This is a genomic window from Parasynechococcus sp. (genome assembly GCF_042954325.1).
GTDB lineage: Bacteria > Cyanobacteriota > Cyanobacteriia > PCC-6307 > Cyanobiaceae > Parasynechococcus.
Window position 1 is genome coordinate 1 of sequence record NZ_JBGKDS010000039.1, and the last position, 105489, is coordinate 105489.

A 105489-nucleotide genomic window follows, 5' to 3' on the forward strand; every position below is an offset into this window, starting at 1 on the left:
AAGTTCCGTCCTTCCCTGGCCTGGTTCAAAAACGCTGAATCGCGTCTGAACCACCACCTCGCTGTCCTCTTCGGCTTCAGCTCCATCGCCTGGACCGGTCACCTGGTTCACGTTGCGATCCCCGAAGCCCGCGGTCAGCACGTTGGTTGGGACAACTTCCTCAACGTTCTGCCTCACCCTGCCGGTCTTGGACCCTTCTTCACCGGCAACTGGGGTGTGTATGCCGAAAACCCCGATTCTCTGAATCAGGTCTTCGGTAGTTCCGAAGGTGCCGGCACCGCCATCCTCACCTTCCTCGGTGGTTTCCACCCTCAGACAGAAGCTCTCTGGCTGACGGACATCGCCCACCACCACCTGGCCATCGGTTGCCTCTTCGTGATCGCCGGCCACATGTACCGGACCAACTTCGGTATCGGTCACTCCATCAAGGAGATCCTCGAAACCCATAACCCCCCGAAGGGCACCCCCGGTGACCTCGGCGCTGGCCACAAGGGTCTCTACGACACCATCAACAACAGCCTGCACTTCCAGCTTGGTCTGGCTCTCGCCTCCCTCGGCGTGGTCACCAGCCTCGTGGCGCAGCACATGTACTCGATGCCGTCGTACGCCTTCATCGCGAAGGACTACACGACTCAGGCAGCCCTGTACACCCACCACCAGTACATCGCCATCGCGCTGATGTGTGGTGCCTTCGCCCACGGTGCGATCTTCTTCATCCGTGACTACGACCCCGAAGCCAACAAGGACAACGTCCTGGCTCGGATGCTCGAGCACAAGGAAGCGATCATCAGCCACCTGAGCTGGGTCTCTCTGTTCCTCGGCTTCCATACCCTCGGCCTCTACGTCCATAACGACGTTGTTGTTGCCTTCGGTACCCCTGAGAAGCAGATTCTGGTTGAGCCCGTCTTCGCCCAGTTCGTCCAGGCCGCTTCCGGCAAGGCGGTCTACGGCTTCGATGTTCTGCTCTCCAACGCCGGTGGTGTCGCCGCTAACGCCAACGCCGCCTACATGGATGGCTGGATGGGTGCCATCAACGGTGGAACCGACCTGTTCCTCCCCATCGGTCCTGGTGACTTCCTTGTTCACCACGCCATCGCTCTGGGCCTGCACACCACCACCCTGATCCTTGTGAAGGGTGCCCTGGATGCCCGCGGCTCCAAGTTGATGCCCGACAAAAAGGACTTCGGCTATTCCTTCCCCTGCGACGGCCCTGGCCGTGGCGGTACCTGCGACATCTCTGCCTGGGACGCCTTCTACCTGGCTGTCTTCTGGGCTCTGAACACCGTGGGTTGGCTGACCTTCTACTGGCACTGGAAGCACCTGGCCATCTGGTCCGGCAACGTGGCTCAGTTCAACGAATCCAGCACCTATCTGATGGGTTGGTTCCGTGACTACCTCTGGCTCAACTCCTCCCAGCTGATCAACGGCTACAACCCGTTCGGCAGCAACAACCTGGCCGTCTGGTCCTGGATGTTCCTGTTCGGTCACCTGGTTTGGGCCACCGGTTTCATGTTCCTGATCTCCTGGCGTGGTTACTGGCAGGAGCTGATCGAGACCATCGTCTGGGCTCATCAGCGCACGCCTCTGGCCAACCTGGTTGGCTGGCGCGACAAGCCCGTCGCTCTCTCCATCGTCCAAGCCCGTGTTGTGGGTCTTGCTCACTTCACAATCGGCTACATCCTCACGTACGCGGCATTCTTGATTGCTTCGACGTCAGGCAAGTTCGGCTGATGGTTCTCTGAACACGAGTCGTTCCTCGTTTCTCACCCCGTCCGCTCGTCGGACGGGGTTTTTTATTGGCGTCGCTTGTCTTATCTCAAGTCGTCAACGTGCAGCAGACCAGATGGTGCAATTTGCTTAAGATTCGATGAGTTCCGCGTTGGTTGACTGTGACGCCTGATTGGCAGGCTCTGCCTTCATCAACGTCGTGCCTGGATCGTTTGTTTAACAGCGCAGAAGAATGTGCTGCGCTGTGGCGGCAGCTTGGTTGTGATTACCACGTTGTTCAGATCTCCTCAGGCCCTCTGACGGGACGTCTGCGCATGGACCGTCAGCCCGGAATGGTGCTGGTTTCGATGCAGGCCAACCAGTCGTTACTGATCGAAGGGTCCCGTCATCCCAACTGGATCCCATTCACGATTGAGCACAGCACGAATTTTGCTGAGCACCGACATTTCGGAGAGCCGGTGATGCCCCATACGATGGGCGGCTTCAATACGCAGTTAAAAGAGTCTTTTCTTCGTACATCCCCTGGTGGTAATCACATTGGGGTTGTCTTAATTGACCGCTCGCGGGTTGAGGCATTGGCTCGACTGAGGTCAGGTTGTCGAATCCTGGATCGGATGTCGATACATAATTCAGCCATGTTGAGTTCGACGTCGCACGACCGTTTAAAGCGACTGATGGCTTTGCCAGACTGGCAAGGAAATGATGCACAACAGCCTTTTCAGGCTGATTTTCTTGAGGCTCAATTGATTGAAGATCTGGATTCAGAGAGTCATTCAACTTTGAGGCCGTCTGTTAAGACCCACCGCAGTGATCTTGTTAGCGATCTCGTGAGGTTGTCGTTTCAGAAAAGTACTGAGCCGTTGAGTCTCCTGACGCTCTGTCAGGAGCTCTTTACAACGAAGACAACCTTGACGGTGAGCTGTCGGGAAATGTTTGGTTACGGGCCCAGTGCCTTGTTGCGACGTGTACGGCTTCAGCAAGTCCATCATGTTCTGCGTCATCCTGAGCTTCGGCAGCAGCTTGGTTGCAGTGGTGTGCAAGATGTTGCGGGGCATTTTGGTTTTGTCAGCCGTAATCACTTCGCCAGTGCCTATCGAGAGTTTTGTTCTGAAGCTCCGAGCGACACCTTGGTTGCGGCGGTGAGTCGCAGCTAAGCCTTCCAGCGCCGGCGCCGGTTGGGCGATGAGGTCGGGTTGTCAGCGTGGCTAGCGTCACTCGGCAGTTCAGGCGGGACGTGCCTTGGGGTCGCAGTGGGACAACTTTCGGGTGAATCTCGGTGCCTGGCGTGGCAGCTTCGCCACCTACGACCACAGCCTTGTGTTGAAGGAGGAGCGACCGTCGCTGCTCACGTTGGAAGGGATCCACGGCGACACCATGGCGATGCTCACGCTCCAGCGTTGGGAGCCCGACCATGAGATGCGTCAGGTCATCAGCAGCCTGGGGCGACAGGCGGTCTTCTTTTCATCAGGCAGTTTCGGAAAGGGCTCCATGCAGGTGGCCCCAGGGGTTGTCTTCGGAGCTGAATATGGCTTTGTGCACGGAGATCGTCGGCACCGGCTGGTTGTCCTCACCGACTCGGCCGGTCGTTACACCCATCCGGTCCTGATTCGTGAATACCGCGATGGCACGGTGCAGGAGTTTCTCTCCCCGCTCACCAGCGAGGACTTGCTTGGCTCCTGGGATGGTTGCGAGGAAACGATGCTGGCCAGTTCCTATGAGCTCAGTTCTCTTCCCTGGTCGGGTGTCGTGACGCCAGAGATGTTGGTTGGTGTGTCTTTTCTGCCTGACGGCGGTGGCTTCCGCATTCCTGACCAGATCAGCCATCGGCAGGCGTTTTCGGTGGAAGCGTTCTGGTTGTCGGCGACTGACCGGCTCGAGTGGCTGATTCGTCGTTATGACGACGGCGGGGCTTGGTTGTCATCGCACCATCGCATCCTACAGCGACAACGGCCTTGATGGCACGATAAAGGTGTGAAATTCACACTTTATTGAGTGGATTTCGTGCTTTTGCGGGGTGCTGTTTGAGCAGCAGGTACATCGTTGGCACGACGAACAGCGAGAGCAGTGAGGAGATCAGCAGGCCGCTGAACACCACAGTGCCGATGCTGATTCGGCTGGCTGATCCGCTGCCCTGGGCGATCAGCAGTGGCAGAAATCCTGCAAGAGACGTCACCGCCGTCAGCAGAATCGGGCGCATGCGTTGCACGGCTGCTCCGTGAATCGCCTCCTTGACGCGCAGGCCGGCGTTGAGGCGCTGGTTGGCGAATTCAACGATCAGGATTCCGTTCTTGGCCGCCAGGCTGATCAGCACCAGCAGGCCCATCTGCCCGTACACATCAAGCGGCAGGCCTCGCAACCGCAGCCCGATCAGGGCACCCATCAGGGCGACGGGAACCGTGAGCAGGATGATCAGCGGATCGATAAAGCTCTCGTACAGCCCCGCGAGCAGCAGATAAACCACCACGACGCCGAGGCTGAACAGCAGCCAGGTGGTTCCAGCTGCTTTGCGTTCTTCTTCGGCAAGTCCGGTGAACGCCAAGCTGATGTTGCTGCCACCGACCCGCTCTCCCGCTTGCTCGAGGGATCGAATCGCCTCGCTGCTGCTGACCCCTGGTGCCGGCACCGCACTGATGCGGATCGACCGGTTGAGGCCGTAATGGTTAATGCTGTTTGCACCTTCAATGGCCTTGATCTGGGCGACATTGGCGAGGGAGACCAGCTCTCCCTGCCGGTTGCGCACCATCAGCGTCTTGAGGTCGTTGATGTCTCCGCGGTCTGAGCCCTCCAGTTGCAGCACGATGCTGCGGATGCGGTTGCCTTCGAAGGTGTCATCGATATAGCGCCCGCCGATGGCGGTGCCGATCTCCCGAAGGGTCGCCCCGTAGTCCAGATCCAGAGCGGCCACCAGATCTCGGTCCAGCGTCAGGTCCCAACGCGGTGAGCTGGCATCAAAACGTGTGCCGACCCGCTCGAAGCGGCCGCTGGATTGCACATCGCCGATGAATGACTGGGCAACGGCTTCAAAGGCACCGAGGTCAAGCCGTCCACCGCTGCGGTCCAGCAGTTCCATCTGCAGAGCGGAATCACTGCTGAACCCCCGAACGGTCGGTGGTGTTGTGACCACGACCCTGGCATTGCCGATGGCCGCCCGCAGCTTCTCGTTCAGACGTTGTTTAATCGCTTCGCTGCTCTGGGCGGCACCGGGACGCTCCGCCAGGGGGGTGAGCCGCAGATAAAACGAGCCTCGGTCTTCTCCGCTTTGGCCAAACGAGTTGCCGGCATAGAAGTTCCCGCTGCGGATCAGGGGTTCTTCGGCGACCACTGTTCGGATCTGATCCATCACCGCCACCGTGCGTTCGAGGCTGGCCCCATCCGGAAGCGTGAAGAATCCACGAATTTGCCCTTGATCCTCGTTTGGAATAAAGGCTGTGGGGATTGTGGCCAGCCCGGTTGTGGTGGCCAGCAGGGCCACCAGCAGGATCCCCAGCATCCAACGACCGTGGCGCAAGCTGTTGTTCAGCACTCGGCTGTAGGCCTGTTGCAGTCGCCCGATGCCGTTCCGCACTGCCGTACTGATGCGTTGGAGCGGTGCTGGCAACCGTCCGCCCTGGGGGCCCAGCACCTGAGCGCAGGCCATCGGTGTGAATGAGAGGGCATTGATGGTTGAAAACAGGATCGCTCCTGTGATCGCAATCGCAATGGGCTGGTACAGCCGGCCGATCGAGCCGGGAATCAGCAGCGCCGGCACAAACACGGCAGCCAGAACCAGGGAGGTGGCGACCACGGCGCCGGCGAGTTCGGCCATGGCGTCTTCCGCGGCCTGCTGGGGCCTGGCACCACGTTCGATTCGACCGGCGATGTCTTCACTGACGACGATGGCGTCATCAACGACGATGCCTGTGGCCAGCACAAGACCGAACAGGATCAGGCTGTTGATGCTCGTGCCGGTGAAGCGCACGATGATCAGACTTCCAATCAGCGCCACGGGGACAGCGATGCCCGGAATCATCGCCAGGCGCCACCGCCCCAGAAACAGCAGCAGGACCGTCAGCACCAGCAGCACCGCATCGCGCAGGGTGCCGATCGTGCGATCGAGATTGTCCTGAACGCTGTCTGCCACATCAACGATCACCTGCATGTCCATCCCCGGTGGAAAGCTGGATTCCAGGCGTTCAAGGGCGGACATCACGCCTCGGCTGACGGCCAAGGCATTCGCCCCATCGCGTTGGTAGATGCCGACGGCGATGGAGCGTTCGCCCTCGAGATTCATCGCCTGGCGTCCGTAGTTGCGTTGACCGAGCACCACGCGTCCAACGTCTTTCAGGCGCAGGATCCCGCCCTCGCCCAGTGGTCGCAGGATCAGATTCTCAAAATCGCGTTGACTGTGCAGGCGTCCATCGGCATCCACCGGCAAGGTGATCAGCGTTCCTGCGCTGGAGGGTGCTGCTCCCACGCTGCCAATGGCGGCCAGGACGTTTTGTTCTGCCAGAGCTCGGGCGACATCGCCCATGGTGAGATTGTTTTGCGCGAGTCGTTGCGGGTCCAGCCACAATCGAAAGGCGAGATCGCTGCTGCCGAAGATCTGCACATCACCGACCCCAGGGGTGGTGAGCAGCGCGTCCCGCAACGCCTGATCCAGCCAACTCCCGAGGTAGGCCGGTCCATAGAGGCCGTCCTCATGGCTGAATCCGAGGATCATCAACAGATCGTCGGAGGAGCGTCGGACGCGCAAGCCTTCGCGGCTGACCGCCTGCGGCAGGCGCCGGGTTGCCAGATTGACTTCGTTCTGAACCTTGATGGCGTTCAGTTCCGGATCCCCGTCCTTGAAGCGCAGGCTGATTCTGGCTCCGCCCTGACGGCTGCTGGAACTGATGCTGTCGAGTCCTTCCAGTCCCTGGAGTTGCTTCTCCAAGACCGCCGTCACGCTCTGTTCGACGACTTCAGGCGCTGCCGCAGGAAAATTCGCACTCACGCTCACGCGTGTTGGCGCGAGCTGCGGAAGGTCCTCCAGGCCAAGTCCAGCCAGCGCTGTGAATCCCGCAAGCAGGATCAGCACGCTGCAGACGATGGTGAACACCGGCCGCCGCAGAAACGGCTGGGAGATTGAGCGCAACAGGGATCCGGGGAATCAGCGGAATCCTGACAGCAGAAATCCCCTGGGGCACCTCAGTGCACCAGGGGATCGGTTGAATCAATCCTGAGTATCAGTGACTGAACTCAGCCCACGCTCCAGACGCCACCGGCGATTTGAACCAGCGGAGCAACGATGGTGGTGCCGCAGAGGAACCAGGCAAAAGCTGCACCACCGCAACCGCCAAGCCAGAAACCGCTGGCGAATTCTGCCCAACCTGCTTTGGTGAACAGGTCAGCAGGGGGGTTGTCGATCGTGGCATCAGCGGGCTGGACATTCGGTCCATTGCCTGCGGTGCCGTAGATCGACAGGCAGACCGTGAGGATCGACACCAGGCCGATCGTGGCCAACAGACCTGCATTGGTGGCGAACTCGCTGGCACGCAGCGGACCGCAGATGGTCAGCGGCCCATACAGGAAGAAGCCGTGGGCCATGCCAATTTCCAGTCCCCGACGGTTGGGGGACAGGGCAGGGCGGTAGGCGGGAAGTCCGTTAAGGAACGCTTTGGTGAACGCATTGCTGTTCACCGGAGTGGCCAGGTTGCCGACGGTGGGGTCGGCGACGGGGGTCACGGTCATGGTGGTGATGAACGGTGGGAAAGGGTGGCCAGCGACCTCAGTCGCGGGCTTCGATCACGTTGAACAGCAGGGTCATGGCCACGGCCGGACCCACAATTCCCACGAGGGGGACGAACACCGAGGGCATCCAGGCAGCGACAAAGTCTCCGGTCATGGCGACGGCCAAAACATCCGCCGTTACTGTAGGGACCACACTTCTGATGGCTCGCTCAGCGCCGTGCCGGCGACATAAAAGTTCAATCCATATGAATTCCTTTTTCGTTGCCATCCCCGCCGGTCTGATCGCCCTTCTCCTTGTTTTGAGGGGGCGTTCGGTCAAGCCGATGCTGTCGAGCACCGATGCCGATGGCATCGCCGCACTCAATCGTCAGCAGTTGTCTCTGGTCGTTTCAGCCGAGGCTGATCCGAAGCCCGAGCAGGCGGAAGCTGACGCGTGGGAGGTCCCTGTCACCCAGCGCGAGCGTCTAGCCCTGAACCAGCGCTTGACCCAGGCCATGAACGCGGGGCCGGAGGATCGGCTTGAGGCGGTACGACTCGCCGATCGCTGGGGTGTGACGTCGGTCCTTCCGATTCTTCGCCGTGGCCTCCGCGATAGCGATGCCCGCGTGGTGGAAGCTGCAGCCTCTGCGATGCAGCGCTTCCGTGGTGCCACCAAACGGCCGGAGCCTCAGACCGCTCGCTTGCCGCGCAATGTGGCGCGGATGCGATAGATCGGTCGGTCCTGACTTTCGTGATACGTGCGGATCTGCAATTCACCCAGCAGCCCGAAGCAAAACAGCTGAATGCCGGCCAGCCCTAACACCACCGCCAGGGTGAGCAGGGGACGATTGCCGATGTCGCCGCCCATCAGCTTGACGGCCAAGAGATAACTGCTGGCCACCAGGCTGAACAGGATGGCGACCAACCCCCCGAAGCCGAACACGTACATCGGCCGGGTCAGGAACCGCTTCATGAACCACACCGTCAGCAGGTCCATCAGCACCCGAAAGGTTCGGTCGATGCCGTATTTGCTGCTGCCGAACTGACGGGCACGGTGGTTCACCTTGACCTCAGTGATCCGGGCACCCTCGATAAAGGCGAGGGCCGGCAGAAATCGGTGGAGTTCCCCGTACAGGCGCATGTCCGAGAGCACATCACGGCTGTAGGCCTTCAGGGAACAGCCGTAGTCGTGAAGCCGCACGCCCGTGACACGTCCAATCAGTCGGTTGGCGATCTTGGAGGGAAGCTTGCGTTGTAAGGCGGCGTCCTGGCGTTGGTGACGCCAGCCGCTCACAAGGTCATAACCCTCCCGCAGTTTGGCCAGCAGCATCGGGATGTCCGCTGGATCGTTTTGCAAGTCGCCGTCCAGGCTGACGATCACTTCGCCCTGGGCTACATCAAAGCCGGCGGCCATGGCGGCGGTTTGCCCATAGTTCTTGCGCAGCAGGACTCCGACGAGCTCTGGCACCGTCTCGCAGAGCTCCTCCAGCACAGCCCCGGTGCGGTCGCTGGATCCGTCATTCACCAAGACCAGCTCGAAGCGCTCACCGGTGGGTCGGAGCGCCGCCAGCAGTTGCTCCACCAGATGGGGCAGGCTTTCCTCCTCGTTGTAAAGCGGCACCACCACCGATAGATCCAGGGGTGCGCTCATGCCGGCATCAGAAGATCCGCTCAACTTAATCGGGCTGGTTCGGCGGCCTCACGGCAGGTGGTTTCCGTCGTGGCAGCGCGTGATGCGGCCTGCACCACGCAGCTCCCGGCGGTAATGAGCGGCCACCGGGTGACTGTCGCTGGGGTGGATGCTGTCAACGCCGATGCCGTTGCGGCCGTGGTCGCGGCCGGAACTGTGGCGGTAGCGGCCCTGGCCGAGGTGGATGCCGACATGGGTGCAGCGTCGTGCCGTGCCGAAGAAGAGCAGGTCGCCTGGTTGAAGCAATCGGGCGTCGCCCGGGCGGACCGCCACAGGGGTGCAGAAGCGTTCCTGCTGATAGGCGTCTCGGGGAATCCAGATGTCCTGGCTGGCAAAGGCTGTTTGCATCAGGCCCGAGCAGTCCATGTTCGGCGGGGTTGTCCCGCCCCACAGGTAGGTGTTCGCGTGCTGTTGTGCCTTGTCTGTCCAGGCCAGCACGGCAGGCAGACGCTGTTCGATCTGGGTCCGATCGAGCAGGCGTGGTTGCCATGGCCCACGTTCGACGGCGCGGCCGACCACCGCATCAAGGGACAGCCAGCAGCGGTAGCCGTCTTCGAGCAATTGCACCCTCAGCCGCTCGTTGTCGCGGCCAAGGATGCGAAATCCGCGGCCGGCACAGGCCTGCGTGGCTAATCCATCGCCCCTGGAGCGGGCAAAACCATCGACATCCCGTTGAAGTTCCCAGCAGCTTCCCGGCTGGGTTAACTCACGGGCCAGCAGGGTGCTTAGGGTCGCCATGGCCTGAAGCATGCACCATGGCGTTCTACCGCCCCGATCCCGCTATGGAGGCCCGCCTGGCCTCGGTCCTGGATCGGTTGGATGCCGAAGGGCGCCCCGGATTGCGCAACAGCCTTTCGGTGACCTGGGTGCGCTACGAGGAGACCGCGCCGCAGGCCGGTCAGGGGAGTGGGGCTGCATGGAACGAACAGCGTGTTCATTACCCGGCGAGCGTGGTCAAGCTCGTCTACGCCGTGGCCGTGGAGCAGTGGTTGCAGAAGGATCTGATCCCGGACAGCGATGAATTGCAGCGCGCCATGCGCGACATGATCGGCGACTCCAGCAATGACGCCACCGGCTTGATCGTTGATCTGCTGACTGGCACCACCAGCGGTCCGGAGCTGGATGCCCTCGGCTGGCCCTCCTGGCAGCGTCAGCGTCGGTTGGTCAATGACTGGTTGACGACGCTGGGATGGCCGGAACTGGACGGGTCCAATTGCTGCCAGAAGACCTGGTCGGACGGGCCTTACGGGCGGGACAAGCTGTTCTATGGCGCCGATAACGGCAACCGCAATGCGCTCTCCACAGCAGCAACGGCCCGCTTGCTCGAGGCGGTGATGACCGGTGCGGTTGTCTCGCCTCCGGCCTGTCGTCGCTTGCGCGATTTACTCGATCGATCCTTGGATCCGGATCAGCGCAAGGCCGATCCGGAGAATCAGGTCGACGGCTTCCTGGGCGAAGGCCTCCCGGATGGATTCAGGTTGTGGAGCAAGGCGGGATGGATGAGTCAGGCCCGCCACGATGCGGTGTGGTGTCAGAGCCAGGCTCCCGACAGCTCACCCGTGCTGATCGTGGCCTTTGCAACTGGGCCCGATCGGGCCAAAGATGAAACGCTGATGCCCGAACTTGCCCGGGCTCTCACGGCGATCACTGAATGACATTCAAGTGATCTGGAACGGAGAGGGAGGGATTCGAACCCTCGACAGAAGTTGCCTCCTGTAACTCCTTAGCAGGGAGCCGCTTTCAACCACTCAGCCACCTCTCCAGCGGCGGCGCCATCCTATCAACTCCAGGGTCTGCCGTCAGATCTCGATGCGGGGCAGACGTCGTTTGAAACCGCAGAGGATTTCCCAGGGGATCGAGTCACAGCGCTCGCTCCAGTCCTGCGGAGAGATCGTTTGCTCGCCGTCTTGACCCAGCAGCGTGACGATGTCGCCCGGGAGCACTGGACCCGCATCGGTTGCATCGACGAGCAGCTGGTCCATGGTGATCGCCCCCACCTGCGGCAGCCGTTTTCCCCGATGCAGCACATCGATCCGGTCGCTGAGGGCACGCACCACGCCATCGGCATAGCCGATGGCAACAACGGCGAGCCGGGTGGGCCTTTGGCTGATGAAGCGTCGCCCATAGCTGGCGCTGACCCCTGCGGGGATCGAGCGCACGAGGGTCACCCGTGCTTTCACCGTGAGTGCTGGCTGCAGCTTCAGGGTGTCGGCCAGGTGGGGCGCTGGAGCTTGACCGTAGAGGGCCAGTCCCACCCGGACCATGTCGTGGTGGAGGGCACGGCTCTGTAGGGTCCCGGCCGAATTCGCCAGGTGGCAGCACAACTCGTGTCCCCGCTGGGGGAGTTGATCGAGCACGGAGCAAAACCGTTGATGCTGCTGGCGTGTGAACGCCCCGTCATCGCCATCGGCTGCGCCGTCGGCACAGGCCAGATGGCTGTACAGCCCGCTCAGTTGCAGGTTCGCCTGACTGCGGATCAGCTCCACCAGGCGGGCGCCGTCGTCCCAGGCACAGCCCAGTCGAGCCATGCCCGTATCGAGCTTCAGCTGCACGGGAAAGCGCCGTCCGCTGTCCCGTGCAAGGGCCTCACACAGCTGAATGTCGTCGGCCGTGCTCAGCGTTGGCATCAGGCGCCAGTGCAGGCAGTGCCTCAGCTGTTCCGCATCGGTGAGGTTGCCGAGCAGCAGAATCGGCACCTCCAGTCCGGCTCGGCGTAGTTCCAGACCCTCGGAGAGCGTGGCGACGCCCAGGCTGCTTGCTCCCCCCTGCAGGGCCGCACGGGCCACACTCTCCGCTCCGTGTCCATAGCCGTCGGCTTTGACGACGGCCATCAGGCTCGTTCCCGGTGCGAGGTGACCGCAGACGGCACGAGCGTTGCTCTCGATCGCCCGCGGGGACACCTCGACCCAGGCGCGCTGGCGAGGATCCAATGCCGTCATTGGGGTTTGGTGATCTTGATCACCAGAGGACTCTGTCGATGCTCGTTAGCATGACTGTCTTACCTGGAGCTGGCATGGGCCAGGTTCTCGTTCTCAATGCGTCCTACGAGCCCTTGAACATCACCACCTGGCGCCGGGCCATGGTGATGACGCTCAAAGGCAAGGCCGAAGGCTTGGAATACGACGCCAAACGCGAGATCCGGCGCGGCACGCACCCGCCAACCGTGATTCGCCTCAGGCAGTACGTCAAGATCCCGTACCGTCAGCTGCCGTTGACGCGCCGCAACCTGTTTCAGAGGGACCACCACAGCTGCCAGTACTGCGGCACCAGCGGCGAGCAGCTCTCAATGGATCACATCGTTCCTCGCAGCCGTGGGGGAGGCGATACCTGGGAGAACGTCACCACGGCTTGTCTGAGTTGCAATGTCCGCAAGGGCAACCGCACGCCCAAGGAAGCGGGCATGCCCTTGCGTCATGTGCCCCGTCGGCCGATCAGCAGTCTCAGTTTCGAGGCTTCACGGCAGATCCATGCCGGCCATCACCGCGAATGGGCGAAGTATGTGATCGGAAGCGACGACTGAGGTCGCATCAGCTGTCCTCTTGCTCGCTGAGTGAGGCCAGCTTCTGGCGTTGTTCTTCGGCCTGGCAGGCACCGATCACATCCTCGAGCTGTCCCTCAAGCACTGGATCGAGAGAGAAGTTGCGGCCGAGTCGATGGTCCGTGGCTCGGTTGTCCTTGTAGTTGTACGTCCGGATTTTTTCGGAGCGGTCTCCACTGCCGACCTGGGCCCGGCGATCACTGCTTTCCCGTTCCGCGGCTGCGGCCTGCTCCCGTTCCAGCAGCTTGGCGCGAAGGATCTCCAGAGCACGTTCGCGGTTCTGGAGCTGGGAGCGTTCCTGGGTGCAGAACACCCGGATTCCTGTGGGTTTGTGCAGCAGATCGACGGCGGTTTCAACTTTATTGACGTTCTGACCACCGGCACCACCGGAACGTGCCGTGCTGATGTCCAAATCCTTGGGGTCCAGTTGGACCTCCACCGCGTCTGCCTCTGGCATCACGGCAACGGTGGCCGTCGAGGTGTGAACGCGGCCTTGGGATTCGGTGGCGGGAACGCGTTGAACGCGATGGACGCCGGCTTCAAATTTCAGCTGACTGAACACGCTGTCCCCTTTCACGGAGAGGATGAGTTCGCGAAAACCGCCGAGGTCGGCTTCGGTGCTGCTGACCGGCTGGACGGACCAACCGATTTTTTGGCTGTAGCGCTCGTACATCCGAGCCAAATCACCGGCCCAAAGGCAGGCTTCATCCCCCCCTGCCCCAGCTCGGATTTCCAGCATCACGCTGCGTTCGTCGCGGGGATCACGGGGCAACAAGGCCACCGTGAGACGTTCGACCAAGGCAGTCCGTTGCTCATCCAGAAGGCTGAGCTCATCCTGCGCTAGGGATTCCATGGCCGCGTCGCCGCGGCTGTCCTTCAGCAGTTGCTTGGCGTCAGCGTGCTCTTTGTCCAGACGCTGAAGCTGTTCAAAATCAAGGACAAGCGGCTCAAGACGTGCACGTTCCCGTGCAATCGTCTCGAGCCGCTTGGGATCGGACGCGACATCAGGATCAGCCAGTTGACGCTCGAGGGAGCGAAAACTGGCTGACGCTGTTTCAAGCCGCGTAATCAGGTTCGAGGCGTCCATGCCCCGCTCCTAACGAACAACTCAGGAGTCGGCGTCGTCTTTTTTCTTGCCACCCATGCCGTACTTGCGCATGAAGCGGTCCACACGTCCCTCGGTGTCGAGGATCTTCTGGGTCCCGGTGAAGAAAGGGTGGTTGCCGCTCCAGACGTCGACATGAATCTCGGGCTGGGTGGAACCAGTGGTCATCACCACTTCGCCGTTGCAGATCACCTTGGCATCGGGGTACCAGGTGGGATGAATCTCGGGCTTGGGCATGGTTGTTGAGTTCTGAAGCGGAAACAGTGCAAGCGGCTGAATCAGCGCTTGGAGAACTGAGGAGCCTTACGAGCTTTCTTGAGGCCGTACTTGCGACGCTCCTTGGCACGGGGGTCACGGCTGAGGTGGCCTTCCACCTTCAGGGGCTTGCGGTTGTCAGCTGACAGTTCGCACAGGGCACGGGCAGCACCCTGCTTGATGGCACCAGCCTGGCCGGTGAGACCACCACCACGCACATTGACCAGGACGTCGTACTCAGTGGTGAGTCCGAGGGTGTCCAGGGGAGCCTTCACCGCTGCGATGTAGGCAGGGTTGTAGTTCAGGTAGTTATCACCTGGACGACCATTGATCGTGATCGTTCCATTGCCGGGAACGAGGCGGACCCGAGCGACGGAGGTTTTACGACGACCGGTGCCCCAGTAGACGACGGAATTGGTGCTCATTTGGCGGAAGCGGCGGGATCAAGCTTGAGGGGCTGGGGCTGCTGGGCGGCATGGGGATGCTCGCTGCCCTTGTAAACCTTGAGCTTCCGGAACATCTGGCGCCCGAGGGCGTTGTGGGGAAGCATGCCTTTGATGGCCTTCTCAACGATCCGCTCGGGGATGCGCTCTTGAAGAGCCTCGAAGGTTTCGACCTTCATGCCGCCGGGACGACCGGAATGACGGCGATACAGCTTCTGTTGGGGTTTGCGGCCGCTGACCTGAATCTTTTCAGCGTTCACAATCACCACGAAATCACCCGTATCCATGTGCGGAGTGAAGTTGGGATTGTTCTTGCCGCGCAGAACTGCAGCGACTTCGGTGGCTAGGCGACCGAGGGTCTGATTCTCGGCGTCCACCAGATACCACTGGCGGTCGATCGAATCAATCGGGGGAAGTGAGGTCTTGTTCATCGCGCCGGCAGGCCGGTTCGGAGGTGCCCCGTCACAAACGGCGGAGCTGGGCAGGTTGGTCCGGTCCGAAGCCGGACCTGACTGGAGCTCAAGGGTCGAGCTTACTCTTTGGCGGTTCCTGGTCTTTGAAGACAGGAATGCTCAGAGATCCTGGTTGATTGCTTTCGGCAAAGTCGGCGGATCCGGAGGTGGATCGCTTTCAGCCAGAAAAAACCACGGTTGGCAATCGTACCAGCCGGCTCTGCTGAACAGCTCCTGGGGGTAGCCGGCCCGCAGCAGGCACAGGCCATGGGGCGGCGCCGCCTCCTTGACCAGATCGCGGCGACGTTGTTTCCAGCGCGCTTCAAAGGCGTCTGGACTGAGGCGATGCTCTCCGACAGCGACGAGCTGGGCCATCAGCAGGCGAACCATGCCGTAGAGGAAGCCACTGGCTTGAATTTCGATGCGGAGCAGGTCTCCCTCCCGCTGGACCTCCACCTCCTGCACGGTGGTTCGGGCATGGGCTCGTCGGCTTCCGGTTCGCATGAATGCGGTGAAGTCGTGCAGCCCGAGCATTCCCTTGAGCGCCCGTTGCATCTCGTCCTGGTCCAGCCGCAACTGGTACCGGTGCCAGCTCCAGGGGCTCAGGAACAGATTGGGCCGTCGACCGTTGTAAATGGTGTAGCGGTATCGCCTGTAGGTGGCCGAGTAACAGGCATGCCAATCGAAGGGGCAGGCCACCGATTCCCGCACGCGAATGCTGCCGGGCAGTCGACCGTTCAGAGCAGGGGCCCATTTGCCGGCAGGAATTCGGTCGCTGCAGTCGAAATGAACGACCTGCCCCGCTGCGTGCACTCCTGTATCGGTGCGGCCGGCAGCAAAGGTCTGGATCAGCCGGTCGGGCTCCAGCTGCTGGATGGCGCGTTCTAATTCAGCTTGAACGCTGTGGCCGTTGCGTTGCCGTTGCCATCCGCAAAAAGCAGAACCCTCGTACTGCAGGCTCAGAGCGATCCGGCGTAAGGCTGGATGCTCTTCTGCAGACGAGGGTTCCTGAGTCAATGGTCAGAGGTGACCCGAGATCAGACCAATTCGATGATCGCCATCTCAGCGTTGTCACCACGACGGGGGACCGTGCGGGTGATGCGGGTGTAGCCACCTTTGCGATCGCTGTAGCGATCGGGGGCTTTGTCAAACAGGGCGTGCACCAGCTGCTTGTCGTAGATGTACCCCATGGCACGGCGACGGGAGGCCAGGCTGCCGTCCTTGGCGAGGGTGATCATCCGTTCGGCTTCGTCGCGCAGGGCTTTGGCGCGAGCTTTGGTCGTGGTGACCCGACCCTCACGGATCAGCTGGGTGGTCAGAGCGCGCAGCATGGCTTTGCGCTGGTCAGCTGGGCGACCCAGCTGGGGAACACGGCATTGGTGACGCATGGATTTGGCGGGAGCGTTGGCGGAACGGAGTGTTGATCAGACTGACGTGATCAAGCCGAAGTGCGGCTTTGGGGAATGGAGATGCCGATCCGCTCGAGAGCCTCGATCACTTCATCGGCCGACTTGGAACCGAAGTTTTTGATCTCCAGCAGATCTTCATAACTGAAGCCCATCAGGTCGGACACGGAGTTGACCTGAGCGCGCTTGAGGCAGTTGTAGGCACGCACCGACAAATTGAGCTCTTCAAGCGGAATCTGTGCTTCGGCTGAAGGCTCGGGCTCAACGCCAGGCTCCTCAACCAAGGTGACGGTGGCCAGCGGTTGGAACAACTCAATCAGTTGATTCGCAGCCTGGGCGAGGGCGTCATCCGGGGTGATGGAACCGTCGGTGACGATTTCAATCCGGAGACGTTCACGGGCGGAACCGCCTTCTGCAACAGCGGTTTCGTCGATCGTGAAGTTCACCCGACGCACCGGCATGAACACAGCATCGATCTGCAGCAGATCGATGGCGGAGGTGTCTTCGTTGTGGCGATCGACAGGGCGATAACCAACACCGCGTTCGACATGAACTTCGATTTCCAGGCTGTGACCATCGGCCACGGTGGCGATCGGACGGTTGCCGTCGACCACCTGAACCTGAGAGGAGAACTGCAGGTCGCTGGCGGTGACTTCAGCGGGGCCGGCAACAACCAGACGGCCGATCTCGAGATCGCCAGAGCGGCTGTTGACCGACAGCTGCTTGCAGTTCAGCAGGATGTCGAGGACATCTTCACGAACTCCAGGAATCGTGGCGTACTCATGGTTGACACCAGCGATCCGAATCGCGGTGACGGCACTGCCTTCAAGGCCGCCCATCAGGACGCGCCGCAGCGAATTACCCAGGGTCGTGGCCTGGCCACGCTCGAGAGGGCCAATCAGGAAAACGCCGTTTTGGGCGCGATCCTCGGCAACCTGATGCTCGATGCGATCGATCTGATACTGCAGCACGGTCTGATGCGGAATAGTGAGCGGGAACCGGTAAAAACTGTCGTGTCGGCTCAGACGCGACGGCGCTTGGGCCGGCGGCAACCGTTGTGGGGCAGCGGTGTGACGTCGCGAATCAGCGTGATTTCGAGGCCAGCGACCTGAAGTGCACGGATTGCGGTTTCACGACCTGAGCCAGGGCCACGGACCAACACTTCGATCTGACGCATGCCTTGGTCGAGCGCGCGACGGGCAGCGGCTTCAGCTGCGGTTTGAGCGGCAAAGGGAGTGCCTTTACGAGCACCTTTGAATCCACTTGCACCAGCCGAAGACCAAGCGATGACTTCGCCAGCGGTGTCGGTGATCGAAACGATCGTGTTGTTGAAGGTGCTCTGGATGTGCGCAACCCCATTGGGCACATTGCGCTTGGCCTTCTTGGGGCCGGATTTCTTAGCGGTTTTGGCCATGGGCCGAGGAATGTCTGGGGCGGAGGGGTCAGTGGTGCCTCAGAGCGAGGCAGTGGGGCCTTACTTCTTCTTGCCGGCCACGGTTTTACGAGCACCGCGACGCGTGCGTGCATTGGTGCGGGTGCGCTGGCCACGCACCGGCAGGCTCATGCGGTGACGGCGACCACGCAGGCAGCCAATGTCCTGAAGACGCTTGAGGGCCATGCCCTCCTGACGACGGAGATCACCCTCGATGGTGAACCCTTCGGTGGCTTCACGGAGCTTCTGGATGTCGCCATCCTCGAGGTCCTTGACCCGGGTGTCAGGGTTCACGCCCGTCTGGGCGAGGATGGTCTGGGCCCGAGTCAGGCCGATTCCATAGATGTAAGTGAGGGAGACTTCAACTCGCTTGTCACGAGGGATGTCAACGCCGGCGATCCGTGCCACGGAGATTCAATCGAGGAGGGACAAAGGCCTCCGTGGGATCGGAGGCGGGAAGGGGCTACACAGTTCTGAAGTCAGCTGCGTAGCGTGAATGCAAGTCGGCCAGGCTTCAGCCTTGGCGCTGTTTGTGCTTGGGGTTGGGGCAAATCACCATCACCCGGCCGTGGCGACGAATCACCCGGCACTTGTCGCACATTTTCTTGACTGAGGCGCGCACCTTCATGAGGCGTGGCTCTCCAAATTTCCAAACGGCAACAGTACCACGCGGGTCAACTCAACACGGCGGTGATCCGTTCGGTGATGGCCTCAACGCTGCCTTCGGCTGGCACAGAGATCAGTAGCCCTTTGGCCTTGTAGTAACTGATCAGTGGAGCCGTTTTCTCCCGATAGACCTCAAGCCGATTGCGAATCACCGCTTCGTTGTCATCGGCCCGTCCGCGGGACAGCATCCGTTCAATCAAGACGGCGTCGTCGAGCTCGAGCAGGACCACCGCCTCGATCGGCTGTTCGAGTTGCGCCAGCAGGGGTTCTAGGGCTTCGGCCTGAGGCACGGTTCGGGGGAAGCCATCCAGAAGCCAGCCGCCACCCGTGAGTGCCTTCATCTGGCTTTCCACGATCGCGAGCACCAGGGCATCGCTGACGAGCTCACCTCGGTTCATGACGGCTTCGGCTTCCTTGCCGAGCTGCGAGCCTGCGGCCACTTCCGCACGCAGCAGATCTCCTGTGGAGAGGTGCTTCATGGCATGGCTCTCGCAGAGTCGTGCCGCTTGGGTGCCTTTGCCAGCGCCTGGAGGGCCGAGGAAGAGAAGGCGGGTTTTCATGGTCTTGGTGGATGGTCGAAGAATGAGAGGCGAGGTACAGCCGGGGGTTATTGCCGAACCAATCCCTCGTAACGCTGCGAAATCACGTAGGTCTGCACCTGTTTGGCGGTGTCGATCGCCACGCCGACAAGGATCAGCAGCGAGGTGGCGCCGAGACCACGGAAGGTCTGCACCTGCGTGGCCCGTTCGACAGCGGCGGGGATGATCGCCACCGAGCCGAGGAAGAGGCCCCCGAGCAAGGTGAGGCGGTTCTGGACGCCCGACAGATAGTTGGCCGTTGCACTGCCTGGTCGCACCCCAGGAATGGCGACACCACCACGCTTGAGATTGGTGGCCATATCGGCGGGGTTGACCGTCAACGAGGCATAGAAATAGGAGAAACCCAGAATCAGCGCGAAGAAGGTCAGGGCGTAGGGCCAGGGATTGGTTGCGCTGGGGTTGAGCGCTGAAGAGATCCGTGCCAACCACTCATTTTTGGTGAGGTTGGCGATCGTGAAGGGGAGAAAGATCAGTGCAGACGCGAAAATGATCGGCATCACACCACCGGCATTCAGTTTCAGCGGCAGGTAGCTCTGCCGTGACGGAAGCACGCCGGTTCCGCCGATCTGGCGCTTCGCGCTCACGATCGGGATCCGTCGCGCGCCTTCCTGCACGAAGATGATTCCCACGATGGTGACGAGGAACACCAGGACCAGGACGATGATCCCGAGCACGGTGGCGCGTTCCCCGGTCTGGGCCGCCTCGATGGTTGCACTGAGGGTTCTCGGGAGTGACGAGACGATGTTCAGGAAGATGACCAGGGAGGCACCCTGACCAATCCCTCGCTCGGTGATCACTTCACTGATCCACATCACCACCATTGAGCCGGTGACCAGGGCCAGTGCTGTCTGCACGATGAAGACCGTGTCACTGATCCCTTCAAGGGCGTATTGCCGCAGGATGGTTGCGAAGACGATGCTCTGCAGCAATCCCCAACCCAGCGCCACGTAGCGGGTGATCTGCGCGATCTTTCGACGTCCCGCCTCGCCCTCGTTTTTTTGCAGATCCTCGAGCTGGGGCAAGGCTGCGGTCAGCAGCTGCAGGATGATCGAGGCATTGATGAAGGGAAGAATTCCCAGGGCAAAGATCCCCAGCGTGGAGATTCCTCCCCCCGTAAAGATGTCCAGGAAACCGATGAGGTCGGTTGCACCGTCGGTGAACTGTTTGAAGGCGACCCGATCGATGCCTGGAATCGGGATGTAATTGCCAAGTCTCACCAGCAGAAGCAATCCCAGGGTGGTGAGGACGCGATTGCGCAGACCAGCGTTGGTGAACAGCTGGCTGATCACTTCGGCGGCGTTGGGGTTGCGACCCCGACTGACGAGCATGTCCGAGAGAAATGGGTTGGGCTTGATGCAGCGAAGCCGCCCGCAGACCGAAGTCCAACGGACGGCTCAGAGCCTAAGGCTGAGTTGAGACCAGGGGGGCCTGAATTCAGTCCAGGACTTCGCAGGTGCCGCCGGCGGCTTCGATCTTGGTGCGGGCGGAGCCCGTGAAGGCCGCCGCTTGAACGGTCAACTTCACTTTGAGATCACCATTCCCGAGCATCTTCAGTGGGTGCTTGGGGCTGGTGACGATGCCGTCCTTGACCAGGGAGTCGAGGTTGACGGTGCTGCCGTCCTTGAGGTCGTTCAGCGCCGACACATTCAGCACAGTGAAGTGCTTCGGGTTGACCAGGGGGAAGTGCTTGAGCTTCGGGACCCGGCGGTAGAGGGGCATTTGGCCACCTTCGAAGCCCGGACGGGTCGGACGGCCCGAACGGGACTTCTGGCCACGCATACCAAAGCCGCAGCTCGCGCCCTGGCCGGCGGCGATGCCGCGGCCCTTGCGCAGTTTGCGGCGACGTGCGCCCTTATTGGGTTTGAGGGAATCGAGTCGGAGAGTCATCGCGAATCAGGAGTAGATCTGCTCGAGGGAGATTCCCCGTTCCTTGGCAGTCTCCTTGTGGGTGCGGAGACTGGACAGGGCCACCATGGCAGCCCGTGCATTGTTCAGGGGCGTCTTGCTGCCCAGGCGCTTGGCCAGGACATTTTTGATGCCGGCCAATTCGAGCACGGTGCGGATGGAGCCGCCCGCAATTACACCGGTACCGGGAGCTGCGGGGCGAATCAGGACGCTGGCAGCACCATCGCGACCGTTGGAGAGGGTCGGAATCGAGTTGTGGCGGGTCAAAGGCACCTTCACCAGGTGCTTTTTGCCGTCAGCAACGCCCTTGCGGACGGCACCGATGACATCACCGGCTTTGCCGACGCCAACACCGACTTGGCCTTTTTCGTTGCCGACGACGACGATGGCCCGGAAGCTCATCTTTTTGCCGCCTTTCACGGTTTTGGACACGCGGCGAATTTGCACCACGCGCTCCTGCCATTCGGAGTCACGCTCTTGACCGCGTCGGTCACCACGGCGGCCACCGCGACGGTCACCACGGCCACCGCCACGGCGCTGTTCCTGCTGCTGACCTTCGGCCGCTGCGGGAACGTCGGCCGCGCCCGGCACGGCGTTGGAATTGGTCTGGGGGGAGGAATCGGTCATGTTGAGAGCAGGGATCAGAATTGAAGGCCCGCTTCCCGGGCGGCGTCAGCGAGGGCCTTGATCCGGCCGTGGTACAGATTGCCGCCACGGTCGAAGACCACCTGCTGGATGCCTTTGGCAATCGCGCGTTTGGCGACGAGTTCGCCAACGGCAGTCGAGGCATCACAGCTACCACCGTTCGTCTTCAGACCGGTGCGCAGCTCTTTGTCGACGGTCGATGCCGAGCAAAGTGTGCTCTGGGCATCGTCGTCGATGACCTGGGCGTAAATGTGATTGTTGGAGCGGAATACGGCGAGTCTCGGACGTTCCGAGGTGCCGTTGATGTGGCGACGCAGGCGCCGGTGGCGCTTCTGCGTCTGCTGCTTGCGGGACAGTTGGGACATGGTGGGTGAAGGAGAGAAACGTCAGGACAAGGCTTATTTCTTGCCGGACTTGCCCGCCTTGCGCAGGATGCGCTCGCCCTCGTATTTGATGCCTTTGCCCTTGTAGGGCTCGGGGGGGCGGATGGCGCGGACCTTGGCGGCTTCATTGCCCACCAGTTCCTTGTCGATGCCGGAGACGGTCACCTTGGTGTTGTTTTCCACCTTGAAGGTGATGCCTTCAGGGGCTTCCATCTCGACGGGATGGCTGTAGCCAGCACTGACCACAAGGGTTTTGCCTTTGACCTGGGCACGGGAGCCCACACCGACGATCTCCAGGTTCTTGCTGAACCCGTTGCTCACACCTTCCACCATGTTGGCGACGAGGGTGCGGCAGAGGCCGTGGCGCTCACGGGAGGTGCGCTTGTTGCTCGTGGGGGCAACCACGATGCTGTTGTTGTCCTGAGTCACAGTGACACCGTCGGGGAGGGTGCGCTGCAGCTCGCCTTTGGGACCCTTCACCGTCACGGTGAGACCGTCGAGGGAGACGCTCACCTTGTCGGGAAGAAGAACAGGATTTTTGCCGATACGTGACATGGTTCAGCTCCGGATCAGTAGACGTAACAGAGCACTTCGCCACCGACGCCCTCGCGACGGGCATCGCGGTCGCTCATCACACCTTTGGAGGTGGAGATGATGGCGACGCCGAGTCCGCCGAGGACCTTGGGAAGGCCACGGGTGTTCTTGTAGATGCGAAGACCGGGCTTACTCACCCGTTGCATCGAACGGATGGTGGGCTGGCGGTGCTTGCCGCTGTATTTCAGTGCCAGCACCAGTTCGGTGCGCACTCCTTCACCCTGCTCGCTGATTTCGGAGATGAAACCCTCCTGTTGCAGCACCTTGGCGATGCTGCGGGTCATCCGCGATGCGGGAATCTTGGTGGTCTCGTGACGCTTCTCACTCGCATTGCGAATGCGGGTGAGCATGTCGGAAATGGGGTCGTGGTTAGCCATAGGTGTGGACGGGGAGGGCTCAGTTGCTCTGGAACGGCATTCCCATCTCGCGGAGGAGGGCCCGGCCCTCTTCATCCGAACGGGCGCTGGTCACGATGGTGATGTCCATGCCCCTGATGGCCTCGATCTTGTCGAAAGAGATCTCAGGAAAAATGATTTGTTCCCGCACCCCGAGGGTGTAGTTGCCACGACCGTCGAAACTTTTCGGGCTCACGCCACGGAAGTCACGGATACGGGGCAGCGCAAGGTTGATCAGGCGCTCGAGGAAGGCATACATGCGGTCGCCACGCAGGGTGACGGCACAGCCGATCGGCATGCCCTGGCGAATCTTGAAGCCGGCGATGGCTTTCTTGGCTCGGGTGATCACCACTTTTTGACCGGTGATCTGAGCGAGCTCATTCACCGAAGCCTCAAGAGACTTGGCGTTGGCAGCAGCTTCACCGAGGCCCCGGTTAACGGTGACTTTGAGCACCTTGGGGACTTCGTGGATGTTGTCGAGGGAGAGATCCTTCTTCAGCTTGGGCTGAATGGTCTCCCGGTAGCGCTTTTTGAGTGACATTGCGGGGTACGGGGGCTTCTGGTCTTGGTCAGAAGTCGGGGTCAGTCGAGGACTTCACCGGTTTTCTTGAGCCGACGCTTTTTGGTTCCGTCGCTTTCCACGACGATTTCAACGCGGCTGGCCACTTTTTTGGCCGTGGAATACAGCATCACGTTGGAGGCATGCAGAGATGCTTCCTCCGTGACAATGCGTCCGGACTCGCCTTCTTGGCTTGGCTTGACATGGCGCGTGCGCATGTTGATGCCCTGAACGATCACGCGGTTCTCGTTGGGCAGCGTGCGGAGCACTTCACCTGTTTTGCCTTTGTCCTTACCGGCAATCACCTGAACGGTGTCGCCCTGACGAATGCGCATCTTGGTGCGTTCGACGGACTTGGCGCGGGGGGTTGCAGTCGCCATGGTCAGATCACCTCCGGAGCGAGGGACACGATTTTCGTGAAGTTGCGCTCGCGAAGTTCACGGGCAACGGGGCCGAAGACGCGGGTCCCTTTCGGGTTTTTGTCGTCGTTGATGATCACGGCGGCGTTGTCGTCGAACCGGATCGAATTACCGGTGTCGCGACGCATGGTGGCTTTGGTGCGCACCACGACGGCCTTGACCACGTCGGATTTCTTGACGCCCATGTTGGGCATCGCATCCTTCACCGCGGCCACGATCACGTCACCGACGTGGGCATAACGACGGTTGGTGCCCAGCACACGAATGCACTGGATGCGCTTGGCGCCGCTGTTGTCAGCGACGTTCAAATAAGACTCCTGCTGAATCACTGGCTCACCTCCTGGGCGGGAGCGTCAGGGGATGCGGCCTCAGCTTTGGGGCTGTGGCTCAGCACTTCAGCGATGGCCCAGCGCTTGTGGCGGCTCATCGGGCGGGTTTCGGTGATTCGGACCCGGTCACCGACGCGACAGGCGTTGTCTTCGTCGTGAGCCTTGTAACGGGTGGTGCGGCTGACCGTCTTTTGGTAGATGGGATGGGGGAAGCGGCTTTCAACCGCAACCACCACTGTTTTCTCCATCTTGTCGCTGACGACGGTGCCGACCCTTTCCTTGACTGCCATGGGTACAGAGAGGGGGTTCAGGAAGCGGTGGAGCGCTGGCGCTCCGATTGCACCGTCAGCAGCTGGGCCAGCTTGATGCGGACCTCTTTGAAACGGTGCGTGTTGGTGAGCTGGCGCGTGGCCTGCTGGAAGCGGAGTTCGAACAGTTCGCGGCGAAGACCGTCGATCTGTTCGTTGATGTCCGCGTCAGACAGCTGACGCACATCGGCGGCGTTGGGACGGGCCATGGTCAGGACTCCACGGTGGCGGCAGCAGAAGCGGCCGGTGCAGCTGCATCGGCTTGCTTCGATTCATCCAGCTGGATGAATTTGGTTTTCACGGGAAGCTTGTATTGCGCAAGACGCATGGCTTCACGTGCGATTTCGGGGGTGATTTCGTCACCACCCATTTCGAAGAGGATCCGGCCCGGCTTGATCACAGCGACCCAGAATTCCGGGTTGCCTTTACCGGAACCCATCCGGGTTTCAGCCGCACGCATGGTGACGGGCTTGTCCGGGAAGATGCGGATCCAGATCTTTCCGCCACGCTTGACGTAGCGGGTCATGGCACGACGGCTGGCCTCGATCTGACGCGAGGTGATCCAGCCGCACTCTTGGGCTTGCAACGCAAACTGACCGAAGGCAATGGTGTTGCCACGGGTTGCAACGCCGCGCATGCGGCCACGTTGCTGTTTGCGGAATTTGACGCGTTTTGGACTCAGCATGGTTCAGGCCTCCTGTTCAACCCTCGTTTGAGCGGTCTTCGAACTGTTGGGGCCGACGGCTGGCCCTGCGACGCGGGGACGCTCCAACAGGCATCGGCTGGGCTTCGTCGCTCAGCACTTCGCCTTTGAACACCCACACCTTGATTCCGAGCACGCCGTAGGTGGTGGTGGCCACCTTGGTTGCGTAGTCGATGTCGGCGCGGAGGGTGTGCAGGGGAACGCGGCCCTCACGGGTCCATTCCGTCCGAGCGATCTCAGCGCCGTTGAGGCGACCGGACACTTGGATTTTCAGGCCGAGCACGCCAGCGCGTTGCGCACGTTGGACCGCCATCCGAATGGTGCGGCGGAAGGCCACACGCTTTTCCAGTTGCTGCGCGATGTATTCGGCGAGCAGGAAGGCATCGCCATCGACGCGCTCCACTTCGACGACATTGATGCGCACCTGGCGCCCTTTGTCACCGACGGTTTTCTGGATGCCGCTGCGGAGTTCCTCGATGCCGCTGCCTTGACGGCCAACCAGCACACCGGGGCGTGCGGTCTTGAGCTCGACTTCGAGTTGATCAGCCTTGCGAGCGATCAGCACATCGCTGATGCCGGCAGAGCCGTACTTCTTGTGAATGAACTTGCGGATCCGGTCATCCTCTTGGAGGAGGGCCGGATAGCTCTTGCTGGGTGCATACCAGCGGGACCGGTGTTCCTGGGTGATCCCCAGGCGCAGACCGGTTGGGTTGATTTTGTGTCCCATCAGTCAGAACCTCGGGGGTCAGGAATCGGTCTGAGCTGCCACAGCAATGCTGATGTGGCAGGTCTGCTTCTTGATCTGGTAGGCGCGGCCTTGGGCGCGCGGCCTGTAGCGCTTCATGGACGGACCCATGTCGGCGCTGGCCTGGGAGATCACCAGGGAGGAGGGATCGAGGCCCAGGTTGTGCTCGGCATTGGCAACCGCGGAACGAAGCACCTTGGTGATCGGTCCGGTGGAGCGGTAGGGCATGAACTCGAGCATGATCAGCGCGTCGCGATAGGTGCGACCGCGGATCTGGTCGAGAACACGGCGCACCTTCGACACGGAACCGCGGATGAAGCGTCCGTGGGCCTGTGCAGTAGGTGCCGTGGGAGTTGACGTGGTCATGGCGTCAGCGGCCTCCTTTCTTGTCTTTGATGTGGCCCTTGAAGGTGCGCGTGGGTGCGAATTCACCCAGCTTGTGCCCCACCATCTGTTCCGTGATGAACACGGGGATGTGGGATTTGCCGTTGTGAACGGCAATGGTGTGGCCGATCATCATCGGCAGGATCGTGGAAGCCCGAGACCAGGTTTTGATCACCGATTTGTCATCGGTCTCATTTTGCTTTTCAACCTTGCGAAGCAGGCTGTCAGCAATGAACGGGCCTTTTTTGAGTGAACGTCCCATAGCGGATTAAGCAGGCAGCAATACGACGGTTGGCATCAGGAATCGCGTCCGCCACGGCTCCGCTTGGAGGTCTTGCGACGCTTCCGGAGCACGTATCGGTTGCTGGGCTTGTTCCGCTTGCGGGTCTTGAGACCGAGGGCGGGCTTGCCCCAAGGGGTCACCGGGCCGGAACGGCCAATCGGTGCACGACCTTCACCACCACCGTGGGGGTGATCGCAGGGGTTCATCACACTGCCTCGGACCTGAGGACGGCGTCCGAGCCAACGGCGACGACCGGCCTTACCAAGGCTGGTGTTCCGAACTTCAGAGTTGCCGACTTCGCCGAGGGTGGCGTAGCACTCGCGGCGGACGAGGCGAACCTCAGTGGAAGGCAGCTTGAGGGCGACGTAGTCACCTTCTTTGGCCATCACCTGTGCGCTAGCACCTGCGGTCCGAACCATTTGGCCACCGCGGCCGGCATAAAGCTCGACGCAGTGAACGCTGGAGCCGAGGGGCACCGATGAAAGGGGCATTGCGTTGCCGCTTTCAATGGGTGCATCGGGGCCGGAGACCACGGTCTGACCCACCTGAACGCCAGCCGGCGCCAGGATGTAGCGCTTCTCGCCATCGGCGTAGAAGAGCAGTGCCAGCAGCGCATTGCGATGCGGGTCGTAGTGGATGGCTGCGACCTTGGCCGGAATTCCGTGCTTGTTGCGGCGGAAATCGACGACGCGATACAGGCGCTTGTGGCCACCGCCGCGATGGCGGCAGGTGATCACACCACGGTTATTGCGACCCTTACGGCGGTGCTTGGCGACCACCAGGGTGCGTTCCGGCTTGCGGCCGGTGACTTCACTGAAGTCGGTGACCACCCGGGTGCGGGTACCGGGGGTGTAGGGGCGGAAATTACGGATTGCCATGACGATTCAGACCCCTCAGGACTCAGGGAAGAGTTGGATCGAGTTGCCTTCCGCCAGGCGCACCACAGCCTTCTTCACCTGGGCACGTTTGCCGGCGAAGCGGCCCATCCGACGGCTGCGCCGCGGTGGGTTCATGGTGCTGATGCCGGTGACCTTGACATCAAAAAGCTGCTCGATGGCGGCCTTGATGTCCGGCTTCGCGGCGCGGTGGTCAACTTCGAAGGTGTACTGATTCAGCTCGAGGGCACGGGTGGCCTTTTCGGTAATCAGTGGTCGACGGATCACATCCGCCAGACGTCCTTGGAAACGCTCAGTCATCGGCGTAGACCTCCTGGATGGTGGCAAGAGCGTCCTCGCCCAGCACCAAGGCGTTGGCGTGGAGAAGATCGAAGACGTTGAGCTGATTTGCGGCGATCAGCTTGACCTTGTCGAGGTTGCGAACCGAGCGGCGCACAACGTCGGATGGTGAGGTCAGAACGATCAGCACCTTGGCGTCTGCAGCGATGCCGAGACGGCCGAGGGCATCGATGATCTCGCGCGTCTTGGGGGCGTCGAGAGCGGCACCGAAGTCCTTCACCACGGTGACGTCGTCAATGCGAGCCATCAGCGCGGTGCGCAGGGCCAGGCGACGCTCCTTGCGGTTCATCGCAAGGTTGTAGGTGCGGGGCTTCGGTCCGAAGACGATGCCGCCGCCGGGACGCAACGGGGTGCGGATGGAACCCTGGCGGGCCCGTCCAGTTCCTTTCTGCTTGTAGGGCTTGCGACCACCACCACGCACTTCCGACCGGGTCAGGGTGCTTGCGGTTCCCTGGCGGCTGTGGGCCTGCTGACGCAGAACCGCACGGTGCATGAGATCAACGGCTGTGGACTCCTTGGCCACCTTGAGGTCAAGGGTTGCCGAGCCGGCTTCTTTCCCTTGCCAATCACGAACGACACAACTAGCCATCACTTACCTCCTTGAGCGGCTTTCGAGCCCACCCGATTCGCAGGACGAATATTCAGCAGTGCACCAGGCTTGCCAGGAACGGATCCCTTGACCACGAGCAGGTTGCGCTCGGTATCGATCTTGAGAATCGTCAGGCCGCGGGTGGTGATTTTCTTGCCGCCGTAGCGACCAGCCATCCGCTTGCCGGGATAGATCCGACCGGGTGTGGTGCCTGCGCCGGTGGAACCAGGCTCACGGTGGTTCTTCGAACCGTGAGTCATTGGTCCTCGGCTGAAGCCGTGCCGCTTTTGGTAACCAGAAAAGCCACGTCCGACGGTGTCGCCGCTGACATCAACTTTCTGACCAGCTTCGAAGTCGCTGACGGTGACATCGCCGCCAAGCTCGAGACCGTCAACGCCATCAACGCGGTATTCGCGCAGGTGACGCAGAACGGACTCTCCAGACTTGGCCAGGTGACCCTTGGCAGGCTTGTTGACCAGCTTTTCGCGCGTATCGCCAAAGCCGATCTGCACCGCGGAATAGCCGTCGGTGTCGTTGTTCTTGATTTGGGTGATCCGGCAGGGACCAGCTTCGATCAAGGTGACCGGAACTGCTCTGCCCTGCTCGTCGAAGAACTGGGACATGCCCAATTTCTTCCCGAGAATGCCGATTGACATGGGAGGTGGTGAACGCCAGCTGGACAACCACCGACCGAACAATGTCGGGCGGGGCATGACGTACTGATCGTGGAAACGCAGTCGTTTTCGAAATACGAGGTCGATCGATTGAGCGACCCGATTGAATTTCGAATGGAGCTAGCGACGAATCAGCGAGGCTGGGACTTGAAAACCTGGCGCAAGCGCCTTGAGGTTCAGTTTCCCGGCATTGAATTCCGACGAATCCATGCTCTGGCCTTGGGATCCAGCGCTACCGCTGGATCTGTTCTGAGCTCTGGAGGCCCGGCTAGCGGACGGGCACAGAAATACAGAACAAACAACGAACCTACAACACCGCGGAACCCTTCTCTCTTCTGCAGATCTGCTGCCAGACTCACCCGCAGCTCTGGTCGTTCCATGCCTCTGCTTCTCACCGGTCGGGGATTTCGCCGCGATCTTGAAGCCAGTGGATGCCTGGCCGTTCATGCTCCCCTCGAAGGGGGTGCCGAAACGCGTCTCCTGCGCCGGCTGCGGGCAGCCGGCTATCGCACCAGGATGACCTCCGCCCGTGGCCTGGGCGATCCCGAGGTGTTTCTGACCCAGAAGCATGGTGTGCGCCCCCCGCACCTTGGCCATCAGAGCGTTGGTCGTGGCGCCGCCGTCGGTGAGGTCCAGGAGGTTGCTCCGCAGCTGGGAGAGCTCTTTGTCGGCAACGATCCTGTGGCGCTCTGGTTGCTGGAAGGTCAGGTTCTGTCCCGGTCCGAATTGCTGTCGCTGTGTGACCTCTGTCGGCGTGAGCCCCGCCTCAAGATCATCGTTGAAATGGGTGGTTCGAGGAGCCTGCGATGGCAGCCGATGACGACTCTGCTCCAGGGCTAACCCCCGACGCGGCCCTCGGCCAGGGCCGTTGGGTCAAGTTGATCTGCGGTGCGAGCAATCAGGATCTTCCGGCGATTGCCGATCTCAGCGCCGTTTACGCGGTCGCCGGCGTCCATTGCGTTGATGTTGCCGCTGACCCTGCGGTCATTCGCGCCACGCGGATGGGTTTGGATTGGGCGGAGGGCCTGGTTGGGCGACGTCCGTGGCTGATGGTCAGCCTCAGCGATGGTGCCGACCCCCACTTCCGGAAAGCCTGGTTTGATCCCCTCCATTGTCCGGCCGATTGCCCCCGTCCGTGCGCCAGGGTTTGTCCTGCCGATGCCATTCCTGTGGGGGCCGGCGTTGACACGCAACGTTGTTATGGCTGTGGTCGTTGTCTGCCCGCCTGCCCGCTGGGGTTGATCTCCGAGCACGAGCACCAGCTCCCGATTGCGGCCATGGCTGAGCTGCTGCGTGCGGAGCGTCCCGATGCCGTTGAAATTCACACCTCGCCCGGCCGCAGCATCGAATTCGCCGCTGCGGTTGAGGCGCTGGCTGCGTCCGCGTTGCCGCTTCAACGTTTAGCGGTGAGTTGCGGGCTGGAGGGGCATGGCCTGAATCCGGCGGGCTTGGCTGCGGAGCTGTGGAGCCGATACGTCCTGATGCGACGCCATGGGTTCAGGCCGCTCTGGCAGTTGGACGGTCGTCCGATGCGTGGTGACATCGGTGCCGGGACCTCCCGTGCAGCGGTGCAGCTCTGGCGATCGCTTCAAGCGGTTGCGCCTCCAGGGCCCTTGCAGTTGGCCGGTGGGACCAATGCCGCAACGTTGGGTCATCTGGCCCCGGACGAATGGCCTGCTGGCGTTGCCTTTGGTGGGATGGCTCGCCGCGTGCTTCAGCCCTTGCTTCAGGAGGCCCAGCAGCGGCAGACATCCCTGCGGGAATGGCCGGAGGGCTGGTCGGAAGCCGTGACGATCGCCCGGGATTTGGTGGAACCGTGGAGCACGCGACCGACGGTTGGCTTCAGTTGCTAGAAGGCGGTTTGATCGAATCGCCATGAGCACACAGCGGATTACGGACGATCTCGTGCGCCTGCTGGAGCTGCTGCCCGATGGTGTGCAGCGCCAGTTGGCGAGTGATGAGAGCCGCGAGGCTTTGCTTGAGGTGGTTCTGGATCTTGGGCGTGTGCCGGAGGCGCGGTATCCCGGCCGTGCCGTGTCCCTCGGCGATCACCCGATGACCCGTGATGATCTGGATGGGGTTGTGGCCCGTCTCGGTCGGTTCGGGGCTGACAATCGCGCCGGAATCGAGCGCACCCTTCATCGCATCAGCGCCATTCGCAACCGCCAAGGGGTGGTGGTTGGTCTGACCTGTCGTGTCGGCCGTGCGGTTTTTGGAACGGTGGCGATGGTCCGTGATCTGCTGGATGACGGCCAGTCCCTGTTGTTGATGGGGCGGCCTGGCGTCGGCAAAACCACGGCCTTACGTGAGATCGCCAGGGTTCTCGCCGATGACCTTCAACGCAGGGTCGTTGTGATCGACACCAGCAATGAGATCGCTGGTGATGGCGATGTTCCGCACCCGGCGATCGGACGGGCCAGACGGATGCAGGTTGCCCGTCCTGAGCAGCAGCATCAGGTGATGATCGAGGCGGTTGAAAACCATATGCCTGAGGTCATCGTCATCGATGAGATCGGCACAGAGCTGGAAGCTCAGGCGGCACGCACCATCGCCGAACGCGGCGTGATGCTGGTGGCCACAGCCCACGGCAATGCGCTGGCGAATCTGATCAAGAACCCGACGCTGAGTGATCTTGTCGGTGGGATTCAGTCGGTCACCCTCGGCGATGACGAAGCACGCCGGCGACGCACCCAAAAAACTGTTTTGGAGCGTGCGGCTGAACCGACCTTTCCGGTGGCGGTGGAAATGCACAGCCGCCATTCCTGGGCGGTGCACCCTGATGTTGCACTCACGGTGGACCAGTTGCTGCGTGGCCAGACGCCCCTGGTGCAGCAGCGCCAGCTTCAGGACGATGGCTCGGTTCAGCTGATCGAGCCACGCCAACCGCTTCAGCCCAAGCGTCCACGCACGGCACCCATGACCTCGACGCGCCCTGGGTTGGCGGTGGTTCCGATGCCGTCGCCGGTCGCCTCGCGTGAGGAGGACGGGGCCAGCGCATCTGACGCTGACGCGTCTGCGAGCCCGACGGCTTCACCGCTGCAGGTGCTCTGCTGCGGCATCACGCCACAGCTGGTCGAGCAGGTGGTGCGACGCCATGGTTGGCCCGCTCGACTGGTGCAGGATCTTGCGCAAGCTGACGTTGTCTTAAGCGTGCGTCAGGGCCTCGGTCGTGAGCCGTCTCTGCGCCGACAGGCGAGGGAGCTGAAGGTCCCGATTCTGGTGATCAAGGCCGACACCTTCGCGCAGGTGGAACGGGCGCTCGATCGCCTGCTGACGCGCCGGCAGGACGGCACACCCGTGGCGCCCAGTGCGGCCCCCGGTGCCCTGGATGACGCCTTGGCGGCCCTCGAGGAATGTCGGCTGGCGGTCGAGCAGGTGGTCATCCCCCAGGGACGTCCTGTGGAGCTCCTGCCCCGCTCCAAGCGCGTCCGCCAAATGCAGGAAGATCTGATCCGTCGCTATCACCTGCGTAGCGATGAATTCGGTGCTGAAGAGGCCTGTCGACTCAGGGTTTTTCCACCCTGATTGGCTCTTGAGCTCCCAATGGATTGACGAAGGTGACTCTGTTGTGGGTAACTATTGAGACGCCGGTGCTCCGCATGCAAGCGGATTGTTCCGGAACAATGGGCCGTCGCCAAGTGGTAAGGCAGCGGGTTTTGGTCCCGCCATTCCTAGGTTCGAATCCTAGCGGCCCAGTTTTAGATGAATTCCTCTCCTCTTCTCGTCTTTGATTTCGACGGGGTGATCGTCGATGGCATGGAGGAGTACTGGTGGAGTGCCCGTCAAGCGGCTGGGTCGCTATGGCCCGCGTTGAAGCTGTCGTTGCCGGTTGCGGTGCCCACCGCTTTTCGGCAACTGCGTCCCTGGGTGCATCACGGCTGGGAGATGGTTTTGTTGGCGGCTGCGCTGGATCGCATCGACGTCAACGCTTGGGTCGCGGATTACGGGCTTCAGCAGCGTCAGGCCCTGCAACGCCTGGGGGTGTCGGCGCCGGCCCTGCAGCAGGCCCTCGATCGGACCAGAAACGATGCACTGGCAACGGATCGTGGCCAGTGGCTTGCGTTGCATCACCCTTTCCCGGGAGTGGTTGAGCGTCTGCGGGCCTTTGACTCGGAAGGGGTCGACTGGGCGGTGCTCACGACCAAAGGGGCCGCGTTCACCGCGGAATTGCTCGATGGCCTGGGGCTGAGCCCATGGCGCCTCTACGGGCGGGAAGCTGGGGGCAAGCCGGAGGTGCTGCTTCAGCTGCAGCAGGAGCGTGCGCTGCGCGCCTTCATTGAGGATCGTCGCGCGACCCTGGAGACCGTGCTGGCCACCCCGGGGCTGGAGCGGTTGCCCTGTCTCCTGGTGAGCTGGGGGTATCTCAAGCCCGACGACATCGTCGACCTTCCGGATGGCGTGCATCGGCTCGAGCCGAAGGACCTGGCTCGCCCCTTGGCGCAGTGGCCTTGATTCGCTAGCGTACGCCTGTACTACCTGAGACGATTCGGCGCTCCTGTGGCATTGGATCTCTCGTTCCTTAGCTTCAGGTTGCTGTCATGCCCGTTGAGATGAAATCCGCCCCCTCCGGTTCTGAGCCCCGCGCCACGGATGGTCGCCCCGGAGAGCGCGACAAGGCGCTGAATCTGGTGCTCGGTCAGATCGAGCGCAACTTCGGCAAAGGCTCGATCATGCGTCTCGGGGATGCCTCCCGCATGCGGGTGGAAACGATCTCCACCGGTGCACTCACCCTGGATTTGGCCCTCGGTGGTGGTTATCCCAAGGGACGTGTCGTTGAGATCTATGGCCCGGAAAGCTCCGGTAAGACGACCCTGACCCTGCATGCGATTGCCGAGGTGCAGAAGCGTGGCGGCGTGGCGGCGTTTGTAGACGCTGAGCATGCCCTCGATCCGGTCTATGCCGCGTCCCTGGGGGTGGACATTGAAAATCTGCTGGTCTCCCAGCCGGACACCGGCGAGATGGCCCTGGAGATCGTTGATCAGCTGGTGCGTTCCGCTGCGGTGGACATCGTTGTCGTTGACTCCGTCGCCGCCCTGACGCCTCGCGCAGAGATCGAAGGTGAGATGGGGGATCTGGCGGTGGGGAGCCAGGCGCGTCTGATGAGCCAGGCGATGCGCAAGATCACCGGCAACATCGGTAAATCTGGTTGCACGGTGATCTTCCTCAACCAGCTTCGCCTCAAGATCGGCGTGACCTACGGCAACCCGGAGACGACCACCGGTGGCAACGCGCTCAAGTTTTATGCCTCTGTGCGCTTGGACATTCGCCGGATTCAGACGCTGAAAAAAGGCACGGAGGAATTCGGGATCCGCGCGAAGGTGAAAGTGGCCAAGAACAAAGTGGCCCCTCCGTTCCGGATTGCAGAGTTCGACATCCTGTTTGGACGAGGCATCAGCACGCTTGGCTGCTTGTTGGATCTTGCGGAGGAGACCGGGGTGGTCGTTCGTAAGGGCGCTTGGTACAGCTACGAAGGGGACAACATCGGCCAGGGGCGTGACAACACCATCACCTGGATGGAGCAGAACCCCGAGACCGCGGAGACGATCGAAACCCTGGTGCGCCAAAAACTCACCGAGGGGTCTGAGGTGACTGCCAATTCCATGCGGCCGCTGGCGGCCGCGGCGCGGACCAGTCAGCAGGACAAGAAGGCGGATCTCAAGGCATCGGGGACGTCGCCTGCCTCCTGAGTCAGGCCAGGCTCGGGATGTCGCTCTGTGGCATCCCCGCCTGTTGCTGCAGGAGTTCCGCGATGCGATGCAGCTCATGGATGGCTTCACCGCCTTCCAGCTTCACAAGCTCATGGCCATTGCGGGACTCAACCCAGCTGATGCCGCAGTCGGAGACGAGGAAGCGGATGAGGTGCTGATCGCCGATCTCCGCGACAAACGATGCTCCCTGGTTGTCCTGCATGGTTCCGCAGACGTAACAGGCAGCCGAAATGCCCTGGGATTGAAGCCCCGTGGCCAGTGCTTGAAGGCTGAGGACGAGGTCCTGAATCAGCGATCGATAGTGCTCAGCAAGGCGCGGGAACATACCTGAGTCTCTTTGAGAATCAGATTAAAGGTTTTCTTCTGATTTTGGCGGCTGCGTGTTTGGGGTTGCGGATCAATGCCTGATGCTTAGGGCATGTCGGCCAGGTCCCACCATCCCGCAGCGGGGCCGATGAAGCGCACGGTGATCCAGAACAGCACCAGGCCACCGATGCCGATCCATGCCCCGCGCGTGGTGACGGCCACGAACTGACGCGTTTGGTTCTGCGTTAAGGGAAGCCAGGGAACGATCCTGGGGGAGGTGTCCTTGGACTTGTTGGACTTGGCTTCGCGGGGTGGCAATCCCTGGGCGGCCCGTCGGCGTGCTTCTCCCATCCATTTGAACCCTGGTTCCCCAGATTAAGGATCCTGTTCAGTCGGGCAGCAGCCGGTTCAGGGGGACCCAAGGTTCCAGGGCGCTCAACACCTGGTCGCCCCAACGACGACCGCGCAGGCGACCATCCAGAATCGCCAGTCGCCCTCCGCTTTGTCGCAGTGGGGAGATGGCGGCCGGCAGCAGGCTGAGTGCCTCTGGCAGCAGCAGATTGCGGAACCAGTCGTCACCATTGCGCTTCATCCGTTCCACACGTGCTGCTGTCAAGGGAGATGTGAGGCTGGCGATCGGCAGCAGGCCAATGATCAGCTGCTCCGGCTGAGGAAGTTGGTGTTGATGTTTGAGCCACCAGCTCCAGCGGGCACTGATCACACCATTGGCGTCAGGGGCTGTGGCCTCCTCCTTGACCCGGCTGCCGAACTCAGCGGCCAAGGCGCTGGTGAGTCCCAGCCTGAGCGGCGCATCATCGAGAAGAATCACCGTCAGCCCGCGGCGACCGAGGATGAGTCGGCGGCAATGATCCAGCAGATGCTCGGCATAGATCTCTGTGTTGGGTAAGGGCTGGCGCCGCGGGGCATAGATCGGCACTGGCTCCTGGAACGCGCTGTCGCCAAGGGTCGCGGTGACATCGGCGTCGAAGGCCGCATCGCGCAGTTCCTGTTCGAGATGGCTGGTCTGGCCGATGCAGCTGAGCAGCAGCGCCGGCTGATCCCGCAGTAATCCCTGCAGGTCTTGCAACGGCTCCAGCGGGGCCAGGCGCCAGCTCCACTGCAGCAGGCTGTGGTCGAGAACGGCCCAGCTCACCCATCCATCCGGGGCGGTTTGCAGCAACCGGCCCCAGGGATCCGGGGAGGGCTGGAGGAGTTGCAAAAGATCCTTGAGGGCTTGAAGATCAGCCCCCTCCATCCGCAGGCGCCCATTGCGGTGGGTGGCATCCCGGAACAGTCGCCGACTCAGCCGTTCGTGCAGATCCAACAGCAGTCGATCCGCATGGGGGTGGGCCCGACGCAGGACTTCCCAGTCATGGGTTTCGATGCGAATGGTCAGGCTGCGTCGCAGCCGACGGCTGAGCTGGTCCACATCGGGAATCAACAACTGACGCCCGCTCAGCCAGCCTTCGCGGTGGGCTCGAATCAGGCCGCTGCTGCTGAGCAGCCAAAGTTGCTCTCCCGGCGGTGGTGATGACCCATCCCAGCAGGGCAGTGGTACGCCTTGGTTCCGCAGTTTTGGCAACTCGATCTGGAGCAGCCGGTCCCGTTGCCTTTGGTTGAGAACGAGCACGCAGTTGTTCGCCCTTAGGCAGAGGGGAACCAGAAGCCCCAGCCACCAGCGATCCCGGCTGTCTGGACTGAGTTTGATCAGTGTCTTGTCTCGTCGGCGCAGGCTTCTGCCCACCAATCGGCTCAGGGTGAGCTGGTGCGGCCAGGCCCCATCGTCTTGCTGGAGCAAGCGCTTGAGTTGCTGATGGGCCTGGGCTTCAAGCATCGAAGAACCCTAAGTAGGGGGCTGGATTCGGATGGTTCATCGCAATCCATCGATCAACATGGCCGCCAGAGCAGCGATGAGTCATGGCCGATCAGCGACGGGCAGGGGTGGTCGGACTGGGTTTGATCGGGGGCTCTCTCGGTTTGGATCTGCAGGCGCTGGGCTGGGAGGTGCAGGGCCTGGTGCATCGGCAGGAGACCGCTGATCGGGCACTGGCCCGTGGCTTGGTTCAGCACGTCAGCACCGATCCGGCCTGTCTGGCCAGCTGTGATCTGGTGATCCTCGCTTTGCCGATTGCACGCCTGCTGGATCCCGATCCGGCCCTGATTGCGGCGTTGCCGCCAACAGCAGTGGTGACCGATGTCGGATCTGTGAAAGCGCCCGTGCTGGAGGCCTGGCGTCATCTCCATCCCCGTTTTGTGGCCAGCCATCCGATGGCTGGTACTGCGGAAGCAGGAGTGGACGCTGGCATCTCAGGGTTGTTTCGGGGCCGCCCCTGGATTGCGACACCCGATGCACAGACGGATGCGAGTGCGCTTCGGGTGGTTCAGGAGGTGGCGGTTGCGCTAGGGAGCCTCTGGACGGTTGCCTCAGCGGCTCAGCACGATCAAGCCGTGGCACTGATTTCCCATGTGCCGGTTTTCGTCAGTGCGGCGTTGCTCCGGGCTGCTGGTGATGAGCGGGATCCGGAGATTCGTCAGCTGGCCATGACGCTGGCCTCCAGTGGCTTTGCCGATACCTCCCGGGTCGGTGGAGGCAATCCTGACCTGGGCGTGGCAATGGCCTCCGGCAACCGCGACGCCGTCCTCAAGGGGCTGGCCGCCTACCGCTGGAGTCTTGAGCAGCTTGAAGATGCGGTGATGAAAGAAAACTGGGACCAGCTCGGTCAGGAGTTAGCCCGCACCCAGAGCCTGCGCCCGGCCTTTCTCAGCCGTGCTGATGCGAGTGGTGGTTGAGGGGCCGGTCCGTCAGCGCTCAGCTTCAGGGTTGAACGGTGAGGGGTTGACCGCGTCGTTCCATGACTTGCCGACAGGCATTCAGCGCCGAAAGGCTGACCCCCGCCGTTCCTTCTCCTGGATGCAGGCTGTCGCCGCACAACCAGAGGCCATCCAGTGGTGTCCGGCCCGCGAGGCCGAAGGGCCCGAACCGGGCTGGGTGCTGACCCAGTCCTCCGACGATTCCCTCCGGGCGCCCGGTCCAGCCGGCGAAGCCTCGGGGGGTGGCCAGCTCCTGGTGCAGCCAGTCTTCGCCGCTCAAGCCAAGCCAGCGGTTGAGTTCCCTCTGCATGGCCTGCAACGTTTGTCGCTTGCGGTCCTGGTAGAGCGGCTCATGGAGGGTGCACCAGTCCGCCGTGGGGGTGAAGACACTGGCGATCAAGGTGGCTTGTCCGGCCGGCGCGCGCCCGTCACCCTCGCGGCTCACTGAAACAAATAAGGACCCCGGAACCTTGCATCCCCTTTGGAGATGTCCGGGACAGTCGGCGGGAAGGGCCCCACGCCGGACGACGCCGTAGAGCACGAGGGCTCCACTCGGCTGGATCAAGTTGTTGAGCCGCTGGCCGTAGCCCGCTGGCATCGTGTTGGGGGCCAGAAGCGATGGCAGGGTCTGGGGCGGAAGGCTGCAGATCACATCACCGGCCCGATGTTCGACGGACTGGCCGGCTGAGTTGGACGAATGGACCAGCCAGTGGTTGCCCTGACGTTCCAGTCGCTTCACCTGGTGACGCAGCAACACCTGGCCTCCATCGCGGTTGATGGCACCGAGGAGCCGATCACTGAGAACTTGCATGGATCCCTGCAGATGCCAAAGCCCCAGAGGGGCTTGAGCCATTTGCAGGACGGTTGCGCCGTAGAGGGCGGCCGTTCGATCCGCAGGCTCCTGGGAGTAGAGCTTCAGTTGCAGATCTAAAAACCGTCGCAGGCGTTGATCCCGATCACATCCGCAGAGGGTGAGCAGATCGGCAATGGTCAGCGTGGTCAGCAGACCGGAGGCAATCGTTGCGGGTCGGAGCGCTCCGAGCAGTTGTTGCCAATCCCAGAGCGAGCGCGGCGTGACCACCGGGTCATGGCTGGCGAAGTCCCAATTGCTGGCATGGATCGCCGCACAGAGAGCCCAGAACCGTTGACTGCCTGGGAACTGGATCTCGCGTTCGTGCTGCCAGCGGGCAGGGTCGTGCCAGAGCGGGATCGGTGGGCTGCCGTCGTCGAGGTCGACGACACAACCGGGATCGAGGATCTCAGCCTCGGGCAGGGGCACCTTGAGATGGCGAAACAGGCGCTCATGGCTGCCCCCTGGCTCGAGTCCTGCCACCTGCGTGGCTCCGACATCGAAGGTCCAGGGGCCGCGTCGAAACGTGCCAGCGCATCCCCCTGTCTGGTGGTGTGCTTCCAGCAGCGTGACCGGAACTCCCTCCTGGGCAAGCAATGCTGTGGCTGTGAGACCGGCGATACCACCGCCGATGACAAGCACCCTCGAATCCGTCATCGGGCCATGCTGACAAGCGGCTGACGGCGCTGTGATGAACGATGCTCTAGTCCGCGAGCTGGTGGCGGCTGATGGTCCGTTCTCCGGCCAAGAGATTACGGGGGTGACCCCCGTCGGCGGGGGCTGTATCCATCAAGCTTTTGCGGTTGCCTTCGCCACGGGCGAGCAGGTGTTCGTCAAGGCCGGTGCGGCGGCGGTGATGCCGATGTTTGCGGTGGAGTCGGAGGCGCTGGAAGCCCTGTTCCGCTGCGCCGACCCCGCGATGCTCGTGGTGCCGAGGCCGATCGGTTCGTGGCTGTTGCCATCCGGTGCTGTCCTGGTGCTGCCTTGGCTGGAGCTCAGCTCCGGAGATCAAACCGCGCTGGGTCGGGGTCTGGCTTGTCTTCATGGCCAGTCCGCTGCGGTGGGTCCCGGCCGCTTCGGCTGGCATCGCGATGGCTTTATCGGGTCAGGGCGTCAGCCGGGTGGCTGGTCAGACGGCTGGGGTGACGCGTTCGTTGACCTGCGGCTGCGGCCGCAAATCAGCGACGCAGCTCGCTGGGGGCTTCAACTCGACGACCTTCTTCCGTTGCTCCAGGCGATTGCCGAGCACTTGAACGCGCTCGAGCTGCAGCCATCTCTGGTGCATGGAGACCTCTGGGGAGGCAACGCAGGCTCCCTGAACGACGGTCGAGGGGCGATCTATGACCCTGCTGCTTATTGGGCTGATCCTGAGGTGGATCTCGCAATGACGCGGATGTTTGGTGGCTTCAGCACCTCCTTCTATGACGCCTATGCGGAGGTGATTCCACAACGCTCAGGTGCCCGCCAGCGCGTTGATCTCTACAACCTGTATCACGTTCTCAACCACGCCAATTTGTTTGGTGGCTCGTATCAACAACAAAGCCGGGACATGCTGAAAGCACTGGCCCGGCTTTGGCTGTGAGCTGATCAGCCGAGATATTCCTGACGCAGGGTCTGAATGCGTTGGATCAGAACAGAGCGCTTGTCGCTGGTGGTGAGATTCTTCCAGCTCCACTGGCCCACGACCACCACACCGAGCAGCTCGAGCAGCCCAGGGACCACCGGCAGCAGGTTGATGGTGTCGAGGATGCCCTTGATCAGGATCTGGGCAACGATGACGGCAGCGAAGATGCCGACAATCTTGCCGATGCGACCCATCTGGTTCCAATCAACCTGGTCGAGGGTGTCGTTGATTTTGCCGACCACTTCGCCATAGCGCTCACTGAAGGACGCACCCTCATCAGCGGAAGCTGTTCCGTTGACAGAACTGGCTTCGCTCACGGGGTCTTTCAATCCGGTGGAGTCGCTCATTGGGGCAATAAAACGGAACAATGTCTGCAGAGCGTATCGATACGGCCGCGATCCCGCCAACCCTGATTCGCTTCCATGGCGGTTGCCTCACCGTTCTCCGCGCGGATCTGGCTGCCGTCGCCCCGGAGGAAGGCTGTGCTCTGTTGCTCGGATCGCAGGCCGAGGATCGATCAGTCAGCGTTCAAACGATCTGGCCCTGCCGCAATGTCTGGATGCAGCCGCAAGAGCGCTACCGGCGTTTCGCCCTGGATCCACGCGAACAGATCGCTGCTCAGCGCTGGGCCCGGACGAGGGCGCTGCGTGTCCTTGGGGCTGCGCATTCCCATCCGCATAGTGGTCATCAGCCATCGGAGAACGACCGTGCGCTCGCTGACCCGAAGCTGATTACGGTCATTCTGGATGCTTCAGGCACGCCGGCAGCGTGGTGGCTGCCCCCGGGACAACCGGTCGTTTCCGTCCCCGTGCAGGTCTGGGACACTGAAATGGCTTGCGGTGTGTGATGCCGTCTCCACAGCCCTTGAATGACGCTGAGCGGCAGCGTTATTCACGTCATCTGCTGCTTCCCGAGGTGGGAGAGGCCGGTCAGCAGCGTCTGCGTGATGCTGCGGTGCTGTGCGTCGGTAGTGGTGGGCTCGGTGCACCGTTGCTGCTCTACCTGGCTGCGGCTGGGGTCGGTCGGATCGGCATCGTCGATGCCGATGTGGTCGAGGAGTCGAACCTGCAGCGTCAGGTGATTCATTCCACCGAATGGCTTGGTCGCTCCAAAGCTCGTTCCGCCTGTGCACGGATTCAGGCGCTCAACCCCGCCTGTCAGGTGGACGTGCACGAAACGATGCTCACCATTGACAACGCGACAGCGCTCATTGATGGGTACGACCTGGTCTGTGACGGCACCGATAACTTCCCCAGCCGCTACTTGATCAATGACGCCTGCGTGTTGCTGGGCAAGCCCTTGATCTATGGCTCGGTGCAGCGCTTCGATGGCCAAGCCAGTGTGTTCAATCTCACGGAAGAGAGCCCGAACTATCGCGACTTGCTGCCGGAGCCGCCGCCGCCCGGAGCCGTTCCTTCTTGTTCCGCCGCTGGCGTGATGGGTGTGATGCCCGGACTGATCGGGATGATTCAGGCCACCGAAGCGATCAAGGTGATCACAGGGATTGGCTCACCATTGGATGGAAGGCTTCTGGTTGTGGATGCCCTTTCGATGCGCTTCCGCGAATTGCGTCTCCAAAAGGATGGATCTCGAGCTCCGATCACGGAGCTGGTTGACTACGGCCAGGTCTGTGCTGAAGGTTCCGTGCCCGTGGAGAGCATTTCCGTCGTTGAACTCAAATCGATGCTCGACGCTGATCCTGAGAGCCTCGTGCTTGTCGATGTTCGCAATCCCCCGGAGGCGGAGGTTTGCAGGATCCCCGCCGCTCAGTTGATTCCCCTGGGATCGATTGAGAGCGGTGAAGCCATTGAGCAGTTGCGAGAGCTCACCAAGGCCGGACGCTTGTATGTCCACTGCAAGGCCGGTGGGCGTTCCGCTCGGGCTGCCGAACTGCTGGCGGTGCAGGGCATTGAGGCGATCAACGTGGCAGGTGGAATCGATGCCTGGGCCGATCAGGTGGACCCCACGATGGTGCGCTACTGAGGCTCAGTAATCGACGCCGCGCTTGAGATCCACGCCTTGCTCGGCGTAATGCTTGTGGCAGACCATCTCGGAATGAATGCTGGCCAGATCGAAGTACGCCGGGGGATTTTTGCAGCGCCCGGTGATGATCACTTCGGTTTCGGCTGGCTTGCGCAGCAGGGTCTGCATGATCGGTTCGACCGGAAGCAGTTCGAGATCAACCGTTGGGTTGAGTTCATCGAGAATCACGGTCTTGTACAGCCCGCTGGAAATCGCGGCCCGGGCGATCTCCCAGGCCCGTTCGGCTTCCACGTAATCGATCGGCTGCTGTTGGCCTCGCCACACGATTGCGTCCCGGCCGGAACGAAGGTGATCCACCAGGTGTGGATAGCTTTCGCGCAAGGCGGCGATGGCGGCGTCTTCCGTGTAGCCGCTGCCTCCTTTCAGCCATTGGAGAATCAACACCCGATGACTCTTGTCCTGGCTGATTCCCCGCCCGATGGCTTGGAGGGCCTTGCCGAGGGCGCTGGTTGATTTGCCTTTGCCTTCACCGGTGTAAATCTCAATCCCGGTGCTCACATTGAGGGGGACAACGCGATCGTCATCGAGCCCCGGACGTCGGTGGGCCCGCATCTCCGAATGCAGGTCGGCGGATCGCACCAAGGTGGCCGGTGCAGCGCGCCCCGTGATGATGATTTCCATTCCTGCCGGGCGGGAATCCAGGGTGCGGACGACATCGTCCACATCGAGCAGACCGAGCTCGAGAACGGGATTCAATTCATCGAGCACCACCACTGAGTACAGCGCGCTGGCGATGGCTCCTTTGGCAATGACCCAACCGCGTTGGGCTTCATCCCGATCGAACCGTGTGGCTTCCTCGGCGGTGAAGTGATCGGCCCGCCCGGTGCGGAGGTGATCGATCAGATGTGGGAAACCCTGCTGGAGCGCTTCGATGGCGGCATCTTCGTCGTAGGAACGACCGGGGCCCTTGAGAAACCGCAGCAGCAGCACGCGGGTTTGGCGTTGCTCACAGATCCCCAACCCGATGGTGCGCAACACCACCCCGAGAGCGGCCTGGCTCTTGCCTTTGCCTTCACCGTCGTAAATGTGCAGCTGACCGTGGCTGCGTTCGCGACTGTCTGCTGCGGTGACGATCCCGATGCTTCGGGGCATGGCCAAGGCTCTTACGGTTGGAGCCTACATAGATCGTTCAACCGCACGCCTCGATGTTCCGCCTTCTGGAATCTCTGTCCGAGTCCGAGGCCGCTCAACTGGATCGGCTGCGCCAGTGGTTTCAGCGCACCGATGGTGTCTGTGTTGCCTATTCCGGCGGTGTGGACAGCGCCCTGGTCGCCACGCTCGCCTTTGAACAGAAAGGCGAGGCGTCCCTTGCCATCACTGGAGTCTCGCCGGCCCTTGCCCCGCACCTCCTGGATGAAGCCCGCGCCCAGGCGGCCTGGATCGGGATCCGTCATCAGGAGTGTCGAACCCGGGAGCTCGATGACCCGCAGTACAGCGCCAATCCTGAGGATCGCTGCTTTGCCTGCAAGCGGGAACTGCATCGCCATCTGGCTCCGATTGCTGCGGCAGCCGGTGGCGCTCTGGTGGTGGATGGGGTGAATCTCGATGACCTCGGCGATCACCGTCCTGGGATTGCGGCTGCACGGGAGGCTGGTGTGCGCTCGCCTTTGGCGGAACTGGAGGTCGACAAAGCCACGGTCCGCAAGCTGTCCCATGCCCTTGGATTGCCCTGGTGGGATAAGCCGGCACAACCCTGTCTGGCCTCCAGATTTCCCTACGGCGACACGATCTCCGCCGAGCGGTTGCAACGGGTGGGCCGGGCTGAGGCCTGGTTGATCACGCGAGGCTTCGAGCGGGTTCGGGTCCGCTGCCAGGGCACTGCCGCGCGCATTGAAGTTCCCGCTGATCGTTTGCGTACCGTTCTGGATCTGGCCGATCAGTCGGACCTGGTCGAGGCCTTCCTGGCCATGGGCTTCACCTCAGTGAGCCTTGACCTGGAAGGCCTGGTGAGCGGCAAGCTCAATCGCAGCTGAGCGGTTCGCGCTCACTCGTCGCGATGGCGGCCGGAGTTTCTCGGAGAAAACTATTCAGGGCATGTCGTCCGGCCTTCAGTTCCTGCCGCAGAACCTCACAGGCCTGTTCCGGCATGGTGTGATCCCCACAGGTGAACACATCCACTGCCGCATACCCCGATTCGGGCCAGGTGTGAATGGAGATGTGGGATTCCGCCAGAAGGGCCAGGCCAGTGACGCCCTGGGGTTCAAAGCGGTGGGTGATCAGATTGAGCAGAGTCGCACCAGCACGCTTCGCTGCTGTCGTGATGGTGGTCCTCAGAAAGGCTTCGTCATCGAGCAGACCGGTGTCGCACTCGTAGAGCTCGAGGATGCAGTGCTTGCCGACCATGTCGGTCGGTTCGATTGTTGTCATGCCCCCCCATCCCGGATTGGGATGCAGATCAGAGAAGCCTTGCTCCATCAGGCGGATAAAAAACAGCTCTACACCTTATCTGATGTCACGGTCTGTTCCAGCTCATTGCGATCCAAGATCTGAGCATGCTTTCGCCAGCCGCCCTCGAACCCGTCGAGGTGGGTTGCGCTGATGAGGCATTGGTGGCTGTTCCCCACCGCATCAAGCAACAGCTGCTGGCGTGCCGGATCGAGTTCGGCCAGCACATCGTCCAGCAGCAGCAGTGGAGGTTCGCCGCAGAGCTCGGTGACCAATTCGAGTTCGGCCAGCTTCAAGGCCAGGACGAGGCTGCGCTGCTGCCCGGCGGATCCGAAGCGACGGGCGGGCTGACCATCAATCATCAGGGCAATCTCATCGCGATGGGGGCCGACCCGGCAGCTGCCGAGGCGCTCTTCTTCAGCTCTCTGCGCCTTGAGTTGTTCTTCAATCGAGAGGCGCCATGGTTCCTCCGCTTCCTCATCCCCAAGGCGACTGCCCGGCACATAGCTCAGCCGCAGCTCTTCATGGCCTTTGCTCAGATGGGTTTGCCAGCGTGCGGCAATCGGTTCGAGGCGGCTGAGGGCACGTCGACGGCGGCGATGGATGCGCGTGCTCACCAGAGCCATCTGTACATCGAATGCATCGAGTAAGGCCCCATGCTCCTCGCGCCTCACGCTTCTCTGCCGCCAGAGCTGGGCGCGTTGGCGGAGCAGGCGGCTGTACCGACTGATCAGCTCGGCATAGACCGGCTCCAGCTGCAGCACCACCCGGTCCAGCCACTGGCGCCGCAGGGCTGGCTCTCCGCGCACAAGATCCAGATCCAAGGCGCTGAATCCAATGCAGCGCAGGGGCCCGATCAGATCCAGCTGTCGCTCCAGCGTCTTGCCGTTGCGTCGGGCCTGTCGCCCTCCGCTGCGTCTGAGCTCGAGTTCGAGTTGATCTCGATCTTCGCCGACCTCTGCTCGCAGCAGGGCGCGGGGCTGATCCCACTGGATCAGATCACGGTCCTGGCTGCAGCGGTGGGAGCGCAGACTGCCGAGCAGCTCCACCGCTTCCAGCAGGTTGGACTTGCCGATGCCGTTCGGGCCGATCACCAGGAGCCGCGGCTCGGTCAGCGTCAGCTCCAGCCGTTCATGGTTCCGGAACCCCTTGAGCTGGAGCTTTTGAAGCCGGATGGGATCAGGTGCGACGTGTGGGTAAGGTACCCATAACGAGAGGGCTTGAGGCCATCTCTTCTGCTGCGGTCTTTGACCGATCAGTGGGCATGTAGCTCAGTTGGATAGAGCATCAGATTCCGGTTCTGAGGGTCGGGGGTTCGAGTCCCTCCATGCTCGTGTTGTTTCAGACGGTCAGGTCAAGGTGTCTGCAGCGGCAGCCCCATGGCTCTGATCCCGTTGGGATCGATCACAAAGCCTTGTTTCTCGAGGGCTTCAACGGTGTCTGCCGGGGCGGAGATCGACAAACTGCAACCGGGAAGGTCCCGGCGCAGCATGTGCAGGGAGCGATGCACCAAAACCGCGAGCAGCTGTGCCTGGTCTGCCCCGGGGCGTGCACAGAGATTCCAGAGATTGGCGTTCAGCGCCAAGTCACTGGTCGCGCGTACGAAGCCGACCAGCTCACCATTCGACGTGTCCAGGATGCTCAGATGCCAGACGCTGCGCTCAAGGGCGAGCTGCCAGCGTTCCTCGTCATGGGTGGATTCTCCGCAAGCCTGAAGCAGGCCGTTGAGTTGTGCCGGTGATGGCCGCTCGGAGGTTTCGATCCGAAAGCCATCCGGCAAATTCGGTGTCGATGACTGTTGCAGGAAAGGGAGCAAGGGTCAGCCGGTGTTGCGCATGCCAGCGGCAATGCCGTTGAGGGTGAGCAGGGCACCGCGCAGCAGTTCGCTTCGGCTGTAGGTGCGGCCGTCATCACTGGCGGTGATCGATTCACTCATGGGGGGCTGACGGTTCTGGTCGCGCAGGCGCTTCAGCAGAGCCACCTGAAGGAAACCAAGGGGAACGATCGTGCGGTTGCGCAGGTCAACCGACAGTTGCAGCCCCTGATCCGCGGCGAGGAGCCGTGATTGCCCGGTGATCTGGAGCACGATCTTGCGCGTGAGGGTGTATTCATCGGCAATCACCTGGAAAATGCGCTCAAAGGATTCCCGGTTTTCGGCGGCGCCGAGGCTGGTCATGTAATGGCGAGCCAGGTCAAGATCCACCTTGGAGAGCGTCATCTCCACTTTGGAGATCAGCATCCGGAAGAAGGGCCAGCGCTGATGGAGCCGGCGCAACAGATCGAGTTGCTGCGGGTCTGAGTCGACTTCACTGGCCAGGGCCGTGCCAACGCCGAACCAGCTGGGCAGTAAAAATCGACTTTGGGTCCAGCCGAACACCCAGGGAATCGCCCGGAGGCTCGAGAGGTCCTTGGCGCCGGTTTTGCGCCGGGCCGGTCGACTGGAGATCTGAAGTTTGCTGATTTCCTCGATCGGGGTGACCTGCTGGAAGAACGCCACCAGATCGGGATTGTCGTGGACGAGGGCGCGATAGTGCTCGCGGGAACGGCTCGCCAGACGACTCATCAGTTGATTCCAGCTGGGGGTTGCATCCAGCTGGTTGGTGACCAGGCTGTTCTGGACCACCGCTGTGGTCAGGGTTTCGAGGTTGTACAACGCCAGTTCCGGCAGGCTGTACTTGGAGGCAAGGACTTCTCCTTGCTCGGTGATCTTGATTCGCCCCTGCAGCGTCCCACTCGGCTGGGCAAGGATGGCTTGATAGGCGGGGCCGCCCCCACGACCGACGGAACCTCCCCTGCCGTGAAAGAGGCGCAGGGCGACACCACTGCGGCTGCCCAGGTCTTGAAGGGCAATCTGCGCCTGGTGAATCTCCCAGTTGCTGGAGAGAAATCCAGAATCCTTGTTGCTGTCGGAATAGCCCAGCATCAGCTCCTGCAAGGGGAGTTGCTGGGCTCCCGTCAAGGGAAGCAGCTTGCGGTAAAGCTCAGTGTTGAGCAGATCTTCCATCACGCCAGGGGCGCGCTGGAGGTCTTCCACGGTCTCGAAGAGGGGGACCACCAGCAGGGAGGCATGGCCGCCGAGCGGATCCACCAAACCGGCTTCCTTCGCGAGCAGCATCACCTCCAGCAGGTCGGAGGCGGTGTGACTCATCGAAATCACATAGGTGTTGCAGATTCGTTGGCCGAATTCAGCCTGCAAACGCTGCAGCATCTGGAAGACGGCGATCGTCTCAGCGGTGGCGTCACTCCAGTCGACGGCGGCAGGAATCAGTGGTCGACGGGTCGCCAGTTCCTTGAGCAACCAAGTGACCCGTTCCGCTTCCTCCATCTCGCCATAGGGCTTGGCCAGCTGCAGGTAGCGGCTCAATTCATCGATGGCGTCGCTGTGTCGGGTGCTCTCCTGCCGGATGTCCAGGCTGGCCAGGGAGAAGCCAAAGATGTGGACCTGGTGCAGCAGGGTGTCGAGCGGCTCGCAACTCAGTTCCGTGCTGACCAAGCTGTTGCGGATCAGTTCCAGATCGATCCGGAATTCATCAATGGTGCTGTAGTGCAGCGGATCGCCATTGGGGAGAGGACTGGCTGAGCCGTTGTCGATGTCTCGAGGCGACTGCCATCCGGCTTCCGACAACTGATTGTTTCGCTTAAGCGTCAACTGCAGACGCTCAAGGATGTAGCTGAGCTTGAGGCGATAGGGCTCGAGGCGGTACCGCGCCGCGAGCTCTTCATAGATCTCGGGGAAGCGGAGACGATCCATCTCCAGGGATTCGAGCAGCGGTGCGCCGACCTGACTCCATTGCATGGAGATGCTCAGTTGATTGCGCAGGGCACCAACGGAGCTGATGTAACGCTCCAGCATCAGCTGCCGTTGATAACAGGCCGTGCGCCAGGTGATGGCCGGTGTCACCGATGGGTTGCCATCCCGATCGGAGCCCACCCAGGATCCAAATGTGCAGAACGAGGCCTGCGGGAAGCGGACATCGGGATAACTTCGATTGAGGGCTGATGTGAGGCGCCGCCGCATCTGGGGCATCGCATCGAACAGCACCTGCTGGAAGTAATGCAGGGTGGAGTCGACCTCATCCAGCACCGTGGGCTTGAACTGGTGCAGTTCATCGGTTCGCCACCACAACTGGATTTCCTCTTCCAGCTGTTGGCGGAGCGTGTCGCGCTCCTGCAGGGAAATCGTGTGGTCGGATTGAAGCCGCTGCAGCAGTGTGGCCACACGTCGCTGCTTGTGCCGAACCGTGTGGCGCACGATTTCGGTGGGGTGGGCCGTGAAGACCAGCCGGATGTCGAGCTCCTGGAGCAGTGATTCGACCTGTGCCGGGGGAACGTTCAGGCGCCGAAGCCGTTGGAACAGCTCTCCGAAAGTCGCTGGATCGGTTTGGCTGGCCAGGGGGGGAGCAAACGGATCGAAGCCATCGTTGCCGGACGTCGACTCCGAATCCTTCGTCTGACCGTTGGGGGTGAGGCTGTCGAGATAGCTGTCTTCCTCGATGCGCTGTTCGAGGATGTTGATCAACTGGAAATAAAGCGAGAACGCGCGGGCCGCGGCGATCGCTTCCGAGAGATCCATGGCCTTGATCAGGGCCACAATCGCTTCACTGGTGCTGTCGCCGTCCCGGCCTTCCAGCGCGACAGGATCACTCAGCTGCTTGAGACGCAGCAGTCGTTCGCTTTGTTCGGCCGGACATTCGCTGCGCAGGACTGTCTGCCAGAGGTCTTCAACGAGCTCCAGGCGCTGTTGCAGCAAGCGGCCAGCAACGGCGTCCCCACCATTGGCCCGGGCCTGATCGCCTTCGGGTGCAGTTGTGGTGGGCTGGGGCATCGAGGCGGGATCGGGAGTTGGTCTGGCCATGATCATCCCAAAGAGGGGCTCAGGGTCTCTTCCTGACGTGCCATCGCCAGGGCGCCATCGCGGATCAGGTCACTGATCGACGCACCGTCTTGGTGCTGTTCGATCCATTGCATCGCCTGATTGCCGGCGGAGAGCATGGCGTCGATCACCGTGAGATGGCGCTCCAGCGAGAGCTCCTCGGCGAGGGGCCGCACCTGGTGGATCAGCTCGTGAATCCAGTCCGAACAGCGGACGCGCTCGCCGGTTTGCCAGTGACGCAGGCTTGCCTGGAGGCTGTTGCGTGCTGCCGCTGCGTCGTTGGTGTCCGCCAGCTCCATCAACTGCTCAGCGGACAAGGGGCTGTCCGCCAGGGGGTCCAGTCGTTCCGGCTCACGGATCAATTGCTGGATCCGCAGCTCGAGTAACGCCGTGATCGCCAGCAGCTGGATCGGGTCCGTCACGAGATCGCAGATGCGCAGCTCCAGACGATTGAGCTCATGGGGGCGACGTGGACCGTTGGGGCGGACCGATGTCCAGAGATGGCGTTCATTCCACATCGCACCCTCGGCCAACTGCTCCAGCACCCAGTCGATGTAGTGCTCGTGGTCCCGGAACAGGGGAACGGAGCTGGGTGTGAGCGGGAACTGATGCCAGCGCTGGGAATGGTTGTTGCAGCACTCGCCGGAGAGGAAGGGTGAGCTGGCGCTGAGGGCGAGATACAGGGCGGCTTCGCAACGCACCAGTCGGACCGCCGCGAACAGGAGGTTTGGATCCTCGATCCCGAGATTGATATGAATGCTCGCCGTGACGACCCGGGTGCCGTAGGTCTGCTCGATGAGGCCGTGATACGGGTTGTCCGGGTTGGACCGTTCAAAGCGGCTGTTATCGCCCAGGCTGAGGGTGCTCCCGGGCAATAGCGTGAGTCCCTTGGGTGTCAGCCAGCGACGCAGCTCACGCCGGGGCGCGAGTAATGCCTCGTGAAGGGTCCCGTAATCCCGAAGGGGGTCCGTGATGTATTCCAGATTGCGGTGATCGGGCTCGGTGACGAACCCCGGCAGATCGTTGGCGACGGCGGAGGACACGCCGACGTTTTCGCCGCTGGGACGTCCGGTGAACAGTTCGACCTCGAAGCCTTTCTGCAACAGGGCGCTGGTCATGGCTTCGATGGGTTCAGACAGGCCAGAGCCGTGAGCATGCCCTTGGCTTTGTTGAGGGTTTCCTGGAATTCCGCATCGGGTTTGGAATCGGCGACCACACCGGCTCCCGCTTGAACCTTCACGCGGCAGCCCCCCGACCCATTGGGCTGAACCACCATCGTCCGAATCGTGATCGCGGTGTTCAGGGCACCGGCCAGATCCACGGATCCGTACACCCCCGAGTAGGGCCCCCTCGCATCCGGTTCGAGGCTGTTGATCAGTTGCATGGCTCTGATCTTGGGGGCACCACTGACGGTTCCGGCGGGGAAGGCGGCCATCAGCAGGTCGAGCACATCGTGCTCTGGGGACAGTCGACCTTCCACCTGACTGACGATGTGCATCACATGGGAGTACCGCTCGATCACCATCAGGTCCTTGACCTCGACACTCCCTGGCTGGCAGACCCGACCCAGGTCATTGCGACCGAGGTCCACGAGCATGACGTGCTCAGCACGCTCCTTGGGGTCTGCGAGTAAATCCGCTTCCAGCTCCCGATCTTCCAGGGGTGTTCGTCCACGGGGACGTGTCCCCGCAATCGGCCGCAGACTGGCGCGAATCCCATCCGCCGCAGGTTCCGCCTGCACCATCACCTCTGGGCTGGATCCGATCAGCTGCCAGTCGCCGAAGTCGTAGAACGCCATGTAAGGAGATGGGTTCACCATCCGCAGACTTCGGTAGAGCTCAAGGGGTTGCTGGGGCACATCAGCCTCCAGCCGTTGGCTGAGCACCAGCTGGAACACATCTCCGGCCGCGATGTGTTCACGGGCTGTTTCCACGGCTGTCTCAAAGTTCTCCTGGCTGCGGTTGCTCTGGACCGATGGCAGGTCACCGGCATCGGCAGACCAGGTGAGCGGTTCAATGGGTGGAAGCGGAGCCGTCATGCGCTCCCGCAGGGTCTGGATCCTGGTGATCGCGTCCTCCCAGGCGGCTTCGGGATCCTCGCCATTGCTGAGGTCGGCGTAGGCCACCGCCGTGATGATCCGCTTGACCTGATCAAAAATCAGGATGCAATCCATCAGCATCCATATGCCGTCGGGCGGAGCATCGGCGGCACTGTCATGGACCCCAACGCTGGGCTCGATCCAACGGATGAGCTCATAGCCCCACATGCCATAGAGCTGCCCAAGGGGGGGGAGACCCGGAAGGGAGGCACAGCGGTAGGGGGCCAGCAGAGCCCGAAGCCCATCGAAAGGATTGCCCACCGTCTGATCACGGCGTCCATCGCGCCACTCACGCATCAGAACGTCATCGCGCGCTGAGGCCGTCCACAGCGGATCACAGGCGACAACACTCCAGCGTCCAAGGGTTTCACCACCCTCAACCGATTCCAGGAGGACACCGGGAGGCCGATTGGCTCCGACCTTGATCCAGGTTGTGAGCGGTGTCTCAAGATCCGCTGGCCAGCTCTGGGCCAGAGGGATCAGATTGAAACCGTTGGCGGCTGCCTGCCGGAAGGAGGCGCGATCAGGGCTGAGCATGCGCGCATCTTGGCAGCGTCACCGACAGCCTCGGGCCATCGGTGACGTTTGCCTGAATGAATCAGGCGTCGAAGGTATTGCGGCCGCTGAACTTGATGTTGGCGGGATTGGTGTTCTGACCGATGCGACGGGCGTTATGACCCACCATGGCCCGGCCGTCGTTGACTTTCTCAGGGAAGACGCCGTCAGCGGGGTGGAGGTACTCGGTGTCTCCGCCGGGGAAGATCCGGTAGATCTTGTAGTCCTCGATCCGGGGCTTGAACTTGGTCCGCAGCTGGGTGCCGAGGGCCAGGCACTGCTCCTTGCGGGCGAAATACATGATGTTTTCGCCGGAATTCATCATGGCTGCGCCGCCGGTGGGCAGCTCAAAGGCCTGGGAGCTGTTGCTGGACCAGGTGATCGCGTATTTCTCTTCTGTTTCCGCGGAATTCAGCAGGCCGCCTGTGCTGCCGATGAACTGAGGAAGCTGACCATTCAACGCCGATGCTGCCATGGCTGAGAAAATCCAGACGGGCCGTTATGGCTGGAAAGTAGCACCGTGAGCAGGGCAAATTCCTGCCCGCGAAAGCATCCTTCACACCCGTCAATAAAGCCCAGTCAGCTGAGCTCTGCGTCTGTGGCGACGGGAAAGAACACGGTCAGGCTGCGGTCATGCAGTTGCCGGAAGCGGCCTCCGAGACTGGCCATCAGCTGACGCGTCGCAGCTTGGCTCAGCTGAAGACTTCCGGTGGCTGGATTCCAGCTCAGCACCGGGCCAACCTGGGCCTGTGTGCTGCCGTGGTTTGAGGGATCCGCGCTCGCTCCGCCGTCCCGCTTGGGCTGTTGCACCAGAATCTGCAGCTTGAGTCGGGCTCCGGCTGCCCTGAGAACCAGCTCCAGGCGACTTCCTGCACTGAGGCCGCGGCTGGTGCGGTCGATCAGGCCACCCAGCATCGGTTCCAGCCGACTGGGGTCGCTCAGGACCATCGGCAGGTGTGGATCCAGATCGAGGCAGAGGCTGACGCCACGTCGGTCGAGCTGGTCCTTCCACCCGGGTGCCAGCGATTCAAGGATGGCCGCGAGGTCGGTGCGGGCCAGAGTCGTTTCAGCGGGTTGGCGCTGCAGTTCCGCGGCATGGAAGATCAACCCGAAGCGATCGATCTGCTCGCTGCACTCGACATCGATTTGCTGCAGCCGTTGCAGCGCAACGGCGGGGAGATCACGGCGGCGAAGCAGGGAACGGATCAAGGTGCGAATCGTGGCCAGGGGAGTGCGCACCTCGTGGGTCAGGGCCTCCAGCAGGGACAGCTCCTGTTCTTGGTCGCTGGCTACGGCTCTGGCCGCCTCTGGAGCGGCCTGCAGCGTGATGCTGGGAGCCATCCCGGTGAGTCGTTCGGCGACCTGTGGCCAGAAGCGATCACTCCAGCGTTCCTCGCTGTGGAGTGGACCAAGGGCTTCCAGCTCCTGTTGCAGCGCCATCGCCTGGGCTGGATCCTGCTTCCGGAGCCGATGACCAATGAGCGTCAGCGCCTCGCTCAGTGTGGGTGTGTCGCAGCGCATCAGCAGTTGGCGCTGATCGGTCGGTCCATGCAGGGCCAAGGCGACCTGAAGCTGCGGTGTGATCACGAGGAGAAACGGATCGTCGCCGTCGTCGTCCAGCAGGGATAAGCGATCGAAGCGATGGACCGTCTGTGCCCCTCCGCCGGGTAAAGCCCGCTCAACAGCTGTGAGGCGTTCAATCGATTCCGGTGCCCAAACCCACCCCCTGAGTTGACTGATCAGCGATGGGGCATAGAGCGCCGGTAAGGGGGCCGCCAGCCAAACCCCCCGCGGTTGATCTGATTGGTTGATCAGCGCTTGTTGGAGGGTCTCCAGGGCGGCCCACCAAAGCCGTCGCGCCCCAGCGTCATCGCAGCCACCTGCCGGTACGCCCTCGGCTAAGCGGCTTCGCAGGGTGTGGAAGCTGGCCTGGACCATCAGCGCAGGATGTTGAGGCGCCGGCTTTGCTTCACCACCGAGAGGCAGAGCCCAAGCGCAATGAAATTGACCACCATCGCTGAGCGCCCATAGCTCAGAAAGGGGAGAGGGATTCCGGTGACAGGGCCGAGGCCGATGGTCATAAAGATGTTCACCACCACCTGGAACATGATCATCGTGCCGATGCCAATCACCACCAGCGATTCGAAGTCGCTGCGGGCATGGCGGGCGACCTGGAGCAGGCGTCCCATCAGCAGGGCAAAGCCCACGATCACCAGCAGACAACCGAGGAAACCGGTCTCTTCTCCCAATGCGCTGAAGATGAAATCGGTGTGCTGCTCTGGAATGAAGCGCAGTTTGGTCAGCTGACCCTGGAGCAGTCCGGTGCCGAACAGGCCGCCTGAACCGATCCCCACGGTGCTTTGAAGCAGGTGATATCCACCGCCCAGGGGATCTTTGCTGGGGTCAAGGAACAGAAGCAAGCGGTCGCGTTGATAGTCCTGCAGAACGACGCCCCAGAGAATGGGGCTCACGATCAGCGTGCTGATCTGAATGGCCCCCATGGCGAGTGCGGAGAGTCGTCTCCAGGGCAGGGAGCGAAACGCGAGCAACGCGGTGAAAACACTCCAACTCACCAGCGCGATCCAAATCGGCGTGGTCTGTTCGACGAAGGCCTGACTGACGAGGCTTTGCAGGTTGGTCGTCTGCAATCCATCCCAGGGGAGTTGCAGCGATAACAGGACTGTCAGCAGCGGCGACAGCAGCAGGATCACCCACTCCACCGGCATCCCGGACCAATAGAGCATCGTCAGCATCAAGGCGCCGAACACCAGTGATGTGCCCAGATCCGGTTGGATGAAGACCAGCAGCCACGGAACTGCAATCACCCCGAGGGGCCTCAGTAGATCGATCGGTCGCTCCACCGGGTGACGTTCCAGCACAGCTGCCACCAGCAGGATGACAGCGATTTTCGCGAATTCGGACGGCTGAACATGAATGCCGCCGATGCTGATCCAGCGCTGGGCGCCCAGCGCGGTTGTCCCGATCAGTCGGACGGCAATCAGGCTGATCACCGTGAGGCCATAGAGGGGCATCAACAGCGACTGCAGGCGCTGCAAGGGCAAGCGCTGCAGGATGAGGGCGATCACGACGCCCCCGAAGGCTGTGAACCAGTGGTCGTACCAGTCCGCGTAGTCAGCCTGGCGCTGGGTGCTGGCGATCAGAACACCGGCGATGGCCACCATGGCGAGTGGAACTCCCCAGAGAATCCATTCCCGCTGCTGTCGACGGCGGCGGCGGCGGGACAACATCGTCAGGAGGGTTGGGTGACGTGCTGCAGCACCCGATCAGCCAGGCCAAGGAACTCAACGGCGCTGGGGGAATCGGATCGGCTGATCACGATCGGTCGACCGGTGTCCCCACCTTCCTGAACCGGCATTTCCATCGGGATCTGGGCCAGAAGGGGGACGTCGTAATCACCGGCCAGTTGGGCTCCCCCACCACTGCCAAACAGGGCGTAACGCCGATCGGGCATGTCTGGAGGAATAAAGGCGCTCATGTTTTCCACCACACCCAGCACAGGAATGCCCATCTGGCGGAACATCGCCAGGCCGCGACGGGCGTCCTGCAGGGACACCTGCTGGGGAGTGGTCACGATCACAACGCCTGCCATGGGGACAGCCTGGGCCAGCGACAGCTGGGCATCACCGGTGCCCGGTGGTAGGTCCACCACCAGAACGTCCCGCTCACCCCAGTCGGCCTGGTAGAGGAACTGTCGGATGATGCCGTTGAGCATCGGCCCCCGCCAGATCACCGGCTGGTGATCGTCGATCAGCAGGCCCATGGAAACCATGGCGATCCCGCAGCTTTCGATCGGGATGATCCGCTGCTGATCACCGCTCCCTTCAACCTGAGGAGTCTGATCGGCGACTCCGAGCATGGTCGGAGCATTGGGGCCGTAGATGTCCGCGTCGAGCAATCCCACTTTGAGCCCGGTCCGGGCTAAGGCGCAGGCCAGGTTGACGGCCACCGTGCTCTTGCCCACGCCGCCCTTGCCGCTGCTGACGGCAATCACCTGGCGAACGCCGGGTATGGCCTGGCGCTCAGCCTGCTGGCCGTGACCGGCTTGTCCGATTCCACCCTGGCTCGGTGCCGAGCCAACCTCGATCTGAACGTCGTCGATGCCGTCCAGTTTCAACAGGGCATCCCGGGCTTCCGCCACGATGCGATCGCGCTGGCTCTGGGCAAAGCCCGGCAGATTGAGGCGAAAAATGGCCCGTGGGGAGACCACGCGAACCTGGTCAATCCAACCGAGTTCCAGGGCTGATCGTCCGCTCCCAGCGTCTTTGACGGCGTCGAGGACGCCATTTGCCTGCGCGGCCGAGACCATCAGTTCAATCAGTGCGAGCTGGATCCTAGAAGCGTTCTCCCGTGACAGTCCCTCACGGAGCCTTGTCGGGGTCTGGGCTGACCTGTTTAGGTTTCCTGACTCCCTGGTTTCCTCAGCGCATGGTCCGATCCTTGATACGACGCCTCCGCGGACGCGAGGCGACGGGCTCGACCATGCCGCAACTGGCCTTGCCCCCCAAGGATTCCCGGGAGCGTGCCCGGGCCATGGTGATGGGCCTCCAGGACGAAATCTGTGCGGGCCTTGAGGCGCTCGACGGTGAGGGGCGCTTTGCGGAAGAGAGTTGGGATCGTCCCGAAGGAGGAGGTGGCCGCTCCCGCGTGATGCGTGAGGGCCGGGTTTTTGAACAGGGCGGCGTCAACTTCTCGGAAGTTCAAGGGCAGGAGCTGCCCCCCTCAATCCTGAAGCAACGCCCGGAAGCCAAGGGTCACCCCTGGTTCGCCACGGGAACATCCATGGTGTTGCACCCGCGCAATCCCTACATCCCGACGGTTCACCTCAATTACCGCTATTTCGAGGCGGGCCCTGTCTGGTGGTTTGGCGGTGGGGCTGACCTCACGCCGTATTACCCGTTCTTGGATGACGCCCGTCACTTCCACAGAACCCACCAGGCGGCCTGTGATTCGGTGCACCCTGATCTGCACAAGGTTTTCAAACCCTGGTGCGACGAATACTTCTTCCTGAAGCACAGGGATGAAACCAGGGGCGTTGGTGGAATCTTCTATGACTATCAAGATTCCAGCGGGGTGCTCTACAAGGGTCAGGATCCCAATGGCCCTGCGGCGAAGGTGTCCTCAGAGCTGGGGGCCCGACCCCTTGGGTGGGAACAGCTGTTCGCCTTGGGGCAAGCCAATGGACGGGCCTTCCTGCCCTCCTATGCGCCGATCGTTGAGAAGCGTCATCCGATGGCCTATGGCGAGCGAGAACGTGAGTTCCAGCTGTACCGCCGTGGTCGCTATGTCGAGTTCAACCTCGTCTGGGACCGAGGAACAATTTTTGGCTTGCAGACCAATGGCCGAACCGAGTCGATCCTGATGTCGCTCCCTCCGCTTGTGCGTTGGGAATACGGCTACAAGGCTGACGAGGGATCGAGGGAGGCGTTGCTGACCGATCTGTTCACCAAGCCCCAGGACTGGCTGGGCGATGCCTCGCTGGATGAGCGTTGCCGCCCCCATCAGGCGATCAACTGACGCCCTTCACCAACGCGTTCACCACACGTTCGGCCAGGCATTCCACCGTCTGGTCCCGTGTGGCGGGGTCGCGGAGCTTGGTTTCGAGTGGTGGCTCAAGCATCCCGATTTCTAAAATTCCGATGCCGCGCCGGGGTCCGCCGAGGCCGCCTCGGAAGTTGACGGGAAAGCGTCCGAAGGCTTGTCCGAGGGCTTCATCCACCCGGTTGAGCGGGCGATTGATGGCGGGAATCAGTCCAGACCCGAAGCCATGGGGGCTGTAGGCATCGAAATGGATCTCGAGGATGTACTCCCCACGGGCTGAGAGCGTTCTGGCTTGAGACCAATTCGTTCGCGGGTCGTTGTCATTGCGGATGGTCAGCGCCGGTGGTCGGTAGCCGCGGATGTTGAGCCCTGCCTCCTTCCCTTGGCGCACCACCTCGTCCTGGACCTCAATGTTCCAGAACAGTTCATCCCGCATGGCGGCATCCATCGGTGGTTGCCGTTGAACATCAACGGCGTAACCGGGGGTGCCGGCACTGGGCATGTTCTGCGAGTCGGCATGACCGGCCATCACAACAATCGGCAGGGTCGGGCTGACCGCTTGACGCCCCAGCCAGCGACCCGGTTGTTTCGTCCGTGCTCCGAGCAGCGGATCGGGCTGTCCTGCTTGGGGACAGTGATCGGCTCCCTCCACGGGACGGATGGTGGCCTTGGGCGTGTCCGGGAGCCAGTTGTTGGCTTTGGGTGGTCCCTCGGCCGCTTGGGCCAACACCATCAGGCTCAACACGCTGATCAACAGGGGCAGAGAGACCCTCCGACGTCGCAGCCACGTGTGCACAGGCATGGTTCAGATCGGAGACGACAAAAGGGATCCATCGCTGGCGAGCTGCAGTTCACGACCGAGCTCAAGCTCGATCGCAATCAATTCATCCCGATGGGCGCGCAGGCGCAACTGGCTGCCGTCGGCGTCGGAGCCATTCATCAGTTGCAGTTCAAGACTTTCCATTCGCGATGCCCGTCGCCTGTAGATCCACCCCGCGACAGGTCCCAGGGCGATCAAGGCCAGCGGCCACCAGCCGAGTGCAGGGGTGAGCTGACGCAGCACCAGGCCAAAACAGCTGCCTCCGATGGCGGCCAGGATCGACAGCAACACCGCCAGCGGTGTGCTGGAGGTCACCTGCCCGCGGAAGCGCAGCACCTGACGGTCGACATCCCCGCCGTCTCGGATCCATCCCCGCTGCTCCAGCCAGCTGCTCAGTCCGTCGAGCACCGTGATCGGCGGTTGAGGGGATGTGACATCCACCACCGTGGTGCGGTCCTTGCTGGCTGCGCGGAGAAAGAAGACCAGGCCGATTGCCAGCAGAACGGTCAGCAGCAGTGTGGACTGAAATCCAACAGGCATGGCGGCCGGTGAAATCGAGATCCTTTCTAAAGGTGCAACGGCCGCGGCGGTTCAAGACAGCATCAGCTGATGACTGCTGAGCCAGCTGTGCCAAGGGGTCATGAGCTTCTGGGCCTGTTGGCGTGCTTCCGCTTGAAGGTGAAGCATGCGTCTGGGCCGCCCCCGACTGGGACAGCGCTTGCTGTAGGTGGTGATGGAACCCTGCTGCTCCAAGAAGGCCAGCGCCTGTTGGAGCACCGTTTCTGACAGACGCAATTGGGGATTGGTCTGGGTGAGCTCCTGGAGCAGGCCTGATGGGTAGTTGTCGTCCTTCAGCAGGCAGTCCAGGACCCAGCAAACCGCCAACTCAAGATCCAGAAATTGCGGCGGAGGCTGCTGGAAATACTGCTCAATGTCAGCCAGGCAGCTCCGTGAAGGCTTGCGACGTGAAAACACATTGGAAACGACGCTGGTCTTATCTAAGGCGATCTCAATTTGAGTTTCAAGCGGTCTTAGTGGAGAGGGCTCCGTCTTGACCTGCAGACTGCAGGCCTCCTGCTCCACCGCTGCATGGCTGTCTCCCAGTGCGAACCGGCTGAGTTTGCTGTTTTTGACGGCGATCTCGATGATCAGTGGACTGAGCGCTACCTCCAGGTGACCACCCTGGCGGTGGACACCGAAGCGATGGGGTTGATCCACGGTCGTGACCGTCTCTGTCTGGTCCAGATCGCTGACGAACACGATCGCGTCTGCTGTGTGCGCATCGGACTTGGCCAGCAGTCAGCCCCCAACCTCCAGCGGGTTCTGGAGGCTCAGGGCGTTGAAAAGATCTTTCACTTTGCCCGGTTTGATGTCGCCGCCCTGGCCAGTGGCCTTGGCATTGAGGTGGCTCCCTTGTTCTGTACCAAGGTCGGCAGCCGTCTGGCGCGGACCTACACCCCGCGCCATGGCTTGAAGGATCTGGTGATGGAGCTGGTCGGGGTTGAGCTGGACAAAGGGGCTCAAAGCAGTGATTGGGGCCGTGTGGATGAGTTGACCGATGTCCAGCTGGCCTATGCCGCCAATGATGTGCGTTATCTCATCCCAGCTCGACGGCAGCTGGAGGTGATGTTGCGCCGTGAAGGGCGCTGGGAGCTGGCTCTGCGTTGCTTCAGCTGTGTGGCCGTGATGTCCGAGCTCGATCGGCTGCGCTTTCACCAGACGTTCGAGCACTGACCCAACGGAACCATCGCTCCTGCTCAGTCCTCCAGCATGAAATTGGCATCGCCTTCGCTGGCGCTGAGCAGGGTGTCCAAGGTTTCCCTTTGGCTGCTGCAGTCGTTCCCGGCCAAGGATTCGAGCAGTTCTTCGGCTTTGGCTCGCCTTGAAGCGATGTCACGTTTGCCGTCCTTGGCCGCGGCTTGGTCGACATGTCGCCTGGCGCTGGCCAGGCTGATGCTCATCGCACTCGCCAGACGGGCACAGAGTTTTACGTATTCCGCGTCCTGAATCGCCGCCATCACAAACGCCTATTGACCACCGTCAGTATCCGTGTAGGCGTTCCACAACGAGTTCGGCCAGGCGCTGGCTCCCCCCTGCGCCTCCCATGCGTTGCTGGCCGATCTGCCCAAGGCGTTGCCTCAACCCCGGGTCGTCCAGCAGCTGACCCAGCCGTTGTCCCAGCTCCTGTTCGCTGGCGCAGGGTCGGACGGCTCCCCCCAGCAGTCGGCTTTGACGTTGCGCAAATCCCAGCTTGAACTGGGGGCCGCGACCCGGCAGTGACAACGCTGGGATCCCGAGTCCAACGATCTGTTCCGTGGCGGTTCCGGCGGTGGCAATGGCGGTCTCCGCCCAGCCAGCCCAGCGGTCGAAGCAGCCGGGGCCGATTAAGACGAGTTTGGTGCTCTTCACCCAGCAGGCGGCTGCACCAAGGTCATCCGAGGGTGACAGGCTCCGGCGATAGCCCTGGCGACTCAGGCTGGATTCCAGATCCTGGAGGTTGGGCTGGCCTCCCACGGCCACAAGGATGGCCACGGGAACCGGCGTCTGCAGATGCTCTAGGCCGGCGAGGAGGTGGTGAAAGTTGCGGGAGGCCTCCGGTGTTCTGCTGCCGCACAGGAGCAACACGCGCCGGCAGCGCTCAAGGGCTGCAGGGGGGGCTTGCCGATTCAACCCGTCCATCATCGGGTTGCCCGGGGCGAGTGCTGCGACGCCGTGGCGTCGCAGCCCACGGGCGGTCAGGCGGTCTCGCATGGCCACGAAACGGCAGCGCCGGCTGCGCATCAGGAGCCATTCCCAGGGGTCCCATTCACTGCCTTTGAGGCGGTGGTAGCGGTCGCTCAGGGCCCGGCCTGGACCACTGCGCCAGGTGTAGTCGCTTTTGGGTGTGCCGATGAAGGCGAAGGCTGCTCCACAGCATCGAGCCATCAGCAGGGGCAGGAGATCACCCACGGCCAGGACGGCATGGCCATCGTTCGCCTGGTGTTTCAGCACCCGCCATTGCGTCCAGCTCATCCATGCCAATCCAGCCCTGAGGTCCGCCAGCAGGCCTTTGACGCTCTGATTGCTGAAGCCACCGCTGGGAAGGTTGGCCTTTGGCCCGAGTCGTCTCAGCCACCCGGCTTCGACGGCGTTGTCGAAGCTGCTGCCACGCCCGACGAGCGGCAGAACGGCCAGATCCATGGACGGGCGCAGTTGGTGAAGGGCCTCAAGGATCCGGCGGGCGATGAGGTCTTCACCATGTCCGTTGCAGATGACCAGCAGGCCCGAATGGCTGCGGCTGATACGATCTCGCTCGTGGGATGCAGATCCCTGAACGGCGGCATGGCCAAGTGGTAAGGCAGAGGATTGCAAATCCTTTATCCCCAGTTCGAATCTGGGTGCCGCCTTTGATTGCATTTCAGAGTCGTGCCTCGGCACGCAGGTGTTCTCCGTCAGACGTCCGACTGTCGCAGATCACCTGCTTCGTGGTGATGCGGCATTCCCCGGTCATCAGCTTTGCGCCCGAGGCTCCATCGGGTAGTCCACGGGCATTGAATCGGATCCAAGAGCCACTGGTGACCTGTCCCGTCCAGGTTGATGGAGTTAGGCGACAGCGTTGCTCCTGGCAGACCAGCGCATCGTGATTGCTCAAATCTCGACTGACATAGGTCAGCCTGACACTGGCTCCAGACGGGCGTTCTGATCCGATGAAGCGGATCCGCAGGCTGTGATCATCGGCTTGCTGAAGCACGAGCCCATGGCAGGGCAGTCTCCGGGCGTTGCGTGTCAGCGTGCAGTTGTTCAGCTCGGTTTCATACCGCTCAAGGGCTTGAGCGACGCAGGGATGAGCGATCACCAGCACGAGCAGTGCGAGCCACCAGCCACGGTGTGGGTCACCCATCAGTACTGGCTGTCTGCGACACACATCCCAAGACAGCGAATGCCGTTACTGGCGGTGCGTCTGCAGTGGTCGCAGAGGACGGGGTCATCCGTGGATGCCTCCTTGGTTCCATCGGCTGACTGCGATGGGTTGCCGAGCTCTTGAGCCTGGGTGGGTTGCGGAGACATCCCGGTCGTTGTAGTGCAACGATCATGGCGTTCTGCACGCGTGCCCCGTTGAGCGGAATCGGTTTCGGAACCTGGTCGTGGGGGAATCAGCTCGTCTGGGGGTATCGGCCCGAACGTGACGATCTTCAGTTGCAGGCGACCTTCCGACAGGCTTTGGCTTCGGGGCTCAATCTGATCGATACGGCTGATTCCTACGGCACGGGTGCCTGGACGGGACGCAGCGAGTCGCTTCTCGGTGAATGCATTGCGGCCCTGCCCGCGACTCGACGGTCCGAGCTGGTCGTGGCCACGAAGCTGGCTCCGTTCCCCTGGCGGCTCGGACGCCGTGGCTTCGATCGGGCCTTTGAGGCCAGTCGCCGACGCCTCCGGGGGCATTTGCATCGCGTTCAGCTCCACTGGAGTACGGCCCGTTACGCCCCTTGGCAGGAGGTCGCTCTGCTGGACGGATTAGCGGATCGCGTTCTGGAAGAAGATGTCCTCGAACTTGGCGTTTCCAATGTTGGTCCCCGTCGACTGCAGTCGATGCACCGACATCTGCTGGACCGCGGTGTGCCGCTTCGGAGTGTGCAGGTCCAGTTTTCGCTGCTCTCACCGCAGAGTTCCGGAGAGGACACTCTGTTGGCGTTTTGCCGCGCCGTCGGCATTGAGGTTCTGGCATACAGCCCCCTGGCGTTTGGGATCCTCTGCCAACCCCCCGGTGCCAAGCCCCATGCGGAGACAGCGCTGCGTCGGCGCATTGAAACCAGGCTCCTACCCGCAAGCGAACCCCTGCGTTTCGAGCTCCAGCGCATCGCTCTGTCCCGAAAGGTCTCTCAGACCCAGGTGGCCCTGAACTGGTGCCGGGCCCATGGCGCCACACCGATCCCTGGGCTCCGTCGTCCATCACAGGCCAGGGACGTTGCCGCTGCATTGACGTGGCAAATGACCGGGGAAGAACGGGTTCAGCTGGATCGCCTTCGCGCGGCCTGCACCCGGCGGATGCCTGAAAATCCGTTTCTCAGTGACTGAGTCGAGACTCAGGCCTCAGCTGCATTTTCAGGCGGATCGGGGCTGACAACCACAGGCAAGCTTTCGCTGTCTGCACCACGGATCGGCACCACTTTCACGGGTTGCTCGACCGGCTCCACCAGGGCCTTTTGCTGCTGCTCGCAGGCCGCTAACGCTTCCTGGAGAAGGGAATCAAATGTATGGCCGGGCAGTCTGTGGCGTGCCACCTCGAGGAAGGTGCGTGGTAAGGACTCTCCGGCGGCGTGGCGCAGTGCCGGGTTGTTGCGGCGTTGCTCCTGCTCTTCCTCAATGGATCGGATGAAGCGGCGCGTGACATCTCGTTTGGTCGTTGCCTTGATCAGGGTGTCCCGATCCTGTTGGCTGTGACTGAGTTCCTGTTCCAGCTCGGAGATCCGTCGCTCGAGGCTGGTCAACACCTCCTCGGCTTCTTTGGTGATGTGCGCTAGCTGTCCATCGGAGAGGTACGGAAGATCAGCAACAAAAACTTTTCCGTGGTCGCGCAGCGTTAGGAAGGTTGGACGCGGCCCCTGACGGTGTCCACGGTCTTGACCGGACGAAATCGGACGGCGAGGAGGTGTCGGTCCCGCTGAGGAACGACGGCGGGTTGTCCGCTGTGATCTATCAAAAGCCATTGGAACTAATCAGTTGTATCGACGCTGCTATCGGAAGAAAAATCCGATTCGCTTGAACGTATTTTAGGCGACCAAACCGTTCAGCACTCGACGGATTCGAATGCCGTTGAGAACCGATGTATTCAGGCGGGGAGTCCCAGGAGGGCGGGTTGATCGGCGGCGTCCCGAGGTGTGACGGCCCCGATGCACCAGGCGAGATGTCCACTGTCGGCGCACTGATGGAGCGCTTGCTCAACGTGCTGTTCAGGCACCACAAGGCAATAACCGACTCCCATGTTGAAGGTGTGCCAGAGGTCGCGTTCAGGAATCTCTCCAGCCTGTTGCAGCCAGTCGAACAGGGGCGGACGCGGCCAGCTGTCGGGCTCGATTTGAACACTGACGTTGGCCGGGAGGCAGCGGGGAAGATTTTCGGGAATCCCTCCACCTGTGATGTGTGCCATCCCATGGATGGCGATGTCATGGCGCAGCAGGGTTTGCACCAGGTCTGGATAAAGCCGCGTTGGTTTCAGCAGGTCCCGAATCAAGGGGCGTTGGTCTGCCCCGTAACAGGTCTGATGGTCAGCACCGGCGGCTTCGAGAACCCTGCGAACAAGGCTGTAGCCATTGCTGTGAACACCGCTGCTGGCGACGCCGATCACCTTGTCCCCTGCCCCAATTTTGCTGCCATCAATCACCTCATCCGCTTCGACCACAGCAACGCAGAAACCGGCGAGGTCGTAACGGCCTGCTGGATAAAAGCCAGGCATTTCAGCGGTTTCGCCGCCCAGCAGAGCGCATCCGCTGCGTCGGCAGCCCTCGGCGACGCCTTCTACGACCTGGGCCATGGCTTCTGGGCTGAGTGCCCCTGTGGCCATGTAGTCGAGAAAGAAGAGCGGCTCGGCGCCTGATGTGATCACGTCGTTGACGCACATCGCCACCAGGTCGATGCCGACGTCGTGATGGCCTTCATGCTCCTGGGCCAGCTCGAGCTTGGTTCCAACCCCATCGGTCCCTGAGACGAGGAGGGGCTGGCGCATCCCGGCTGGAAGGCGCATCATTCCACCAAATCCACCAAGCCCGCCCACGACCTCTGGCCGATGTGTGGCTTCGACGGATGAACGGATTCGTTCGACGAACGCGCGACCCGCTTCGACGTCGACGCCGGCGCTTTTGTAATCCATGGCTCAGCTGATACCCCCTGATCCTGCAATGGCGTCGGGCGCGTGACGGTTGGAGGTTCGGACTTTGCTTGGATTAGCCCGGCTTGTTGCCCTGATGAGCCCTGCTAATTGATAGCGGTGCGTGCTTTGGCTTCGTTGAATGAGGCCAGCACATCTTTTGCAGGCCTTACCGCTCCTCTGCCGCTCGTTTGCGGGGCCCGCCGCTGTCAAGCGGCGATGCATGCGTTCTCTATACCCTCAGCACTAATTACTCGGTCCAGATTCCTCAACGACATCTGCCACTTGATGGGTGATGCCGAGGGATCGCTAAAGATGCGAAGCCTCTTCAGCCTGCTGTCACTCAGCACCGTTTTGGTCGCCGGAGTCACCCTTCTGCCCGTGTTGGCCAGTGACTTTGATGCACGAGAGATCTCCGATCCGCTTGATGTTCTCAATCGAGTCGAGCCAACTGAAGCTGATGCCCCTGGATTGACGGCTCCCACGGCGACACTCCGTCCGGAAGACATCAAGGAGTCGTTGGCTCCAGCTCAGGCCACGCTCCCTGAACCCAAGGTCAAGCCGGTGCCAGATGTCGTTCGTGTCATCACCGGTGAGGCCAGTTGGTACGGACCAGGTTTCTACGGAAATCGCACGGCCAATGGTGAAGTCTTCCGACCCGGAACGATGACGGCCGCGCATCGCACCCTGCCCTTCGGCACCAAAGTGCGCGTCACCAATCTGTGGAATGGTCGCTCCGCGATCATTCGCATCAACGACCGTGGCCCGTTCATCGGCCATCGTGTGATTGATCTGGGCCATGGTGCCGCCAGCAGTCTTGGCTTGATCGCCTCGGGCATTGCTCAAGTGCGCCTCGAGGTGCTGCGCTGAACCCTCTCCCTCTGTTGCGGACACAGGCTGACCTGAGGGCCTGGCGGCGAAAGCAGTCGGCTCAATTGATCTTTGTTCCGACCATGGGAGGCCTGCATCAGGGCCATGCCGCGTTGATTCGCACCGCTGCATCGCATCAGGCGACGGTGTTGGTGAGTGTGTTTGTGAATCCGCTGCAGTTCGGCCCAGCGGAAGATTTTGAGCGTTACCCCCGCACCCTCGAGGCCGATTGCCGGCTTGCTGCTGATGCCGGAGCCGACGCGCTCTGGGCTCCATCGCCTGAGGTGATCTATCCCGCGGGTGCTGAGGACTGCTGGCGCCTGCAGGTGCCAGCCTCGCTACAACAGCACCTGTGCGGCCAGGGCCGGCCGGGGCATTTCGACGGTGTGGCCACCGTGGTCTCGCGGTTGTTGGCCCTGGTTCAGCCGACGCGGATGCTGCTTGGGGAAAAGGACTGGCAGCAGTTGACCATCCTGCGCCAACTTGTTCAAGACCTTGCCCTACCGGTGCAGATCGAGGGGGTGCCGACGGTGCGTGCGTCCGATGGACTGGCTCTCAGTTCCCGCAACCAGTACCTCTCGGACGAGGAGCGTTCACGGGCAGTGGCCTTGCCTCGGGTTCTCAGGGCAGCCGCGACAACGGAGTCTTTGGCCTCGATCAAGGCCGCTCTGGATCAGGCGGGTCTGGACGTGGAGTATGTAGAGAGGGTTGATCCGCACACCCTGCAGCCTTGTGGTTCGGAGATTGCGATCTCCCTGCTGGCCGCGGCGGTGCGCTGCGGGACGACTCGGTTGATTGATCACGCGTTTCTGATGACCCGCCAGCCCCTTGTTGCGATTGATGGTCCGGCTGGCGCCGGAAAGAGCACCGTGACCCGCGCCTTTGCCGAGCACCTTGGCCTGGTTTATCTGGATACGGGCGCGATGTACCGCTCGGTGACCTGGTTGGTGCAGACACGGGGGGTGGATCCGGCGGACGCCGCTGCGATCGAACCCCTGCTTGATGGGCTTGATCTGCAGTTGCGGTCGCTGCCGGGGGGTGGTCAGCAGGTGTTGGTGAATGGTGAGGATGTGAGTGTCGCCATCCGTTCTCCGGAGGTCACGGCATCGGTGTCTGCCGTTGCGGCTCATCGCTGTGTTCGTCAGGCTCTGACCGCTCAGCAGAAAGCAATGGGTGCCAAGGGCGGTTTGGTGGCCGAGGGGCGCGACATCGGCACCGCCGTCTTCCCCGATGCGGATCTGAAGGTCTTTCTCACGGCAACCGTCGAGGAGCGGGCCCGCCGTCGGGCCTTGGACCTTGAGCAACGGGGCTTCCCCGTGCCTGAACGCACAGCCCTCGAAGAGCAAATTGCAGAGCGGGATCGCCTCGACAGCACCCGCGAGGAGGCCCCATTGGTTCAGGCTGACGATGCCCTGGAGCTGGTGACTGATGGCATGAGCATTGATGCGGTCATCCAGTCTCTGGTGCAGCAGTTTCGTTGTCGCGTCTCTGAAGAGGCTTGGCCCACACCCGCCGGATGAACTCAGTTGGCCTGGCTGAGCTCATCCAGGAGGTTGGAGCAGGCATCCTCTAGGAGGTCGAGCACATGCTCGAAGCCGGCTTCTCCGCCGTAGTACGGATCCGGGACTTCGGTTTCGCTGAAGTTCTGGGCGTAACGCAGCATCGGTTCGATCGAGGCCGTGGCGCGTGCGCCTGCTTCGCGGGCCAGCCCGCCGACCGCTGACAGGTTGTCGTCATCCATGGTGAGGACGAGGTCGAACGTGGTCAGGTCGTCGAGGCTGATCTGACGTGCCCGGCTTGGCAGTTCAATGCCGCGGCGATTGGCGGCAGCCTGCATGCGTCGGTCCGCTGGATTGCCCACATGCCAGCCGCCTGTGCCGGCTGAATCGACAACAAACTGATCCTCAAGACCGCGGGTTTTGATCAGATGCAGAAAAACCCCTTCTGCCGCTGGAGATCGACAGATGTTGCCGAGGCAGACGAACAAAAGCTTCTGGGTCATCCGTCGGTTAAGCGATGAAGGGCAAGCTCGGCCCGAAGTCGCACCACCTTGACATCTTCTTGGTCGTCATCGGCCAGATTTTGCAACGCCTGCCGGCCAGTGGCGCGTGGGGATTGAGGACAGGCCGGGTCGAGTAGCCGCCGTTCCAGGCTGACGATGACGGCATAACGAACAGCCCATTCGCGATCGTGTTGGGCCAGCACAAGCGCTCGGATGCACTGGTCTTCTTGCGTTTTCGCTCTAGATAATTCCGCTGACAGTTGTAATTTCCCCAAGCCTTTCGCAGCGGCTCGGCGCACGCTCGGACCGATGTCTTGGCCGAGCGTCTGGATCAACATTTCCAGTGCGCAAGCATCACCGATGTCCGCCAAAGCGCGAACAGCCCATGCGCGTGCTCCGTAATTGTTGGGGTCCAGCTTTTCGAGGATCAGCGGAGAGGCGGCCGGTCCAAGTGCAACAAGTCCTCCCACAGCGAGCCCTGCGAGTGCCGGGTTGTTGTAACCGATGACTTCGAGCAGCTTTGGCACGGCTCCAAGTTCGTGACAGCGCACAAGGTCGGCTGTTGCGCTCATCAGTTCGATACTGGTCGTTGCGGCGTCAACGGCGGCGAGCGCTTCTCTTAACTCAAGCGAGATTGTTGTCATAAGAGGCTGTCCATCGCGCTCAACACGGTTTCAAGGGCTTGCTCATGACTCATCTCCGCATGCTGGAGCCCCCGTGGATGTTCTGCTAAACCACGCAGAGCAATGAGTTTGATACTGCTTTCAACAGGACTTCGGCGGATTAAATCCAACGCTGGAATCCAGCCACAAGCTCCTATATCCAGCAAAACACCACGTCGGATCTGCGTTGATGCATGCTCGAGCAACCCGGCGAAGCTATCGCCATAGATCGCTTGTTCGGTGAGTTGAAGGAGTGCTCTGCTGGTCGCGGAGCGAATGAGCGGACGTTGATCGTCGATGAAATTCTTCAACCGCTCCAGAATCTCTCCGGATGAAACTCCGAGATCTCCGAGTGCCTCCAGCTGTGCTTCTAAGAGGCGATCTTGTTTGGTTTCATTCCCCTGGAGCGAGGCAAGGATCAAAGGAATTGCTGCTTTTAAACCTGTTGATCCTGCGGTTCGTGCTGCCTCCTCACGAATGTTCAAATCGGAATGAAGCAGGCTTTCAAGAATTTCCGGGCCGGCTTGCTGCCCATCAAGGTGCACCAGTGCCCGCAACACATTGAGTGCAAGAGCACGGCTCTCTGCGTTGGCGTCTCCCTTTGCATTTAGGTAGTCCCGCAAGGCGCTGCGCAGCAGCGGAATCGTTTCTGGATGTTGGCTTCGTTCGTGTCCTAGCCACCATGCTGCGTAATACCGATTGGCAGGGTCATCGGTTTGTCTCAGTCGATGGAGAGCTTCCTGCTCATCAATTGGGGTGCCTTGCTCTGTGTTCATCGTCTCCGCTTCAGCATTAAAAAAGGCTCCCCTGAGGGAGCCTTGATGCATCACCGCGTCTGAATCAGACCAGTGCGTTGATGGCGTAGTCGAGATAGGTGTTGGCTTCGCCAGCAGCATCACCACTCAGGCCGTGGTTGGCTTTGATGTGCTTCAGAGCTTCCACGTACCAGGAGGGGGAGAGCTCGAAGGTGCGGTTGATTTCGTCCAGGCCAGCCAGGAGATAGTCGTCCATGGGGCCGGTGCCACCAGCCACCAGGCAGTAGGTGACCATGCGCAGGTAGTAACCGACGTCACGGGAGCACTTGGCTTTGCCCTCAGCAGTCGTCGAGTAGTTCGAACCCTGCATCTGGGTGGTGTAGGGGAACTTGGTGTAGACGGCCTGGGCAGCACCGTTCACCAAGGTGTCAGCTTTGCTGGTGAGAGCCTTGGCGGCCTCGAGAGAAGCTTTGGCGCGGTTGAAACGACCGAAGGCACCCTGGATTTCGGTGTTGCTGAGGAAACGGCCCTGGGAGTCAGCAGCGGCGACTGCTTCGGTAAGAGGGGTTTTCATGAATCTGAAAAAGGGAGATGTGAACGTCTGAGCCGGGTCGCGATCAGGCGACGGCGGCGGCAGCGCGGTCGAAGTAGGTGCCGATTTCGCTCATCAGGGCGGTGCAGTCACCGTTGGTGATGCCAGCCTTGTCGTTGGCGATGGCGATGGCAGCGTCCTTCATCAGGTTCACGCCAGCGGCGACGGAAGCGCCAGGGGTGCCGAGAGCCAGATAGGTCTCGCGCAGGCCGTTCAGGCAGCGGTCTTCCATCACGGAAGCGTCACCGGTGAAAACGGAATAGGTGACGTAGCGGAGGATGATCTCCATGTCGCGCAGGCAGGCAGCCATGCGACGGGAGGTGTAAGCGTTGCCGCCGGGTGCGATCAGCGCAGGCTGTTGCGCGAACAGCTGGCGTGCTGCATCGGCAACGATCGTGGATGCGTTGCTGGTGATGCGGTTGACGGCATCCAGGCGCTTGTTGCTGTCGGAAACCATCGCGGCCAGCGCGTCGATTTCGCTGGTGTTGAGGAATTGGCCCCGGGCATCGGCCTGGGCGACCACCTTGGTGAAGGCGTCGAACATGTTGGTGCTCCTGTGGACTACGTCTGGAGAAAGTCTTCAGACAGGGATGGGGTGCCGGGAGGCAGGTCGCATCCCGTCGGTGAGGATTCTGGCCAACGGTTCAGAGAGCTCCCGACGGCTGTTCATAATGCTTAACTGCCATGCTCTGGCTGGGCGCCAGCGCTCTCTGAGATCTAAAGATCGAAGAGCACATCGTGGATGTAGGCCTCCGTCCATTCACTGCCGTAGAAGCGGCTGAGCATGCCCCGAGCTGGATCTTTTTCTGCTCGGTACGCGGTGTAGCGCTGTTGTCCAGCCAGAAGATGGCGGGAGCGCACGTCGTCCACGGGTTGTGCCGTGCTGATGAGCTCCAGATAAAGGTTGAGGTAGTCACGAAATGCCGGCTTGATCACCGTTTCGATCAGCGCATCCCCTTCAGCACCCAGAGGAATCCGTGTCCAGAGAAATGCGGGTGAAAAGTACGGTTGCGCTTCCTCGGGAATGGGGCCTCCATCCGGTAATTCTTGTCTCCATCGCTCAAAGAGCGGCATTAATTTCTCCCAGACGGGCCCGGTGTGGCGCTCGTCTTGCTTATCCACAGGTTGCAGATCCAGGGCCAGAAGATGGCCGTTGGGGAGCGTGACCAGATCGGCGCCGAAGAAGGGGAGGTCGTAGTGGCAACTGGGATTGATCACGAAATTGAGCACCGACGCCGCAGCTCCGGCTTCGACGCAGGCGGCTCTCACCTGACGAAGCTTGTCGGTGCGGCAAGCCCACGTTGCTGTAGTGACCTGGACTGGTTTGGCTTTGGATCCCGTCGTCCCCTCTTGTTGCAAAAAGCGTTCAGGGACTGAATACGCTTGAGGTTCAAACGGTTGCAGGGCTTGAACGGCGTGATCGAGAAATGGTTGCCAGCGCCATCCATCGATTTGAACCGGGTCGAGGCTGCTGCTGCGGTTGAGCGTGCTCATTCGGATTGGCTGGCAGGGAAGAGAAATTCGTGGAGGAAACGGTCGGACCAGTCCTTCCCGAAATGGCTTGTGAACAGGCCGTGGGCTGGGTCTCGCTCTGCGCTGTAAACGTCGTAGTCCTCCTGTAAACGTTTGACGTCTGACTCGGGTAGCGCCGAGGCTTCAGCAGCATGGTCATGCATGCCCCAGTAGGCCTCCAGAAATGCCTTGAAGGCTTGGGGCAATGACCCTGTTGCCTGGTCAGCACCACCTCGGCAAAACAACAACCACGGCGAAAAGTATTGATTGGGGTCAAAGGAGCGCATGGTCTCCTCGCCATTGAGGTCCGGAAATTGATCATGCAGGGCTCGCAAGCCCTTGAAATGACGCTCTAGATAATCAGGATCCTGAACCAGTGGTTGGAAATCCAGGACGGCGACGAGCTTCTGACGCGCGCCAAACCACAACAGATCGACCCCCATTAAGGGATGGTCGAAACTGTGATCCGGATAGGCCACTGAATTCAGTACCTGCAAGCTGTCCCCGGCATCGAGCCGAGTGACCCGCCAGCGGCGAAATCCCGGAACCGACCACAGCCAGCTGTGAATCACTCCACCGCTTTTTGCTGACTCGCAGTGGTCGAGACCGTCGGGGATGGCGATCTGTTGTCCGCCACGGTTCTGGATTCCGTCATGCAACTGATCGAGAAAGGAATCGAACATCAGCCGATCGTTTGGGAAGGATTCGTGTCGGCGATGGCACGTGCCCGCTCTGCGATGGTTCTGATGTCATCGTCCTTCGGGCAACGCAGTTCGGTGCAATAGGTCGTCATTGACACGCCGTTAAGACATTGCACCGAGCTCACGCGCATGCGCACTTGGTCTGAGACAAACCAGCAGCGCTCTGTGCCGACGTTGGTGTCGTACCGAGTGGTGATGGTTAGCACTCCGTCGTCGGCAAAGGTGTAAGTGCTGATGACCGCTTGTTTTTCCACGTATCCGACGTCACGAAGCAGGAATCCCTTCCTGGGATCGTCTGATTCAGGGACATCGACAATCACGGCCGCATAGTCGTCATTGCGGACGCCTTTCTTCAGGTTGCTTTCCCACCAGAAACGACCTCCACCAGCTGCGCGAGCTGGGTCAACTTCCAAGGAATCGCACACCTTGATGACGACCGGGTCATCAGCGTTGAAAGGTTCAATGACCAGATTGGAATCGGCTGCTTCATCGTCTTGATGGTCCAGATGATGAATGGAGCGCCGATTCAGCCAGGTGCCTCGACTGGCGTCCAGGAAAGCCGCCATGGTCAATGGCTGTTCAAACACGCTCATCACCTAGGCGTTTTGCATTACATCGCGTTGTCGAAGCAGCTGCACAAGCACTTCGTCCAGACGTTGGAGTTCCGCGTGCTCGGCAACGGTGGCATCGATTCGTTTTTGGGGAAGTTTGAGTTTCTTGCCCATGGCAATGACGTCATCCCGCAGACGATTGCGATAGGCCTCGAGTTCCTCAATCGAGTCTTGAAGTTCCTGGAGAGTCGGTTCGGACATCTGAACGTGGTGCTGTGGCGAGGGTAAGCCTCATCCAATGTCCGTGGACTTGAACCCTCCTTTTCTTAGTAGTGCAAGCGCAGTTGAAACAATATGGAGCAGCGCTTTTGCGTTGTCGACTCCCGAGAGGTGTAGTACCTGTCCGGTCCTGCAGGATGTCTCAACATTTGTTCGTCAGATGACGAACCGTTGCGTGACCGCGCGACCTTGGCCAGTGCCCCCCGATGCCCCGGTTACTTTTCTGGGGCGCTTCGCAACGCCTGGCCTGAATTGCCGGATTTCATTCCTTCCGGGGAGTGTTCTCAAGGTCTTCACTCCTGGCATAAAGAGGCTATCCCTTCACTGTCTGGCTCTCCAATGCTCGACGCATTCTCCCGCTCCGTCGTCAGCGCCGACGCCAAAACCGCTGCCGTTGGCGCTGGCGACATCGCCGCCCTCCGTCAGTACGTTGCCGAAGGCAACAAGCGTCTGGACGCTGTTAACGCCATCACCAGTAATGCCTCCTGCATCGTTTCCGATGCTGTGACTGGCATGATCTGCGAGAACACCGGCTTGATCCAGGCTGGCGGTAACTGCTATCCCAACCGCCGCATGGCTGCTTGCCTGCGTGATGGTGAGATCGTTCTTCGCTACATCTCCTACGCCCTGCTCGCAGGCGACGCCTCCGTCCTCGACGATCGTTGCCTGAACGGCCTCAAGGAGACCTACATCGCACTGGGTGTTCCCACTCAGTCCGCTGCCCGTGCCGTGGCCATCATGAAGGCCTCCTCCACCGCCCACATCGGTGAGACCAACACCCCTGCACTGGGTGGCACCAAGTTCCGCAAGATGGAGACCGCTCAAGGCGATTGCTCCGCTCTGGTTGCTGAGGCTGCCTCTTACTTCGACCGCGTGATCAGCGCAGTCAGCTGAGTTCATCAGGTTTTTTTCCTACCTCCTCAACGCAAACCTTCATCTAAAGGATCTCCACGATGAAATCCGTCGTCACCACTGTTGTGACCGCTGCTGATGCAGCAGGTCGCTTCCCTTCTCAGAACGACCTCGAAGCCGTTCAGGGCAATATCCAGCGTGCCGCTGCTCGTCTGGAAGCTGCTGAAAAGCTGGCTTCCGGCCTCGATGCCGTCACCAAGGAAGCTGGCGATGCTTGCTTCAACAAGTACCCCTACCTCAAGCAGCCCGGTGAAGCTGGTGAGAACCAGACCAAGGTGGACAAGTGCTACCGCGATCTGGGCCACTACCTGCGCCTGATCAACTACTGCCTGGTTGTTGGCGGTACCGGCCCTCTGGACGAGTGGGGCATCGCCGGCGCTCGTGAGGTGTACCGCACCTTGGGTCTTCCCACCGGTCCTTACGTCGAGGCTCTGACCTACACCCGCGATCGCGCTTGCGCTCCTCGCGACATGAGCCCCCAGGCTCTGAACGAGTTCAAGTCCTACCTGGATTACGTGATCAACGCTCTCTCCTGAGCGCTCGTTCTACGTCACTCATTGATAAAAATAAGGAGGCCGAAAGGCCTCTTTTTTTTATGCTTATGTCGGCGGATGTCGTTCACCTTGGATGGCGTTCATTGGTAGCAGTGCTCCACTTAGGGTGAAACAACCTCCCTGTTCAAGGGGATTTGCAGTTTTTGAGTTCTGATGACTTCGCAGCCGCAGATAGAACGTCCGGATCTGGATGCGTTGTTTGCTGATCTGGCACATCCCAATCCGCATCTTCAGACCCAGGCCTATTTGGCCATGGTGGAGCATTGGCCGGAGGAGTCGATGCCTCGCTTGCTGGCGCTTTTGGGTCAGTCGGACGTCTCCGTTTATCGAGCCGCTGTCAAAGGGCTGGGTGCTTTTGGGGTGACTGCTCTCCAGCCTTTGGCTGAACTTTTCTCAGCCAGTTTGGATGGAACGGTCAGGGCTTGCTGTGTCAAGGCCTATGCCCAGATCGCTTCGAATTTTCCCGGCCAGGAATTTTCTGCAGATGCCATGGCTGTTCTCGAGGCAGCACTGTCCGACGAGTCCCCCGTTGTTTCCCAGTCTGCGGTGATGGCACTCGGTCAGGTTGGGGTTCAGGCATTGCCTCTGCTCATTGAGATCTGCAAGGGCGACAACATTGCCCATGTTCAGTCAGCGGCGATGGCTCTCGCTGAAATTCCTGATCCACGGGCAGGGGCTTGTCTCCGTGAGGTGCTCGACGACCCAAACACCGACCCGTTGTCTCGGCAGATGGTCGAGGCATCGCTTGGACGCCTGGATGGCGCTCGTTGAGCTCAATAAAAACGGGAAGACAGCCCCTCAGCTGTCTTCCCGCTGTTGCGCATGCAGTGCTCGACGCGAACACCACGTGAATTACATTACGTTAAGGATGCGTGGATTATTCTCTGTCGCGTGTCAATTGGCTGATGGCGAGCTTGAAGATGGGCGTGACGCTGTCGTCGTTTTCGTTCGTCAGGCAGTTCTTCAATTCTTCAACCACTGAGGGGTCCTCGAGCTTCATTAAGGACAGGGCAGCATTTTTTCTGACGAGTGCGGACTGATCTCTGAGATTGGGAATCACCAGTGGAACGGCCCAGCTGCTGTCGTTGAGTTTGCTCATCAACGTTGTGGCTTCGGCGCGAACCTCTTCGTCGGGATCTCGCATGGCATCCATCAATAGTTGGCGCGCCGCTTGGTCGTCCAGGTTTTGAATCTGGTCTCCGAGTGCCGCAATGGCGGCGGTACGGATGCGTGCATCCTCCGATTGGGCCGCCTTCCTCAGGGCCTCCGGTGCACGACTCCCGACAAAGGCAAGACCCCAGCTCGCGAGGCCAGTTTGCATGGGGGTGTTCGCCGGATCGACAAGGATGTTGAGGAGACCTTCAACCGCATCGGCGCCGATTGAAGCCATGGCCCCGACGGTAGATCCCTGGACAACCGGATCGGCATCGTTCAGGAGCGCTTTGAGAAGAAACGGCAGCGCTCGTCGATCGGAAATCAGTGTGAGGGTTTTCGCTGCAGCACGACGCACCGTGACGTTCTCGTGTTCACACATCGCTCTGCAGAGTGCGGGAACGGCTGCATATCCGACTGTCCCCAAGCTTTCCGCAAAGGTGAGACGCAGGAGCCCCCGTCGATCACCAAGCCCAGCAACCATCTTTTCAATGGCTGCCTCGTCGCCAGACAGTTGCTGACCATGCCGAAGTTGATGTTTGAGTTCATTGGCTAGCTGTTCCGCTTCCTCTTCGCTGAGTTGAACGTTCTCTGTGCTGTTCAACGCGGGCATTGCATCGGTCACGGCAGGGCGGAAGCAGCTTTTCATTATCCGTTTCATGCATCGCTAAGGTCACGTGATTGAACCGATTGTTGTGACCCAGTTCGTTCTCTCCCACAACCTTCAGGTCGATGATCCGGCTGTTCCTGCCATGCCGTTCGACGCACTTGCCAAGGCGTTGCTTGAGACCTGTGATTCGGTTCGCTCATCAGAGGCGCTTAATCACCCGCATTGGAAAATCAAGCTGGAGGCTGATGCGACACCTGGCGTGTTGGCCAGGGAGATCGCCAAGGCATGGCTAACGATTCGTCAGTCCCAGGGCCATGGCACTGACCACGCTGTAATGGCACTGGGAGGACGAAAGGATTCGGAAGGCAATCCAGGTGCGCCCCTCCAACAGGGCGGCTGGGGTGTTGATGTCGTTGAGACAGCCGCTCCCGATGCGTTTTTGCAGGCCATCAACTGGACCGCTCTGACGGCAGGTCGGCCAGCTGATGGCGTTTTCGAGGTGATTGAGCGTCTTGCGTGAGTTCAGCCCCGCTTACGGCGGTTGCTGCGTTTGGTCTTCTGACCGCTGGTCTTTTCTTGAGCTTTGGCTTGGGGCGTGACCTCAGCAGGAGAGTCGGTTGGGGCCTGTCCTTGCATATTTTCCCGGTCAATCGCGACTCCGTGAATCTGCAGGCCCCTGTTGTGAAGGGATTGCATGCTGCGGTTGAGGTGCTGCAAAGGCACACGCATTGACCGCGCTGTCCAAGGGCGTGAGCCTGGCTCGACCCCGACGTGAACGGTGACGGAAGTCTCTAGCGTTGGACCCATAATTCAAGAGAGAGCTGCCGCTCAGATTGACGCAGATATTGCCATTCCTCTGAGATTCGACATCTTCCTTACGAGAGAATCAAAAGGCGTTCCTTTATCGCTTGTTCCTGCAGAATCATTGGTGCGACAGGACGCAGCGTTGACAGGAGCTTTCGACAACATTCATCCCGGGCTTTCTCAGCAGGAGGCCATCCGTCTCCTTCAGGTGCCAGTGGCCGAGCTGGAGTCCCAGAGTGATCCATATATGGCTGCAGCCCACTTAATCAATTTCCCTGGGCCGGAGACGGAATCTGCGCTGTTGTCGCTTGTTCGGGACCCTGATGAGAGTCAGCCAAAACGCCTTGCCCGTCGCAAGGCTGTCGAGGTTCTTGGTCGCCTGGGCTGTACTGCTGCGATTCAAGCCATCGGAGCATGTCTCGGTCGTGATGACCCATACCTTGTTGAAAATGCAGCCTTTGCTCTCCAGCAGCTTGGTTGCAGTGACTCTTCAATCCTTCGGAAATTGCAGGATCTGCTGGTTGATGACACTCAGAATCAACGGGTGCTGGTCCAGAGCCTGTCGGCATTGAACGTTCTCGATGCCTTGCCCGTCATTCAGACCTTGCAGGCCTCCGAGAAACCTGGTGTGCGCGGCGCCGCCATCAGTGCTGAAGCGCAAATGGGAGGCAGCCGCGAGCGGCTCCCGGAGCTGGCCTCGCAGATGCTTCTGCCCAATCAGATGGATCGTCAGTCCGCTATTCAGGACGCCATTCATGCATCGGCCAACGAGCTCTTGCCTGACATCCTTCGGGCACCCGTGTCTCCGGTGTTTCGGATGCGAGCGCTGAGAGCTCTGTGTCCCAATCCATCGACATTGACATCGAAAGAGCAGAGCCTGTTGCTGGCATCGCTCGATGCCCTGATTCAAGACCGTCCTGAGTCCCTGGAACTCGTCCATGCCTATGACCAGGAACCGACCAATGAGTTCTTGATCCAGGAATTCTTCGGTACCGATTTCAGTCGTAGCTATCTCTCACTTCAGACACTTCAATCACGTGCGGCCGAGCATCTCTGGCCGCTTCTCGAACAGCGTTGGCATGACGATGCCCACAATGATTACGGTGCGCATTACTTTTTTATTCGCCTGATTGGATTGCTGCCTGCATGGCCGGATGCAGCCTTGGCCTTGATTGAAAAGATTCTCATTGATGCGATCAAAACGCGTCGTCCTCAATTCATGAAATCCAAACCTGCTGCTGTCTTGGCCATGGCAAGTCTGGGGTGGGCAGACCAGGGTGACCGCATTGATCACTGGTTGAATCCTGAGCAGACCCCGTTCTGGGAAGTTCGATATGCAGCGGTGATGAGTGCCTCACCCAGTCGCCTTGCGCAAGCTGTGGTTGATCCTGAACCTCTTGTCGCGCTGCGTGCCCAATCCGCTGTAGCAGCATCATCAAACCACTGATTGTCAGGTGGTTTTGATGCACAAAAAAGGGGCGGCTAAGCCGCCCCTTTGCGCATGATGTGACGTGAGTCGCTCGACTGAAAATCAGGCGAGGGAGTTGATCACGTAGTCCAGAGCGGAGTTGTACTCGGTCAGGGCCTGAGCGCTCAGGTCGCGAGGAGCACAGCCGCGGTTGCGCAGGAAAGTGAAACCAGCGACGTAGGTGCCAGGATCGATGCTGAGGGCCTTGTAGACCTCACGCTGACCGTTGATAGCCAGTTCGTCCAGAGGACCGGTGCCGCCAACAACCAGGGAGTAGTTGATCAGACGCAGGTAGTGGACGAAGTCGCGCTTGCACTTCTCTTTGCCTTCGGTGGCGCACTGACGGGGCTGACGGCCGGTGGCACCGTTGGGGAACTGCTGATAAACAGCGTCCACAGCTTCCTGAGCGATGGCGTCGTAGTTAGCGGCGATCTTCTCAGCAGCTTCCAGACGGGCAGCAGCGCGCTGCAGGGAACCCTGCACAGATTCCAGGTCGGAGCTGGAAGGGAAACGGGAACCGCTGTCAGCGGCGCCGATGACGGTGGTGAGAACGGACTTCATTGATTTGAATTAAGGGTGTGCTTAAAAATCTCAGGATGTTCAGCTGATGGCGCTGATCACCATGTCGAAGTAGGAAGCAGCCTCAGAAGACAGAGCGTTGCAATCGCCGTCGATCACGGGCATTTTGCGCTTCTCACCAGTCGTGTTGTTGGTGTTGGTGATGTGAGCGCAGGCAGAGGCCTTCATGATGGCCACGGCACGGGCAGCGGAGCCGGAGGGCACACCCAGAGCTGCATAGGTCTCGCGCAGACCGTTCAGGCAGCGGTCCTGCAGGACTGAAGCGTCGCCGGCGAGCAGGGCGTAGGAGACATAGCGCATGATGATCTCGGCATCACGCAGGCAAGCAGCCATCTTGCGGTTGGTGTAGACACCACCGTTGGGGGCGGTCAGGCCGGTGTTCTCGCAGCAGATGCCAGCCACGGAGTCGGACACCACGCAGGAAGCGTTGCTGGTGATGGCATTAACAGCGTCCAAACGCTTGTTGCCCTCGGCAATGAATGCCTTGAGGTCGTTCAGCTGTGCGCCACCGATGAAGCTGCCGCTGGAATCAGCGGAAACCGCCTGACGGGAGAATGCGTCGAGCATAAGAATGCTTGGGACTTAAGGGAGGGGTAGATGCGAGGCATCACTCGGGGACCGTACGCCGTGTTGAAGGTTGGGGGACCGAATGCTTCAGGCTTCTCAATAGAAGTTTGCACTGCAAAAAGAAAAGAAAAATAAAGAAGCTAAGTTCTTCTGACTTACGCCATGCCGGCGAGCACTTGGGTGCAGCTCCACTGCAGTGGTTGCCAAGGGTTCGTTCGGCTCAAGTCCTCGAGTAAAGGGCGCTGGTCCTCCAGGCCAAGACGCAGGCAGCTCCATGCAGCCGCGACACGGGACTTCGCATATTGCGGTGCCGTTTCCGCCAACGCGTCTCGAACCTGTTCGCTGCGTTCGTGCAATCCCATCAAGCCGATGCAGCTGGCCAAGAGGTAGTGAACGCCGTAATCACTGCCAAGGTCGCGCTGCAGCGAATCAATCTGCGCCAGTTGCTCTGTTCTGGGACAGTCCATCAATGCTTTCGCTGCTGCGTATTGCTTGGCTTCATCGCGGTGCTGAAGTCCATTGCGAATGGCCTCTGCAGCGGGGCCTGGGTTGACCACTCCCGAGAGCTTCAAGTCCTTCGGATCATCCTGAAGCAGCTGTTCCAGCAGCCCGATGGCCTCCGGAGCGATGGATCCGCCAGCGGTTTTGGCGATTTGAAATGCACTCTTAGCTCGCAGCGGCATGGAGACCGGGCATCGAATCAGCGCATCGAGAGCCTCAATGCGCCCAGCGTCCCCCAAGTCGATGACCGCGGCTCGACGACGCCCCGCATTGTCATCATCCAGTTGGGCAATCAGGGGCTCAAGGCTGTCCAGGTTGCAGGCAACCTGGACAGCGTGGGCATTGGCAGCGCCGGACACCAGCGGGTTGTCATGGTTTTCAAGGGCCCGAATGACGTCCCCTTTATCAGGCAGTCCAAGCCTCGTAAACGCCTGGATCACAGCCCGTTTTTGGTTGTCAGGGCCGTCAAGGGCGGCGAGTAACGACGCCTGATTCTCTTCGTTCAGGGATGCTCCGATGCGTGCCAGTGCATCAGCGGCGTTCACCACCGTGGGTTCATCGCTGGCCGATAGGGCCGCCATCAGCACAGGCAGGGCTTGCGGGTCCTTCCGACGGCCAAGGGCTTCGAGTGCCTTGCGGCGGGTGATCCGCTCGAAGAGGTCTTCCGATGTATTGGCTCCGGCTTCGAGCAGCCGCTTCAGTGATGCGGAGGATGTGCAGGCTCCAAGTCTCGTGGCGGCCAGATACTTCAGCCCCGGATTGCTCAGTTCGGAGGGGGCTATCAGCAATGTTGACATCGCTGTCTCTTCACTCATCCCAGAGAAAAGAGTGTCGAAGCGTTCGCTCATTGTTGCTCAGGCCGTTGGATGGTGCTGCTGGTGGTACATAGGGCTTATGATCACATCATCTGAAGACCATAAAACATTTCGCAGTGGCTGAATCCGCGGACATTGAGTTTCAACGATTTCTTGATGCAAATCAGCAAGATTTTTCTTTAAATGCTATAGCGACGATCGAAGACCTCAATGCCCTGCTCAAATCTTCAGGGAGTGCATTGACCGGAGCATTGATTCCTTTGGAGCAGGCCACACGGCCTCCCAAAATCCTTGTAGATTCCGGATTTACAGCATCAGGTCTGGCTTGGAGGACGTTGCAGTGCCCAGGGGGGCCATTGGTTCTTCAGATGATTTGTGAAAAGGTTAATTTTGCCCTATGGATTCAGGAGTGTTGACTGATGGCTACTGCTGAGACAGAAAAATTTGTTCAGGCTGTCGTTGAAAACCACGGCTTGGCGAGTGGGATCAAGCCCCTCGGAACACACTATGACCTTGTTGCGTACGCAAATATCTCCGGCTTCGTGATTTCCCTGGCCGACTGGGGGCGTTATGTCGCGATGGACCATCTTCAGGCCTCTGATGCAGACCTCTCATTGATGTTGCGTGCTGATCCATCCCACTGGACATGGGCTTTCAGGCAGCTCTCCCGCTGGCGGCCTCTGTTAATGGAGGGTGTGACAGCCGAAGGTTTGTTGGGACCTGCTGAATTCGTGGCTGCCAAGACTGACTCTTCCACTGTCTCAGAGGTCGAGTCGGGCCTTCTCACTGATGCCGAGAAAGATGAAGCACTGGATTCCTTTATTCAACTCTTGAAGTCAAGAAGCGATCTAAAAGATTTGGTAAAGGCCGCACGCAATCAGGATGAAGTGATTGATTTAGCTGTCGCTCAGGGTTTTCAGATTGATTCCCTGTCGTTGTTGCGTCGTTGGAGCAAGGTTTCAGATTTCAGTAAACCCACCTGGTTCGGTTGGTTTGATGACTGAATCTTGAATCAGTTATTAACTGATTTCTGCATAACGGGTTTTCTTGGTTCCACGCTTAGCCCAGTAGGTCACGAGTTCTTCCCCTCCAGGCCTCGGTACTGCCGCTGTCGCTCTGAGGATTTTGAAGGTTCGACGCGGACCCATGGGCCAGTTTCCTGCTGCATCAACTTTGCGAACCCGTCCACCGATCTCTTCGATGCAGCGCTCAAACTTCTCGAGGTGCGTCTGATCCACGGTTTCGAATACAAAATCCGTTCCTATGCAGATCAGGTGCTGTGAGCGAATCCAGGTCTTCAGTTGTTTTTTGGCCTCAGGTGCCGCCATGGCTGTTCACTAAGGCGAGGGCATGAATCACCATTTGAGCCATTCCAAATCAAGATGGCCCCCAAAATAGGCTTGGCGCTTGAAGCGCAGAGGGCCGTGCTCTGATCCCCATCGTTGTTCATCACTGTCTGGGTCGAAGCCACGATCGCGGCTGATCCAGTCAGTGTCATTCACATCGACCTCGCTGACGAGATAAGTGAGTTTTCCATCTCGAGGCACGAGGCATTTTTTGCCTGGCTCGACTTCGCCGCGGTAGTGCCCACCCTCAATTTCGCGAAAATGCATGCCACAGCCACACCGCGGGGTGATGGATTCGGGGTTGAGACTGTTGAGCAATTCCGGACGTTGTCCTGCCCCTGCTAGTCGAATTGGATCTGCAAAGCCAAAGTTTTCGACAATGAAGACGCCATCCTGTAGCGGTTTAAGCCGGTGGATTCCTTGACGATACGGGCGCCAAGGATCGTGGTCATAGCTTTGCTCGGAATAAAAGCCTGGGGATTTGAGTATCTCCCAAGGAAGAGGCCTGAAAAAAATATTGATATGGGCAAAGTCCTTCGGATTCTCTTGTGCCTGGTTTTGGTTGCTGTAATGCCCGGAAAGGGTCTTGGCAAAGTTTAAAAGAGCTTGCGATTCTGATGTCATGATTCTGATCAACTTCAACTGTTCAGTCGACGAACCTCAGAAGCGAATGATGTTTGGAGAATCCCTGATCCTGCTGATGTCCTGAGGACAGATGAGCGGCAGCGAACATGATCAGAGACAAACCAGATCCGCTCTTCTGCAATCGATTGTTCGTATTGTGTTTGCAAAATGAAGGTTCCATCACTGAGAAAGCTGTATTCAGATTCTGCAGGGGCTGCTTCTGCATAGCCGACACTACGGAGAAGGCGGCCTGTCGATTCATTCGACGGCACAGGAACAATAAGGCATGCTCCGGAGGAAACTTCGTTTGGATCGTCTGGTTCCCAATCGCTTTCCGCTGCCCAGCTCATTCGGAATGGTGAAGCGATGCTCGCGCTTGAATCTAATGAAGAACTGTCGAGCAGGCTTTGAATTTGTTGATCAGTTTGCTCGACTCTCTCAATGTTGACTTCGCTCAGAACTTCCTCAAATTGCTGAAAAGCGAGGGAGTGACCTGATCGCATGGATCGCCACTTTCCCTCGCTTTGAGCAACAAATTGCTCGATGTTCATTTTCTGGAAATGTTTGAATCAGCCGAGCTTCCAGGACGGCTTTTCTGAACCATATTGACCATGGAGTCAATCATCATTGACATCGCCATCGGCACAGAGGAGACAGACGTCTGAAAACCTTTGTTTTGCCCTTGAAGGCTGTTGGTTGGGGGGCGAAGAATGGGCATGGCTCAAAAGGTGTCGGTCGCAATGGGCTGGTGCCCATTTGAATCAGATGATTGGCTCTGATCATTGACCAGAACCAATCATGCCGGATGGATCAGCCCGGGATGGACTGAACCGCTCAAGGATTAAGCGTTCGCAATAGAAAGAATGCGACCACCTTGTGCCTGAATGCTCTGAATCGTCTTCGACAGAGAGCTGTAGCTCACAACCGAGCGCTGCGCGGACCGACGTACCGTTCCCAGCTGAACGCGAGACGTCCAGGTGACCGAGAAGCGGTTGCCACCACCGACAACCTTGCGTGCACCAGCAGCTGTGGGGTTGGTGCGTGACGCAATGCTGGTCAGAAGCACAGAACCTTGATCAGCATCGAAACCGGCGTAACCGGGATCCATGGCTTGATTGCGCTGGTAAGCAACATTCGATTCGCCTACAGCCGATGTGGCTGTGCGTGCATAGGGAACGGTGTCTGTTCCGAAGTTGTCGAGGTACTCGTCGCTGTAGGTGTAGCTGGTGATTTCAGCCTCAAGGCCTTCGTCAGCAAGGCGACGGACGTGCTCACTGATTTCGGCTTGATCGCGGGGAGGGCGGCCAAGCAGGTGCTTGAAGTTCAGTTCGACAAACCGATAAGGGCTGTTGGTCTCGAGATACAGCCGGCGATAGGTCTCCGACTGTGCCAAAGCCGTCACCAGTCCTTGGACGGTGAGGTCGCCGTTGATGAACAGAGCTTCGATGGATGGCTGGACATCCAGTTCCATCAGATAACGGTTGCCGAAAACCTGGCGGTAAGCAGCTCTGATGATGTCTTCAGCATGGCTGCGGTCTTGGTTGGCCGTGCTGACCAAGGTGGAAGTGGCGGTCATGGAGAGAGGGAAAGGCAGAAAGAGGGACCGTCATCACAATCGTGAGATCAAATGAGGTCCCGAATGAACATTGGAACGACTCCTGAGAGTCGCAGTGATCACATCACTTCGGTAATGGAGACGATCCGGCCACCGCGGCCGTGGATGTACTTCATCTGGGTGCTCATGTCTTTGCCGGACACGAGGTATGACGCATTTGGTGTGCGTTGACGACCACCCCGGGATTGGGCCTCCACGACAATGCGGAAGCGCTTCGTTGTGGCGGAGGGAGAGCCGGCAACGGCACTGTTCCTATTGATTCGGACGGTTGTGGTCCGCCAACCGCTGGGAACACTGTTTGTTGCCACGGACGTGACCAGCGAAGAGCTGTTCCCGACTGCGTCGCTTGCTGCAAATCCTTCCGCGAGGGAGAGATGTCGATTGAAGGCAAGCTGAGAACGGCCTTGCTCACTCAGGATGCGCATGTAAGGCACCGTGTCTTCACCAAAGGTGGACTGGTACTCAGCGCTATCGAGATAGCTGTTGATTTCTGCTTCGTAGCCGTCGTTGGCAAGGATCTGAATGTGCTCACTTAGTTCTGCCTGGGAGACAGGAGCCCGACCCAGCAGGTGCTTGAAGTTCAGTTCGACGAAGCGGTAGGGAGCGTTCGTCTCGAAGAAACGGCGGCTGTACTCAGGAGACAGTGCAAGTGCACGAACCAGCTCGCGGGTGCTGAGGTAGCCCTCGGCGAATTTGCTCTCGGCGGACATGGCCCGCTCGGATTCCATCAGATGGGGGTTGCCCATCACCTGTCGGTAGGTGGCGCGAATCAGGCCATTGATCGTGTCGGCCGTATCGCCGGGGCAGCGCTGGAAGATCTCTTGCTCGCGCTGGCCGAGACCGAAACCAACGTAAGAGTCGTTGCGGATCGGGGTGAAGTCCATCCCGTCGCTGCTGACCCGCTTCTTCGGCGTGAATGTGACCGCTCCAGAGCCACTTGAGACACCGCCGCCGGCACGGACACCGGAAGGAACCTGAATGAACGGTGTGGTTCCACGGGCCAAGGCGTTGCTCAGTTGGCTCCGAGCACCGACAGCGCTGTCGCTGATGGCGAATCCACGCTCGAGAGCCGCCATGTTGGCGAAGCTGCTGTTGGGGATTCCTGCAGCAGACGTGAAGGAGCGGGTGTAAGGGACCACATCGTCTCCGAATACTTCGGCGTATTCGGCGGAATCGACGATGAAGTCGATCACGGCGTCATGGCCACCGCTGGCCAGCAATGAAATGTGGGCCGACATTTCCGACTGGTCGACGGGGGGGCGTCCCAGCAGATGCTTGATGTTGAGCTCGATACCGCGCTGAGGTGCGACGCCTTCGAAGAAGCGGGCGCGGTAGAAGCTGGACTTGGCGAGTCCGCGTACGAAGTCACGAACCGTGAGTTCGCCATTGCCGAATTGTGCTTCGAGCGATGACGAACGCTCGTTGTCCATTACGTGGGCGTTGCCGTAGACCTGTCTGTAGGCAGCGTTGATGGCGGTGGCAAGAGCCGAAGCATCATCCGGCGCGTAGCGCTGAGCGGTAACGCCATGGGGGCAATCCTCATGATTGCGAGGCCCGATGGCAATCTTCATCGTGTTGCAGGACTGACGAAGAAACTCGCCATTGCTCAGCGCAGGCTTCTTGGCTCCATTGCGATTGCGGCTGAAGGAGACGGGGCCGTCGTTGAGGGAGGCAGCGCCAAAACCTTGGGAGGCGGACATGATGAAAGGTGGGAGAGGGGACTGTGGTGCAGAGGGAAAGGAAATCGGCGGGGCGCAGACGTCATGCGCAACGTCTTGAACGCCCCGCCCGAGGCATCACCGGGCGATGTCAGTTCACGGGAATGATGCTGGCGATCTTTCCACCCTCGGCGTGGATGCGTTTGAACTGTTCCGAGAGCTTGTCGAAAGGCACGAAGTACACGCGATTTGAGCGCGTGTACCGGGAGATGCGACGCACGTTGTTAGCGCTGTAGGCCGTGACTTCAACGCGATAGGTCTTGCCTTGCTCGCTTGCTCCGACACCGTGGCGCGTCGGAGCATCCTGAAGATTCTTGGAGGGGCGGAAGCTCCAGCCTGTGCCTTCCTTGGAGGAGGGCGGAATCACCGCCATTGGGCGGTTTTGGTAAGCATTGCCACCAAGCTTGCTGGCGATACCGGAAAGGTCGCCCTTCAGGCTGCTGCTGCTGTTCCCGCGGAGAAGCTGGAAGCTCCATGTGAATTCCTGCAGAGTTGTACAGGATTCGGTTTTCCAGCCGCGCTGGAACGGCACTGTCCATTCACCAAAGGTGTCCTGGTAGTCAGCGCTGTCGATGAAGCTGTCAACGTCAGCGTCGTAGCCATGGCTGTCGAGACGCTCAGCGTGGGCACGCATCTCATCGAAATCCACTGGAGCCCGGCCCAGGAGATGGCGGAAGGCGAGCTCGATGTAGCGGTATCGGGAGCAGGCGTCGAAGAAACGTTCGCTGTACAGCTCGCTCTTGGCGATGCGACGAACCAGTTCGCGAACACTGATCTCGCCCAGCTTGAACTGCGATTCAGCCACCAGCTGTCTTTCGCTGTCCATCACATAGGCGTTGCCGAGCACTTGCTTGTAAACGGCGCGGATAATCTGTTCTTTTTTGGCGTCGTCATCGCCGGGAATCAGCTCAAGAGGTGCTTCGCTCTCCTGTGAGAAGCGCTCGACCCCGAGAAGCGAGGCAGGACCGAAGGGCATGGACAACCTGACGTGTTCGCCTGGCTATGGTCAATCAGAACTGATGCGGCAGAGCGGCTTCTTTATAAACCTCAATCAAATATGTCCGAATGTTGCGTGACGTGACGCTTTTGGTTTGGGTTGTCGGCTGTGCTTCTGCTGCCCGAGCTCTTCAGGGCAGGCTTTCGAGGCTTGAGCGGGTGGTGTTGCGGGTCAATGGATTCCAGCAGTCGAGTTCTTCATAGGGTCTGGCGAGGAGTATCTCTCTCTGGGACCCCAAACCGGTCGTCAGTGAAAAGTCGGCACCCTTGATCGACTCAGCTCCCTCGAGCCCCGCGTCGGTCAAGTCCGCCCCACGAAAATCAGCGCCATCGAGCTGGCATGTCGCAAATCGGGTGCCGCGACACATTGCCCCTCGCAGAATTGCAGCCCTTAGGTCGGAACCGACAAGCCGAACCCCATCCAGGATGGCTCCACTCAAGTCGGTTCCACTCAGATAAGCCCCCATTAGGACAGCACCTCGAAGGTCCACCCCTCGCAGATCCGTGCTGTTTAAGTAAACCCCGCTGAGCTTTGCCCCTGGGCCAACGGCCCCAGACGTAGGTAGATCAATATCGACTGGGACTTTCGTCGAACTGTCGTAAAGGGCCAGTCGCAGATCGGCCCCAGTCATCTGGCAAGTCGATAGGTCGGCACCTCGCAGGTCGACTCTGCAGAGATTGGCTCCCCGCAGGTCGACATTGTTTGCGCTGACGTCGCGCCAGTTCGCTCCACGCGCATCAACTGCTCCAGCGAGGCCGACCTCAGGCCGAGTGAACTCAGGTGGTTGCCATGTGGTCAGGTTCAGAGCCATGCCGTGCGACGCGCTGAATCAGTTGCGGAGCGTCGAGATGGTGATCGTAAGCAACACGCGGGTAACTTCGAATCCACCCACCAGGAACAGGCCAAGCCAGAGCTTGAGTGCCCAGGCGGGGGGCTGGCCATTGGCCCAGGCATCGGAGGTTTCCAGAGGCCGCATCTGAGCGTTCTGTGCGCTGGGTGCGCGATCTTGAAGAGAGTCGCGCCAGTCCGACCCGTAGCGGGGAAAACTCTGATAGATCGGGATTTCACCCAGCGAACGACCTGGGAGCAGTCGGGACCGTTGCTCGGGTACCAAGTCGTATCCGAACGACCGCATGTATTCATCGCTGTCGAGCAGGGTGTCGACGAATGCGGTAAAGCCTTTTTGTCCGATCACGATCGACCAGGCAAGGCGTTCGGCATCGCCATGGACGGTGCGTCCAAGGACGCGTCCAACCACCTGATCCACCATGCGGTAGTTCGAACTGCACTGGTAGTAGCCCTGCTGGAAACGTTCGGACAGCAACAGGCCACGGATGAAGTCGCGAACGGTGATGTTGCCGCTACGGAGTTGTGATTCCAGGAAAGGGTCGCGGTCACTCTTCATCGCATGGAAGAAGATCTGGCGATAGGCCTGTTCGATCAACGCGTCAACACTGCTCCGGTATCCATCTGCACCACCAGCGCTGCTCCCGGGCAGCTGATTGCGGACCGTGGTGGCGTCGCCAGCCAGATTGCTGACCCTCGCATTTTGCGTTGTGAGGGGATACGCCTGTAGAGGCAGGGCCATGGCGCCACTGGGTAGAAATACTTGGCGATGATCTTCGTCTCATTTGGCCGGTTTTGGACGGCAGTCTTATCAGCTCTTAACTGCAGATTTATTGAGCTCCCCGATGAGGTGATCGAAGGCTGCCGTCACCAGGGTTTTGGTGGCCGGGTCCACCATGTGCTTTGCGCTAAGAAATTTGAGCTGTTCGAGGGCAATATTCAGCCCTTCGCGGGGGACACCCATGCAGGCATAAAGCTCCCGCAGTGCAGACATCCCCTGCGGATCCGTGAACTGCGCTTGTCCGCAGGCCACGGCATAGACAATGACCCGAAAAAAATCCCTGCAGTCCCGCCAACAGGCGTCCGCTCGGCTGGCCGGGTGGAGTGCACCGCCGGGCTTGAGGAGTTGGGGGCGTTGTGCGGCCAGACAGGCTTTGGCATCCTGAACGAATGCCAGGGCATTGTCTTGGAGCCGTTGCACGGCTGCCAAGTTGATGCCGGATGCGGTGCAGAGGATCTGGAGTTCTGCCGCTCTCAGGGGTCGCTTGCCGAGGTCAGCGTCCGATAGAAGTGCGCGGCATGTCGGGTCAAGAGTTGGGTGATCCGTCAGGCCAAAGACCCGGGCGGCCTGGGCAAGGGCTCTCAACCGGTCCGCGTCAGTGGTCATGGATGCGCTAGCGATCAAGGGCTGCAACCGGTGTGGCGATGAGCCAACCGTGGCGCTCCAGGTAAAAAGCCCAGATCAGGTCCTCGCCAAGGCCGGGGCAATGTTCCAAGGCTGCCTTGGCGAGAGCGGATGACACGCCCATCGTCTGCAGCAAATCGGACGCCTCCGCGGATGTATGCACGTGTGTGCTGCGGATGGCGGAGCCGACCACCCAGGTCAATTGGGTGTTGCTGAGGTCACCTTCGTTGTTTTCGCAAGCGAGCAGGAGATTGGCTGTGGCGCTCTGCTGGTTCAGAGTCTCTTGCCAGAGCTTGATGTTGTCGTCGCGGAGATTGATGCGGAAAGCCCCCTCTCCGATGGCGACGTTCAGTTCCCCAGTCGATGCATCCGCCCGGCGCTGAAGCGTCTCAATTCGCGGGTCTGAGAGACAGCTCATCATCACCGGTCAGAGGCTTTCAATCTAACCAGTGGTTTGGGACTTCATCACTCCAGTCGTGCGTTCGTGCAAAGCGAAAAGCCCCCGCAATCGACCCCCAGAGATGTTCATGGGTTTCAGGGTCATAGCCCCGGTCGATCGTTTCCATTCCCGCCGGGTTCAGCATGAATTCGCTCACCAAATAGGTGGTTCGGTCCTTGCGTTTCACCAGGCAGCGACAACCGGGCTCGACCGTGCCTTTGAATCCATCGTCACTCGGCTCCACCAGATAGGTGCAGCCGTCCAGAAGAGTGAGATCGTTCTCCTCGATTTGTGCCATCCGTTCCGGATCCTCCACCGCTCCGCCAAAGCGCTGGGCTTCGCGAATGGTGTAGTTCAGAATCACCAGCCCGCGCTCGGGACAGAGCCACGGCCGCAGCACTCGAATGCGGTATGGCTCATTGGGAGCAATTGCATACGCCTGTTCCAGCAGCAGGGATCCCGGCTGCAGTTGGATCAGGGGTCGGAAACGCACCAGGATGTGGGCGTAAAGCGGTGGGTTGTCGAAGGCTTGCTGTTGGTTGCTGAAGCCGCCACTCAGCATCCGCACCAAAGCATTGCGGCTTGCGGTTGGATCAGTCATCAGCGCTGGCATTCAGCTGAGTGTTCGGGTCGCTAGCAGTGTCGCTGGTGCTCGATTTCTTTTTCATCAGCCCCGTCAGGGTTGCGAGCGCGAACATGGCAAGCAATGCAAGGCCAAGGGTGATTCCGGTTCCTTTGGACGCATCGACCCCCTTGGCGGCTTCGGCTCCAACCGTCACAAGAATCGAGTCGCTGATCAGCACGCTGATCACCAGTGCTGGAGCAAAGACACGCCAGTGGGTGCGGCTGATGCCGATGGCGTAGCTCAGGAAATCAAATAAACCGGTCATCAGCAGACCGGTCATCAGAAAGAAATTCCCCTCCAACTGGTTTTTGCTGAAGCCATCAATGCGATGCATGGCACTGGCTCCCACCAGACGGCTCACGGGGGCCCGGCCCCAACGGCGTGCGATGAAAAATGCTGAGCTGCAGAAGACCAAATCCGAAAGGATGATCGTGAGATACCCGACCTTGAATCCCAGCAGCGAACCAGCCAACAGTGAATAAACGGAACTGGGTAGAGCGGGAAGGATGATGCTGATCCCACGCAGCAGAAAAAGTCCCAGAGGGGCCCAAAACCCCATGTCGCTGATGGCGCTTTGCAGTGGGGCGATGCCATAGCGCTGCAGGTAAACCACAGCGATCACAAAAATGGCAACCCAGGCGCTGATCTTGAGCCCCTTTCTCAGCCTGGACATCTCATTTCAAAGGCAGGCGTGGAATGTAGAGCAGGCCTCGAGGAGGTGCCGTAGACACAAGGCTCAGCATCGATACCATCGGCGAAATAACTCGATCCGAGGAGAGGTGCTGTGGCAACGTCTTTTCAGCGCTCCGAATTCGAGCAGTTGCTGTCTGCCCAGCTGCTGCAATTGAGTGAAGTCGTTGAGTTGTTGGCCGACCGTGTCATGGCGGTGGAGGAAGGCCTCGCTCAAATCGAATCCGGCTTGCACTCAGCGGAAGCCGCGGGTGGGCTCAGCGAGGAAACCGGGGAGCTGCTCGTCGCCAGTGAGCAAAAGGTGCGTGTTCTGCGTGACCGCCTCGAGCTGCTGCCCCAAGCCGTGGAAGGGACACATGAGGATGAACCCGAATCTGAGCGTGTGCCCGAGTCAGATCCTGAGATGGTTGAGGAACCCTTGATGGACGATTCATTCGATCAGATGATCGCTTGATCAGCTGAGGTCGAGCAGGCGAACCCGGAATGCGGCGACCTGCTTGGCCATCTCGGGAGAACTTTGCAGGAACGGATGATCGGCCATGGCCGCCAGCACCTGATCAGTCTTCTGCTCCTGACTGAGGTCCTGGTCGGTTGAGGTGGCCTTGAACATCTGCTTCCAGATCCGGTCGAAGACCATGGCAAAACTATCGGCGTTGTTGAACAGCCGATCGGTGCCTGCATCTGGAGAGATGTACGACACGGGAAGAAATGAAAAAAATGCCAGGACCCAGATTTGAACTGGGGACACGGCGATTTTCAGTCGCCTGCTCTACCAACTGAGCTATCCCGGCACGTCGCCTTGCGACCTGCAGATCTTAAATCACCGTCTGTTCGATGGAGTGCGGCCGAGGCAAAGAATCCCCGAGACGTGATGGCCACGCTCCTGCAGGGCTTGATGGGCGGCCATGGCCGTGGCTCCTGTGGTCAGGATGTCGTCAACAAGCCAGAGCGGTTGGCCTGTCGGTTGTTCATGCGTGGTGAAGGCATTGCGCATGTTGTGTAGGCGCATCCGTCGGTCGAGGTGGTGCTGACCCAGCCCGGCTCTTGTTCGCACCAGCAGGGGGAGCACCGGGCGCTGCAAGTCGGCGGCGATCAACTGGGGGAGTGGATTGCGGAGGGTCTGCCGTTGCTTCCAACTGGGAATAGGGACCAGTTGCGCCGTTGACTCCAGGGCAAGCTGTGACCGAAACATGGCCATGAGCGCCGGCAGGACCCTCGGCTTCGTCCTGCCAGGGCGCTTGATCTGCAGCAGTAGATCGCGGAACGGCCCCTCGTAGAGAGCCAGGGCACGCCATGGCAGAGGACGGAGGCCTGAGAGACATCCGTCGCTGAGGTTGTAGTGGCGACGGCAGGCGATGCAGGGTGTTGGATCAGCGTGTCCCACCCGTCGACAGGTCGGGCAGCTTGCTGCAATCAGCAGCTGCTGAACCGTGGTCTTGAACCCTTGCATGGGCCGAAGCAGAGCTCCGTTGAGGATTCCCCCCTAGGTCGTCGGTTGTTTGGGCATGGCACGAAGCATGGCGACCAGGGTCTGGTGTGCGTCTTCGCTGTCGCTCAGGGTGTGATCGAAGGCGATCTGAAGACTCGATCCATCCACCTCTAACTCCATCGCATCCGGGCGGACCGCCACCATCCGTGCCTGTTCCACGGTGTCGACCCCGCCGTAGTGACGGGCGTAGGCGACCACCGCTTCAGCATGGTCGTCATTCATGTGGCGGCAGATCCTTGCGCTGACGGCATCGGTGAGGGGATCAGCGGGCATGGATGGCTCAAAAACGAACGCTGTAACTCTGGCAGTGAAACGTGTTCAGCGGCTCTGGATCAAACCAAGCGTTGCCAGAGAAGCAGGCCCAGGCGAATTCCGCTGTAGCTCACATAAACAGCGAGAACGACGAACAGACCAATGGCCAGGCCATCGCGGAGTTTGCTGAGCATTGCACTGGGTTCAACCGTTGAATTGTGCCCGGGCAAGGCCATTGAGGGCGAGTCGGGCAACCCCCGCGGCTGGTGGCTCCATGCAGCTCACGACGGGACAGCCGAGCTTCCGCTCTCGGATCCGTCGCCATTGGGGATTGCGTGCACCACCTCCCAGGCTGATCACACGCTGCGGTTTTGCGGCGCCAAGTTGGTGCAGGCGCTCCCAGCCCCGCGCTTCGATCGAGGCCAGGCCTTCCAGCAACGCCTGGAGGTAGAGCGCATCGCTGACCGGGCGTGGTTCGAGGATGGGTTGCAGGTGGGGATCGTCGATCGGGAACCGTTCCCCCGGCGCTGGCAAAGGAAGCAACTCCAAGCCACTCTCGACCTCTGGATTGATCTGACGACTGAGCTCCACAAGCTCGTCATCGTTGAAAAAGCGCCGGAGAACACCGGCACCGGCATTGGAGGCTCCCCCGCACAACCACTGCCCGTCGACCCGATGTCGGCTGATGCCAGCCCCCTGAATCGGCACCGCAGTGAATCGCTTCATCACCAGCGTGGTGCCGAGCACCGTGACGCCGTCATGGGGGCCCGGTGCCGCAGCCAGCACCGCTGCGTTGGAGTCGGTGGTGCCGGCGACGATGACAACATCCTCGGACAACCCCAATGACCTCGCGCGGTTGGGATTGATCGTGGCTAGCACACGTCCGCTGGGCTTGATGAGCGGTAACAGAGATGACCAGGGCTCCTTTTGGAGCGCTGGGATCCACTGACCGGTGTTGAGCGTCCAGCCGAGGCGGAGATTGTTTCCCTCCTCACCCCAGCTCCAGTCATGCAGCAGCCAGCCATTGATCCAGTCGGCCTGATGGCGGAGCATCCGGGTGTCTGGATGGTGCTTGAGGAGTTCCAACGCGCGGGCCAGACTGCCGCTGCAACTCGCCGCTGGGCTGTCACTGGGGACCATCGCCTGCAGGGCCTGGCCATGCGCCGGGAAGGCGGCTGAGTAAGGCAGTGCCGGACCCAGGGGTTCTCCAGAACCGTCGCAGGCCAGCAGGGTGCCAGAGGTTCCATCTACGGCGATGGCTTGCACCTGGCATCGGAGCGCGTCGGGAACCGAAAGGATCAGGTCTGTACAGCTTTGGCGCCAGTCCTCTGCTTGCGAGAGGTCGCTGCGGTAGCTCACGGCCTGGCTGAACCGCAGGGTGCCCTCCTGATCCAGAACGGCGATGCGGACGCCACTGGTGCCCAGATCAATGCCGAGCACCAGCGACGTCATGGTGTGTTCAGGACGCCTTGCGCAGCTGGTCGGCCTTGGCCTCGACGTCTTCCCATGGAGCCTTCAGATCGTTGCGACCGAAGTGGCCATAGGCAGCTGTGTCCTGGTAGAAGCGACCGCCGCGTTGTTGGGGAAGGCCACGCAGGCCGAAGGTTTCGATGATCGCTCCGGGGCGTAAATCGAAATTCTCCTGAACCAGTTCAGTTAGGGCATCGTTGCTCAGGGCACTGGTGCCGAAGGCTTCCACCAGGATCGAGACCGGCTTGGCGACACCGATGGCATAGCTCAGTTGCACCTCAGCGCGTTCCGCGAGCCCAGCGGCGACCAACGATTTCGCCACGTAGCGGGCTGCGTAGGCAGCGGAGCGGTCCACTTTGGTGGGGTCCTTTCCGGAGAAGGCACCACCGCCATGGCGGGCGTAGCCGCCATAGGTGTCCACGATGATTTTGCGGCCGGTCAGACCCGCATCACCCTGGGGACCACCCACGACGAATTTGCCGGTTGGATTCACCAGATATTTGATGCTGTCGCGGTTCGGTTTGAGGACCAGGTCAGCTGTTGCTGGCTCGACGACATGGGTCCAGAGATCCTCCGTGATGCGTTCACGGATGCCCTGTTCGTCGCTGATGCCATCCACTTCAGCGGTGTGCTGGGTGGAGATCAGAATCGTGTCGATCGCGACGGGTTTGTCGTTCTCGTAGACCACGCTGACCTGGGTTTTGCCGTCGGGCAGCAAGTAACCGAGGGTGTCGTCGTGACGAACTTCTGCCAGGCGGCGTGAGAGGCGGTGCGCCAGGCTGATCGGCAGGGGCATCAGCTCGGGCGTTTCGTTGCACGCATAGCCGAACATGATGCCTTGGTCGCCAGCACCCACCAGATCCAGAGGATCTCCGGCGTGGTCGTCCGCTTCGTTGACGCCTTGAGCGATGTCCGGTGATTGCTGGTCGAGTGCCACCAGCACGGCACAACTGTTGGCATCAAACCCACCAGCCCGGGCTCCGCTGTAGCCGATCTCCTTGATCACGTTGCGGACCAGGTGAATGAAGTCAACCTGAGCTTTGGAGGTGACTTCCCCGGTAATCATGCAAAGCCCGGTGTTGACCACCGTTTCGCAGGCCACGCGGCTGGACGGGTCCTGGGCCAGCAGGGCATCGAGCACAGCATCGCTGACCTGGTCGCAGATCTTGTCTGGGTGCCCTTCTGTAACCGATTCAGAGGTAAAGACGTAGCGACTCATGCGGCTCCACGGGATGGGCGAACTTTACGGACCGACGGTGATCGTTACGGCGGACCAGTCGTCAAAGAGGTGTGGCGTGGTCGTGAGCGGTGCGGGTTGTCGCCAACCGCCGCGATATCCCAGTACCACTCCAATTCCAGCGGCCTTGGCCATCTCTAAATCGGTGTCGGCATCACCGATCAGTGCACAGCGTTCAGGTAGGAGCTGAAGCCGTTCGCAGAGGCTTAAAACCGCCTGGGGATCGGGTTTTCGGGGGGTGTCGTCGGCGCTCCAGCAGTCTGAGATCTGCTCACACAGCTGGTGCTGCTCAAGAAACCGGTTGATCCCGTCTGCTGTGTCATTGCTGATGATTGCCGTGCAGACCTTCGCTTGGCGGCATTGCTGCAACACCCGGTCAGCGCCTGGGAGTAGAGCGCTGGCTGGACCAGGCTCGCTTTGATCTTCGGCAAAGCAGCGCGTTGCCAGCGCAAGGGCCTCGGGCCAGCCACTGCCCATGAGGCAGAACACCGTCGCCATAGACGCAAGATTGTCCTGTCGTGCGGCAACGGCCAGGGTCCCTGCGGGATGGATGGCGTCACCCTGGACGCCGTAAACCTGCTCGAGCAGGGTTTGCAGCTGATACGGCCGATCGGCTGTGCTGGATGGCTTGTCGCCACTCTTCTCCTGCCACAACCGCTCGGCTGTGGAGATGCGTTGCCTCACAAGAGCCAGAAGTTTTGGCTCGCTGTGGGAAAGGGTGCCGTCCTTGTCGAACAGCACCCCATCGATTGGGCCAAGGCTCTGGCCGTTTAAAAACAGTTGAGCCATCGGCCCGGCGGAATCAGACCATCATGGAACTGATCGGGTCTTCACCGTCTTCGGCTTGCTCCAGCAGCATCTGCTTGTAGCGGGCCGCCATCTCTTCAGCCTTCTCGAAGACCTTCTGAGGATCGGTCAGCATGTCACCGGGTTCGGGCTCAAGAGCCTTGGTGGACAAGGAGATCCGGCCACGCTCGGCATCAAGGTCAATGATCATGACTTTCATCTGATCATTGACGTTGAGCACGGAGTGAGGGGTCTCGATGTGCTCGTGACTGATCTCGGAGATGTGCAGCAAACCGCTGACACCACCGATGTCGATGAAGGCGCCGTAGGGCTTGATGCCACGGACGGTGCCGACAACAACTTCACCCACCTCAAGGCGATTCATCTTGCGCTCAACCAGCGCACGACGGTGGCTGAGCACCAGACGGTTGCGCTCTTCGTCGACCTCAAGGAATTTGAGCGGCAGGAAGTCGGCAACCAGCTCTTCCTTCGGCTTGCGGGTGCTGATGTGGGAGCCAGGAATGAAGCCGCGAAGGCCTTCAACCCGGACCAGTGCACCACCACGGTTGGTGGCGAACACCTCGGAATAAATGGTGGCGTCTTCTTTCTGCAGCTGGCGAACACGCTCCCAGGCGCGTTGGTATTCGATGCGGCGCACCGACAGGGCTAACTGGCCGTCCTCGTTTTCTTCACTCATGATGAAGAATTCGCGGATTTCGCCGGGCTGGAGCACGTCGCTCAGACCTTCGACCCGGTTGATCGACACCTCCTGAAGCGGCATGAACGCCGCTGTTTTGGCGCCGATGTCGATCATCGCGCCCTTCGATTCAAGGGCGAACACGGTGCCGTTGACGATGTCGCCGGGCTTGAAGTTGTAGTCGTACTTGCTCAGCAGAGCAGCGAATTCATCGAGTGAGAACCCAGCGGTCTCCAGGTCCTTCATGTCAGGACGGCTGCCTGGATCATCGGCAGTGGGAACGTCCTCGGGGATGCTCAGATCCTCATCTCCGAAGCCAGCTTCACCGGTCGCGTCTACTGAAATCTCTTCTTCAGGCGCGTTTGTGGTGTCGAGAACCTGTTCTTCGGTCGGAGTCGCGGACATGTGTCGTTGGCGGTCTGCCTCAGGTGGGCAGTTCGATAGGAGTGGTGCATGAAGCCCGCCGACTTCCGCACGTAACCAACGACTTTACAGGTGTGGCTTCTTGCTCTTAACCGACGGCCGCATAGGCGTTTTTGTCACTGCTCATGGTTTCCAGGGTCGCGACAAAGTCGTCGATGCCTCGGAACTGGCGGTAGACCGATGCAAAGCGGATGTAGGCGACTTCGCTGATTCCCTTGAGTTGGATCAGAACCAGTTCTCCAATGTCGGCACTGCTGATGTCACGTCCTGAGCGTTGCTGCAGTTGAAGTTCGACCTCTTCGACCATTGTTTCGAGCCGGTTGGCATCAAGCCCGGTTTTTTCGCAAGCGCGATTCAACCCATGCAGCAATTTGCTGCGACTGAAAATTTCACGACTGCCGTTTCGCTTGATCACCGTGATCGGAACGGTCTCGACCCGTTCGTAGGTTGTGAATCGGAAGTCGCAGTGCAGGCATTCACGCCGCCGGCGCACACTTCGACCACCATCAGCTGCGCGTGACTCGAGCACCCGACTGTCTGTGTTCTGGCAGGAGGGGCACTGCACGCCCGATCACCTCAAAAGATTGCCCAACTTTAGACATTCGTTCGAGTCTTGAGAAGGGCTGTGATAACAGAAGTCTTATCAAGAGAATGTCTGGATCCCTTGCGTTGCTGTGAGATTCGGCGAATTTTTCAGGCGTGCCGAGAATGAATTGCGACTGATTTGTTCATGTAGCAACAAAAAAGCCCCGCTTTCGCGGGGCTTTGGTTGAAGCTCACTTGCCGATTTTCGGGGGATCCCGGAAGGCAATCGCGAAGAACAAGGTTGAAATCGCGAGGGTGAGGATGAGGATGTAAGCGAAGCTTTCCATCGAAGAACTCCTGAGGTCCGATCAGTTGAGGGGAGTGCCTGCGGGAGGAACGTAGCCCTCTGGCAGACGACGGGTGGACTTGTCGCCAAGCTTGGCAAACAGTCCGAATTCCACCTGGTCGCCGAGATCTGGGTCGATGCCGGCAAACACATCGCGGTACAGGGTGCGGGCACCGTGCCAGATGTGACCAAAGAAGAACAGCAGTGCAAAGGTGGCGTGCCCGAAGGTGAACCAGCCACGGGGTGAACTGCGGAACGTGCCGTCTGAGTTGTAGGTCTCGCGGTCGAAGTCGAAGGCTTCACCCAACTGAGCCTTGCGTGCAAGACGCTTGACGTCAGACGGATCAGTGAAGGTCTGACCGTCGAGAGCACCGCCGAACACCTGAGCTGTCACGCCCTGTTGCTCGAAGGAGTACTTGGCTTCTGCACGACGGAAGGGGATGTCAGCGCGGACATTGCCCTGAGCATCTTGGAGAACAACTGGGAAGTTCTCGAAGAAGTTGGGCAGACGACGCACTTCCAGCTCTTCGCCGGTTTTATCGGTGAAGACGATATGGCCAACCCAGGAGGTGGCAAGACCGTCGCCATTCACCATGGGGCCAACACGGAACAGACCGCCTTTGGCTGGGCTGTTGCCGACGTAGTCATAGAAGGCAAGCTTCTCAGGGATGGCGGCGAAGGCCTGCTCGCGGGTTGCACCGTCATCCATTGCCGTTTGGACACGGCGGTTGATTTCAGTCTTGAAGTAGCCCTGGTCCCACTGGTAGCGGGTCGGTCCAAACAGCTCAACAGGTGTTGCGGCGGAGCCGTACCACATGGTTCCAGCAACGATGAACGCTGCAAAGAACACGGCTGCAATGGCACTGGCCAGAACGGTCTCAATGTTGCCCATCCGAAGAGCCTTGTAGAGGCGCTCGGGCGGACGTGTGGTGATGTGGAAGATGCCGGCGATGATGCCGACGATTCCTGCTGCGATGTGGTGGGCGACGATGCCCCCTGGATTGAAGGGATTGAATCCCTCAGGTCCCCAGGACGGTTGAACCGCCTCGAGGTGACCGGTAATTGAGTAGGGATCTGAAATCCACATTCCGGGTCCGAAGACGCCCGTCAGGTGGAAGGCACCAAATCCGAAGCAGCCGAGTCCTGCGAGGAGCAGGTGAATGCCAAAGATCTTGGGTAAATCAAGGGCGGGCTCTCCGGTCCGTGGGTCCTGCCAGATTTCCAGGTCCCAATAGGTCCAGTGCCAGATGGCGGCCAGCATCAGCAGGCCGCTGAAAATGATGTGAGCTGCGGCGACACCTTCAAAGCTCCAGAAGCCGGGATCAACGGCGGTTTCGCCGGTGATGCTCCAGCCACCCCAGCTCTCGGTCACGCCGAGACGTGCCATGAAGGGCATGACGAACATGCCCTGGCGCCACATCGGGTTCAGGACAGGGTCGGATGGATCAAAAATGGCCAGTTCATACAGGGCCATCGAGCCGGCCCAGCCGGCAACAAGGGCTGTATGCATGAGGTGCACTGCCAAGAGGCGTCCCGGGTCATTAATGACGACGGTGTGCACCCGATACCAGGGCAATCCCATGGGTCAGGTTCGGGGAACGGAGCTGCGCAAGCAGCCAGACCCCGCGATCGTAAGGGTTTCATCCGATCTCCCAACGGTTGTTGTCGTGTGCTGCAACGTCCAGTGACAAGGGATCTGCCGGAGTCCTGTTCACAAAACGCAACCCCCGTGTCCATGATGGCCGCCAGCTGTGGCCTGATCGATGCCGGTAATCCGATTTGTTCGGGAGGGTTGTGATGTGGAGTGCTACCCCGGAGAAAATCTCCGCGAGGTGGCCATCCGCGAAGGGATTCAGCTCTATGGCCTGAAGGGGCAGCTCGGAAACTGCGGCGGTTGTGGGCAGTGCATCACCTGTTTCGTTTCGGTGGTGGGCGAGGACGGTCAAGATGCTTTGACGGCGAGGACCCCCGTGGAAGACGCCAAGCTCCGCCGTCGTCCCAGTGACTGGCGCTTGGCTTGTCAAGCCTTGGTGGAGCGATCGGTCTGCGTCCTGACCCGCCCTCAGTTGAAACTCGCTGATGCCGAGAAGCGTCTCGAGGCGGCTCGCAAGGCTCCGTTGCCGGAGGGGCCAACGGCTTGGCCCGCAGTGGCGACCGATGAGGATGAGTCGGCTGAAGATGGGGAACCTGCTACTACCGATGAAGAGGGCTGAAGTAGCTCTTGGTATGGCCTCATCCCGGTGATACGTTCGCCGGGATCCATCTAGATGTCATGGAAACCAACGATCTCGGATTCGTCGCCAGCCTGCTGTTCATCCTGGTTCCGGCGATCTTTCTGATCGTCCTTTACATCCAGACAAACAGCAGGGAAGGCTGAGCTTCAGCGCTGCTCCGGTTCCCGAACAAGGAGGACCGGAGCCGGAGCATGCACACGGATGTAATCGCTCACTGAGCCGCCAAGCAGCTTGTCGAGATCGACCAGCCCGCGTGCCACAAGTGGACGACGGTCTTGGGATGCGATCACCAGCAGGTCTGCATTGGTTTCCTTGGCGGCCGAGCAAACCGTTCGGCCAATGTCGGCCCCGGTGACATGGACCGGTTTCATTTCGACGCCGAATGACCGTGCGCGTTGCACGGCGGTGTCCAGAACTTCGTCGGCCTTGCTGCGGCCGCCCCGGGATGGAGCCAGATCCTGTCGTGTGACATGCACGCCGATGAGTTGCCCGTCGGGGATTTCCCGGGTGAGATCACAGGCGGTTTTCAACGCGTCATCGCCAACCCCGGTGCCGTCAATCGTCACCATGATCTTGTTGACGTGCCTCACGTAGAGGTCGTCTCGCACCAGAAGCATCGGCCGGGTGGAGAGCTGGAAAACGTATTGACTGGCGCTGTTGGCAAGGATGGATTGCAGGCGTCCAAGCCCACGGGATCCCATCACGATCAGGTCGCTGTTCAGTTCTTCCGCAACTTTCAGCACTGTTTGCTTGGTATCGCCTTCGCGAACGAGGGCATTCACATTGCCGCTGGGCAGCCCCATGCGGGAGATCGCGCCATCAAGGAGAGATTGACCATCGCTGCGGTGGTCGGCTGCTTGTGCGGTGTTCTGTTCCGGGACCACGTGGAGCAGGTTCACCCGCGCTTCTCGAAAGCTGGGGATGTCCTGGAGCATCCGAATCATCTCCTCGACATGGCCCTTGCCTGAATCCGCGATCAACAGGTTTTTGAACATGCCAATGGAGCAACCTTGGTGGAAGCCTATGGGCAGTCGGAGAGATGCATGAGCAGCTGACGGAGAGCGTTACGCCCCAGTCGTGGACTCTGGTTCGTCGAGTCCTGCCACAGCACACCGACCATGCCGGCGTGATGTGGCACGGCAGTTATGTCGCGTGGATGGAGGAAGCAAGAGTCGAGGCTCTTGCCCAGTCCGGTCTGATCTATTCCGAGCTGGCGGATTGCGGTTACGAGATGCCCGTCGTCTCCATGGCGGTGCGCTACCGGGAAGGCATCCGACACGGTGATTTGATCACGCTGGAAAGTCGTCTGCTCACATCTCGGGGGGCCCGATTCCCTTGGGAGTGTCGCTTCCTGCGGGATGGGCAGGTGATGGCCGACGCCAAGGTTGAACTGGTCCTGGTTCGGCGTGAGGCTGGCCGCATGGCCATCGTTCGCCGTGTTCCCGAGCCGCTGGAGGGTGCCATGGCGCGCCTTCGTAGCGGACCCAGCCCCAATGCTTAGATTGGTACGTCTGTACTGATTGCTGTGGAGCGCGGCTGGCGTTGGCTTTGGGGCCGCTGTCCGGGAATCGGTCGGTCTCGTCTTTTGGCTCTTGAAGCGTTGGCTGCGTCCCATGGCGTCAGCCTTGCTCACTTGTGGACCTGGCCCTTGGCCCGTTTGGCTGACAACCTCCGCTGGCCTGCTGCCGTCATGCACCAGCTCGATGGCTATCGACGCTGCTGCGGAATGGAGCCAGATCTCTCCATTCCGATGGAGGCGCTGATGCCCGGTGATCAGGCTTGGCCTGCACCCTTGGATGCGCTGGAGACACCCCCTTTGTGTCTGTTCCATCGGGGCGACAGCGCTCTTTTGCCTGTGTTGCAGCGCCGTCAGGCTGTCGCTGTTGTCGGCACACGCTCACCATCAGTGCATGGTTTGAGCATGGCGGATCGTCTCGGTCGTGCCCTCGCACAAGCGGGGTGGCCTGTGCTCAGCGGCCTTGCGGAAGGCATTGATGCGGCGGTGCACCGGGGCTGTCTGGCTGAGGATGGGGCGCCGATCGCCGTGCTCGGCACCCATCTCGACCGGGTTTATCCCAGCCACCATCGCGATTTGCAAGCCACCATCGCTCGGTCGGGTCTTCTTCTCAGCGAACGATTCCCACACGACGTGCCCCGTCCCGGCCATTTCGCGGCGCGAAACCGATTGATCGTGGCCCTGGCCTCGGCGCTGGTCATCGTTGAATGTCCAGAGCGAAGTGGGGCATTGATTTCCGCCCGACATGCGGAGGCGCTGAACTGTCCGATCTGGGTGGTGCCTGCCGATGCTGGCCGACGCTCCGCCCGGGGCAGTAATGCTCTGCTCGGGCCGCGGGCTGCTCCGTTACTCACGGCTGATTCCTTGGTGGCGCAGCTCGGCCCAGGCCCTCTGGGTGCTCGTGATTGTCTTGAGCCTTTGCTGGCCCCCCAAGACCAGATCGTTGATCAGGATTTAAAGGGTGCCTTGGAGAATGGGGCCACCCTCGATGAGTTGCAACGTGGTCTTGGGCGCCCGGTGGGAGCCCTGTCCCGTGAACTGGTGCAGCTTGAATTGCAGGGACTTGTGGTGTGTGAGTCTGGTCAGCGATGGCGTTCGCTCTGACGTGTCTTCGCCCCAGACCGTTGCGGTCACGTCCTTGCTGGCTTGGCGGCGCGAGCAGCTGAGCCTTGGAGGCCGAGCCGTCGACTTCGACTGGTTGCTCGATCTTGGCGCTGGTCTGCGTTGGTCGCAGCTGCAACGCATTCAGCTCAACCCCGAAGGCTCTGTGGGGCTGTCGCGTTCGTTGCAGGAGTTGTCACGGCTTTGGCTGCGTCATCTTCACGATGAAGAGCCGCTGCAATATCTGCTCGGTGTCTGCCCCTGGAGAGATGTTCTGCTCGAGGTGTCTCCAGCCGCGTTGATTCCGCGTCAGGAAACTGAACTGCTGGTGGATTTGGCCTTGGCCTGTTGGCCAGATGACGCGCCCCAAGGCTGGGTGGATCTCGGAACTGGATCCGGGGCGATTGCAGTGAGTCTCAGTCGCGCATGGCCCAAGGCTGAGGGCCATGCCGTGGATTGCAGTGCTGAAGCACTCAACCTCGCGCGTCGCAACCTCAATCAGCTGGTGCCCGGTCACCGTTGCCTGCTGCACCAGGGTGACTGGTGGGAGCCACTTCAGCCTGCGAAGGCAACCTTTGACCTCGTCATCAGCAATCCTCCCTACATCCCTTCCGCTTTGATCGCCGGTCTGGAGGGTGTGGTGCAGAACCATGAACCCCATCTGGCGCTGTCCGGTGGCTCCGACGGATTGGAGTCCATCCGGCAGATCGTGCAGGGCGCGTGCGACGCGCTTGCTCCTGGCGGCTGGTTGTTGATGGAACACCATCATGATCAGAGTTCTGCTGTGCTGGACCTCATGGCCGCCGCTGGTTTGGTCCAAGGCAGGGCCGAGCAGGATCTCGCCGGGATTTCTCGCTTTGCAGTGGCCCAGAACAAGGCATCCCCAGCACCATGACCGACGCCATGCCACGGTTCACGGACGCCAACGCATTGGCGGCTCAGCTCCGCGATGGGCAGGTTGCGGCCATCCCAACAGACACCTTGCCCGGTTTGGCCTGTCGGCCCGAGCAGGCCGACAAGATCTGGTCGCTGAAGCGGCGCCCGGCGGACAAACCTCTGATCTTGATGGCAGCCACTGCTGCGGAGCTGTTGGCGGAAGCCCAGTCAGTTTGTCGGCAGGACGCTCAGCAGTTGGCCATCAACCATTGGCCGGGTGCAATCACCTTGGTGCTTCCTGCCCTTGCGTCTGGGATGCTGCGTTACTTGAACCCTGGTGGGTCAACGGTGGGGCTTCGCATTCCCCATTGCGCGATGACGCTCGAGCTGCTGGCTGCAAGCGGACCCCTGGCCACCAGCAGTGCCAACTTGTCCGGTGAGCCATCCACACAGAGTGCTGAGGAGGTGGCTCGGATTTTTCCGACAATCCCCCTGTTGGGACCCTCGCCCTGGCCCAGACCATCCGGCCTGGCCAGCACAGTTCTGAAGTGGCATGGCCCAGGTCAGTGGCGGATTCTCAGAGCTGGTGCTGTGATTCCTCCAGGAGTGGGCTGACGACGTGTTGCTGCTGATCGCCCTATGCATGGTTTGCATGGGCCTCTTTCACTGGTTGTTTTGGCCGCTTGAACAGGGTTTAACCGTGCTGCTCCAGATGCGA

132 protein-coding genes and 5 tRNA genes are annotated in these 105489 nt (G+C 60.7%); 38 read left to right on the forward strand and 99 right to left on the reverse strand.

The window, feature by feature from the left end:
• The 3 genes from psaB to ACGVKB_RS05910 all read left to right on the forward strand — a co-directional run.
• On the forward strand, nucleotides 1-1731 hold a 1731-nt coding region (psaB, locus tag ACGVKB_RS05900; protein ID WP_392350343.1), incomplete at its 5' end, for a photosystem I core protein PsaB.
• Between the two features lie 158 nt (nucleotides 1732-1889).
• Nucleotides 1890-2882: a helix-turn-helix domain-containing protein gene (locus tag ACGVKB_RS05905; protein WP_392350475.1), complete on the forward strand. Its 993-nt coding sequence runs from the start codon at nucleotides 1890-1892 to the stop codon at nucleotides 2880-2882.
• A gap of 85 nt (nucleotides 2883-2967) precedes the next feature.
• Nucleotides 2968-3684: a DUF3598 family protein gene (locus tag ACGVKB_RS05910; protein ID WP_392350344.1), complete on the forward strand. Its 717-nt coding sequence runs from the start codon at nucleotides 2968-2970 to the stop codon at nucleotides 3682-3684.
• A gap of 22 nt (nucleotides 3685-3706) precedes the next feature.
• Here the strand turns inward: ACGVKB_RS05910 and ACGVKB_RS05915 are convergent, their stop codons facing one another.
• From ACGVKB_RS05915 to ACGVKB_RS05925, 3 genes are all read right to left on the reverse strand, one after another.
• Complete coding sequence (locus ACGVKB_RS05915; protein ID WP_392350345.1) at nucleotides 3707-6841, reverse strand: efflux RND transporter permease subunit; 3135 nt, start codon at nucleotides 6839-6841, stop codon at nucleotides 3707-3709.
• 104 nt (nucleotides 6842-6945) lie between these two features.
• Entirely contained in the window at nucleotides 6946-7437 is a 492-nt protein-coding gene (locus ACGVKB_RS05920) for a photosystem I reaction center subunit XI (RefSeq protein ID WP_392350346.1), read from the reverse strand.
• A 37-nt stretch (nucleotides 7438-7474) separates the two neighbouring features.
• Nucleotides 7475-7591: a photosystem I reaction center subunit VIII gene (locus tag ACGVKB_RS05925; RefSeq protein WP_392350347.1), complete on the reverse strand. Its 117-nt coding sequence runs from the start codon at nucleotides 7589-7591 to the stop codon at nucleotides 7475-7477.
• A 91-nt stretch (nucleotides 7592-7682) separates the two neighbouring features.
• Here ACGVKB_RS05925 and ACGVKB_RS05930 point away from each other — a divergent pair, with 91 nt between their 5' ends.
• Nucleotides 7683-8147, forward strand: a complete 465-nt coding sequence (locus tag ACGVKB_RS05930) for a HEAT repeat domain-containing protein (RefSeq protein ID WP_392350348.1) — start codon at nucleotides 7683-7685, stop codon at nucleotides 8145-8147.
• Here the strand turns inward: ACGVKB_RS05930 and ACGVKB_RS05935 are convergent.
• Nucleotides 8105-9067 carry a glycosyltransferase family 2 protein gene (locus tag ACGVKB_RS05935; protein WP_392350349.1) on the reverse strand — a complete coding sequence of 321 codons (963 nt, stop codon included), beginning with the start codon at nucleotides 9065-9067 and terminating at the stop codon, nucleotides 8105-8107. The genes ACGVKB_RS05930 and ACGVKB_RS05935 overlap by 43 nt on opposite strands.
• Nucleotides 9068-9115: 48 nt before the next feature.
• Nucleotides 9116-9844, reverse strand: a complete 729-nt coding sequence (locus ACGVKB_RS05940; protein ID WP_392350350.1) for an NlpC/P60 family protein — start codon at nucleotides 9842-9844, stop codon at nucleotides 9116-9118.
• Nucleotides 9845-9861: 17 nt separating this feature from the next.
• Between ACGVKB_RS05940 and ACGVKB_RS05945 the strand changes: the two genes are divergently transcribed.
• The gene (locus ACGVKB_RS05945) at nucleotides 9862-10761 is read left to right on the forward strand and encodes a serine hydrolase (RefSeq protein ID WP_392350351.1); all 900 of its coding nucleotides are present in this window, start codon (nucleotides 9862-9864) and stop codon (nucleotides 10759-10761) included.
• An 18-nt stretch (nucleotides 10762-10779) separates the two neighbouring features.
• On the opposite strand, the gene ACGVKB_RS05950 is transcribed toward ACGVKB_RS05945, so the two are convergent.
• Both ACGVKB_RS05950 and alr read right to left on the reverse strand, forming a co-directional pair.
• A tRNA-Ser gene (locus ACGVKB_RS05950) sits at nucleotides 10780-10868 on the reverse strand.
• Between the two features lie 37 nt (nucleotides 10869-10905).
• A complete protein-coding gene (gene alr, locus ACGVKB_RS05955) occupies nucleotides 10906-12045 on the reverse strand; it encodes an alanine racemase (protein ID WP_392350352.1) in 1140 nt (379 codons plus the stop codon).
• A 74-nt stretch (nucleotides 12046-12119) separates the two neighbouring features.
• Between alr and ACGVKB_RS05960 the strand changes: the two genes are divergently transcribed.
• Complete coding sequence (locus tag ACGVKB_RS05960; RefSeq protein WP_392350353.1) at nucleotides 12120-12626, forward strand: HNH endonuclease; 507 nt, start codon at nucleotides 12120-12122, stop codon at nucleotides 12624-12626.
• A gap of 7 nt (nucleotides 12627-12633) precedes the next feature.
• Here ACGVKB_RS05960 and prfA read toward each other — a convergent pair whose 3' ends face one another.
• The 30 genes from prfA to rplC form a co-directional block, all read right to left on the reverse strand.
• Complete coding sequence (gene prfA, locus ACGVKB_RS05965; protein WP_392350354.1) at nucleotides 12634-13731, reverse strand: peptide chain release factor 1; 1098 nt, start codon at nucleotides 13729-13731, stop codon at nucleotides 12634-12636.
• Nucleotides 13732-13752: 21 nt separating this feature from the next.
• A complete protein-coding gene (gene rpmE, locus ACGVKB_RS05970; protein WP_392350355.1) occupies nucleotides 13753-13986 on the reverse strand; it encodes a 50S ribosomal protein L31 in 234 nt (77 codons plus the stop codon).
• A gap of 41 nt (nucleotides 13987-14027) precedes the next feature.
• On the reverse strand, nucleotides 14028-14429 hold the full coding sequence (rpsI, locus tag ACGVKB_RS05975; RefSeq protein WP_392350356.1) for a 30S ribosomal protein S9: 402 nt from the start codon (nucleotides 14427-14429) through the stop codon (nucleotides 14028-14030).
• Entirely contained in the window at nucleotides 14426-14878 is a 453-nt protein-coding gene (gene rplM, locus ACGVKB_RS05980) for a 50S ribosomal protein L13 (protein ID WP_392350357.1), read from the reverse strand. Before rplM ends, rpsI begins: the two co-directional genes overlap by 4 nt.
• A gap of 141 nt (nucleotides 14879-15019) precedes the next feature.
• A complete protein-coding gene (gene truA / locus ACGVKB_RS05985) occupies nucleotides 15020-15916 on the reverse strand; it encodes a tRNA pseudouridine(38-40) synthase TruA (protein ID WP_392350358.1) in 897 nt (298 codons plus the stop codon).
• 20 nt (nucleotides 15917-15936) lie between these two features.
• Complete coding sequence (gene rplQ / locus ACGVKB_RS05990) at nucleotides 15937-16287, reverse strand: 50S ribosomal protein L17 (protein WP_392350359.1); 351 nt, start codon at nucleotides 16285-16287, stop codon at nucleotides 15937-15939.
• Nucleotides 16288-16337: 50 nt separating this feature from the next.
• A complete protein-coding gene (locus ACGVKB_RS05995) occupies nucleotides 16338-17276 on the reverse strand; it encodes a DNA-directed RNA polymerase subunit alpha (protein ID WP_392350360.1) in 939 nt (312 codons plus the stop codon).
• 50 nt (nucleotides 17277-17326) lie between these two features.
• A complete protein-coding gene (gene rpsK / locus ACGVKB_RS06000) occupies nucleotides 17327-17719 on the reverse strand; it encodes a 30S ribosomal protein S11 (RefSeq protein ID WP_392350361.1) in 393 nt (130 codons plus the stop codon).
• Between the two features lie 60 nt (nucleotides 17720-17779).
• Nucleotides 17780-18145 (reverse strand): 30S ribosomal protein S13, encoded by a 366-nt coding sequence (rpsM, locus tag ACGVKB_RS06005; protein ID WP_392350362.1) that lies wholly within the window; start codon nucleotides 18143-18145, stop codon nucleotides 17780-17782.
• 106 nt (nucleotides 18146-18251) lie between these two features.
• The gene (gene rpmJ, locus ACGVKB_RS06010; protein WP_255089371.1) at nucleotides 18252-18365 is read right to left on the reverse strand and encodes a 50S ribosomal protein L36; all 114 of its coding nucleotides are present in this window, start codon (nucleotides 18363-18365) and stop codon (nucleotides 18252-18254) included.
• Between the two features lie 46 nt (nucleotides 18366-18411).
• Entirely contained in the window at nucleotides 18412-18963 is a 552-nt protein-coding gene (locus ACGVKB_RS06015; protein ID WP_392350363.1) for an adenylate kinase, read from the reverse strand.
• A gap of 47 nt (nucleotides 18964-19010) precedes the next feature.
• Nucleotides 19011-20330: a preprotein translocase subunit SecY gene (secY, locus tag ACGVKB_RS06020; protein WP_392350364.1), complete on the reverse strand. Its 1320-nt coding sequence runs from the start codon at nucleotides 20328-20330 to the stop codon at nucleotides 19011-19013.
• 106 nt (nucleotides 20331-20436) lie between these two features.
• Nucleotides 20437-20889 (reverse strand): 50S ribosomal protein L15, encoded by a 453-nt coding sequence (gene rplO / locus ACGVKB_RS06025; RefSeq protein WP_392350365.1) that lies wholly within the window; start codon nucleotides 20887-20889, stop codon nucleotides 20437-20439.
• A 6-nt stretch (nucleotides 20890-20895) separates the two neighbouring features.
• Nucleotides 20896-21534 (reverse strand): 30S ribosomal protein S5, encoded by a 639-nt coding sequence (gene rpsE, locus ACGVKB_RS06030; protein WP_392350366.1) that lies wholly within the window; start codon nucleotides 21532-21534, stop codon nucleotides 20896-20898.
• 14 nt (nucleotides 21535-21548) lie between these two features.
• Nucleotides 21549-21917 (reverse strand): 50S ribosomal protein L18, encoded by a 369-nt coding sequence (gene rplR, locus ACGVKB_RS06035; protein WP_392350367.1) that lies wholly within the window; start codon nucleotides 21915-21917, stop codon nucleotides 21549-21551.
• A gap of 33 nt (nucleotides 21918-21950) precedes the next feature.
• Nucleotides 21951-22490 carry a 50S ribosomal protein L6 gene (gene rplF / locus ACGVKB_RS06040; RefSeq protein WP_392350368.1) on the reverse strand — a complete coding sequence of 180 codons (540 nt, stop codon included), beginning with the start codon at nucleotides 22488-22490 and terminating at the stop codon, nucleotides 21951-21953.
• 14 nt (nucleotides 22491-22504) lie between these two features.
• Nucleotides 22505-22906, reverse strand: coding sequence for a 30S ribosomal protein S8 (gene rpsH / locus ACGVKB_RS06045; protein WP_392350369.1), 402 nt, complete (start codon nucleotides 22904-22906; stop codon nucleotides 22505-22507).
• 19 nt (nucleotides 22907-22925) lie between these two features.
• Nucleotides 22926-23465, reverse strand: a complete 540-nt coding sequence (gene rplE / locus ACGVKB_RS06050) for a 50S ribosomal protein L5 (protein WP_392350370.1) — start codon at nucleotides 23463-23465, stop codon at nucleotides 22926-22928.
• A gap of 41 nt (nucleotides 23466-23506) precedes the next feature.
• Complete coding sequence (gene rplX, locus ACGVKB_RS06055; protein WP_392350371.1) at nucleotides 23507-23863, reverse strand: 50S ribosomal protein L24; 357 nt, start codon at nucleotides 23861-23863, stop codon at nucleotides 23507-23509.
• 2 nt (nucleotides 23864-23865) lie between these two features.
• Nucleotides 23866-24231, reverse strand: a complete 366-nt coding sequence (gene rplN, locus ACGVKB_RS06060) for a 50S ribosomal protein L14 (RefSeq protein WP_392350372.1) — start codon at nucleotides 24229-24231, stop codon at nucleotides 23866-23868.
• A complete protein-coding gene (gene rpsQ, locus ACGVKB_RS06065; RefSeq protein ID WP_392350373.1) occupies nucleotides 24228-24521 on the reverse strand; it encodes a 30S ribosomal protein S17 in 294 nt (97 codons plus the stop codon). The genes rplN and rpsQ overlap by 4 nt, the downstream gene beginning before the upstream one ends.
• A 17-nt stretch (nucleotides 24522-24538) precedes the next feature.
• Nucleotides 24539-24748, reverse strand: a complete 210-nt coding sequence (rpmC, locus tag ACGVKB_RS06070) for a 50S ribosomal protein L29 (RefSeq protein WP_392350374.1) — start codon at nucleotides 24746-24748, stop codon at nucleotides 24539-24541.
• A 2-nt stretch (nucleotides 24749-24750) separates the two neighbouring features.
• Nucleotides 24751-25224: a 50S ribosomal protein L16 gene (gene rplP, locus ACGVKB_RS06075; RefSeq protein ID WP_392350375.1), complete on the reverse strand. Its 474-nt coding sequence runs from the start codon at nucleotides 25222-25224 to the stop codon at nucleotides 24751-24753.
• 16 nt (nucleotides 25225-25240) lie between these two features.
• Entirely contained in the window at nucleotides 25241-25969 is a 729-nt protein-coding gene (gene rpsC, locus ACGVKB_RS06080; protein WP_392350376.1) for a 30S ribosomal protein S3, read from the reverse strand.
• Nucleotides 25970-25987: 18 nt separating this feature from the next.
• Complete coding sequence (gene rplV, locus ACGVKB_RS06085; protein WP_392350377.1) at nucleotides 25988-26353, reverse strand: 50S ribosomal protein L22; 366 nt, start codon at nucleotides 26351-26353, stop codon at nucleotides 25988-25990.
• Between the two features lie 4 nt (nucleotides 26354-26357).
• Nucleotides 26358-26633, reverse strand: coding sequence for a 30S ribosomal protein S19 (gene rpsS, locus ACGVKB_RS06090; protein WP_392350378.1), 276 nt, complete (start codon nucleotides 26631-26633; stop codon nucleotides 26358-26360).
• Nucleotides 26634-26668: 35 nt separating this feature from the next.
• Nucleotides 26669-27532, reverse strand: coding sequence for a 50S ribosomal protein L2 (gene rplB / locus ACGVKB_RS06095; RefSeq protein ID WP_392350379.1), 864 nt, complete (start codon nucleotides 27530-27532; stop codon nucleotides 26669-26671).
• Nucleotides 27533-27547: 15 nt separating this feature from the next.
• Nucleotides 27548-27850 carry a 50S ribosomal protein L23 gene (locus ACGVKB_RS06100; protein WP_392350380.1) on the reverse strand — a complete coding sequence of 101 codons (303 nt, stop codon included), beginning with the start codon at nucleotides 27848-27850 and terminating at the stop codon, nucleotides 27548-27550.
• Nucleotides 27843-28478 carry a 50S ribosomal protein L4 gene (gene rplD / locus ACGVKB_RS06105; protein WP_392350381.1) on the reverse strand — a complete coding sequence of 212 codons (636 nt, stop codon included), beginning with the start codon at nucleotides 28476-28478 and terminating at the stop codon, nucleotides 27843-27845. Before rplD ends, ACGVKB_RS06100 begins: the two co-directional genes overlap by 8 nt.
• On the reverse strand, nucleotides 28478-29134 hold the full coding sequence (gene rplC, locus ACGVKB_RS06110) for a 50S ribosomal protein L3 (RefSeq protein WP_392350382.1): 657 nt from the start codon (nucleotides 29132-29134) through the stop codon (nucleotides 28478-28480). Before rplC ends, rplD begins: the two co-directional genes overlap by 1 nt.
• A gap of 396 nt (nucleotides 29135-29530) precedes the next feature.
• Here rplC and ACGVKB_RS06115 point away from each other — a divergent pair, with 396 nt between their 5' ends.
• The 6 genes from ACGVKB_RS06115 to recA all read left to right on the forward strand — a co-directional run bounded on the left by ACGVKB_RS06115 (nucleotide 29531) and on the right by recA (nucleotide 34839).
• A complete protein-coding gene (locus ACGVKB_RS06115) occupies nucleotides 29531-29992 on the forward strand; it encodes an NAD(P)H-quinone oxidoreductase subunit N (protein WP_392350383.1) in 462 nt (153 codons plus the stop codon).
• Nucleotides 29959-31005 carry an LdpA C-terminal domain-containing domain gene (locus ACGVKB_RS06120; RefSeq protein ID WP_392350384.1) on the forward strand — a complete coding sequence of 349 codons (1047 nt, stop codon included), beginning with the start codon at nucleotides 29959-29961 and terminating at the stop codon, nucleotides 31003-31005. The genes ACGVKB_RS06115 and ACGVKB_RS06120 overlap by 34 nt, the downstream gene beginning before the upstream one ends.
• A 22-nt stretch (nucleotides 31006-31027) precedes the next feature.
• The gene (locus tag ACGVKB_RS06125; RefSeq protein ID WP_392350385.1) at nucleotides 31028-32677 is read left to right on the forward strand and encodes an AAA family ATPase; all 1650 of its coding nucleotides are present in this window, start codon (nucleotides 31028-31030) and stop codon (nucleotides 32675-32677) included.
• Nucleotides 32678-32776: 99 nt separating this feature from the next.
• Nucleotides 32777-32848 (forward strand) — tRNA-Gln (locus ACGVKB_RS06130).
• A gap of 6 nt (nucleotides 32849-32854) precedes the next feature.
• Nucleotides 32855-33604 carry an HAD family hydrolase gene (locus ACGVKB_RS06135; protein WP_392350386.1) on the forward strand — a complete coding sequence of 250 codons (750 nt, stop codon included), beginning with the start codon at nucleotides 32855-32857 and terminating at the stop codon, nucleotides 33602-33604.
• Between the two features lie 86 nt (nucleotides 33605-33690).
• Nucleotides 33691-34839: a recombinase RecA gene (gene recA / locus ACGVKB_RS06140; protein WP_392350387.1), complete on the forward strand. Its 1149-nt coding sequence runs from the start codon at nucleotides 33691-33693 to the stop codon at nucleotides 34837-34839.
• A gap of 1 nt (nucleotide 34840) precedes the next feature.
• Here the strand turns inward: recA and ACGVKB_RS06145 are convergent, their stop codons facing one another.
• The 3 genes from ACGVKB_RS06145 to ACGVKB_RS06155 all read right to left on the reverse strand — a co-directional run bounded on the left by ACGVKB_RS06145 (nucleotide 34841) and on the right by ACGVKB_RS06155 (nucleotide 37000).
• Complete coding sequence (locus tag ACGVKB_RS06145; protein WP_392350388.1) at nucleotides 34841-35185, reverse strand: DUF1815 family protein; 345 nt, start codon at nucleotides 35183-35185, stop codon at nucleotides 34841-34843.
• Nucleotides 35186-35271: 86 nt separating this feature from the next.
• Nucleotides 35272-35517, reverse strand: coding sequence for a DUF2839 domain-containing protein (locus ACGVKB_RS06150; RefSeq protein ID WP_392350389.1), 246 nt, complete (start codon nucleotides 35515-35517; stop codon nucleotides 35272-35274).
• Between the two features lie 37 nt (nucleotides 35518-35554).
• Nucleotides 35555-37000, reverse strand: coding sequence for a helicase (locus ACGVKB_RS06155; protein WP_392350390.1), 1446 nt, complete (start codon nucleotides 36998-37000; stop codon nucleotides 35555-35557).
• Nucleotides 37001-37083: 83 nt separating this feature from the next.
• On the opposite strand from ACGVKB_RS06155, the gene ACGVKB_RS06160 reads away from it, so the two are divergent.
• Nucleotides 37084-37956, forward strand: coding sequence for a prephenate/arogenate dehydrogenase (locus tag ACGVKB_RS06160; RefSeq protein WP_392350391.1), 873 nt, complete (start codon nucleotides 37084-37086; stop codon nucleotides 37954-37956).
• 25 nt (nucleotides 37957-37981) lie between these two features.
• On the opposite strand, the gene crtD is transcribed toward ACGVKB_RS06160, so the two are convergent.
• Nucleotides 37982-39484: a C-3',4' desaturase CrtD gene (crtD, locus tag ACGVKB_RS06165; protein ID WP_392350392.1), complete on the reverse strand. Its 1503-nt coding sequence runs from the start codon at nucleotides 39482-39484 to the stop codon at nucleotides 37982-37984.
• A 34-nt stretch (nucleotides 39485-39518) separates the two neighbouring features.
• Here crtD and ACGVKB_RS06170 point away from each other — a divergent pair, with 34 nt between their 5' ends.
• Nucleotides 39519-40409, forward strand: coding sequence for a fructosamine kinase family protein (locus tag ACGVKB_RS06170; RefSeq protein WP_392350393.1), 891 nt, complete (start codon nucleotides 39519-39521; stop codon nucleotides 40407-40409).
• Between the two features lie 5 nt (nucleotides 40410-40414).
• Here ACGVKB_RS06170 and ACGVKB_RS06175 read toward each other — a convergent pair whose 3' ends face one another.
• Nucleotides 40415-40798, reverse strand: a complete 384-nt coding sequence (locus ACGVKB_RS06175; RefSeq protein ID WP_392350394.1) for a CAAD domain-containing protein — start codon at nucleotides 40796-40798, stop codon at nucleotides 40415-40417.
• A gap of 20 nt (nucleotides 40799-40818) precedes the next feature.
• Here ACGVKB_RS06175 and ACGVKB_RS06180 point away from each other — a divergent pair, with 20 nt between their 5' ends.
• Both ACGVKB_RS06180 and moeB read left to right on the forward strand, forming a co-directional pair.
• Nucleotides 40819-41298: a M67 family metallopeptidase gene (locus ACGVKB_RS06180; protein WP_392350395.1), complete on the forward strand. Its 480-nt coding sequence runs from the start codon at nucleotides 40819-40821 to the stop codon at nucleotides 41296-41298.
• Nucleotides 41298-42434 (forward strand): molybdopterin-synthase adenylyltransferase MoeB, encoded by a 1137-nt coding sequence (gene moeB, locus ACGVKB_RS06185; protein WP_392350396.1) that lies wholly within the window; start codon nucleotides 41298-41300, stop codon nucleotides 42432-42434. Before ACGVKB_RS06180 ends, moeB begins: the two co-directional genes overlap by 1 nt.
• 3 nt (nucleotides 42435-42437) lie before the next feature.
• Here the strand turns inward: moeB and ACGVKB_RS06190 are convergent, their stop codons facing one another.
• Nucleotides 42438-43586, reverse strand: coding sequence for a cob(I)yrinic acid a,c-diamide adenosyltransferase (locus tag ACGVKB_RS06190; protein WP_392350397.1), 1149 nt, complete (start codon nucleotides 43584-43586; stop codon nucleotides 42438-42440).
• A gap of 53 nt (nucleotides 43587-43639) precedes the next feature.
• Between ACGVKB_RS06190 and larE the strand changes: the two genes are divergently transcribed.
• A complete protein-coding gene (gene larE / locus ACGVKB_RS06195; RefSeq protein WP_392350398.1) occupies nucleotides 43640-44467 on the forward strand; it encodes an ATP-dependent sacrificial sulfur transferase LarE in 828 nt (275 codons plus the stop codon).
• Here the strand turns inward: larE and speD are convergent.
• Nucleotides 44454-44909: an adenosylmethionine decarboxylase gene (gene speD, locus ACGVKB_RS06200; RefSeq protein WP_392350399.1), complete on the reverse strand. Its 456-nt coding sequence runs from the start codon at nucleotides 44907-44909 to the stop codon at nucleotides 44454-44456. The genes larE and speD overlap by 14 nt on opposite strands.
• Before the next feature lie 20 nt (nucleotides 44910-44929).
• On the reverse strand, nucleotides 44930-46054 hold the full coding sequence (gene recF / locus ACGVKB_RS06205; RefSeq protein WP_392350476.1) for a DNA replication/repair protein RecF: 1125 nt from the start codon (nucleotides 46052-46054) through the stop codon (nucleotides 44930-44932).
• A gap of 85 nt (nucleotides 46055-46139) precedes the next feature.
• Here recF and ACGVKB_RS06210 point away from each other — a divergent pair.
• A tRNA-Arg gene (locus ACGVKB_RS06210) sits at nucleotides 46140-46213 on the forward strand.
• A 20-nt stretch (nucleotides 46214-46233) separates the two neighbouring features.
• Here ACGVKB_RS06210 and ACGVKB_RS06215 read toward each other — a convergent pair.
• From ACGVKB_RS06215 to ACGVKB_RS06250, 8 genes are all read right to left on the reverse strand, one after another.
• On the reverse strand, nucleotides 46234-46695 hold the full coding sequence (locus ACGVKB_RS06215; protein WP_392350400.1) for an N-acetyltransferase: 462 nt from the start codon (nucleotides 46693-46695) through the stop codon (nucleotides 46234-46236).
• 3 nt (nucleotides 46696-46698) lie between these two features.
• Nucleotides 46699-49704: a phosphoenolpyruvate carboxylase gene (gene ppc / locus ACGVKB_RS06220; protein WP_392350401.1), complete on the reverse strand. Its 3006-nt coding sequence runs from the start codon at nucleotides 49702-49704 to the stop codon at nucleotides 46699-46701.
• Between the two features lie 32 nt (nucleotides 49705-49736).
• Nucleotides 49737-50870, reverse strand: a complete 1134-nt coding sequence (gshA, locus tag ACGVKB_RS06225; RefSeq protein WP_392350402.1) for a glutamate--cysteine ligase — start codon at nucleotides 50868-50870, stop codon at nucleotides 49737-49739.
• A complete protein-coding gene (locus ACGVKB_RS06230) occupies nucleotides 50867-52387 on the reverse strand; it encodes an anthranilate synthase component I family protein (protein WP_392350403.1) in 1521 nt (506 codons plus the stop codon). The genes gshA and ACGVKB_RS06230 overlap by 4 nt, the downstream gene beginning before the upstream one ends.
• Nucleotides 52388-52448: 61 nt before the next feature.
• Complete coding sequence (locus ACGVKB_RS06235) at nucleotides 52449-52880, reverse strand: photosystem I reaction center subunit II PsaD (RefSeq protein ID WP_392350404.1); 432 nt, start codon at nucleotides 52878-52880, stop codon at nucleotides 52449-52451.
• A gap of 104 nt (nucleotides 52881-52984) precedes the next feature.
• Entirely contained in the window at nucleotides 52985-54343 is a 1359-nt protein-coding gene (locus ACGVKB_RS06240) for a sensor histidine kinase (RefSeq protein ID WP_392350405.1), read from the reverse strand.
• Nucleotides 54343-55653, reverse strand: coding sequence for a rod shape-determining protein RodA (gene rodA / locus ACGVKB_RS06245; protein ID WP_392350406.1), 1311 nt, complete (start codon nucleotides 55651-55653; stop codon nucleotides 54343-54345). The genes ACGVKB_RS06240 and rodA overlap by 1 nt, the downstream gene beginning before the upstream one ends.
• Nucleotides 55654-55655: 2 nt before the next feature.
• Nucleotides 55656-56732: a P-loop NTPase gene (locus ACGVKB_RS06250; protein WP_392350407.1), complete on the reverse strand. Its 1077-nt coding sequence runs from the start codon at nucleotides 56730-56732 to the stop codon at nucleotides 55656-55658.
• Nucleotides 56733-56851: 119 nt separating this feature from the next.
• Between ACGVKB_RS06250 and hemF the strand changes: the two genes are divergently transcribed.
• A complete protein-coding gene (gene hemF / locus ACGVKB_RS06255) occupies nucleotides 56852-57940 on the forward strand; it encodes an oxygen-dependent coproporphyrinogen oxidase (protein WP_392350408.1) in 1089 nt (362 codons plus the stop codon).
• On the opposite strand, the gene ACGVKB_RS06260 is transcribed toward hemF, so the two are convergent.
• The 3 genes from ACGVKB_RS06260 to ACGVKB_RS06270 are packed head-to-tail and all read right to left on the reverse strand — an operon-like array spanning nucleotide 57933 to nucleotide 59759.
• The gene (locus ACGVKB_RS06260; protein ID WP_392350409.1) at nucleotides 57933-58766 is read right to left on the reverse strand and encodes an N-acetylmuramoyl-L-alanine amidase; all 834 of its coding nucleotides are present in this window, start codon (nucleotides 58764-58766) and stop codon (nucleotides 57933-57935) included. The two genes, hemF and ACGVKB_RS06260, sit on opposite strands and share 8 nt — an antisense overlap.
• 3 nt (nucleotides 58767-58769) lie before the next feature.
• On the reverse strand, nucleotides 58770-59324 hold the full coding sequence (locus ACGVKB_RS06265; RefSeq protein ID WP_392350410.1) for a cofactor assembly of complex C subunit B: 555 nt from the start codon (nucleotides 59322-59324) through the stop codon (nucleotides 58770-58772).
• A 51-nt stretch (nucleotides 59325-59375) separates the two neighbouring features.
• A complete protein-coding gene (locus ACGVKB_RS06270) occupies nucleotides 59376-59759 on the reverse strand; it encodes a PadR family transcriptional regulator (protein WP_392350411.1) in 384 nt (127 codons plus the stop codon).
• Between the two features lie 114 nt (nucleotides 59760-59873).
• On the opposite strand from ACGVKB_RS06270, the gene ACGVKB_RS06275 reads away from it, so the two are divergent.
• The gene (locus ACGVKB_RS06275) at nucleotides 59874-60518 is read left to right on the forward strand and encodes a ribonuclease D (protein ID WP_392350412.1); all 645 of its coding nucleotides are present in this window, start codon (nucleotides 59874-59876) and stop codon (nucleotides 60516-60518) included.
• 23 nt (nucleotides 60519-60541) lie between these two features.
• Here ACGVKB_RS06275 and ACGVKB_RS06280 read toward each other — a convergent pair whose 3' ends face one another.
• Both ACGVKB_RS06280 and ACGVKB_RS06285 read right to left on the reverse strand, forming a co-directional pair.
• Nucleotides 60542-60802, reverse strand: a complete 261-nt coding sequence (locus tag ACGVKB_RS06280; RefSeq protein ID WP_392350413.1) for a hypothetical protein — start codon at nucleotides 60800-60802, stop codon at nucleotides 60542-60544.
• Nucleotides 60803-60824: 22 nt separating this feature from the next.
• Complete coding sequence (locus ACGVKB_RS06285; RefSeq protein ID WP_392350477.1) at nucleotides 60825-62045, reverse strand: lipid-A-disaccharide synthase-related protein; 1221 nt, start codon at nucleotides 62043-62045, stop codon at nucleotides 60825-60827.
• A gap of 54 nt (nucleotides 62046-62099) precedes the next feature.
• Here ACGVKB_RS06285 and ACGVKB_RS06290 point away from each other — a divergent pair.
• Nucleotides 62100-62170 (forward strand) — tRNA-Cys (locus ACGVKB_RS06290).
• Nucleotides 62171-62181: 11 nt separating this feature from the next.
• Here ACGVKB_RS06290 and ACGVKB_RS06295 read toward each other — a convergent pair.
• Nucleotides 62182-62664: a hypothetical protein gene (locus ACGVKB_RS06295; protein ID WP_392350414.1), complete on the reverse strand. Its 483-nt coding sequence runs from the start codon at nucleotides 62662-62664 to the stop codon at nucleotides 62182-62184.
• The gene (locus ACGVKB_RS06300) at nucleotides 62664-62831 is read right to left on the reverse strand and encodes a hypothetical protein (RefSeq protein WP_392350415.1); all 168 of its coding nucleotides are present in this window, start codon (nucleotides 62829-62831) and stop codon (nucleotides 62664-62666) included. The genes ACGVKB_RS06295 and ACGVKB_RS06300 overlap by 1 nt, the downstream gene beginning before the upstream one ends.
• 48 nt (nucleotides 62832-62879) lie before the next feature.
• Here ACGVKB_RS06300 and ACGVKB_RS06305 point away from each other — a divergent pair, with 48 nt between their 5' ends.
• On the forward strand, nucleotides 62880-63839 hold the full coding sequence (locus tag ACGVKB_RS06305; protein WP_392350416.1) for an aldo/keto reductase: 960 nt from the start codon (nucleotides 62880-62882) through the stop codon (nucleotides 63837-63839).
• 8 nt (nucleotides 63840-63847) lie between these two features.
• Here ACGVKB_RS06305 and ACGVKB_RS06310 read toward each other — a convergent pair whose 3' ends face one another.
• Together ACGVKB_RS06310 and purM are read right to left on the reverse strand one after the other, a co-directional pair.
• Entirely contained in the window at nucleotides 63848-64471 is a 624-nt protein-coding gene (locus ACGVKB_RS06310; RefSeq protein WP_392350417.1) for a histidine phosphotransferase, read from the reverse strand.
• Nucleotides 64472-64593: 122 nt separating this feature from the next.
• Complete coding sequence (gene purM / locus ACGVKB_RS06315) at nucleotides 64594-65631, reverse strand: phosphoribosylformylglycinamidine cyclo-ligase (protein WP_392350418.1); 1038 nt, start codon at nucleotides 65629-65631, stop codon at nucleotides 64594-64596.
• Between the two features lie 312 nt (nucleotides 65632-65943).
• On the opposite strand from purM, the gene ACGVKB_RS06320 reads away from it, so the two are divergent.
• Complete coding sequence (locus ACGVKB_RS06320; RefSeq protein ID WP_392350419.1) at nucleotides 65944-66498, forward strand: septal ring lytic transglycosylase RlpA family protein; 555 nt, start codon at nucleotides 65944-65946, stop codon at nucleotides 66496-66498.
• Nucleotides 66499-66512: 14 nt separating this feature from the next.
• Complete coding sequence (locus tag ACGVKB_RS06325) at nucleotides 66513-68018, forward strand: bifunctional pantoate--beta-alanine ligase/(d)CMP kinase (RefSeq protein ID WP_392350420.1); 1506 nt, start codon at nucleotides 66513-66515, stop codon at nucleotides 68016-68018.
• A gap of 2 nt (nucleotides 68019-68020) precedes the next feature.
• On the opposite strand, the gene ACGVKB_RS06330 is transcribed toward ACGVKB_RS06325, so the two are convergent.
• The 9 genes from ACGVKB_RS06330 to ACGVKB_RS06370 form a co-directional block, all read right to left on the reverse strand.
• Entirely contained in the window at nucleotides 68021-68500 is a 480-nt protein-coding gene (locus tag ACGVKB_RS06330) for a low molecular weight protein-tyrosine-phosphatase (protein WP_392350421.1), read from the reverse strand.
• A complete protein-coding gene (locus ACGVKB_RS06335; protein WP_392350422.1) occupies nucleotides 68497-69072 on the reverse strand; it encodes a HEAT repeat domain-containing protein in 576 nt (191 codons plus the stop codon). The genes ACGVKB_RS06330 and ACGVKB_RS06335 overlap by 4 nt, the downstream gene beginning before the upstream one ends.
• A 68-nt stretch (nucleotides 69073-69140) precedes the next feature.
• Nucleotides 69141-69989: a HEAT repeat domain-containing protein gene (locus ACGVKB_RS06340; RefSeq protein ID WP_392350423.1), complete on the reverse strand. Its 849-nt coding sequence runs from the start codon at nucleotides 69987-69989 to the stop codon at nucleotides 69141-69143.
• Nucleotides 69990-70002: 13 nt separating this feature from the next.
• Nucleotides 70003-70491 carry a phycocyanin subunit alpha gene (cpcA, locus tag ACGVKB_RS06345; RefSeq protein ID WP_392350424.1) on the reverse strand — a complete coding sequence of 163 codons (489 nt, stop codon included), beginning with the start codon at nucleotides 70489-70491 and terminating at the stop codon, nucleotides 70003-70005.
• A 43-nt stretch (nucleotides 70492-70534) separates the two neighbouring features.
• The gene (locus ACGVKB_RS06350) at nucleotides 70535-71053 is read right to left on the reverse strand and encodes a phycocyanin subunit beta (RefSeq protein WP_392350425.1); all 519 of its coding nucleotides are present in this window, start codon (nucleotides 71051-71053) and stop codon (nucleotides 70535-70537) included.
• Between the two features lie 173 nt (nucleotides 71054-71226).
• A complete protein-coding gene (locus tag ACGVKB_RS06355; protein ID WP_392350426.1) occupies nucleotides 71227-72003 on the reverse strand; it encodes a phycoerythrobilin:ferredoxin oxidoreductase in 777 nt (258 codons plus the stop codon).
• Entirely contained in the window at nucleotides 72000-72704 is a 705-nt protein-coding gene (locus tag ACGVKB_RS06360) for a 15,16-dihydrobiliverdin:ferredoxin oxidoreductase (protein ID WP_392350427.1), read from the reverse strand. Before ACGVKB_RS06360 ends, ACGVKB_RS06355 begins: the two co-directional genes overlap by 4 nt.
• A complete protein-coding gene (locus ACGVKB_RS06365) occupies nucleotides 72704-73288 on the reverse strand; it encodes a phycobiliprotein lyase (protein ID WP_392350428.1) in 585 nt (194 codons plus the stop codon). Before ACGVKB_RS06365 ends, ACGVKB_RS06360 begins: the two co-directional genes overlap by 1 nt.
• A gap of 30 nt (nucleotides 73289-73318) precedes the next feature.
• Nucleotides 73319-73534 carry a hypothetical protein gene (locus ACGVKB_RS06370; protein ID WP_392350429.1) on the reverse strand — a complete coding sequence of 72 codons (216 nt, stop codon included), beginning with the start codon at nucleotides 73532-73534 and terminating at the stop codon, nucleotides 73319-73321.
• A gap of 357 nt (nucleotides 73535-73891) precedes the next feature.
• Here ACGVKB_RS06370 and cpeB point away from each other — a divergent pair, with 357 nt between their 5' ends.
• The 3 genes from cpeB to ACGVKB_RS06385 all read left to right on the forward strand — a co-directional run bounded on the left by cpeB (nucleotide 73892) and on the right by ACGVKB_RS06385 (nucleotide 75789).
• Nucleotides 73892-74446, forward strand: a complete 555-nt coding sequence (gene cpeB, locus ACGVKB_RS06375) for a class 1 C-phycoerythrin subunit beta (RefSeq protein ID WP_392350430.1) — start codon at nucleotides 73892-73894, stop codon at nucleotides 74444-74446.
• A 59-nt stretch (nucleotides 74447-74505) separates the two neighbouring features.
• A complete protein-coding gene (gene cpeA / locus ACGVKB_RS06380) occupies nucleotides 74506-75000 on the forward strand; it encodes a class 1 C-phycoerythrin subunit alpha (RefSeq protein ID WP_392350431.1) in 495 nt (164 codons plus the stop codon).
• 171 nt (nucleotides 75001-75171) lie between these two features.
• Nucleotides 75172-75789, forward strand: a complete 618-nt coding sequence (locus ACGVKB_RS06385; protein ID WP_392350432.1) for a HEAT repeat domain-containing protein — start codon at nucleotides 75172-75174, stop codon at nucleotides 75787-75789.
• Between the two features lie 106 nt (nucleotides 75790-75895).
• On the opposite strand, the gene ACGVKB_RS06390 is transcribed toward ACGVKB_RS06385, so the two are convergent.
• Complete coding sequence (locus ACGVKB_RS06390) at nucleotides 75896-76783, reverse strand: HEAT repeat domain-containing protein (RefSeq protein ID WP_392350478.1); 888 nt, start codon at nucleotides 76781-76783, stop codon at nucleotides 75896-75898.
• An 82-nt stretch (nucleotides 76784-76865) separates the two neighbouring features.
• On the opposite strand from ACGVKB_RS06390, the gene ACGVKB_RS06395 reads away from it, so the two are divergent.
• Both ACGVKB_RS06395 and ACGVKB_RS06400 read left to right on the forward strand, forming a co-directional pair.
• Nucleotides 76866-77300, forward strand: coding sequence for a DUF2656 family protein (locus ACGVKB_RS06395; protein ID WP_392350433.1), 435 nt, complete (start codon nucleotides 76866-76868; stop codon nucleotides 77298-77300).
• Between the two features lie 426 nt (nucleotides 77301-77726).
• Nucleotides 77727-79031, forward strand: coding sequence for a HEAT repeat domain-containing protein (locus ACGVKB_RS06400; RefSeq protein WP_392350434.1), 1305 nt, complete (start codon nucleotides 77727-77729; stop codon nucleotides 79029-79031).
• 84 nt (nucleotides 79032-79115) lie between these two features.
• Here ACGVKB_RS06400 and mpeA read toward each other — a convergent pair whose 3' ends face one another.
• From mpeA to ACGVKB_RS06415, 3 genes are all read right to left on the reverse strand, one after another.
• The gene (gene mpeA, locus ACGVKB_RS06405) at nucleotides 79116-79613 is read right to left on the reverse strand and encodes a class 2 C-phycoerythrin subunit alpha (protein ID WP_392350435.1); all 498 of its coding nucleotides are present in this window, start codon (nucleotides 79611-79613) and stop codon (nucleotides 79116-79118) included.
• A gap of 39 nt (nucleotides 79614-79652) precedes the next feature.
• Nucleotides 79653-80198: a bleomycin hydrolase gene (locus tag ACGVKB_RS06410; RefSeq protein ID WP_392350436.1), complete on the reverse strand. Its 546-nt coding sequence runs from the start codon at nucleotides 80196-80198 to the stop codon at nucleotides 79653-79655.
• A gap of 155 nt (nucleotides 80199-80353) precedes the next feature.
• The gene (locus ACGVKB_RS06415; RefSeq protein WP_392350437.1) at nucleotides 80354-81547 is read right to left on the reverse strand and encodes a HEAT repeat domain-containing protein; all 1194 of its coding nucleotides are present in this window, start codon (nucleotides 81545-81547) and stop codon (nucleotides 80354-80356) included.
• A gap of 83 nt (nucleotides 81548-81630) precedes the next feature.
• Here ACGVKB_RS06415 and ACGVKB_RS06420 point away from each other — a divergent pair, with 83 nt between their 5' ends.
• The gene (locus tag ACGVKB_RS06420; RefSeq protein ID WP_392350438.1) at nucleotides 81631-81930 is read left to right on the forward strand and encodes a hypothetical protein; all 300 of its coding nucleotides are present in this window, start codon (nucleotides 81631-81633) and stop codon (nucleotides 81928-81930) included.
• 3 nt (nucleotides 81931-81933) lie between these two features.
• Nucleotides 81934-82518 (forward strand): Nif11-like leader peptide family natural product precursor, encoded by a 585-nt coding sequence (locus ACGVKB_RS06425; protein ID WP_392350439.1) that lies wholly within the window; start codon nucleotides 81934-81936, stop codon nucleotides 82516-82518.
• Between the two features lie 15 nt (nucleotides 82519-82533).
• Here ACGVKB_RS06425 and ACGVKB_RS06430 read toward each other — a convergent pair whose 3' ends face one another.
• The 12 genes from ACGVKB_RS06430 to ACGVKB_RS06485 all read right to left on the reverse strand — a co-directional run bounded on the left by ACGVKB_RS06430 (nucleotide 82534) and on the right by ACGVKB_RS06485 (nucleotide 91802).
• The gene (locus tag ACGVKB_RS06430) at nucleotides 82534-82842 is read right to left on the reverse strand and encodes a CpeR family transcriptional regulator (protein ID WP_392350440.1); all 309 of its coding nucleotides are present in this window, start codon (nucleotides 82840-82842) and stop codon (nucleotides 82534-82536) included.
• Nucleotides 82843-82869: 27 nt separating this feature from the next.
• A complete protein-coding gene (locus ACGVKB_RS06435; RefSeq protein WP_392350441.1) occupies nucleotides 82870-83484 on the reverse strand; it encodes a chromophore lyase CpcT/CpeT in 615 nt (204 codons plus the stop codon).
• Nucleotides 83485-83498: 14 nt separating this feature from the next.
• The gene (locus tag ACGVKB_RS06440; RefSeq protein WP_392350442.1) at nucleotides 83499-84035 is read right to left on the reverse strand and encodes a phycobiliprotein lyase; all 537 of its coding nucleotides are present in this window, start codon (nucleotides 84033-84035) and stop codon (nucleotides 83499-83501) included.
• A gap of 290 nt (nucleotides 84036-84325) precedes the next feature.
• Nucleotides 84326-85060: a phycobilisome rod-core linker polypeptide gene (locus ACGVKB_RS06445; RefSeq protein ID WP_392350443.1), complete on the reverse strand. Its 735-nt coding sequence runs from the start codon at nucleotides 85058-85060 to the stop codon at nucleotides 84326-84328.
• Between the two features lie 98 nt (nucleotides 85061-85158).
• Nucleotides 85159-86799 (reverse strand): phycobilisome rod-core linker polypeptide, encoded by a 1641-nt coding sequence (locus ACGVKB_RS06450; protein ID WP_392350444.1) that lies wholly within the window; start codon nucleotides 86797-86799, stop codon nucleotides 85159-85161.
• A gap of 109 nt (nucleotides 86800-86908) precedes the next feature.
• A complete protein-coding gene (locus ACGVKB_RS06455; RefSeq protein WP_392350445.1) occupies nucleotides 86909-87793 on the reverse strand; it encodes a phycobilisome linker polypeptide in 885 nt (294 codons plus the stop codon).
• A gap of 151 nt (nucleotides 87794-87944) precedes the next feature.
• A complete protein-coding gene (locus ACGVKB_RS06460; RefSeq protein ID WP_392350446.1) occupies nucleotides 87945-88625 on the reverse strand; it encodes a pentapeptide repeat-containing protein in 681 nt (226 codons plus the stop codon).
• Between the two features lie 18 nt (nucleotides 88626-88643).
• Nucleotides 88644-89402: a phycobilisome rod-core linker polypeptide gene (locus tag ACGVKB_RS06465; RefSeq protein WP_392350447.1), complete on the reverse strand. Its 759-nt coding sequence runs from the start codon at nucleotides 89400-89402 to the stop codon at nucleotides 88644-88646.
• Nucleotides 89403-89471: 69 nt separating this feature from the next.
• Nucleotides 89472-90047 (reverse strand): phycobilisome polypeptide, encoded by a 576-nt coding sequence (locus ACGVKB_RS06470; RefSeq protein ID WP_392350448.1) that lies wholly within the window; start codon nucleotides 90045-90047, stop codon nucleotides 89472-89474.
• Nucleotides 90048-90054: 7 nt separating this feature from the next.
• Nucleotides 90055-90483, reverse strand: coding sequence for a hypothetical protein (locus tag ACGVKB_RS06475; RefSeq protein WP_392350449.1), 429 nt, complete (start codon nucleotides 90481-90483; stop codon nucleotides 90055-90057).
• Between the two features lie 19 nt (nucleotides 90484-90502).
• Nucleotides 90503-91105 carry a chromophore lyase CpcT/CpeT gene (locus ACGVKB_RS06480; protein WP_392350450.1) on the reverse strand — a complete coding sequence of 201 codons (603 nt, stop codon included), beginning with the start codon at nucleotides 91103-91105 and terminating at the stop codon, nucleotides 90503-90505.
• Nucleotides 91098-91802, reverse strand: coding sequence for a TVP38/TMEM64 family protein (locus ACGVKB_RS06485; protein WP_392350451.1), 705 nt, complete (start codon nucleotides 91800-91802; stop codon nucleotides 91098-91100). The genes ACGVKB_RS06480 and ACGVKB_RS06485 overlap by 8 nt, the downstream gene beginning before the upstream one ends.
• A gap of 111 nt (nucleotides 91803-91913) precedes the next feature.
• Between ACGVKB_RS06485 and ACGVKB_RS06490 the strand changes: the two genes are divergently transcribed.
• Nucleotides 91914-92273, forward strand: coding sequence for a hypothetical protein (locus ACGVKB_RS06490; protein ID WP_392350452.1), 360 nt, complete (start codon nucleotides 91914-91916; stop codon nucleotides 92271-92273).
• On the opposite strand, the gene ACGVKB_RS06495 is transcribed toward ACGVKB_RS06490, so the two are convergent.
• From ACGVKB_RS06495 to psbB, 11 genes are all read right to left on the reverse strand, one after another.
• Nucleotides 92274-92519: a hypothetical protein gene (locus ACGVKB_RS06495; protein ID WP_392350453.1), complete on the reverse strand. Its 246-nt coding sequence runs from the start codon at nucleotides 92517-92519 to the stop codon at nucleotides 92274-92276.
• An 18-nt stretch (nucleotides 92520-92537) separates the two neighbouring features.
• A tRNA-Phe gene (locus tag ACGVKB_RS06500) sits at nucleotides 92538-92610 on the reverse strand.
• A gap of 29 nt (nucleotides 92611-92639) precedes the next feature.
• Nucleotides 92640-93269, reverse strand: coding sequence for a ComF family protein (locus ACGVKB_RS06505; protein WP_392350454.1), 630 nt, complete (start codon nucleotides 93267-93269; stop codon nucleotides 92640-92642).
• Nucleotides 93270-93302: 33 nt separating this feature from the next.
• A complete protein-coding gene (locus tag ACGVKB_RS06510; RefSeq protein WP_392350455.1) occupies nucleotides 93303-93581 on the reverse strand; it encodes a DUF2470 domain-containing protein in 279 nt (92 codons plus the stop codon).
• Between the two features lie 183 nt (nucleotides 93582-93764).
• Nucleotides 93765-95012, reverse strand: a complete 1248-nt coding sequence (locus ACGVKB_RS06515; RefSeq protein ID WP_392350456.1) for an FGGY-family carbohydrate kinase — start codon at nucleotides 95010-95012, stop codon at nucleotides 93765-93767.
• Between the two features lie 7 nt (nucleotides 95013-95019).
• A complete protein-coding gene (metK, locus tag ACGVKB_RS06520; RefSeq protein WP_392350457.1) occupies nucleotides 95020-96249 on the reverse strand; it encodes a methionine adenosyltransferase in 1230 nt (409 codons plus the stop codon).
• Nucleotides 96250-96273: 24 nt separating this feature from the next.
• Nucleotides 96274-97056 carry an HAD family hydrolase gene (locus ACGVKB_RS06525; protein WP_392350458.1) on the reverse strand — a complete coding sequence of 261 codons (783 nt, stop codon included), beginning with the start codon at nucleotides 97054-97056 and terminating at the stop codon, nucleotides 96274-96276.
• Between the two features lie 13 nt (nucleotides 97057-97069).
• Nucleotides 97070-98155 (reverse strand): 30S ribosomal protein S1, encoded by a 1086-nt coding sequence (locus ACGVKB_RS06530; protein ID WP_392350459.1) that lies wholly within the window; start codon nucleotides 98153-98155, stop codon nucleotides 97070-97072.
• Between the two features lie 106 nt (nucleotides 98156-98261).
• Complete coding sequence (nrdR, locus tag ACGVKB_RS06535) at nucleotides 98262-98738, reverse strand: transcriptional regulator NrdR (RefSeq protein WP_392350460.1); 477 nt, start codon at nucleotides 98736-98738, stop codon at nucleotides 98262-98264.
• 211 nt (nucleotides 98739-98949) lie between these two features.
• The gene (locus ACGVKB_RS06540; RefSeq protein WP_213177772.1) at nucleotides 98950-99045 is read right to left on the reverse strand and encodes a photosystem II reaction center protein T; all 96 of its coding nucleotides are present in this window, start codon (nucleotides 99043-99045) and stop codon (nucleotides 98950-98952) included.
• A gap of 21 nt (nucleotides 99046-99066) precedes the next feature.
• Nucleotides 99067-100626, reverse strand: coding sequence for a photosystem II chlorophyll-binding protein CP47 (psbB, locus tag ACGVKB_RS06545; RefSeq protein ID WP_392350461.1), 1560 nt, complete (start codon nucleotides 100624-100626; stop codon nucleotides 99067-99069).
• 181 nt (nucleotides 100627-100807) lie between these two features.
• On the opposite strand from psbB, the gene ACGVKB_RS06550 reads away from it, so the two are divergent.
• Nucleotides 100808-101257 (forward strand): ferredoxin, encoded by a 450-nt coding sequence (locus ACGVKB_RS06550; RefSeq protein WP_392350462.1) that lies wholly within the window; start codon nucleotides 100808-100810, stop codon nucleotides 101255-101257.
• A gap of 59 nt (nucleotides 101258-101316) precedes the next feature.
• Nucleotides 101317-101421 carry a photosystem II reaction center protein PsbM gene (gene psbM, locus ACGVKB_RS06555; RefSeq protein ID WP_392350463.1) on the forward strand — a complete coding sequence of 35 codons (105 nt, stop codon included), beginning with the start codon at nucleotides 101317-101319 and terminating at the stop codon, nucleotides 101419-101421.
• A gap of 3 nt (nucleotides 101422-101424) precedes the next feature.
• Here the strand turns inward: psbM and ACGVKB_RS06560 are convergent, their stop codons facing one another.
• Nucleotides 101425-102273: a universal stress protein gene (locus ACGVKB_RS06560; protein WP_392350464.1), complete on the reverse strand. Its 849-nt coding sequence runs from the start codon at nucleotides 102271-102273 to the stop codon at nucleotides 101425-101427.
• Nucleotides 102274-102317: 44 nt separating this feature from the next.
• On the opposite strand from ACGVKB_RS06560, the gene ACGVKB_RS06565 reads away from it, so the two are divergent.
• The 4 genes from ACGVKB_RS06565 to ACGVKB_RS06580 are packed head-to-tail and all read left to right on the forward strand — an operon-like array spanning nucleotide 102318 to nucleotide 105386.
• Nucleotides 102318-102779, forward strand: a complete 462-nt coding sequence (locus tag ACGVKB_RS06565; RefSeq protein WP_392350465.1) for an acyl-CoA thioesterase — start codon at nucleotides 102318-102320, stop codon at nucleotides 102777-102779.
• A gap of 24 nt (nucleotides 102780-102803) precedes the next feature.
• Nucleotides 102804-103898, forward strand: a complete 1095-nt coding sequence (locus tag ACGVKB_RS06570; protein ID WP_392350466.1) for a DNA-processing protein DprA — start codon at nucleotides 102804-102806, stop codon at nucleotides 103896-103898.
• 1 nt (nucleotide 103899) lies between these two features.
• Nucleotides 103900-104790 (forward strand): peptide chain release factor N(5)-glutamine methyltransferase, encoded by an 891-nt coding sequence (prmC, locus tag ACGVKB_RS06575; RefSeq protein WP_392350467.1) that lies wholly within the window; start codon nucleotides 103900-103902, stop codon nucleotides 104788-104790.
• Complete coding sequence (locus tag ACGVKB_RS06580) at nucleotides 104787-105386, forward strand: L-threonylcarbamoyladenylate synthase (RefSeq protein ID WP_392350468.1); 600 nt, start codon at nucleotides 104787-104789, stop codon at nucleotides 105384-105386. The genes prmC and ACGVKB_RS06580 overlap by 4 nt, the downstream gene beginning before the upstream one ends.
• The last annotated feature ends 103 nt before the right edge of the window (nucleotides 105387-105489 follow it).

Bases quoted from the DNA above. Each gene is read 5' to 3' on its own strand.
- ACGVKB_RS06350 (WP_392350425.1), bottom strand. From the start codon at position 71,053: ATGTTCGACGCCTTCACCAAGGTGGTCGCCCAGGCCGATGCCCGGGGC.
- rplC (WP_392350382.1), bottom strand. From the start codon at position 29,134: ATGTCAATCGGCATTCTCGGGAAGAAATTGGGCATGTCCCAGTTCTTC.
- rplR (WP_392350367.1), bottom strand. From the start codon at position 21,917: ATGTCCCAACTGTCCCGCAAGCAGCAGACGCAGAAGCGCCACCGGCGC.
- ACGVKB_RS06335 (WP_392350422.1), bottom strand. From the start codon at position 69,072: ATGAGCGCAACAGCCGACCTTGTGCGCTGTCACGAACTTGGAGCCGTG.
- rplV (WP_392350377.1), bottom strand. From the start codon at position 26,353: ATGACCACGTCAACTCCCACGGCACCTACTGCACAGGCCCACGGACGC.
- ACGVKB_RS06230 (WP_392350403.1), bottom strand. From the start codon at position 52,387: ATGCTCAGCCCTGATCGCGCCTCCTTCCGGCAGGCAGCCGCCAACGGT.
- ACGVKB_RS06320 (WP_392350419.1), top strand. From the start codon at position 65,944: ATGCGAAGCCTCTTCAGCCTGCTGTCACTCAGCACCGTTTTGGTCGCC.
- ACGVKB_RS06540 (WP_213177772.1), bottom strand. From the start codon at position 99,045: ATGGAAAGCTTCGCTTACATCCTCATCCTCACCCTCGCGATTTCAACC.
- rplX (WP_392350371.1), bottom strand. From the start codon at position 23,863: ATGGCGACTGCAACCCCCCGCGCCAAGTCCGTCGAACGCACCAAGATG.
- ACGVKB_RS06265 (WP_392350410.1), bottom strand. From the start codon at position 59,324: ATGCCTGTTGGATTTCAGTCCACACTGCTGCTGACCGTTCTGCTGGCA.
- cpeB (WP_392350430.1), top strand. From the start codon at position 73,892: ATGCTCGACGCATTCTCCCGCTCCGTCGTCAGCGCCGACGCCAAAACC.
- ACGVKB_RS06160 (WP_392350391.1), top strand. From the start codon at position 37,084: ATGGCCGATCAGCGACGGGCAGGGGTGGTCGGACTGGGTTTGATCGGG.
- ACGVKB_RS06300 (WP_392350415.1), bottom strand. From the start codon at position 62,831: ATGTCTCCGCAACCCACCCAGGCTCAAGAGCTCGGCAACCCATCGCAG.
- cpeA (WP_392350431.1), top strand. From the start codon at position 74,506: ATGAAATCCGTCGTCACCACTGTTGTGACCGCTGCTGATGCAGCAGGT.
- ACGVKB_RS05930 (WP_392350348.1), top strand. From the start codon at position 7,683: ATGAATTCCTTTTTCGTTGCCATCCCCGCCGGTCTGATCGCCCTTCTC.
- ACGVKB_RS06235 (WP_392350404.1), bottom strand. From the start codon at position 52,880: ATGGCAGCATCGGCGTTGAATGGTCAGCTTCCTCAGTTCATCGGCAGC.
- rplM (WP_392350357.1), bottom strand. From the start codon at position 14,878: ATGAACAAGACCTCACTTCCCCCGATTGATTCGATCGACCGCCAGTGG.
- ACGVKB_RS05920 (WP_392350346.1), bottom strand. From the start codon at position 7,437: ATGACCGTGACCCCCGTCGCCGACCCCACCGTCGGCAACCTGGCCACT.
- ACGVKB_RS06015 (WP_392350363.1), bottom strand. From the start codon at position 18,963: ATGAAAACCCGCCTTCTCTTCCTCGGCCCTCCAGGCGCTGGCAAAGGC.
- ACGVKB_RS06175 (WP_392350394.1), bottom strand. From the start codon at position 40,798: ATGAGCGACTCCACCGGATTGAAAGACCCCGTGAGCGAAGCCAGTTCT.
- ACGVKB_RS06410 (WP_392350436.1), bottom strand. From the start codon at position 80,198: ATGCTCGACGCATTCTCCCGTCAGGCGGTTTCCGCTGATTCCAGCGGC.
- ACGVKB_RS06275 (WP_392350412.1), top strand. From the start codon at position 59,874: ATGGCTGTCTCCCAGTGCGAACCGGCTGAGTTTGCTGTTTTTGACGGC.
- ACGVKB_RS05925 (WP_392350347.1), bottom strand. From the start codon at position 7,591: ATGACCGGAGACTTTGTCGCTGCCTGGATGCCCTCGGTGTTCGTCCCC.
- ACGVKB_RS06510 (WP_392350455.1), bottom strand. From the start codon at position 93,581: ATGCCCGCTGATCCCCTCACCGATGCCGTCAGCGCAAGGATCTGCCGC.
- gshA (WP_392350402.1), bottom strand. From the start codon at position 50,870: ATGACCAGCGCCCTGTTGCAGAAAGGCTTCGAGGTCGAACTGTTCACC.
- ACGVKB_RS06340 (WP_392350423.1), bottom strand. From the start codon at position 69,989: ATGCATCAAGGCTCCCTCAGGGGAGCCTTTTTTAATGCTGAAGCGGAG.
- ACGVKB_RS05940 (WP_392350350.1), bottom strand. From the start codon at position 9,844: ATGGCGACCCTAAGCACCCTGCTGGCCCGTGAGTTAACCCAGCCGGGA.
- secY (WP_392350364.1), bottom strand. From the start codon at position 20,330: ATGCTCGTCAGTCGGGGTCGCAACCCCAACGCCGCCGAAGTGATCAGC.
- ACGVKB_RS06450 (WP_392350444.1), bottom strand. From the start codon at position 86,799: ATGTCCGCCTCCCAAGGTTTTGGCGCTGCCTCCCTCAACGACGGCCCC.
- ACGVKB_RS06360 (WP_392350427.1), bottom strand. From the start codon at position 72,704: ATGTTCGATTCCTTTCTCGATCAGTTGCATGACGGAATCCAGAACCGT.
- rpmC (WP_392350374.1), bottom strand. From the start codon at position 24,748: ATGGCCCGTCCCAACGCCGCCGATGTGCGTCAGCTGTCTGACGCGGAC.
- ACGVKB_RS06455 (WP_392350445.1), bottom strand. From the start codon at position 87,793: ATGCCCTTCGGTCCTGCCTCGCTTCTCGGGGTCGAGCGCTTCTCACAG.
- hemF (WP_392350408.1), top strand. From the start codon at position 56,852: ATGGTCCGATCCTTGATACGACGCCTCCGCGGACGCGAGGCGACGGGC.
- ACGVKB_RS06280 (WP_392350413.1), bottom strand. From the start codon at position 60,802: ATGGCGGCGATTCAGGACGCGGAATACGTAAAACTCTGTGCCCGTCTG.
- rplE (WP_392350370.1), bottom strand. From the start codon at position 23,465: ATGTCACTCAAAAAGCGCTACCGGGAGACCATTCAGCCCAAGCTGAAG.
- ACGVKB_RS06550 (WP_392350462.1), top strand. From the start codon at position 100,808: ATGCCGGTAATCCGATTTGTTCGGGAGGGTTGTGATGTGGAGTGCTAC.
- ACGVKB_RS06415 (WP_392350437.1), bottom strand. From the start codon at position 81,547: ATGAGCGAACGCTTCGACACTCTTTTCTCTGGGATGAGTGAAGAGACA.
- rplB (WP_392350379.1), bottom strand. From the start codon at position 27,532: ATGGCAATCCGTAATTTCCGCCCCTACACCCCCGGTACCCGCACCCGG.
- ppc (WP_392350401.1), bottom strand. From the start codon at position 49,704: ATGCCCCAGCCCACCACAACTGCACCCGAAGGCGATCAGGCCCGGGCC.
- ACGVKB_RS06530 (WP_392350459.1), bottom strand. From the start codon at position 98,155: ATGTCCGCGACTCCGACCGAAGAACAGGTTCTCGACACCACAAACGCG.
- purM (WP_392350418.1), bottom strand. From the start codon at position 65,631: ATGGATTACAAAAGCGCCGGCGTCGACGTCGAAGCGGGTCGCGCGTTC.
- ACGVKB_RS06480 (WP_392350450.1), bottom strand. From the start codon at position 91,105: ATGACTGATCCAACCGCAAGCCGCAATGCTTTGGTGCGGATGCTGAGT.
- rodA (WP_392350406.1), bottom strand. From the start codon at position 55,653: ATGTTGTCCCGCCGCCGCCGCCGTCGACAGCAGCGGGAATGGATTCTC.
- ACGVKB_RS06330 (WP_392350421.1), bottom strand. From the start codon at position 68,500: ATGACCCAGAAGCTTTTGTTCGTCTGCCTCGGCAACATCTGTCGATCT.
- ACGVKB_RS05945 (WP_392350351.1), top strand. From the start codon at position 9,862: ATGGCGTTCTACCGCCCCGATCCCGCTATGGAGGCCCGCCTGGCCTCG.
- ACGVKB_RS06445 (WP_392350443.1), bottom strand. From the start codon at position 85,060: ATGACCGCCACTTCCACCTTGGTCAGCACGGCCAACCAAGACCGCAGC.
- ACGVKB_RS06425 (WP_392350439.1), top strand. From the start codon at position 81,934: ATGGCTACTGCTGAGACAGAAAAATTTGTTCAGGCTGTCGTTGAAAAC.
- cpcA (WP_392350424.1), bottom strand. From the start codon at position 70,491: ATGAAAACCCCTCTTACCGAAGCAGTCGCCGCTGCTGACTCCCAGGGC.
- ACGVKB_RS06120 (WP_392350384.1), top strand. From the start codon at position 29,959: ATGGCAGCCGATGACGACTCTGCTCCAGGGCTAACCCCCGACGCGGCC.
- ACGVKB_RS06475 (WP_392350449.1), bottom strand. From the start codon at position 90,483: ATGAGCTGTCTCTCAGACCCGCGAATTGAGACGCTTCAGCGCCGGGCG.
- ACGVKB_RS06465 (WP_392350447.1), bottom strand. From the start codon at position 89,402: ATGGCCCTGCCTCTACAGGCGTATCCCCTCACAACGCAAAATGCGAGG.
- alr (WP_392350352.1), bottom strand. From the start codon at position 12,045: ATGACGGCATTGGATCCTCGCCAGCGCGCCTGGGTCGAGGTGTCCCCG.
- ACGVKB_RS06505 (WP_392350454.1), bottom strand. From the start codon at position 93,269: ATGCAAGGGTTCAAGACCACGGTTCAGCAGCTGCTGATTGCAGCAAGC.
- ACGVKB_RS06365 (WP_392350428.1), bottom strand. From the start codon at position 73,288: ATGGCGGCTTTCCTGGACGCCAGTCGAGGCACCTGGCTGAATCGGCGC.
- ACGVKB_RS06525 (WP_392350458.1), bottom strand. From the start codon at position 97,056: ATGGCTCAACTGTTTTTAAACGGCCAGAGCCTTGGCCCAATCGATGGG.
- metK (WP_392350457.1), bottom strand. From the start codon at position 96,249: ATGAGTCGCTACGTCTTTACCTCTGAATCGGTTACAGAAGGGCACCCA.
- ACGVKB_RS06460 (WP_392350446.1), bottom strand. From the start codon at position 88,625: ATGGCTCTGAACCTGACCACATGGCAACCACCTGAGTTCACTCGGCCT.
- ACGVKB_RS06430 (WP_392350440.1), bottom strand. From the start codon at position 82,842: ATGGCGGCACCTGAGGCCAAAAAACAACTGAAGACCTGGATTCGCTCA.
- mpeA (WP_392350435.1), bottom strand. From the start codon at position 79,613: ATGAAGTCCGTTCTCACCACCGTCATCGGCGCCGCTGACAGCGGTTCC.
- rplQ (WP_392350359.1), bottom strand. From the start codon at position 16,287: ATGCGTCACCAATGCCGTGTTCCCCAGCTGGGTCGCCCAGCTGACCAG.
- ACGVKB_RS06310 (WP_392350417.1), bottom strand. From the start codon at position 64,471: ATGGCTTTTGATAGATCACAGCGGACAACCCGCCGTCGTTCCTCAGCG.
- ACGVKB_RS06150 (WP_392350389.1), bottom strand. From the start codon at position 35,517: ATGGGAGAAGCACGCCGACGGGCCGCCCAGGGATTGCCACCCCGCGAA.
- rpsE (WP_392350366.1), bottom strand. From the start codon at position 21,534: ATGACCGATTCCTCCCCCCAGACCAATTCCAACGCCGTGCCGGGCGCG.
- ACGVKB_RS06190 (WP_392350397.1), bottom strand. From the start codon at position 43,586: ATGCCCCGAAGCATCGGGATCGTCACCGCAGCAGACAGTCGCGAACGC.
- ACGVKB_RS05935 (WP_392350349.1), bottom strand. From the start codon at position 9,067: ATGAGCGCACCCCTGGATCTATCGGTGGTGGTGCCGCTTTACAACGAG.
- rpsQ (WP_392350373.1), bottom strand. From the start codon at position 24,521: ATGGCAGTCAAGGAAAGGGTCGGCACCGTCGTCAGCGACAAGATGGAG.
- ACGVKB_RS06135 (WP_392350386.1), top strand. From the start codon at position 32,855: ATGAATTCCTCTCCTCTTCTCGTCTTTGATTTCGACGGGGTGATCGTC.
- ACGVKB_RS06170 (WP_392350393.1), top strand. From the start codon at position 39,519: ATGAACGATGCTCTAGTCCGCGAGCTGGTGGCGGCTGATGGTCCGTTC.
- ACGVKB_RS06515 (WP_392350456.1), bottom strand. From the start codon at position 95,012: ATGACGTCGCTGGTGCTCGGCATTGATCTGGGCACCAGTGGCGTCCGC.
- ACGVKB_RS06370 (WP_392350429.1), bottom strand. From the start codon at position 73,534: ATGTCCGAACCGACTCTCCAGGAACTTCAAGACTCGATTGAGGAACTC.
- ACGVKB_RS06390 (WP_392350478.1), bottom strand. From the start codon at position 76,783: ATGCCCGCGTTGAACAGCACAGAGAACGTTCAACTCAGCGAAGAGGAA.
- ACGVKB_RS06580 (WP_392350468.1), top strand. From the start codon at position 104,787: ATGACCGACGCCATGCCACGGTTCACGGACGCCAACGCATTGGCGGCT.
- recA (WP_392350387.1), top strand. From the start codon at position 33,691: ATGCCCGTTGAGATGAAATCCGCCCCCTCCGGTTCTGAGCCCCGCGCC.
- ACGVKB_RS06485 (WP_392350451.1), bottom strand. From the start codon at position 91,802: ATGTCCAGGCTGAGAAAGGGGCTCAAGATCAGCGCCTGGGTTGCCATT.
- ACGVKB_RS06250 (WP_392350407.1), bottom strand. From the start codon at position 56,732: ATGGTCTCGGCCGCGCAGGCAAATGGCGTCCTCGACGCCGTCAAAGAC.
- ACGVKB_RS06565 (WP_392350465.1), top strand. From the start codon at position 102,318: ATGCATGAGCAGCTGACGGAGAGCGTTACGCCCCAGTCGTGGACTCTG.
- speD (WP_392350399.1), bottom strand. From the start codon at position 44,909: ATGGAGCAAGGCTTCTCTGATCTGCATCCCAATCCGGGATGGGGGGGC.
- rpmJ (WP_255089371.1), bottom strand. From the start codon at position 18,365: ATGAAGGTGCGCGCCTCAGTCAAGAAAATGTGCGACAAGTGCCGGGTG.
- ACGVKB_RS06385 (WP_392350432.1), top strand. From the start codon at position 75,172: ATGACTTCGCAGCCGCAGATAGAACGTCCGGATCTGGATGCGTTGTTT.
- rpsC (WP_392350376.1), bottom strand. From the start codon at position 25,969: ATGGGACACAAAATCAACCCAACCGGTCTGCGCCTGGGGATCACCCAG.
- rpmE (WP_392350355.1), bottom strand. From the start codon at position 13,986: ATGCCCAAGCCCGAGATTCATCCCACCTGGTACCCCGATGCCAAGGTG.
- rplO (WP_392350365.1), bottom strand. From the start codon at position 20,889: ATGACTCTCCGACTCGATTCCCTCAAACCCAATAAGGGCGCACGTCGC.
- ACGVKB_RS06295 (WP_392350414.1), bottom strand. From the start codon at position 62,664: ATGGGTGACCCACACCGTGGCTGGTGGCTCGCACTGCTCGTGCTGGTG.
- ACGVKB_RS06470 (WP_392350448.1), bottom strand. From the start codon at position 90,047: ATGACCACTGACGCGGACCGGTTGAGAGCCCTTGCCCAGGCCGCCCGG.
- rpsK (WP_392350361.1), bottom strand. From the start codon at position 17,719: ATGGCCAAAACCGCTAAGAAATCCGGCCCCAAGAAGGCCAAGCGCAAT.
- larE (WP_392350398.1), top strand. From the start codon at position 43,640: ATGTTCCGCCTTCTGGAATCTCTGTCCGAGTCCGAGGCCGCTCAACTG.
- rplD (WP_392350381.1), bottom strand. From the start codon at position 28,478: ATGGCTAGTTGTGTCGTTCGTGATTGGCAAGGGAAAGAAGCCGGCTCG.
- ACGVKB_RS06240 (WP_392350405.1), bottom strand. From the start codon at position 54,343: ATGGTCCAGGCCAGCTTCCACACCCTGCGAAGCCGCTTAGCCGAGGGC.
- ACGVKB_RS06100 (WP_392350380.1), bottom strand. From the start codon at position 27,850: ATGACTGAGCGTTTCCAAGGACGTCTGGCGGATGTGATCCGTCGACCA.
- ACGVKB_RS06180 (WP_392350395.1), top strand. From the start codon at position 40,819: ATGTCTGCAGAGCGTATCGATACGGCCGCGATCCCGCCAACCCTGATT.
- crtD (WP_392350392.1), bottom strand. From the start codon at position 39,484: ATGACGGATTCGAGGGTGCTTGTCATCGGCGGTGGTATCGCCGGTCTC.
- ACGVKB_RS06155 (WP_392350390.1), bottom strand. From the start codon at position 37,000: ATGCTTGAAGCCCAGGCCCATCAGCAACTCAAGCGCTTGCTCCAGCAA.
- psbM (WP_392350463.1), top strand. From the start codon at position 101,317: ATGGAAACCAACGATCTCGGATTCGTCGCCAGCCTGCTGTTCATCCTG.
- ACGVKB_RS06440 (WP_392350442.1), bottom strand. From the start codon at position 84,035: ATGAACATCGAGCAATTTGTTGCTCAAAGCGAGGGAAAGTGGCGATCC.
- ACGVKB_RS06355 (WP_392350426.1), bottom strand. From the start codon at position 72,003: ATGAGCACGCTCAACCGCAGCAGCAGCCTCGACCCGGTTCAAATCGAT.
- rplF (WP_392350368.1), bottom strand. From the start codon at position 22,490: ATGTCACGTATCGGCAAAAATCCTGTTCTTCTTCCCGACAAGGTGAGC.
- ACGVKB_RS06115 (WP_392350383.1), top strand. From the start codon at position 29,531: ATGCCTCTGCTTCTCACCGGTCGGGGATTTCGCCGCGATCTTGAAGCC.
- rplP (WP_392350375.1), bottom strand. From the start codon at position 25,224: ATGCTGAGTCCAAAACGCGTCAAATTCCGCAAACAGCAACGTGGCCGC.
- psbB (WP_392350461.1), bottom strand. From the start codon at position 100,626: ATGGGATTGCCCTGGTATCGGGTGCACACCGTCGTCATTAATGACCCG.
- prfA (WP_392350354.1), bottom strand. From the start codon at position 13,731: ATGGACGCCTCGAACCTGATTACGCGGCTTGAAACAGCGTCAGCCAGT.
- ACGVKB_RS06560 (WP_392350464.1), bottom strand. From the start codon at position 102,273: ATGTTCAAAAACCTGTTGATCGCGGATTCAGGCAAGGGCCATGTCGAG.
- ACGVKB_RS05960 (WP_392350353.1), top strand. From the start codon at position 12,120: ATGGGCCAGGTTCTCGTTCTCAATGCGTCCTACGAGCCCTTGAACATC.
- rpsS (WP_392350378.1), bottom strand. From the start codon at position 26,633: ATGGGACGTTCACTCAAAAAAGGCCCGTTCATTGCTGACAGCCTGCTT.
- rpsH (WP_392350369.1), bottom strand. From the start codon at position 22,906: ATGGCTAACCACGACCCCATTTCCGACATGCTCACCCGCATTCGCAAT.
- ACGVKB_RS06125 (WP_392350385.1), top strand. From the start codon at position 31,028: ATGAGCACACAGCGGATTACGGACGATCTCGTGCGCCTGCTGGAGCTG.
- ACGVKB_RS06260 (WP_392350409.1), bottom strand. From the start codon at position 58,766: ATGCCTGTGCACACGTGGCTGCGACGTCGGAGGGTCTCTCTGCCCCTG.
- moeB (WP_392350396.1), top strand. From the start codon at position 41,298: ATGCCGTCTCCACAGCCCTTGAATGACGCTGAGCGGCAGCGTTATTCA.
- ACGVKB_RS06145 (WP_392350388.1), bottom strand. From the start codon at position 35,185: ATGTTCCCGCGCCTTGCTGAGCACTATCGATCGCTGATTCAGGACCTC.
- rpsI (WP_392350356.1), bottom strand. From the start codon at position 14,429: ATGAGCACCAATTCCGTCGTCTACTGGGGCACCGGTCGTCGTAAAACC.
- ACGVKB_RS06435 (WP_392350441.1), bottom strand. From the start codon at position 83,484: ATGACATCAGAATCGCAAGCTCTTTTAAACTTTGCCAAGACCCTTTCC.